The sequence below is a fragment of the Roseburia sp. AM59-24XD genome, assembly GCF_003478445.1.
GTDB lineage: Bacteria > Bacillota > Clostridia > Lachnospirales > Lachnospiraceae > Jutongia.
Genome location: NZ_QUET01000005.1, coordinates 1 through 115,343, shown reverse-complemented (window position 1 = coordinate 115,343; position 115,343 = coordinate 1). Strand labels below are relative to the sequence as shown.

Genomic DNA, 115,343 nt, shown 5'->3' with positions numbered 1-115,343 from the left:
CGACCGGCAAGGAGGATTTCAGATATGGCAGTCACTACCTTTGCAGCGATCGACGTGGGTTCCCACGAGACATCCCTGCGTATCTATGAAGTATCCAAAAAGTTCGGGATCCGCGAACTGGACTATGTCCATCATACCGCCCGTCTTGGATATGAAACCTACTCAACGAAACATATCAGCTATCATTCCATTGATAAGCTTTGTACCATATTAAACGGCTTTAAGGAGAAGATGAAAGAATACGGCATCTCCGATTACATGATCGCCAGCACCAGTGCCCTTCGCGAGGCAGACAACAATCTGATCGTGCTGGATCAGGTGCGTCAGCGCACGGGCTTTAGGATCAAGATCCTAAGCAACTCCGAGCAGCGTTATCTTTGCTACAAATCCATCGCCTTTAAGGAGAATTCCTTTCATCGTCTGATCCAGAAGGGTACTCTTTTGGTCGATGTCGGTGGCGGCAGTATGCAGCTTTCCCTCTTCGACAAGAATAATCTGATCTGCACACAGAATATACTGCTTGGCTCTCTTCGTATTCAGGAGTTTTTACAGGATATGCAGAAGCACACCGACAACTATCAGAATCTGGTGTACGAATATATTTCCAATGATCTTCATACATTTTCCGAGCTGTATCTGAAGGATCACAAGATCAAGAATATCATTGCGGTCGGCAATCAGCTCAGAACCTTTGTGAAATATCTCACTGTCCATAATTTCGGACACCTGCAGCCGACAGACAGCAAGGGCAAGAAGAAGGATTCTGTCAGCCGTCAGGAATATGATGAATTTTACGAGGCGATCTCGTCCCAGCACCCGGAGGATCTGGCAAAGGAATTAAATACCTCTGTCGATCAGGCATCTCTCCTGCTTCCGACAGCGATGATCTATCATAATATTTTTGAGGAGACCGGTGCGGAGCAGATGTGGCTGTCCGGTATCACTCTCTGTGAAGGCATGGCTGCCGACTTTGCGGAGCGTAAGGAACGTATCTCTCCGGCACATAGCTTTCTGGAGGATATCATTCATACGGCACGAAGCACGGCAGCACGCTATGATTACAGCCGGAATCACTGCGAATATGTGGAAAATGCGGCACTGAAGATTTTCGATGCGGTCAAGCGCCAGCAGAACATGACAAAGCATGACCGCCTGCTTCTGCAGATTGCTGTCATCCTGCACAACTGCGGCAGCTTTATCAATCTGAACGAGGTCGGCGAAAACTCCTACAAGATCATTATGTCGACCGAGCTGATCGGCATTTCCCACAAGGAGCGTATGATCGTTGCTACGGCTGTCCGGTATCTGCGGGATTATTTTCCGGAATACAGCGAACTGCAGGATGGCTTTGATAAGGAGGATTATGTGCGTATTGCGAAGCTCAATGCGATCCTGCGTCTTGCAGATGCCATGGATCGAAGCCACAAGCAGAAGTTTACAGCGATCACGACGTCCCTTCGCCGCCAGACACTAACGATCACCGGCTCGACCTTATATGACATCACACTGGAACAGGGAATTTTCCGGAATCACTCCGACTTTTTCGAGGAGGTATTCGGTATCCAGCCGATCCTCAAGCAGAAAAAGACAATGACACCGAAGCATACAGATTCCACCAAAGCAAAGAACGGAGGCAACCATGAATAAATCGATTTATTTAAAACCACAATATTTCTACAATAGAGAATTAAGCTGGCTCTCCTTTGATTATCGTATTCTGGGAGAGGCGCAGGATAAGACGATTCCTCTTCTGGACCGATTGAAATTCCTGAGTATTACCGCATCCAATCTGGATGAATTTTATATGGTGCGTGTGGCATCCCTAAAGGATATGGTGCACGCTGAGTACGACAAAAAGGACATTGCCGGTATGACTCCTTCCAAACAGTTAGAGGAGATCAGCAAGGTTACCCATGAATTTATGAGGGATCAGTACCGTACCTACAATAACAGCCTGATCCCAGCTCTCAAAAAAGAGGGCATTGCCATCCTCTCCCATCATGAGGATCTGAGCCATAAGCAGGCAAAATTCGTGGATAATTATTTTAAATCCGAGGTTTATCCGGTGCTGACGCCGATGGCAGTGGATTCTTCAAGACCTTTCCCTCTGATCCGCAACCGTTCCTTAAATATCGGTGCGATCCTCAAGATGAAAACAACAGATAGCGATCACTCCGGAAACGGTCATTTCCGGGAGCTTTACATCACCCACAACAACTCCAAAAAGGACGGCACTGCCGATACGGATTTTGCGACGGTTCAGGTTCCTTCCGGTCTGCCACGCGTGGTTGAGATTCCATCCGAGGAGGGCTTTGACCGCACTTATATCATGCTGGAACAGATCATTGAGCGCAATATCCACCGCCTTTTTATGAATTACGAGGTATTATGCGCATTTCCATACCGTGTCATGAGAAATGCCGATCTGACGATCGAGGAGGATGAGGCCGCCGATCTCTTAATGGAGATTGAGAAACAGATCAAGCGCCGCCAGTGGGGCGAGGCGATCCGTCTGCAGGTTGAGGAAGGCATGGACAAAAAGCTGTTAAAGGTTCTCAAAAAGGAGCTCCATATTAAGGAAGACGATATCTTCCATATCAACGGGCCACTCGACCTTACCTTCCTTATGAAGCTTTCCGGCATGGAGGGCTACGATGAGCTTAAAGTACCGAAATACACACCACAGCAGCCAAAATGGCTGAACAGTGAGGAGAACCTTTTCACTCAGATCCGCAATCACGATGTGCTTTTGCATCACCCATATGAGAGCTTTGATCCGGTAGTCAATTTCGTCCGGGAAGCTGCGAAGGATCCGGATGTACTGGCGATCAAACAGACACTGTACCGTGTCAGCAGCCACTCTCCGATCATCGCTTCGCTTGCTGCAGCTGCCGAGAACGGCAAGCAGGTTACGGTTCTTGTCGAGTTGAAGGCACGTTTCGATGAGGAAAATAATATTATCTGGGCGAGAAAGCTGGAGCAGGCAGGCTGCCATGTTATCTATGGTCTTGTCGGCTTAAAGACACACAGCAAGATCACACTGGTTGTACGACGCGAGGAGGACGGTATCCGCCGTTATGTTCATCTCGGAACCGGAAACTATAACGATAGTACCGCAAAACTTTATACCGATATGGGACTTCTCACCTGCAACAAGGCGATCGGCGAGGATGCAACGGCTGTCTTTAACATGCTCTCCGGTTATTCTGAGCCTGCCGTCTGGAACAAGCTTGCCGTTGCACCGCTGTGGCTGCGCGACCGCTTCACTGAGATGATCGAACGTGAGACAGAGTTTGCCAAAGCCGGTAAGAAAGCATTTATCAAAGCGAAAATGAACTCCCTGTGTGATGCAAAGATCATCGCTTCTCTCTATGAGCTTCCGCCGCCGGTGTTCAGATTGATCTGGTTGTCCGTGGTATCTGCTGTTTAAAGACCGGAATCCCGGGTGTCAGCGAGAATATCCATGTCCGCTCGATCGTCGGTGATTTTCTGGAGCACAGCCGTATCTTCTATTTCCATAATAACGGACATGAGGAGGTCTATATGGGAAGTGCCGACTGGATGCCTCGAAATCTGGATAAGCGTGTGGAGATCTTGTTCCCTGTGGAGGACGAGACACTGAAGTCTGAGGTGATCCATATCCTTACTATCCAGCTTCAGGATACGTTGAAGGCACATATCATGCAACCGGACGGCACCTACCGCAAGCAGGATCTGCGCGGCAAGAAAAAGCTCTGTGCGCAGGATTATTTCCGTCAGGAAGCCATGAAAAATGCAAGCCAGAGGAAGAAGGAACAGAATGCCCGCCGCACATTTGAACCGATGACGGCGGAAAGCGAAGAATAACAATTTATTCGTCACTATGTACGGGGGACTTCCAACAAACCACAGACCGCCGCAAAATCAGCGGCTTTCGTCCGCACAACCCGCGGACTTCCGTCTGAGGTTGTTGGAAGCCCCAGCCTATACGGCTGATATCTAAACAAAGAGGGATGGTTACACAAGCAAACGCTTGCGTCCATCCCTCTTTGTTCATCTATCCCGTACATAGTCACTTTACTACATGAAGTCGAGGAGTGACATCTGATTGGTGTGTGGCATATCGCCAAGCAGACCAAGCTCTGCCATGGTGTCGACTGTGGTTGCACTGACTTTACAGCGGTTTTTGAAGTCCTCCCTGGAGAGGAATTTTCCTTTCTGCGCTTCTGCTTCGATCATCTCCGCCGCCACGGTGCCAAGTCCGTCGATGGATGAGAAAGACGGCATAAGCTTATTATCGATGATCTGAAAACGGGTTGCCTTTGACTGATAGAGATCGATCTTGACAAACTGAAAACCTCTTGCATACATCTCCTGCACGATCTTCATATCTTCCAAAGTGGACTTCTCTTTATCGGTCAGGCTGTCGGACCGTTTGTTGTAATCAGCCATGTAGTATTCCAGCCTCTCCTTGCCAAGGCACATTAACTCATAGTTAAAGGCGGTCGCGCGGATACTGAAATATGCCGCATAATAGGCAAGCGGGCGGTGTACCTTAAACCACGCCACGCGCATCGCCATCATAATATACGCAGCCGCATGTGCCTTCGGGAACATGTACTTAATACGCTGACAGGATTCAATATACCAGTCCGGCACATCGCACGCCTTCATATCGGCAATCATACTGTCGTCGAGACCCTTTCCCTTACGCACGCTCTCCATGATCTTGAAGGAACGCTCATTCTCGACACCCATACGGATCAGATATGTCATAATATCATCACGGGTACAGATTGCCGTAGACAGTGTACAATAGCCCTGCGAAATGAAATATTCCGCATTGTCCTGCCATACATTCGTTCCATGCGACAGACCGGAAATACGCACCAGATCAGAGAAGCTCTTCGGCTTCGTCTGCTCAAGCATGTTCATTACGAAATGGGTGCCAAGCTCCGGAAGTCCGAGACTTCCCAGCTTACAGCCTCCAATGTCCTCCGGCGTAATGCCGAGAGCCCGCGGTGACTCAAACAGTGACAGCACATCCTGATCATCCATACGGATCGCTGCCGCATCCACATCGGTCAGATCCTCCAGCATTCGGATCATTGTCGGATCCTGATGTCCCAGAATATCAAGTTTCAAAAGGTTCGAATCAATCTTATGGTAATCGAAATGGGTCGTGATGGTTCTTGTCTTCATATCATTGGCAGGATGCTGCACCGGCGTGAAGGTGTAAATTTCCTCGCCTACCGGCAGAACAACGATTCCACCCGGATGCTGTCCGGTCGAACGTCTGACACCGACACAGCCGCTGGCGATACGCTCGATCTCCGCTGTTCTCTTTGACTCTCCGTGCTCCTCGTAATACTTCTTGACATAGCCAAATGCAGTCTTCTCCGCCATCGTTCCGACGGTTCCGGCACGGAAGGTCTGACCGGCACCGAAAATAACCTCGGTATAATCATGTGCGTTACTCTGATACTCACTGGAGAAGTTCAGATCGATATCCGGCTCCTTATTACCTTTAAATCCAAGGAAGGTCTCAAACGGGATGTCGTGTCCATCCTTGATCAGCATCTCCCCGCAGACCGGACATTTCTTATCCGGCATATCACAGGCGGAAGAACCGGCATATGCCCGCACCTCCTCGGAATCAAAATCATAATAATGACATTTGCCGCAGTAATAATGTGCCGGCAGCGGGTTGATCTCACTGATTCCCGCCATGGTCGCAACAAAGGAGGATCCAACGGAGCCTCGGGAACCTACCAGATATCCGTCCTCCACCGACTTCCACACAAGCTTCTGCGCAATAATATACATAACGGCGTATCCATTGCTGATAATGGAATTAAGCTCTCTTTCTAGACGCTCTGTTACGATCTCCGGCAGATCCTCTCCATACATGGAATGTGCCTTATTGTAACAGATATCACGCAGATCCTGATCGGAATTTTCGATCTCCGGCGGACATTTTCTCGGACTGCACGGATGAATATAATCGATCATGTCTGCGATCAGATTTGTGTTAGTGATCACAACCTCCTCTGCCTTTGCTGCGCCAAGATACTGAAATTCAGACAACATCTCCTCCGTTGTGCGGTAAAAGAGCGGTGCCTGCTGATCCGCATCAGAAAAGCCCTTTCCTGCCATAATGATGCGGCGGTATACCTCATCCTCCGGATTCAGAAAATGGACATCACAGGTTGCAACAACCGGCTTATGATACTCCTCTCCCAGAGCAACAATACGGCGGTTGATCTCCATCAGATCATTCTCATCCTGGATCTGTGGATATTTGTCGTTATCGCGCAGCATAAACTCATCATTGCCAAGCGGCTGGATCTCCAGATAATCATAGAAGCGCACCAGACGGTCGATCTCTTCGTCGGTCTTTCCCTCGAGAATACCACGGTACAGCTCTCCCGCCTCACAGGCAGAGCCCATGATAAGTCCTTCCTTATACTTCAAATACAGGCTCTTCGGAAGCTTTGGACGCCGGTTGAAATACTTCAGATGTGACTCTGACACAAGACGGTACAGGTTCACTCTGCCGATCTCATTTTTGGCAAGAATGATCGCATGATACGATGGCAGCTTACGGATGACCTCCTCGGTCGGTCTGCCAAACTCATTTAACTGAGTCAGCGTCGTGATCTGCTTCTCCTCCAGACGCTTGCAGAGGCGCAGGAATATCTCTGCCGTTGCCTCCGCGTCCTCGACTGCCCTGTGATGGTTTTCCAGTGACACACCAAGCTCCTTTGCGACATGATCAAGAGTGTGCTTGCCAAGGTGCGGCAGCAGTGCTCTTGACATGGAAACGGTATCGACAACCGTAAAGTCCGTCTGAAGCCCCTGATCCTTCGCCTTCTGATGAATAAATCCCATATCAAAGGAGGCATTGTGTGCCACCATGACACAGCCCTCACAAAATGCAAGAAACTCCGGCAAAATCTCTGTGATCAGTTTTGCTCCCTTGACCATGCTGTCATTGATGCCGGTCAGCTGCTCGATCTTATAAGGAATCGGTCGCTGCGGATCAACAAAAACGCTGTAGCGGTCCACGATCGTCTGATCGACAACCTTCACGGCACCGATCTCGATAATCTCATTATTCTTGGCTCCGATACCGGTTGTCTCCAGATCGAATACAACGAAAGGATCACTGAGGCTTTGCCTCTGTCATTGGATACTGTCTCGATCAGGTCATCGACCAGATATGCCTCCACACCATAGATCACCTTCAGATCATCATCCGGCTTTAAGGCATGATCTGCATCCGGGAAGGACTGAACCACACCGTGATCGGTGATCGCGATCGCCTTATGTCCCCATTTGAGTGCCGTCTTGACATATGCCTTAATGTCCATAACAGAATCCATCTCACTCATCTGCGTATGCGCATGAAGCTCTACACGCTTCCTGCCCTCATAATTATCCATACGGTATACTCTCGTATCATGACCCGGCTTGATACCGCGCACGGAGCCGATGCTGATCTCATGGCTGAACTTATCGCGAAGCGGCATTCCCTTCACAATAACAAATTCGTTCTTTTTAATCTTGCCGCTGTCCTCAATCTCCGCATACTGCTCCGGCTGCATAAAGATCTTGACCGAGATCGTATCGGTAAAGTCAGTGATATTAAACATCAAAAGAATCTTGCCGCTGCGAAGCTCCTTCTCCTCCACACCGGTGATCATACCCTCGATCACGACCTCATCCATCTCATCCTGGATATCCGTGATCTGTACATGATCTCCTTCACAGTTACGGCCATAGAAGCATTCTTCATCAATATTGCCTCTGGAAAAGCCTTTCTTTTTCCAGCCGCCGGATCTGCCGCCATAGCCACCGTTTCCGTAACCGCCTGCATTACTGCTCTTTCCACCGCTCTTGGCACCACTGTCTGCCTGTGCCTTTGGTGCGCTGTTCATGCCGGACTGCATAGCCGCACTTGCTGCCGCAGCAGCCGCAGCGGCCTCTTCATCCGCATGATTTGCTCCGGCTTCAGAAGCTTTCTTTCCCTCCGGAGCATCCCATGGAACCTCTGCATTATGCTCCGGTGCATTCCCTGAAGCCTGCGCTTTCGCCGATGCCGGACGGTTCTCCAGACGCACATATTCGTACTCTTTGGATGGTGCCTCTAAAGATGGCGGCTCCGTATACTCTACGACCACATCAATATCAAAGCCTGCTTTACGGGCAAAAATATCCTGCAGCTTGTGGATCAGCTTGTCCTGTCTTGCCCGGTACATAGAGTCATCCTCACAGCTTACCGACAATACAGATCCCTCCATCCGGATCTGACCACGATACAGGATATTGAAATCAAGAATATTATCCTCCTTCAGAATATCCAGCACACTGTCCTGATATTCCTTCCAGAAGTCCTCCGGACGATACTGCTCTGACAGATTATAATGATCGTCCACCTTTACATCAAAGCCCACCGGTCCCATCACCGCTTCAAGATTGTGACGGATCAGGCGGATCTCCCGATAAGGAATGATGTGGCTGCTTTTCAGCTCCACACACATCATCTTCTTGCCACGGAACAGCCGGACACGGTCCACTACCACATCCGCAAAAAGGTTCTTCTGACGATCCGTCATCTTGAGCCCTTCAAATGTATCCAATAATGTCTGTTCCATTCCTTATCACCTCATACGTCTTTACTTCTGCATTTTCATTAACTCATCATGAAGTGCATTCAGAAGCTGATCCTCCGGCAGTTTTTTGATGACCTCCCCCTTCTTGATCAGAAGACCTTCACCCTTACCTCCGGCAATACCGATATCTGCTTCTCTTGCCTCTCCCGGTCCGTTGACAACACATCCCATCACGGCAACCTTAACATCCAGATCCATGTCACGCACCATATCCTCTACCTTTCCGGCAAGTCCGATCAGATCGATCTGTGTTCTGCCGCAGGTCGGGCAGGATACCACGGTCACGCCGCCCTTTCTGAGTCCAAGCGTGCGAAGGATCAGTCTTGCAGACCGGATCTCCTCACTCGGATCTCCGGTCAGGGAAACGCGGATCGTATCACCGATTCCCTGATACAGGATATTGCCCAGTCCGATCGCCGACTTGATATTGCCGGACATGACCGTTCCGGACTCTGTAATCCCCACATGCAGCGGATAATTCGTCTTCTGCGCGATCAGTTCATGTGCCTTGATGCACATCAGCACATCCGATGACTTAATGCTGATCACCAGATTATCATACCCCATATCCTCGATCAGCTTCACCTTTCCAAGAGCACTTCGTACAATGCCCTCCACGGTCACACCACCGTATTCCTCAATATACTCCTTCTCCAGCGAACCGCTGTTGACACCGACACGAATTGGAATGTTACGCTCCTTTGCCACATCCACAACCGCGCGCACCCGGTCATTGTCACCGATATTGCCCGGATTGATGCGGATCTTATCAGCACCGTGCTCCATGGCTGCGATCGCCAGACGGTAATCAAAATGAATATCTGCAACCAGCGGAATATGGATCTGCTTTTTGATCTGCTCCAGCGCTTCAGCCGCCTGCATCGTCGGCACGGCGCACCGGATGATATCACAGCCCAGATCCTCCAAGGTATGAATCTGGGCTACGGTTGCTGCGACATCCTCTGTCTTAGTATTGGTCATGGACTGGATCGCCACCGGATTTCCTCCTCCGATGGCACAGTCTCCAATATGAACTACTTTTGTATGATCTCTGTACATTTCACACACCCTCCCTGATTAGTGAATTATCTTCCATATATCGTTAAACATGATCAGAACCATCAGTATCATCAGCAGGAAGAAACCGATCACATGTACGAAGCCTTCCTTCTCACGGTCTATCGGCTTGCCGCGCACTGCCTCGATCAGAATAAATACAAGTCTTCCACCATCTAATGCCGGCAATGGCAACAGGTTCATGACACCAAGGTTGGCACTTAAAAGTACTGACATGTAAAGCATATTAATGATAACTGCCTTCACACCGTACTCCACACTCTGGTCGATCACGCCGCCCACGGCATCGACAATACCTACGACACCGGATACGTCGTTGCGGGATACCTTACCTCGTACCAGCTGACCAAGGCTGGCAACCGTTGTCTCGATCCAGTATTTCACCTCGATCACACTGTATTTAAGAACCGCTCCCGGTCCCTTCATCTCGTCTTTTCCGGCAACAAAGCCAAGCGTCTTGCCCTCATATGGCGTTGGTGTCACCTTGAAGGTCATTTCCTTCCCCTTTCGGTCAACCTCAAAGGTAACCTCTTTGCCGGTCTTGGCAGTTTCCATTGCCTTGGTCAGTTCTTCACAGTTGGAAACCCTGGTACCGTTGACAGACAGGATCACATCATTTGCCTTGATCCCTGCCTTCTGGAAGGCACCCTTATCGGTCACATCGGAAACCGTCGGTTTAACCTTTTCATCGGAAGAATAGCCGAAGCCAAAAAGATAAGTCTTATAATCCGGATCAATATTGATCGTCTGCTCCTTACCGTCACGCTCCACCTTTACCGCAACGGTATCACCGCTTAACGGATGAAGCTGCAGATATGTGGTGATCTCACGCCCGATGGAGATCTTGTGTCCATCGATGCTCTTGACCATATCGCCCTCCTTGATACCGGCTGCAGCTCCCGGCTGTCCTGCTGAAACCTGCACAACCTCCGGCATATCGATTCCGGCATTGCCAAGGATAATGATCGAGAATACAAACGCCAGCACAAAGTTAAAGAACGGTCCCGCAAAGATAACGGAAAATCTCGCCCAGACACCCTTGCTGTTAAAGGAGTTCTCGGAATCATCCTCCATGTCCTCACCAACCATGGCACAGGAGCCACCGATTGGAAACAGCTTCCAGGAATACTTCGTAATATGCTGCCAGTCCTCTCTCTCCTCAAACAGCTTCTGACTGCAAAAGAGCTTGCACACCATGCCGTTATTCGTCTTGCACAACGTAATGAGTCTCGGTCCCATTCCCACGGAAAACTCGGTAACCTCAATTCCGTTTTTCTTTGCCAGCAGAAAATGCCCAAACTCATGGATCACTACGATAACGGTAAATATCAATAATGCCGCAACTATATTCATTCCAACAACCAGCCTTTCTTATCTCTTCTCTATTTTTGCATATACTTCGGCTTCGACCGCAAGGATCTCCTCCAGCGATGGATCTGCGATCTTACGATGATCCATCATCGCCTCCTCGATGATCCGCGGAATGTCCGGATATCCGATCTCACGGTTCAAAAACATTGCCACAGCCTTCTCATTGGCTGCGTTAAAGACAGTCGGCATGCTGCCTCCCTCGCGTCCCGCCTGATAAGCAAGCGAAAGACCACGAAATGTATCCGGATCCGGTTTTTCAAAGGTGATATCGGTCAGCTTCGAAAAATCAAGACGCTCTCCCGGCAGATTTCTTCTCTGCGGATATGTCAACGCATACTGGATCGGCAGCTTCATATCCGGCGTGCCAAGCTGTGCCATAACAGCTCCATCCACGAACTCTACCATCGAATGGATCACACTCTGTGGCTGGATCACTACCTGTATATGGTCATAATCCACATCAAACAGCCAGCGTGCCTCCATAACCTCAAGTCCTTTATTGACCATTGTAGAGGAATCAATCGTAATCTTTCTCCCCATAGTCCAGTTCGGATGTCTCAGTGCATCCTCGACCGTCACACTGGCAAGTTCCTCCTTCTTCCTGCCACGGAACGGTCCACCGGAGGCGGTCAGCAGGATCTTTGCGATCTCACCATGATGTTCCCCGTTCAGGCACTGGAATATCGCTGCATGCTCACTGTCCACCGGTGTCAGAAGCACCTGATACTTCCGTATCATCGGCATAATGATATGACCCGCCGTCACTAACGTCTCCTTATTGGCAAACGCAATATCCTTGCCGCAGCGGATCGCCTCGATGACCGGACGGATTCCGATCATGCCGACAACAGCCGCAACAACCACGTCCGCCGAAGCTGCAGTAGCACACGCGATCAGTCCGTCCATTCCATAAAGCACAGAGACAGTTTCATCTGTTACTCTGCGCGCAAGCTCTCTTGCCTTATCCTCCTGATAGATGCATACAACCTCCGGATGATACTTGCGGATCTGCTGCTCTACCAGATCAATATTACTTCCGGCAGCTAAAGAGACTACCTTCATATCTTCATTATTATCTACAACCTCAAGCGTCTGTGTCCCGATCGAACCGGTAGACCCAAGAATCGCCAAATGTCTCATAACTATTTACATTCCTTTCCCCGCCCGCAGGATTTTCGCCACAGGCACACTGTTACTATAAAAGAATTGCCAGCAGATATACCAGCGGTGCCGTAAAGATAATGCTGTCAAAACGATCCAGAATACCACCGTGACCCGGAATCAGCTTACCATAATCCTTGATATTATAATTTCTCTTGATCGCAGATGCGGTGAGATCTCCGATCTGTGAGATCACGGATCCCACTCCACCGATCAATGCAAACTGCCACCAGTATTCGGTCTCCTGACGATAAAACGCTAGCGCAAACAAAAATCCGATCAACGCTGCACCGATAATGCCTCCAAGACATCCCTCGATCGTCTTGTTCGGACTGAGCTTTGACGGAAGCTTATGCTTTCCGAATAACTTGCCTGCACAGTACGCACAGGTATCAGATCCCCACGATGCCACAAAGATCAGCCATACCGTAAGGATACCTCCCTCCAAATAACGCACCTTGAAAATAAACGACATCATGATCGTCACATAAACCAGACCGAAAAACAACAATGTCATCTGATCCGTATGATACTTTGGATATGCGATCACATAACATGCCATCATAACCATCAGCGTCAGGATCAGCCATAATATTAAATATTCATAATAACCGTCTAATATGAGAATATCAAGAACCACGCTTGATATATAACCGATCACTGCCGGTGGTGTCTTGTGAAGATCTGCCACACGGTACAGTTCAAACAGTCCGATCAGCGAAATCGCTGTCACTACCCAGAATAATGGCCATCCGCCATTCACCATCAATGCAATCGTCACTGCTACAAGAACAATTCCACTTGCTAATCTTGTCCAAAACATAGTAATCTCCAATTCTTTGATCAGACGCCGCCAAAACGTCTGTCTCTTGTCTGATAAAATTCCACTGCCTTCTCCAGCTCTTTCTTATTGAAGTCCGGCCAGAGTGTGTCTGTAAAGTAAAACTCCGCGTAAGCTAACTGCCACAAAAGATAATTGGACAGTCTCTGCTCCCCACTGGTGCGGATCATCAGATCCGGATCCGGAATATCCTTTGTATCAAGATAATCCGCAATCTTATCCTCTGTCACTTCAGAAGCTTTCAAATTGCCATCCTCAGCATCCTGTACCATTTTTTGGACAGCTCTGCGGATCTCATCTCTGCCGCCGTAATTAAGAGCCACCTGAAAATGAAGTCCCGTATTCTGTGCGGAAATCTCCTCCAGCTCTCGGATCTTATCCTGCAGCTCCGGCTCCAGGCGGCTGATATCGCCGATCACGCGTACCTGCATGTTGTTCTTTTTGCTGGTCTTAATACAGTCCTTTAAGTAGCTGTGAAGAAGCTTCATCAACGCATCGACTTCTTCCTGTGGTCTGGACCAGTTCTCCGTTGAAAAGGCATACATCGTAACATACTCAATTCCCATGTTCCATGCTGCCTCACAGATCTTCTCTACGTTCTTGCTGCCGGCTGCATGTCCGGCATTGCGCGGAAGCATACGCTTCTTCGCCCATCTTCCATTGCCATCCAGAATAATTGCGACATGCCGCGGCACTGCTTTTGTATTCTCACCCATAATTTGTTCCTTTCATAATCTGTCCATATAAGGAAACACAGGGACAGACATATGCCTATCCCTGCCGGTATCTTATACTGTCATGATCTCTTTTGATTTATCCTCTACCATGCCGTCAACCTTCTTGATATAGGTATCTGTCATCTTCTGGATATCATCCTGCAATGTCTTCTCCTCATCTTCAGAGATCTCATTGGCTTTCTGTTCCTTCTTGATCGCGTCGTTAGCATCACGGCGGATGTTGCGGATTGCAACCTTGGCATTCTCACCCTTCTTACGGACATCCTTTACCAGATCCTTACGGCGTTCCTCGGTAAGCTCCGGGAATGTCAGACGGATCGCCTTACCATCGTTGTTCGGTGTCAGACCAAGATCAGAGGTAAGGATCGCTTTCTCGATCTCCTTGATCAGGCTTGCCTCCCATGGCTGAATAACCAGGGTGCGTGCCTCCGATACGGAAATGTTAGCGACTGCCTGCAGATTGGACTGTGTTCCGTAATAATCAACGGTAATCTTGTCCAACACATGCGGATTGGCACGTCCTGCACGGATCGTTGTATACTCTCCTGAAAGGCTGTCGAGTGTCTTGTTCATCTTCTCTTCATACTGTTTTAATTCCACGCTCATTGTAATCCTCCATTATAATTATGCTGTCACAAGGGTTCCATGAGTGGTTCCCCGGACGGTATTTACGATACTATTTTCTTCATTGAGTCCGAAGATCATCATCGGCATATGATTCTCCATACACAATACGGCTGCTGCCAGGTCGATCACGCCAAGGCGTTGATTGATGACCTCATTGATATCGATCTCGTCAAACTTCTTCGCATCCGGATTGACTGCCGGATCAGAGTCATACACACCATCGATCGACTTGCCGGACAGAATGATGTCTGCCTCCATCTCCACTGCTCTGAGAACAAGAGCCGTATCTGTGGAGAAGTACGGATGTCCTGTGCCTCCCGCGAAGAAGGTTACAACCCCCTGCTCCATATAACGAACGGCAAGATCCTTTGAGAAAAGCTCTGTAAAGGAGCTGCACGCAAATGGTGTCAGAACCGCTGTCTTAATACCGACAGAGCGGAAGATCTCTGATACATAAATACAGTTCATGACTGTAGCGAGTGTACCGATCTGATCTGCCTTTGTACGGTCAATATTCTTGCTGGTACGGCCTCTCCAGAAGTTACCTCCTCCGGTTACAACACCGATCTGGATCCCCTGATCGACCAACTGCTTCACCTGTCTCGCAATGCCAAGGCAGGTTTCCTCATCAAAGCCTGTCTTATTCGGACCGGCAAGTGCCTCACCGCTTAATTTTAATAATACTCTCTTATACTTTGCCATAATCTTTGTCCATCCCCATATCTTATTTATCTTCAAAAAACTCTTCCAGATTTACACCTGCATAGTTTAATGAACAGTATCCATCGACAACAGCTCCTGTGTTGACCTGAATTGATTTCGCCTTGATGCTTCCCTGTACAACTGCTGTGGAATCCACAATAACAGGACCATTCACATCAATGTTACCCTTAACAGCTCCGGCTACGGTTGCTGAGGTTGCCTCGATATCACCCAGAATGATCGTTCCCTCTGCCACCTCGACATTGCCGTCACTCTTGATATTACCCTCCAGACGTTTTGTCTGAACCAGCACATCGGATGCCGATACATTACCGGAGATCGTGCCATATACGGCAACTCTGCCAAGACAGTCAACATCTCCTGTGATCGTACCCATCACCTCTAAAGAGCCCTCGGAAGAAATGCCACCGTTGATTGTGGTTCCCTTAGTGATCACCGTCACATCATCGTCATCAACATCAATCTGTGCAGTCTTAACCGGTGCCTTTGTCTCCTCAACCGGCTTCTGCGCTCTGGCAGTCTCCAGAACCTCCTCAACTGAAAGCTCTTCCTCAACCGGCTCCGGTTCTTCCTCCTCGGTTGCATCCTTTAAGATATCCTCTGCTGATACTTCCTCTTCTGTCTCAGAAACAGCTTCTGCCGTCTCCTCGTCTTCATTATCTCCGGCAGAGCTGTCAGCGAAAAGACTGTCATCCTTCTTCTCATCGTCCTTGTCATCGGCAATATCGTCACCGAAGATCTGGCTGAGTATATCCTTATCTACATTTGCATCTTCAAATTCACTCATGTTATGTCCTCCTTATTGATTGATCCCGGCTGTCAGCTCACGGAGTCTTTTGACACATGCTGTACCAAAGGTGTCTTATCCGTGATCGGCAATATATCATAACCGGCATTTTTCAGCCTCTTGATCAGCGTCGGCAATGCCTCGGCTGTTGCAGTCTTTGTCTGCTCATCATGCATTAAAAGCACCACATTGTCCCCCGCCATTTTGACATTCTTCATGGCATGCTCCACCAGCTGCGATGCAGTGTAGGACTTACCGGTTGCATCATCATTCTGTGCGTTCCAGTCAAAATACGTCAGACCACTCTGGTTCAGATACCGGATACATTCCTTCATCGGCACCTTGCTGACCGTATTACTGCTTCCTCCCGGGAAACGGTAATATTTCGGTCGGACGCCTGTCATCTGAAAAATATAATCACTGATCTGCGTCACATCCTGCTCAAAGGATTCCAGACTGGCATAAACGGTTCCATACTCATGAGTGTAGGAATGCATACCGATCGTATGACCTTCATTTACGATCCTCTGATACCGCTTCTCATTCGCCTCCCCCTTCTGCGCAATACAGAAAAAGGTGGCACGGATGTTGTTCGCCGCCAGTGTATCTAATATCGTATCGGTATTGGAGCTTGGTCCATCATCAAAGGTCATATAGACATTTGGCTTGTTCGGATCATCATAAAGGGCTGCCTCCTTCTTATCGAGCTCCTGCTGCTTCTGCTCCAGCTCCTTCTGCAGCTCATCCAACTGCTTCTTCAGATCATTGCTGTCCGACTTGCTTTTCTTAAGCTGCTGTTCCAGCCGGTCGATCTCACTCTGCAGCGACAGTACCCGCTTATGATTGTGGTGTCCGTAAATACACAGGATCAGGATGATAAACAGACATACTCCAAAAACAACGCGGCGCACCATTCTCGCCTGTCTGCGTCTCTGACGCCGTCTTGCACGGATGCGTTCCTCCTGTCGTGTCATTTTGTCCCCCTCTCTCCTTATGGAAACAAGACCCATATATTGCAAAAGTATAACATATCTTTCCTGTTTCGTCCAGTAGACGACCGGACATCTATTGATTTAATTCGTCTAAAAGTTCCCGTCTTCTGGTTCCGATCAAAAGCTCCTGATTATACTGAAGATAACGTTCACACGGATGCTGTGCCAGAAACTGCACTGCCTCGGACATCAGCGTCAATTCCGTGACGAACAGTATCATCTCCTGTCCGTTTCCAAAGGCATTTTCCATAAAATCAAATGCTGCTTCCATTGCCTGCTCTCCTGCCTGCTCCTGTGCGGCAAGAATGCTCCTGCAGTTATCAAAGCCCTGCTTTGCCTGTGCAAAGGCTTCCCTGGGTTCTACCGCAGACGGTGCATTTTCTGCCATCTGCTGCCTGAGTATCTCTCTCCTGCTAAGCTCCTTCCTGTCGGCAAGCCTGTCTTTTCAAGCTGCGCATTCTCCTCCGCAATCGTCTCCAGCATCTGCCGGTAATCCTCTGCAGGCGTTTTATCCGTTCCCTCTTTCAGCGTATGCTGATACTGTCTCAGATAGTCATACCATTGATCGGTTTTGTTCTTTTGTAGGATGACCTTCTCAAGGATACCACGCAGTCCGTCTGCAAGCAGACCGACCACACTGAGCCGCTCATCGAAGCCAGCCTGAAACAGTCTCGCATAAACCTCTGTCCGCACATTTCCCGCAAGGATCTCCGGAATCCCGTAATCATCCTGATATTTGTGGTAAAGTGCCAGATACGCCTCCACATCCTCCGCAACATCCCTGTGATGTAAGAACTCATAAATGACCTCCTCCGTCACCGGAATCGAAAGCTCTTCGTACGCATAAATAAGCTGGCTTAAATCCTCCCAGCCTCTCGCCGTCACATACTGCAAGCCGTCAACATCCGCCTCCACGCGATAGAAATTGTTGGGACGAAGTTCAAGATAACTTAACAGAGCCCCATGCAGCTTACGCTCTCTGGCGTATTCCTTCCAGACACCGTAATCAGCCTCCACATCAATTCTGCGGACACGATCCAGGGTTACCATATCAAACTCTCTGACCGATTTGTTGTACTCAGGCGGGTTTCCGGCTGCCACAATGATCCAGCCTTCCGGGATCTTCTGATTACCAAACATTTTCCCTTGCAGAAACTGCAGCATGGTCGGCGCCAGTGTCTCAGACACACAGTTGATCTCATCGACAAAAAGGATTCCCTCGTCAAGCCCGGTCTCCTCCATCCGGCGGTATATACTGGCAATGATCTCACTCATCGTGTATTCGGTGACGGAATATGTCTCTCCTCCATACGAGGTTTCCCGGATAAACGGCAGTCCAACCGCACTCTGTCTGGTATGATGAGTAATATTATAGGAAACCAGAGCGATCTTACACTCTCTGGCAATCTGCTCCATGATCTGCGTTTTACCGATTCCGGGCGGTCCGATCAGAAGGATCGGTCTCTGGCGAAGCGGCGGAATACGATAATCCCCCAGATTATCCTTATTCAAATATGCCTGTACGGTATGTTTAATTTCATTTTTTGCTTCTTTAATGTTCATCGTTATTCTCCATTCTGTCTGCATGTCTCTGCCACTGCCCTTCATCCACCTTCAGGCGCATCGCCCACACCGGCACCTTTTCTTCCTCGTAATCATTCAGAAACAAAAATGCCGTTTTATAAGGTGGCTTCCCAGTCGGATAAATGCCTTTGCCGTCCGTAAAATATAACAAACCGCACAGCCGTTCAAACGCCCCCTGTTCAATCAGTTCCTGTACCCGTTCAAACGCCGGTCGAAAGTCCGTACCGCCACCACCGTAGATCTCAAAATCCGTAAACAACCGGTCAAGCTCCTCCTTTGAACAGATCACATCCTCCTTCTGCACGGTCTCATCGCACTGCAGCACCCAGATCCTGGCCTCCGAAAAAAGCTGTCCTTCCCGGTCAGGATCTGAAAGGTTTCCTGCAAAAATCCCTGCACAAGCACTCCGCTCGTAGAATAGCTGGTGTCAACCACCACCACAAAATCAAGGATCTTACATACCTCACTGCTCTCGACCGGTTCCACCAGAGGCAGATTGCCGTAAAGACGCAGTCCATAGGTATAGAAATTCAGATCAAATTCATCCGGATCCAGCGTAAGCTCCTCCTGATAGACCGCAAACTTCTTCAGAAAGTCCCGGTAAGACCGCCTGCTCCGTCCCTCCTTCATCTGCTGCGTGAGCAGACGCTGTCCCTTCTGCGGATCGTCTCCCTGTCTCTTCTGTTCCAGCGAGATCTTCCTTGCCGCCTGCTGCCATTTATTCTGCACCGGAGACGGCACTGCACGCCTCTGCTCCTGCTTTGGCCAGTAACGGTGATCATCCGTGAAAAATTCCTGCCTGAGACCTGCGATCTGCTCCATATCCTTCTCTTCAAGCCATCGGTAAACAATCGCAGCCGATATCCCGTCTCCGTATTCCGACAGCTCCCGGTACGTCTTCTCCCGGAGCCATCCGATGATCCGGTGCACCGATGGCTGCTTAAGCTGATCGATCACATATTCCACCGCAATATCACAGGCAATATGCCAGCGCATTCTATCTCTTGTTCCGCCGATCCACAGATGCTGGAACAGGCAATGTAACAGTGCATGCAGATACAGTCTGTTCAGATACTTCTCATTGCTCCTAAAGACCCGTATCAACTGCTCTGCAGAGTAATGAAGCTTTGCTCCGTCCACCGCCAGCGTCGTGATCTGTCCGTCCGGAACCGCCTGCAGGATCTGAATCGCACTTCCCATATAACGAAAATCCACCAGAAGTGCATCGGTCGTGTAAGCAAGCACCTTGCGTGCCATCATCTCTTCCCACTCGGTCTGTGTCATAATATGTGAGGGTGTGACATTCTCACCATTCTTCGAGGCATATTGATCCTCCCCGTTCTTTTGCTCTGCCTGTTCCTTTTCCAATGTAAGGAGTTCTGCCGCTCCCTGCACCCATTCTGTCTCCGCCGCCAGGCGGGCAGCGGTCATCATTCCGTCTCCGGTAAGGATCTCTCCACGTACAAACTCCCTGATCCCTGTGATATCATGCTGCTTAACAAGAAGCTCTGCCAGTGTACTCTGCTGTCCGGCAAGAAATCTGCGGTATCGCTCCCCCGCCTGTCCGGAAAGTACTACCGGATACGCCAGACGATCTGCCGCCAGACGACACAGCGTCTCTTCACTTTCCTCAGCACACGCCTGCTCAAAGATCTCGTCATACGCAGCCAGCGAAAGTCTTCCGTTCTGAAAGCATTGTCTTGCCCGAAATCCCTCGCCATGAATACTCATCGCAAAGATATGTGCCGGACCAATCTCATCGTGATCCTCCTCATACTCCGGATAAAACAGCTTTCCTACAATACTGTTCCCCTCAACAAAGGTTACCTCCACATCGGTCATTCTCTGGGCAAGCAGCTGCTTCAGCCCCGTCTCCTGCTGCATCCCCGCCGATATCCGAAACGCCTGAAGACTGCGGCAGTTCATAAAGGCATCGCTGCCCACCTCTGTCAGTGCCGCTCCAAATCCGAGTGTATGCAGATGCTTGCAGTTATAACACGCCAGACTTCCAAGCTTTCTGACCGTATCCGGCAGAAAGATCTCTTGCAGATAATCTCCGTAAAGCTCCCTGTAAGTTCCTTCGGAAGCTTCATCACAGCGTTGCGCTCTCGCCGAGTCCGCAAAGCAGTAATCTCCGATCTGCGTCAGCGCAGCACCATCCACCATATCCGGCAGTGTGACAACCGGGCTGTCCCCATAGCACCGGAGAAGCGTGACACCCTCTTCGTTCTTTTCAATATATAACAACAGTTCTCCCTGTCTGACGAGCTGTCTTTTGTCATTTTCCCGTATCACTCGCGTTTTGTCTCCTTTGCATCCGGATAGGACAGAACAATCTTCAGAAGCCGGATCAGCTCCTCCGTATCCTTCTGTCCCAGGATCCGGAACATCCCTTCATATTCCCGGCTGATCATCTGCCGCATCTGGACCGCCTGCTTCTTTCCTTCCTCCGTGATGCATACATTTACATGACGTCTGTCCTCTTCCCCGCGGATCCGCGTGATCAATCCCTTTGCTTCCAGACTGTTTAAAATGTCGGTCATTCTTCCCGGCACAACACGAAGATGCTCGGTCAGCTTACCGGCATGCACATGATCCTCAATATAACAAAGATAGCGCAAAACCCCGTATTCTCCACGAATACTGTCCATAACCGTCCGGTTCATCTTGCTGTTTAGCAGTTCCGCCAGAAGATTATATAACTCCTCCCCTAAATTCTGTTCCTTTAATTCCATCTCTACCGTACTCCTTTTGTATCTGTTATCACCGGATATATCTTCGGATCTCCAGCCCTTCCTTTTTCGCCATGGCAACAAGACTCTGCTCATCTGCCATCTCTGCGGTGTATATTTTGTTGCGCACATTCGGTGACTTCTGATTCGAAATGCTGCGAAGCTGTCTGATCAGATCTCTGCGCAGCCTTTTGGCATCTACACTTCCAACCATCAGATCCATTGGAAACGCCCCCTTCTTAGTGTTGTTTCTCTCTGTTACTGTAAATTCTTATCAGCCCCCATGCGATCAATACGCCAATCGCAGCACCACAGGAATCGATAAGCACATCCCGCACCTGACCGCTTCGTCCCGGCACAAACAGCTGATGAAACTCATCGGTCGATGCGTAAAGAGCCGTCAGGGCAATGGCAATGACTGCCCGTTTCCTTGTGATCTCTTCTCCGGCAAGCACACCAAGCCACAACATGGCAAGCACTCCATATTCCGTCATATGAGCACCCTTTCGCACCGGAAACTCAATACGCTCAGCCCAGGCAGTTTGCTGCTCCTGCGTCATCTGCGCATAATCCGGCACGATCACCGCACAGACAGCCCTGCCAACCCGCAGGCTCGTCTGCGTCGACTCATCTGCCGGCTGTGCGGAAAAGGAAAATATCACAAGCATCCACAAAAGAGCCAATACGCCAAACAGCCCTCTTCGCCTGCCCTGCCTGTCGCAAAACCGAAGAATGCCCCGAAGCAGCCCCCGTCCTGCCAGCCACAGAAGATATCCCGCCAATGCCCCCAGCGTATTCATCACAATATCGTCAAGCTGACAAAAACCCCTTCCGGTGCGAAGCTGCACAAACTCAATACAGATGCTGCCAAAAAGTCCCGCCGGAACCGTGATCGGATGCCATCGTTTTGGAAGCAATAAAGGAAGCAGCAGTCCAAGCGGAATAAACAACAGGACATTTTCAAGCACCCATGCATGATCCTGCATCGTCGTTCCCCAGGTACCAAACAACCGCATATCCGTCCCCCACCGGCTTCCCGGCTCCCGGCAAAAAAACACAGTCTGCAGAAGTACCACAACATAGATCACAAACAATACACTGCCGGTCCACTGCCGTCCTCTGACATGGCAAAGCCGCAGCACGATCCCCACAAGGATCCCAATCAGCACGGCTTTTGGCAAAAACGCCGCCACATCACTGATATCTGCCAACATACACTGATAAACACTCATCGATCCACCCTCATTATCACATTTCCCTTGCTTTTATTTTACTTATGTATCTTACCATATATTTTCAAAAAAACAACCGCCGCACAAACAGACTTTTCATATAACAGACCTCCTGTTTCATCCCGAAAACAGGGTTCCTGTCACTTTTCGCCCATTCGATGCGACGGTCTTTATTTTATCTATTTTTCAGAAATAGACTTTTATTTTGTCTTAACCGATATGATATCCGACCATTTTCCTGCTTTTTTGCTCTTTTTGTCAACAGCACATACCCGGATATAATACTTTTTCGCTGCCTTCAGATTCGAAAGCTTCTTGCCGGCAGTTTTTACCGTAATGACTTTAACACCTTTTGCTCCCTTACTGTTTCCTTTTTTAAGTGCAGCAAGTTTTTTGCGGCTTGTGCCGTATGCAACACGGTAAGCAACACCTGTCTGTGCCTTCCAGCTAAGCTTTGCCCCTTTGCCAAGTGCCTTTGCCTTCACCTTCGTCACTTTACCCGGTGTCTTTGCGGCTGCCGCGGTTCCATTTCCGTTGTCGGACGCCGGCTGCAGATCCGGCACCGGTGAAGGTGTCACAGATGCACTTCCATTTCCCGGATCCGGTGTCACTGTCGGTACCGGTGTCGGCTCCGCCGGAGTCACATCCTTGATCTCGGCTTGCTTTGTGGCTTCAAAATGATACGTCTGCTCTCTGTAATCGACTGCCTTTTCCATACAATCGGTCTCTTTTGCCACCGGAATCAGAGAAAAACTGTAATCATACATTTTCTTCTCAAGTTGATACTTCTTTAAAGTCTCATATCCACAGGAAGCATTTCCGGTTCCTCTCACTGCCGCATCCACGGTCACATAGGTTTCCTTGGAAGGCGTCAGTTCACTGACATGCTTTGCCGCCTGCAGCATGGACGGCGTAAAGTGAAGTGCCGATGCATTAACCTCCTGATTGCCACTGATCAGCATGCCGACAGCGTCCTTGTCCTCTCCTGTCACACTGATCCAGTGTACGCCGGTAAGATTACCGCAATCCTGCGGCATCGCAAACGGATAATACATATTATTGACAGTTGACCGGTAAACGCCTTTTCTGGTATAACTTTGACGGTCATTATAGCTTTCTCCGTCACCGTTTCCGTACCAGCTTACCTGTTCCATGCCATCTGCCAGTGTCAGGATTGTTCCCGCCTTGGTGATACGTTTCATACCGGTATGCGTCAGATCCATCTGAACATTTACGGTAACGGTTCCATCACTCTCGACCAGATAATGCATCACGATTGCAGAAGGCTCCACTGCCTTTGAATCAAGCTGGAAATCAGAAAGCCATTTCACAGTGATCACATAACAGCCATCTGCGTTCCATGCCACCTCCGGTGAAGCAGCCAGTGTCAGATTCTTCATGATATCAGCATAGCTTGTGTTATCATTATCCAGTTTTGCACGTCCGATGTTCGGCTGCGGTCCCTGCTTCATCAGCAGCTTCTCCTGATAGTAATAATCCTCCAGAAGACCGGTCTGAAGATTCACATTAAACTTAAAATCCTTTCCGGATACATTATAATAATTACCGTTCTTTACAATGCTTACGTTTTCGCTGCTAAACTTATGTGCCTTTGCAGCCTTCTTTGCATCCACTGCAAACTGTGCATAGGAAATTTCCTGTCCCTTTTCCAAAAGACCGTCTGCTGCCTTTGTTCTGACCGAAATATTCAGATAATAATCTGCACCCTCCTTCAACGACTCCGGCAATGTATATGGGATCACGATATCCTTTTCCTGCTGCGCTTCCAGTTCTTCTGTAATCTGCCCCTGTCCGATCACGGTATCGTTTTCCTTCAGTTCCCATATCACATCATATTCGGACAGATCCTTGGAAACGCTCTCGTTTTTGACATGAATGGTCTGCCCGGTCAGCTTATCTTTCTCCGAGGTAAACCAGAAATCCTGATACTGATATCGAACTTCCTTAAGCTCCGGCTGTGGATCTCTGTCTGCAGAAATAAGACCGTTCTGACAGAAATTCTTGTCTCCGGTTTTATCTCCCCAATCACCTCCATATCCGAGAAAATATCCACTCAGATCATAAAGTCCGCTTGTATGCGCATCCTTTGTTCCGTAATAATTCCAGGCACCATCCTTAATCGCAATCTTTCTCGACTGATCCACCCAGTCCCAGATAAAGCCGCCAAGCATGTTATCATACTCCCTGATAATATCCCAGTATTCCTTCAGATTTCCTACCGCATTTCCCATGGCATGATCATACTCGCAGAGAATAAACGGCATGCGGCTTTCATCCTTTGCATAGGATAAAATACTGTCCGGATCATAGTACATATGACTGACCATATCAATTGCCGTAGAACCCTTTCTTCCACCGCTCATGCCCTCATAATGCACCATTCTGCTGCTGTCACGATCCTTGAAAAACTGTACAAGATGTGCAAACATGCCATTGGCATAATTGCCGTCACGCTCAGACCAGCCCTGAGAGGATTCATTGCCGATCGACCAGAACAGATTGCTTGTCGTATTCTTGAAACGCTCGTAGGATGCCGACTGCCTTGTCATTGCTGCCGTCTCAAGCTTACTTAATTTCTCCTCATCGGAATAGATCGCATGCGATTCGTTATTACTCTCACACATCACATAAAGACCGTATTTATCGCAGAGATAATACAGATAGTCATCATTTGGATAATGAGAGGTCCTGATTGCGTTGATATTGTTCTGCTTCATCAGACGCACATCCTCCTCATAAACACGGTGAGAGACATACTTTCCGGTATCCACATCCGTATCGTGGCGGTTGACACCCTTGATCAAAAGACGCTTACCATTAAGCTTTACCGTGTCATAACGCTTGGTTGCATTATTATATTTTCCATCGGTCGTGACCTTCGTCGATGTAAATGTCAGCTTCCGAAATCCCACATTCTGGCTGACACTCTCATAGTGAAGCCCTGTTTTCTGGTCATACAATGAAACAACCATCGTATACAGATTCGGATGATCCGCATCCCACAGCTTTGGATCGGTTACTGTCATGGAAATTTCCTTTTCACCGGTCTTTCCGGCTGCGATCGTACCAAGAACAGCATTTGTCTTTGCAACCTCATTTCCCTGTGCATCATACAGTGCCACCTTTGCCGCCATATCTGCCGCATCCGTAACCGCATCGTTGACCGTATTCAGGGACAGTTTCATATCTGCCGCCGTGTAATCTTCGTTCAGATCATAGTTCAGATCATAATCCTGCACATGCACCGCCGGCGTACTTGTCAGATAAACATCCCTGAAAATACCGCCATCGTAGATCATGTCCTGATCCTCAAGCCAGGTTCCGTCGCAGAATTTAAACACCTTAACCGCAAGTGTATTCTTCTCTCCCTTTGCGTGAAGCAGATCGGTAATATCGAAGGTATGCGGATCATAGCTGTCCTCACTGTAACCGACCTCTACCCCATTCACATACAGATAATAGGCAGACTCCACGCCGCCCAGCGTGATATAAACCTTACCGTTATCCTGAAGCATCGAATCCTTCACGGTAAACTGCTTTCGGTAAAGTCCTACCGGATTCTTTTCCGTCGGTGCCATCGGAAATTCTGCGTCACTCTCAAACGGCATAACCGTATTCGTATAGATCGAATGATCAAAGCCGTAGCTGGTCCAGCTTGCCGGCAGTGTCACTGTCTTCCAGCCGTCTCCCTTCTGTTCCTGATAATCCTCTTGTTCAAACGAACCAAGTCCCTCTGCCTTTTCCGGGTTATTAAGAACCGTCAGATCCCAGCTTTCATCCTTTCCGGTCAGAAGCTGATAATAGTCTGATTCCTCTCTGTCGTAATCTCTTGCTCCAAGAAATGCCGTCTCTACTGTACCGTACGGAATCAGATTGGAGCTGTCCTCCATCGTATTTACCGAAGTAATATCCAAATTGTTCCCTGTACCGGTCCACTCCTTGCCGCTGCACTTCTCTCTTGTCACTGCAGATACCGTCTGCACCGGAAGCGTTCCGTAGGTTAATTCCGTGTCGATAAATGCTTCCTCGTTTTTGCCGGCATCCATTTCTGCCGTCACAGTCACATCCGGTGCCGCCGAAATAATCATCGCCATCGCTAACACCCCTGTCATGGCACATCGTTTCATTTTGCCTGATCTCATTTTCCTTCCTCCATTCTATTTGCTGCATTTTCTTGTAAACCGTATCGCGATATCATTATCTTAGCATTGCCGTTTCTAAAATACAACGGTTCACAGAAATTGTATGTTCATTTTGTTATAATTCGTTCATATTGTGGAAAGCACTGTTATCTTCCGTGTTTCCAGCCATATTTTTTTCTCTGTCAGATATAACAGAAAATCATTTTTTATCATTTCAAAAGGGTTATCATGAACACAACAGAATGAGTTTATGATATACTTTAAGATCAACAACATTGATACATTCAGAAAAGAGGGATTTTATGTGGCTTTTATATGCCGTCGGCTCTTCCTTTTTTGCCGGCATCACTTCCATACTTGCCAAATGTGGCATCCGCAAAACAGATTCTGACGTAGCAACGGCGATCCGCACCTGCGTTGTCCTCTCATTTTCCTGGCTTCTGGTGTCTCTGACCGGAGCATACCGTGGCATTGGACAGATTTCCAGATCGACACTTTTGTTTCTGATCCTGTCCGGGCTTGCCACCGGCGGCTCCTGGCTCTGCTATTTTCACGCCCTGCAGAAAGGCGACATCAATAAAGTCGTTCCGATTGACAAATCAAGTACGATCTTAACAATTCTTCTCGCCCTGATCTTCTTCCATGAGGGAATGAGTCTGAAAAAGGGTGCAGCCGTTATCCTGATCGCCCTCGGCACATTTCTGATGATCACAAAGAAGGAATCAGACGCAGCCAATGCCGACTCCGGACAGAAAAGCTGGCTGATCTATGCGGTATTGTCTGCGGTTTTCGCCAGTCTGACCGCCATCCTTGGTAAGATCGGAATCAGCGGTATCGACTCCAATCTCGGAACAGCGATCCGTACTACCGTCGTTCTTTTCATGGCGTGGATCATGGTATTTGCCAAGTCAAAAGCATCGGAGCTTCGCGGTATTTCCCGTCAGGAGATGTTTTTCATCTGTCTGTCCGGACTTGCCACCGGTGCTTCCTGGCTCTGCTACTACCATGCCCTCCGGGAAGGACCTGCCAGCGTCGTCGTTCCGATCGACAAGCTGAGTATTCTCGTCACGATCGCATTCTCACGAATTGTCTTCCGCGAAAAACTCACTAAAAAATCAGCAGCCGGTTTGGGGCTGCTGACCTTAGGTACACTTATGATGATATAATGAGTCCTAAAGGACTCATATTAGGAGTTTCTTCGAAACTCCGTCATGCGCAGAAAACGTGCGCGGATATATGATATAATGAGCATCATAAATTACGAAAACTTTCCATACTTCAAATTTGTGTATATCCATAATATTTTTTTATTCTGAGAAATTGCATTATGATTTTTGCTTCTGACGTTTAACTACTCTGGGAGATTGTGTTTGGAAATTGACGCAGATCGTTAGGTTTTCTGAAAAATCTTTGCTTTGCAATGTTTCGATGAATACGCATCTGGACGACTTGAGCCTCTCGGGTGGGCTCAGTTATTTCAGCGGGCACGCTTCCGCTACACTGCGCTACGCAGCACTACATAGCGCCTTAAAAAACAAGGCTCAAGTAGTGGCGAGCGCAAGTGCCCTTTGAAACACCTGAATCCCACCCTGAGGCGAGTACGGGAAGATGCGTTCATCAAACATCGAAACAACAAAGCATTTAGATTTTTTGAAAACCGTAGAGCGACAAGACAATTTCCAAACACAATCTCCCAGAGCTTTAAAAAATTTACAAAGCAAAAATCATATTCGAAAATATATGTCATAAAAAATATTATGGACACACTCACATCTGTTGTTGGTATGGAAAGTTTTCGTAAATTATTCTTTGTTTCATTTTATAATATCAATTGGGGGCAAAATCATTTTGCCCCCAATATCATTGAATATTCTTAATTGTGGTCATTCAAATGCCTTGCGGATACTGTCATAATGAAGGAAGATTCCTTCCTTTCCGTACTTTTCAATCTCCGCAGGATCTGCGATTTCAAAGCCCTTTACTTCTTCCTGCTGAACTTTGACATCGGACTCCTCAAAGTCCATGGTAAACCGGTAAACATCCACGAAGTAATTATCGCCTTCCTTGATGTTCTCTCGGCGATAGGAAAACAAAAGACCGCCCTCTGCCTTTGACACATCAAGTCCGGTTTCTTCTAACACTTCTCTGGCAACAGCATCGGCAGAATCCTCTCCGGCCTGTACACCGCCTCCCGGAACTTCCCACCAGCCCGGTGCCCATTCCTTATCCATGGCACGCTTTGTGATCAGGAACTTTCCGTCCGGGCGCCTGATCACTCCGAGTACAGACAAATGGTACTCTCCCTCCTTCAGACACCAGTCGTTGCGTTTCATCGTGCGTCCGGTACGCTGTTTATTCTCATCGTATATATCCCAAAATTCCATTATCTTGATTCCTCTGTATTTAATAATCGGTTTAGTTTTTTGTCAAATGCTGAGCTTACACGCATTATTTTATGCTTCTTCATTCATCTTCGCCAACTTCGCCGCCTGATCCACCGCAATGATATTATCAAGAAGCTCGGTCAGATCTCCATCAAGGATCTCATTCAGACGATGACTTGTAAACTTAATACGGTGATCGGTCACACGTCCCTGCGGGAAATTGTAGGTACGGATCTTCTCGGAACGATCACCGGTACCAACCTGGCTGCGGCGCTCTGCTGACTGCTCGCTCTCCGCCTTCTCCCGCTCCAGATCATAAATTCTGGAACGCAGTACCTTCATCGCCTTGTCCTTATTCTTGAGCTGCGATTTCTCATCCTGACAGGAAACGACAATTCCGGTCGGAATATGTGTGATTCGTACCGCAGAGTCTGTCGTATTGACACACTGACCACCGTTTCCGGATGCACGAAATACATCGATCTTACAATCTTTCGGATCAACCTGTACGTCAACCTCTTCTACCTCCGGCATGATCGCTACGGTTGCCGTAGAGGTATGGATTCTTCCGCCGGACTCGGTGGATGGAATACGCTGTACACGATGTACACCACTCTCATATTTCAGCTTGGAATACGCTCCCAGACCATTTACCATAAATACTATTTCTTTAAATCCACCGATTCCGTTTTCGTTGGCACTCATCACTTCTACCTTCCAGTGATTCGTCTCGGCAAACTTCGAATACATACGGAACAGATCTGCCGCAAAGAGTGCTGCTTCATCTCCTCCGGCACCGCCACGGATCTCCACGATAACATTCTTATCATCATTCGGATCCTTTGGCAGCATCAGGATCTTAAGCTCCTGCTCGCACTTTTCTACCGTTGCACGGCACTCTGACAGCTCTTCCTTGGCAAGCTCACGCATTTCCTCGTCATTCTCTTCCTCAAGAAGCTGCAGACTTTCCTCAATGCCGTCCTTTGCCGCACGGTATTCCTGATACTTCTCCACGATCGGGGTCAGCTCGCTCTGCTCCTTCATGAGCTGACGATACTTATTCTGGTCATTAATGACATCCGGATCCGTAAGCTGCATATTAATTTCTTCCAGACTCCGCGCCAAATCCTCTAAACGATCAAACATTGTTTTCCTCCTTATCAGTCCAATTTATTGATATCTTCCCATTACTACTCTGTCATTGCCGCACAGATCACGGTCACAATACACATCCGTAAATCCCTGCTCCCGGAATAACTCCATCACAGCCTCCCGCTGGTCATATCCGATCTCCACGGCGAGAAGTCCGCCGGACAATAACCGTTCCGGTGCCTGTGCAAGCAGCCTGCGGTAAAGATCAAGTCCATCTGCACCGCCGTCCAATGCCATGCGTGGCTCATGCTCCTGCACCTCCGGCATCAGTTCATCTACCACATCAGATGCAATATACGGCGGATTTGATACGATCACATCATACCTGCCGTTGATCTCATCCAGCATATCACTCCGGTAAAACGAAACGTCCGCTCCAAGCCTCTTTGCATTCTTTCCGGCCTGGATAAGTGCCTTCTCAGAAAGATCCACTGCGTCCATCTGCTCCGGCTTTCCAAGCACGGCTAACGATATCGCAATACAACCGGAACCGGTACACACATCGAGTACCCGTTTCCCCTGTATATGCGGCAACAGCTTCTCCACCAGAAGCTCTGTATCCTGTCTCGGAATCAGCACATCCGGTGACACCTGAAACTCAAGTCCCATAAACTCCTGTGTCCCCGTCAAATGCTGCAGTGGAATATGCTCTGCTCTTTTTCGGAGCATTCCCCGATAATCCGCTTCCAATTCATCCGGCACCGTATCCTGCTGATGCAGAAAAAACTGCGCCCGGTTCATTCCACTGACATGCTCAAGCAAAAGCCATGCATCACATTCCGCATCGACAATTTCTGCCTGAGCCAGAATGTGCTTTCCTTCTTCCAGAAGCTCTCTATAGACCACGCAAACACTCATTCCTTTCCAAACCCCGTCAGACGCCGGCTGCTATTTATCATCGAAGAAACGATCCAGACTCTTCAGCTCGTCCTTATCCTGATCAAGCTGCAGCTTTGGCAGCTCCTGCGTTGCTGCAATTCGTTCTGCCGTCCGCTTTCTCGCCTCCTGATATGCCCGCTCATGAGCAGCCTCTCTTTCCTCCTGCTCCTTGATCTGGCGCATACGCTCTGCCGCACGGTTGCGGTATCTTGCTTCGCGCTCCTCCAGTTCACGGCGCTTCTTGGAACGTGGAAGCTTATCAAAAATATTTTTCTTTTTCGCCGGTCTGCGGTCAGATTTTCTGCTTTCTTTCCGGACAGCCTTTTCTTCCCTGACTGCTGCCTCGGTTTCTTTCTCAGACACTACAAAGACCTTCTCTTCTTTTGCCACGGTCTTCTTCTCTGTCGCTGAAGTCCTCTCGTCCTTCGTTTCCTCTTCTGCCTTCGGCTTCTTTGCTGTGGAAGATTTCTCCGCCTTTTCTGTCCTTGATTTCTTCTGTGTTGCTGAAGTCTTCTCTTCCTTTGCTTCCTCTTCTGCCTCGACTTCTTTGCTGTGGAAGCTTTCTCTGCCTTCTTGCTTTCCTGCGGTCTGTCAAAGGCTTTCTCATCCTCTGCACTCAGCTCCATGGAAGTCTCCGGATCCGGTGCGGCGAAGGACTGCTCGTAATCGGCATCCTGAACAATATCTTCCGGAATGACCTTCTTTTCTTCCCGCTCACGATGCTTCTTATGACGCTTGCGTCTGCTTAATTCCTTCCGGATCCCTGCCTGATAGGCTCTCCAGTCAAATACTGCCTCTACCGATGCGATTGCAACCTCGATCATTCCGTCATCCGGCTCCCTGGTCGTCAGCTTCTGCAGCCACATTCCCGGCTTTCCAAGAAACAGAACCACCGGATTATCCGAATTACCGACAAACTGGATGAATTCAAAGGAAACACCCGCTACAACCGGGATCAGCAGAATACGATACAGCATCCTAAGCCACAGATTGTCAATCCTTATAAACATAAAAAAGATAATACTGACGATCATTACCACAAGCAGAAAACTTGTCCCGCATCGTCTGTGATATCTCGACTGTGTCCGTACATTCTCAACCGTCAGATCAAGTCCGTTCTCCACGCAGTTGATCGTCTTATGTTCTGCGCCATGATACATAAAGGTACGCTTAATATCACTTAGAAATGATATTGCAACCACATACCCGAGAAACAGAAGCATCTTCAATGCAGCCTCGATCACTGTGAGCATTGTCTGCGAATGCACCTTGCCACGAAACAGCTCCGACACGGCAAACGGCAGGATCATAAAAAATCCGATTGCCAGCAAAATAGACAATGTCACGATCAGAACATTCTCCAGAACCTCTCTCCGGTCTGACACCTGCGTCTCTCCCTGCTGCAGGGAACGTTCCTCTTCCTCCTCCAGAAAGCCGGAGGAATACGTCAGCGTCTTAATTCCAAGCACCAACGACTCTATAAATGCGACAACACCTCTGATGATCGGAAGCCGCAGCAAAATATTGCGTTCCCGGATACTTCGTGTGTCCCAGTTTTTAACAGAAATTTCTCCATCGGGCTTTCTGACTGCCACGGCGTATTTGTCGTGGTTGCGCATCATAACGCCCTCGAGCACTGCCTGCCCGCCAATTCCTGATGATTTCATAGTAATTATCCTTCCTCAATAATGCATTCCAACGAAAACTGTTTTTAACACAAATGGTCACAATACCACAAAGGTACTGTGACCATTTGAAAGACCGGAAAACCGGCCAGATATCCCGCTAGTTTGCGTTAATGCCATAACGACGATTGAACTTATCAATCGCACCACGAGCTTTAACAGCCTTCTGCTGTCCGGTGTAGAATGAATGGCACTTAGAGCAGATTTCTACATGGATCTCTTCCTTTGTAGAACCTGTTACAAACTCATTTCCACAGTTGCAGACAACCTTTGCCTGATAATAATTAGGATGAATTCCTTCTCTCATGATGTTAGTAACCTCCTTTCGTTATCCTGACAGGGATAACCTATTACTTACACACAACTTACTCAGTATATCATAGCATAATTTCAAATGCAAGCATTTTTCTCAGACAATTTTCACTTTTTTGACAAGCTGGATCAGTTCCTTATTATCTTTTGTCTTGCGGAACATGGAAATAATATTTTCCACCGCCTCCTCAGACTTGGAACCGCCAAACGCCTTACGGATCAGGAAATTCGCCTCAAGCTCCTCCTGATCTAACAAAAGATCGTCTCTTCGCGTGCTGGATCTCGGCAGATCGATCGCCGGGAAGAGGCGCTTTTCAGAAAGACTTCGATCCAGAACCATTTCCATGTTACCGGTTCCCTTAAACTCCTCAAACACAACATCATCCATCTTACTGCCGGTATCCACCAGTGCTGTTGCAAGCACGGTCAGACTTCCGCCCTCGCGCATATTACGCGCCGCACCAAAGAAACGCTTCGGCATGTAAAGTGCTGCCGGATCAAGACCACCGGATAATGTACGACCGCTTGGCTGAACAGTCAGGTTATACGCTCTCGCCAGACGTGTAATGGAATCCAGAAGAATCATCACATCACCGCCGTGCTCCACCAGACGTTTTGCACGCTCGATCACCATTTCCGATACACGCTTATGATTCTCCGGAAGCTCATCAAAGGTCGAATAGATCACTTCTACATTCTCTCCCTGAATCGATTCCTTGATATCGGTCACCTCCTCCGGACGCTCATCGATCAGAAGAACGATCAGATGCATATTCGGATGATTATGTGTGACTGATTTTGCTACCTGCTTTAACAGTGTCGTCTTACCGGTCTTCGGCTGGGATACGATCATTCCTCTCTGTCCTTTTCCAATCGGCGAGATCAGATCCATCATTCTCATGGAAATATTACTGTTACCGGCTCCCGGCACCTCCAGGCGGATCCGCTCATTCGGAAAGATCGGGGTAAGATTTTCAAACTTCGCTCTTGCCGCCGTCTCCTCCAGACTAAAGCCATTGACCGTATTCACATAAAGCAGTGCGCTGAACTTCTCATTCTGATTCTTAATTCTTGTATTACCCACAAGAATATCACCGGTGCGCAGGCCAAAACGGCGTATCATTGCAGGAGATACATAAACATCCGCCTCGCCCGGCAGATAATTGTCGCAGCGCACAAAACCATATCCCTCCGGCATTACTTCAAGAATACCTGTCTTTGTCTCGCCACTGTCAAGCTGTGCCAGCTCAGAAAACGGCATCGTTGCTGCATCGCCTCTCATATTTACATGACCGGTATGCTGTGAATCGTCATGAGCCGCATTCCTGTCATGTGTACTGTAGTTTTCCTGATTATTTCCATTCTCATCACGGCTGTAGCGGTCCTCACGTCCGTTATTCCTCTCATCACGGCTGTAGCGCTCCTCACGTCCGTTATTCCTCTCGTCACGGCTGTAACGGTCCTCACGTCCGTTATTCCTCTCATCACGGCTATAGCGGTCCTCACGTCCGTTACTTCTCTCGTCGCGGTTATAACGGTTATCTCTGCCGGATCCATATCTGCGGTCCTCACGGACGGTATGCATTTCCTGCAGATTCGAGGTATATCCGCCACGGACAACCGGTCTTGGTGCTCTGCTTCCTGCCGCACCTCTGTCCTCATAATCATTCTTTCTTGCCGGACGTCTCTCTGTTCTTCTTCCTGCCGGCTTTGCCGTTGTCTTTGCTGTTCTTTTCCCCTCGGTCGTATCTGATTTCTTCTCTCTTGAACCTTTTGCAGAACTTTTCGCAGTTTTCTCTGCTTCCGGTGCCTCCCCGGATGCCAGAATTTTTTGAATCTCTCCGATCAATTCCTTTTTCTTAAATGTCGTTGCGTTCTTCATGCCAAGCTTTCTGCCATACAAACGTAACTCCACCAATGACATTTTTTCTAACTCTTCCATGCATTACCTCCATTTGGAATAACTATTTAATTATATATCCTCTGAAATTTAATGAATCTTCAACGAAATAAACTCTGAAATAATCAACAATAGAACAAATGAATTCCGTCTGACAGATCAATTTTCTTAAGTATATACAAAAATTCCCAATCTGTAAATACCCAACCGGATTTTCTTGTTTTCATATATAAAATATGATATGATTGATTTATATGGCTTACGCCAAGAACACGTTTATAGAAAGGTTTGGATTGAATTATGGATCTCAAAGAAAAAGCATTATCGCTTCACAAAGAATGGAACGGAAAAATCACAACAACACCGAAATGTCAGGTGAAATCCAGAGAGGATCTGGCACTTGCATATACTCCGGGCGTTGCTGAACCATGCAAAGTCATTGCCGAGGATAAGGAAGCGGCATATACATACACCATCAAGTCGAACACTGTCGCCGTCGTTTCTGACGGAAGTGCTGTTTTAGGACTGGGTAATATCGGTCCGGAGGCTGCAATGCCTGTTATGGAAGGAAAGGCTGTCCTTTTTAAAGAGTTTGGCGGTGTCAATGCATTTCCGATCTGCCTCGATACCCAGGATACGGATGAGATTGTCCAGACCGTGATCAATATTGCTCCTGCTTTCGGCGGCATCAATCTGGAGGATATCTCCGCACCACGCTGCTTCGAAATTGAGGAGCGTCTCAAGAAAGCATTAAATATTCCTGTCTTTCACGATGACCAGCACGGTACAGCAATCGTTGTTCTCGCCGGTATCATGAACGGACTGAAGGTTGTCAATAAAAAGAAAGAGGACTGCCACGTTGTTGTCAACGGTGCCGGATCTGCCGGAGTTGCGATTACCAAGCTGCTGCTTCGTTTCGGTTTCCCGGATGTGGTTATGTGTGATAAGTCCGGTATCCTTTCCAGAGAATCTGCCGATCTTAACTGGATGCAGAAGGACATGATGGAGGTTACCAACCTGACCGGCAAGACAGGTACTCTTGCCGATGCTCTGAAGGGTGCTGATATTTTCGTTGGTGTATCCGCTCCAAATATCGTCACACCGGAGATGGTTGCTTCCATGAACAGGGACGCGATCCTGTTTGCCATGGCGAACCCTGTACCGGAGATCATGCCGGATGTTGCAAAGAAAGCCGGTGCGCGTGTCGTTGGTACCGGTCGCTCCGATTTTCCAAATCAGGTCAACAATGTTGTTGCATTTCCGGGCATCTTCAAGGGTGCTCTCGAGGGACGTGCCAGCCAGATCACTGAGGAAATGAGCTTGCCGCTTCCTATGCCATTGCAGGACTTGTTGCCGATGAAGATCTAAACGAAGATAATATTCTTCCGGAAGCGTTTGATCCACGCGTTGCCGAGGTTGTATCCCGGGCGATCAAGGATCACATTCACTAAGATGGGCAGACACCGACGAAGTCATTCCCCTGAGGAAGCTGCTTACGAAATGCATTGCAGACAATGGAACGGAAAGCCCTACTACTCTCTGGACTGTTATTTAAAACAGCAGTTTGGAGAAAAGCTGTACAAGATCGCGATTGATGGCGGTATGACCTGTCCCAACCGGGACGGCACGAAAGGAAGGCTCGGCTGCAGCTTCTGCAGTGAAGGAGGTTCCGGTGATTTTGCGGTTCCACGCAATATGACCGGAGATTGCTTATCTCCTGTTCCGATTCATGGTGCGCCCGTTTACTCTGCTCTCACATATCATGCAGGCATTGTGACTCGCCAGATTGATGAGGGGATCCGCCGGCTAAAAGACAGCCGGAAATATTGTGGAAACCGTTATATTGCTTATTTTCAATCCTACAGCAATACCTACGCTCCCATTTCCTATCTGCGTCCTCTCTACGAGGAAGCATTGTCCCATCCTCTTGTTGCCGGCGTATCCATTGCCACACGTCCGGACTGCTTTACACCAGAGACTCATGAACTGCTTGCAACGTGTCATCAGCAAAAGCCGGTCTGGATCGAACTGGGGCTGCAGACAATGCATGAACGCACGGCAAAGCTGATCCGCAGAGGCTATCCGCTCTCCTGCTTTGAGGAGACGGTTCAAAGCCTTAAAGAATGCGGCATTCCGGTGATCGTCCATGTCATTCTCGGACTTCCCGGAGAAACACCTGAGGACATGCTGGAAACGATCCGCTACCTGAACACACTTGGGATTAACGGTATCAAATTACAACTGCTTCACATCCTGCAAGGAACAACACTTGCCGATGACTGGCAAAAAGGTCTCATTGCCCCATTGACAAAAGACGAATATATTGCTATCCTACTTGATTGTATTGCCCATCTCTCACCGGATATCGTGGTACACCGCATTACAGGGGACGGGCCAAAGGATCTTTTACTGGCTCCGACATGGAGTCTGCACAAGCGCGATATTTTAAATACCATCGCACATCAGATGAAACAAACCCATCTCTATCAGGGATGCCTTATATAAAACGCAAAGGAGGTACCATTATGACACCAGAGTCGCTGCAGCTATATAAGCTGATCATCCTATATTTTCTGAATCAGGCAGACCAGCCTATGCCAAATGCTATTCTCTCTGATTTCATTTTGGAAACGGGATATACCGATTATCTGTCTATTCAGCAGACCTTATCGGAGCTTACGGAGGATGCCATGATCCTCGTGGATCAGACACACGAAAAATCCTACTACACCATTGCGGAGATCGGCAAGGAGACGCTTCGTTTCTTTGGTAATCAGCTTCCTACGGATACCTGCCGCCAGATTGATGAATATCTTGAGAAGAACCGTCTTGCGATCGTGGAGACAACCTCCATCAAGACCGATTACACGATGATCCGTCCGAACGAGTACCTTGCTACCGGCTGCATTTACGAACGTGGCAGCAAGCTTCTTGAAGTTTCACTGAATGTAACCAGCGAAGAGGAGGCAGTTGATGTCTGCCGCCGTTTCAAAGAGAAAAACGAAGATGTGTATGCACAGATCCTTTCTCTTTTATGTATGGATTAATTTTTTTTAAAACAAAACCGGTTTCCCAATCATCCGCTGATTGATAAGCTTCCAGACCTCTGGATACCTGCCAATCATCACGAACTTTGGGGAACCGGTATATTTTTGTCCAATTCATGGACATTATTGATTAAAAACTTCTAAATTCTTTATTGACACTTTTAAGTGCAATTTCAAATGATTATTTTACCACAATACGCATAAATTTCTTCTTACCACGCTTGAGAACAATTCCGTCCTCACCGATGCTGTCCTTTGCGATCTGTGCTTTCACGTCAGTAATCTTCTCACCATCCACGGAGACACCGCCCTGCTCAACATTTCTGCGTGCTTCTCCGTTGGAGGACGCCAGACCAGCCTTCACAAGGAGTCTGAGAATACCGATCTCACCATTTTCAAAATCCTCATCGCTAAGCTGAACCTCAGGCATATTGGCAGTATTTCCGCCACCGGCAAACAGTGCTCTCGCGCCTTCCTGTGCCCTCTGTGCCTCTTCCTCACCGTGAACCAGCTTGGTCAGCTCAAATGCTAGGATCTCTTTTGCCTCATTGAGACGGCTTCCCTCCCAGTGATCCATCTCTTCAATCTGCTCTAATGGCAGGAATGTCAGCATACGCAGGCACTTGAGTACATCTGCATCTGCCACATTTCTCCAGTACTGGTAGAAATCAAACGGAGACGTCTTGTTCGGATCCAGCCATACCGCACCGGACTGTGTCTTACCCATCTTCTTACCCTCAGAGTTCAAAAGAAGATTGATCGTCATTGCATACGCATCCTTACCAAGCTTACGACGGATCAACTCCGTACCACCTAACATGTTACTCCACTGATCATCACCGCCGAACTGCATATTACAGCCATATTTCCGGAACAGTGCGTAAAAGTCATAGCTCTGCATGATCATGTAGTTAAACTCCAAAAAGCTCAAACCACGCTCCATACGCTGCTTGTAACACTCTGCGGTAAGCATACGGTTTACAGAGAAATGTGGTCCTACATCACGAAGAAGCTCCACATAATTCAGATCCAAAAGCCAGTCTGCATTGTTGACCATAAGTGCTTTTCCATCAGAGAAATCAATGAAACGGCTCATCTGCTTCTTAAAGCAGTCAACATTGTGTGCGATCGTCTCCTTTGTCATCATCTGACGCATATCGGTACGACCACTCGGATCACCGATCATTGCAGTACCACCACCGATCAATGCGATCGGCTTATTACCAGCCATCTGTAGACGCTTCATCAGACAGAGTGCCATAAAGTGACCTACATGAAGACTGTCTGCTGTCGGGTCAAAACCAATATAAAAGACAGCCTTTCCGTCATTAACTAATTCCTTGATCTCCTCCTCATCCGTTACCTGAGCGATCAAACCCCTTGCTACTAATTCGTCGTAAGTTGTCATTGTTCTTTTCCTTTCTTTTTGATTCTATGCATTTTTGCACAAAAAAAGTCCTTTACCGGCAAATGCCGATAAAGGACGATGTAATCGTGTTACCACCTTTATTCCTCCTCACCTCACGATGAGAAGCTCTGCAGGATACCTCTATATCCCTGCACAATAACGGAGTGCAATACCGTCCGGACCTACTGTAACCTTCAGCCGGCTGCTCTAGGATGTATTCATATCAGGATGCCCCTGCGCCTCTCATCAACCGGCTGCTTTCTGTAGGTTTCCTCTGGTACTACTTCTTCCCTTCCTCGCATTTATATGTGTTGAAGTGTCTCGCGGTTATCAACTCTTGAACTACTCAATTCCAAATATATCATGGTCATCAAATCATGAAATATTCAATTCTAAATCTCTCATGGTTATCAACTCACGAAACTTACAAATCCAAGTATATCATGGAATATATCTGTTGTCAAATTAACTGCGATATCCGTTTGGATTCTTGCTCTGCCATCTCCAGGCATCCTCACACATCTTATCGATGCCATACTGTGCCTCCCAGCCAAGCTCTTCCTTCGCCTTCGTGCAGTCTGCATAACAGATATCAATATCTCCGGGTCTGCGCGGATCGATCACATATGGAAGCTCCTTACCGCATGCCTTCTCAAAGTTATGAATGATATCCAGTACACTGTATCCAACACCGGTACCAAGATTGTATGTAACAAGACCCGGATTCTGCTCCAGCTTCTCCAACGCCTTAATATGCCCCTTAGCAAGATCAACAACGTGGATATAATCACGCACACCGGTACCGTCCGGCGTATTATAATCGTTACCAAATACATGAACACACTCTAACTGTCCTGCTGCAACCTTTGCCACATATGGAAGCAGATTGTTCGGAATGCCATTCGGATCCTCTCCGATCTCACCGCTCTCATGTGCTCCAATTGGATTGAAATAACGAAGCAGTGCAATATTCCAGCTGTCATCCGCCTTATAAATATCACGAAGCATATCCTCGATCATCAGCTTCGTACGTCCATATGGATTGGATACTGACAATGGGAAATCCTCTGTGATCGGCACGGTCTTCGGCAAACCATATACGGTCGCGGAAGAACTGAATACCAGATTCTTAACGCCATATTTTCTCATTGCCTTCAGGAGATTCAATGTTCCTGTAATATTATTATCAAAATATTCCAACGGCTTCTGGCAGGACTCACCCACTGCCTTCAGACCAGCGAAATGGATCACCGCATCAAAGTTCTCTTTCTCAAAAATGTCATAAACCGCCTGTTCATGCATCAGATCTTCCTCATAAAAAGGCACGTTCTTCCCTGTAAGCTTCTCCACACGACGAATGGACTCCTTGCTTGCATTCACCAGATTATCAATGACCACCACATCAAATCCAGCCTCTAAAAGCTCCACGTTCGTATGACTGGCAATAAAACCAGCTCCTCCTGTCACTAAAACCTTCATATCGATGTCCTCCTACTCTTTTCATTGGAATCTAACAGATATAATCACTATACTCTTTTTTCATATTCTTAGCAAGTCAAATCTCCAAAGAAAATAAATTTCAAAATGAATTCTACCCTATTCATTCCTATTCCATCAACACATCTTATTTCCCCTTATATTCCTCATATAGGCGTTTGGCTTCCTCCTGTGAAATCTCTGTTTCCTCCACGATAAATCGTATAATGTCCTGTGATGTAAGCCCCATTTTCTCTCCCATATGGATGTATCCTATCACTTCACCTTCTTCACGTCCCTCTTCACGCACAATCTGATTGTAACGTTCCTGATTAAATTCTGTTAAACACACATCCATCACTTCCTTTCGATTTTTTTCTAAAAAATCCTTTAGGATATCATTCTGAATACAATACTCTGTTGCCGCATCAATCGCCTGCCTTAAAATATCCTGATTGTTTGATTTTGCTTTCTCCAATCTGCCGCATTCCTCCCTGATCTTGGCAATAAACTGAGCATACTCAGAAAGAACCTTACAGTTCTCCATAATATCTGCATTAGCTCCATAATTAATATCTATCACCGTTGCTGTCCATTCAAACCCCTCACTAACACCAAAGGGACGAAACGCATCAGACAAATGCAACACTTTTCGCCCCCCCTCAAGCCGGTCTGTTCCATTATAAAATACAATATACTTTGGTGCCGGAATCTCCTGCAATTTGCTACCATAAATGCGTTCACTCGCAGGTATAATCTGACGATACATATCTGCAAAATACAACAACCCACGCAATGGCATATTCGGGTTCAATGTACTTTGATGTTCATAAAGATTCAGATAATTTCCAAATATAAATGATACATCATTCTTCATTTTCATATAGACAACATCATCCAACGTGGTAAATTCCAAATCCTCCGCATTGGTATAATGTGTTCCATTGACTGCGTTGTACAAACTCAGTGCATTCTCCCTGTTCTCACCAAATAGCTTCCGAAACAATGTGTCTTTGTAATTTCGATTGTAATTTACACCATCATTTGCTTTCATACACAATTCTCACTTTCTCTGAAAATGTAAGCCAAAACAGAGAAAATATCCCTGGTACAGTCCTGTTTTGACAATCTGTTATCACAGTTACCATGCCGGACCGATCCAATTCTATCTACTATATTATTACTCCACTTGATAGAAACACCCCATAAATTATGTACATTTTAATCATACCATTATGCCTTCCGTAAATCAACACCGGCTATCCTTATGCTTATATATACTTTGTACGGATTGTAGCACGGTTGCCGAACACTGTCGAGATAAAAATACCTTTTCTCCATATTGACGAAAATAGCACTGTTTTTTAGACAAGTTGCTGGATTTGATAAATTTTCGATAAACTGATGCCGTTTGCCACACGGCACGCTTCGTCATAATAGCCAAAACCTTGCAGTATTTTTCTACATTATAATAAACGTCAATGACGAACGACCTGACGACCACACAAAAGGGCAAAACCAGCGTTTTGCCCTCCAAGAATTGCTTCGCAATTCTCGTTGAAATAACGCTACGTTACGGGCATTTTCCTATATATTAAAAAGGCTCTGCGCATTGCTGCACAGAGCCCTCTCTACAGTGGTTCATAAACCACGCTTATATCATCTGATTAATCCAGATCAAATACATATGTTGTATCTACATTTCCTTCATAGTAGAGATGCAGATAACTGATTGCTGACTTTCTGCGGTTCGAAATATCGAAACGTACCCATCTTGTATTATCATTGTCATACGTTGTTGTCGTATTAATATAGTTGTCATCACTAAAGAAGAAATACTGCGTTCTATCTTTCAGGAAATTACCTTCTTTCAACGTAAACGTATGATCTTTATTGGCTGTGAACTTCCATACATACTTACCGGTCGCAGTCGTTACCTTCTGATAAATCTCATCCACATAGCTAACTGTCTTTTCCTTAGAAGTTCCAAGGTTTGATGCACTTGCTGTCACCATAGAAATCTTAAACGAATTAACGTTAACACAATCCGTTGCGTTTGTATATGGTGTAAACGATACACGATGTGTAGCCGTGTCAGGAATATATTTCGGCGCCGGAGTTGCCAGCAAGTCATACGAATCGTGAGTTCCATAAATATCTTTCTGGGACTCTTTATCAATAATAGACTCACCTGTTCCAGAAGTATCTTCATCTACAGAGGACCCACCATTTTTATAGTCCTTATACTGCTCTTCATCCTCAAAAATACCAATCAAATTGATACTAATACACCATCCGTCTCTAGCTTCGATATTAAAATATCCAATATCATCGTTTTTATCTAAGCCATATTTCTCTTTCAATTGACCAAGAGTGATCTTGTATACTTGTGTTTTATTCGGTAACGTCAACACTGTCGTTCCATTTTTGTCCTTTATGTAACCAACTCCGTCATTATACCAAGAGTTACCAGCAGCATTAGATATATAATCAATCACTAATATACTACTATTATCCCATCCCTTAAACTGCGAGCCATTCTCGGAACGATAAGACTTAATATTATCCCAACTATTCACTTTTTGTGTTAATATTTCCGGCTCTCTCTTCGGTTTAGGTGTCGGTGTAGCAGGTGCAGGCGTAATAGTAGTGTCATCATCAATCTTACCACCACTGCCCTGACTCTGACTGTCTCCCTTTACAATCTTAGAGTTTGACTTATAATCACGGTAATCACTGCCATTCGGCTGAATTACTCCCTTGAATACAGTCATCTCAGAACCATCTTCCGACTTCTTGATGGCATCAGAGTCCTGCTTCGGGAAGTAATCATCTGTTACTTCAGAAACATCAAAATCTCTATAGTTGGCATCCACTGTCTTAGCAGAATCTACTCTTACTGCTGGAGATACATCACTTCCTCGCAATGTATTAATAAATAACTTCATCTCCAGATCACTTGTTGTATTTGCGAGATCTATCATATCATATGTGATATTCTCAACAGAATACAAATAATAGTTATTCGATGCATCTCTCGGCGAAATACCATACTCTGTATCATCGCCATCACCATCCGGTCCCAACGAATACCAGACAACCAATCCTTCATTATTCATGTTCAACTGGTACACCTGAGCTGCTGATGACGCAATATCAACAGAACTACTAATAGTATATGGGTATGTTGTAAGGCTTCCTATATTGTTTCTACTAATCGTCTTCGCCTTAGCAACCTTATTGTAATCGACATCTTTCCAAAGCTTGTTATTATATACTTTGTATTTTCCGGATCCCTCCTTCATAACCTTTGCATAGGTATATTCTAATTTATTTTTATTATCATATTCCTTGTCTGTCTCTTTTGGTTTCTTCGCAGTGTCCTTGATATCGCCATACAACTTCAAATCATCTGTAAAACGGCTCATGTTAAGGATATCTTTTACTTCTGATGATTTATTACTGTCATCAATTGTTTCACCGGTTACTACAACAGAAGCACCCGCTTTTGCCCTTGAGGATACATAATCTGCTGCATCCTTATATGCATTATCGCCGAATAGTTTAGTAGAACAGCTGACTATATAACAATTATAATCCTCTCCGTTAGCACCACCGATTGTCCCTGCCTGAAGCTGTGAATTGAAATCTGTCAGACTTACTGTCTTAACTGTTACGTTATAGTTCTCATCCAAACCAATGGTATCATTCAACTTATCAACCCAATCCTTGAACAATCCGCTTCCTGCAAGCTGATTCTCCAAATTTGCCTGACTGTTCATCTGATCATCTTCGAGAATCTGTAATGCTTTGATTGATGTTGTCTTTCCATCAGAGCGCTTATAAAATGATGTTCCCGTTACTGACTGATAATTTTCTTTAGTCTTTGTATTATATAATACAAATTTCCAAGAAACAGCACCCGATGTTTTGGTCTTGTTCAGATATAGTCTCTTATTGCTGCTAAAGTCATAAATATAGTTCTGCGCTACTGGAACCTGAATTGCATTGCCACTCTTGTCTTTGAATACATTTCCATCGGCATCCTTTGCATCCTCTCCAACAAATTTATATGGAGAACCTGAATTATTTGCAAATGTATCCTGAACCAACTCGTCATCAGAAATATTACCATCGCCATTCAGATCAATATACATACGTACTGCATAGTCTGATGACTGATCACCAATGATAAAGCTGAAGTTCAATTGTGGATCGGTCAACGCCAACTGTTTTGCCTTTGCCGGATTAACTTCATTGCTATCTGCCATTCCATCGTCCGAAACATATCGATCCGGAGTAGATGTTATCTTACTGTAAAGACCAACATAATCTTTATAACGAGTGGTTAATTCCTTATACTTCTTAGTGGTTAATCCTGTTTTAGTTTTCACAGGAAGCGAAAATCCATTTTTCATATAATTCAGACAATTCTCGCTCAGGAACTTAACACTCAGCTTCGAAAGCGCACAGATGTTATTCTTTCTAAATTTATTTACATTGTTAGCACTCTTTAATTTTTCCAGAAGTGCATGCATTTGTGAAGTCGAATCAACAATCGACAAATAATTATTCTTGTATGAATCCGAAATCTTTGTTGTATCGTTTGTGTCCCACTTAAACGTTGCCAAACTGTCAGCAAGCACCAACGCATTTCCACCTTCTGCATACTTTTGAAGCTGTTCATTCTTCAGTTTGGAAATATCATTACCGGAAGAACGTACATCTCCTGATTTATCACCAACATGCAGATATACATACTTATCCAAATTACTGTCATTATATGCGGTATTGGTATAGTTAACGCCATTATTCTGCGTAGTTGTCGTATTAAATTTACCAATATTATCCCCGATATAAATCAAGTCATAATATCCATTGATATCACGCTTTGATCCATTAAACTCAGCGGTAGTCATATGGTCTACTTCAATCTTACCTTTGAAACGTGATGCCGGAAGATATGTTCCAACAAGATACTTTTCTGTAATAAAGTAATCTGCACATGGCTCAATTTCAAGCACATGCATAGTGTCCTTATCCCGTGTTCCTACATCATCATCGTCATTACCATGTCTCTTATACTGCAGAAGATAATGAACCATCTGTGCCGGAGTCAGCTTATCCGGTCTCTCACCATACTCTTTCTCAAACCAGTCAAATGCCTCCTTGGTTGAATCTGTTTCATCAATTCTGGCATTATTAAATCCCTGTGACAAGGATGTATCTGAGTTATAAATGAACGTAGCACCGGCAAGACCCGGTGTAGGGAATTGCAGATATGATCCCTGTGAATAATATATTGAATACCGCTCTCTCTGCGCATCAGTAAGATTTGTATAATCATTGCCCTCCGCAACAGGAAGAAATGCATCAGGATTCCAATATTCCTGTGCATCAGCACTTTTTTGTGGACTACAGTAGGATATATCACCATTTTCTGTAATGACCTTTCCTCCAGCATCTCTTTCTGTCTGGAAGAAGTAATTGTAAAAATTCTCCTGTTTCATTAAAAAATTCATGATTAAGAATTTATACATACCACAATTAGTACCTGTACCTGTATATTTACCAGTATTTTCACCTGGAGTCCAAGGAGTTTTAGGAATTCCGACCTCCATGGTAGTATAATCCAAATGCTGATTCGTTACTGTCTTTAAATCATCAGCATTATATCTGCTGTTCCCGGAAAGTCCCTTCAAATCATTCATCATATCATTTGAAGTCAATAATGGAGCAAATCCATACTTTCCGCTCCCATCATATGTCTCCAACTGATTGATCTTGAAGAATAATTTCTTCGCTACTGTCCAACCCCAATCGTTATCAGAGATAAAATTAGAATTCAATAACGCTTCTCTTATTGATTTATCTGTACTCTTGGATTTCACCGTTCCATCCGCTTCAATGATAAACGGATCCTTATCCTTATAATATGACTCTCCAAGTACATCTTTATTTCGATGATACTTATCCAAATTTGCATTACACCATAAATCCGGGAAGGTACCAACTGATGTTTTCTGATGCATATATAACAAATCCGCGTAGTCAATCCATTCCGGATGTTTCTTTAATTCCTGAGGTTCAATTGTCTTAACTGCAATTTTTAAATTTCTGCACGCAGTCTCTGATTCATCATCCAAATCCAAAGATGTACGTACAAAATCATTAGTGTTAACCACATGACCTTTTAACACCTGCATTCCTTCAATGTTAACCCACAAGTTACTGATATTACCCTCTGAAGCAACTTTTTCTCCCTTATCATTTGTATAAGAAATACTATAGAAATCGCTGTCTTCTCTTGTCGTATACTCTCTTTCTCCCGGGTTATAATCAATCCCTTCATCTGCCGATGCCACATACTTATTTTCACTCAGAGCATATGTATCAAACTGCGACCGTGACATAACAAATGTATCTGCTGACGCATAATAAAGTGTTGTCCAGTTAAACTGACCTGTCTCACCATCTTTTGCCTTTCTAAAAACCGGACGATACGCCGGAATATCCTTACCCTCTGCATCTTTTGTATAGAAGGTTCCTGTTGTATCCTGTTCATAATGATCAATGACAAAGTCACCGGAAGCACCATTTGCAACTTTTTCATAATATCCATGTGTCTTGATTGTTTTTCCGGAGGTCAATACCCAATCATCATCCACGGTCCAACGAGTATCTTCCTTATACAAACCATCGTCATAATCCTTACGATCTCTATCATACTCATCCTTAAAAACGGCTGTTGCTACAGAACGTGTACTTTCCTTGGCAGCTGCATAAACAGACTTTCCAACATTCGTGAGATCAATTGGCTCACAGCCATCGATTAGATAGCCAACCTCCGCATCACCATAATACGGCACAATTTCCAAAATTAAAAAAGCATTTTTTGAATTTGCATCCGCAATATTTTGTGTTTTATCTACTTCACCGTTCTCACTTCCGGTGCAAAGTTTGCGATAATCTTCCAGCGTATTTACAACTGCTCTATTTGGCATACTATCCGCTTTTACAATAAATTTGTGATACCCAAAATATCCGCCAAACACCAGCAGACACAAGGCCAATACGCCAATCGCCAGTTTTCCTTTCGTCAAGTTTTTAAACCATTTTTTCATAGATACAGCCTCCATTCCACAGTTTCGCACTGCAAACCGTTCTCTCCTTACTCCACTATAACGTTCAAGGGCAGCCTACCCATTACGGATAGACTACCATACCATTCCTTACCTTTGTTGTCTCGTCAATTTTGTAAGTCTTTTTACCGGATTTCATATCAAACGAAACCGTGACCTTGTTTCCATCGATGCCTACTTTAAAATCACTGATATAATCAGAAAGCAGATCATCTTCTGTACAGCTTACCGATCCACCGCTTGCCGGTAAAGCTACATCTGCATTGTGCTCGTTCAGATAGAGCTTTCCATCCTTGAACTGAATCACTTTCAGATCCTTTACTGTCTTTGTCTGCTGACAAACCGGAGTTGCTCCCGGTGTACCTGATACAGCCGGAAGAGCTGTTGACTTAAGCTCAACCTGATACAATGCCAGTGTATTGTTGTCTTTGTCATACTTGACACAATTTGATTCCATAATCATGGTGCTCATCTGCGCCATCAATGTCTGGGATTCCATCTGCAGATCAAGCTCCGCTTTCGTATTCGAATAGCTTCTGCTTCCCGACTGCATCATAAGAGTGATTGCACCTCCTACAATTGCCAGAATCGCCATTGAAATAATTAATTCCACGAGAGTAAAACCTCTCTTATCTTTCCAGTTCAGAACAATCACCTCCCCTTAACCTTTCTTTACAAAATGCTTACCACTTATTTTTACCAGCTTGATTGAGAATTTCTCTTTGCCTGACATCTCAATCATACTGTAAAATGGTACATCCGTAAATTCACCATTCGTATCCAGTGAACCATCATTACTATAATTAAATGCTCCGGTTGACTTTGAATAACCCAACTTGAGGAAATTACTTTCACTCAGCGTTACGGAGTTAGAACCACCGGTTCCCTGCTTTCCGGTAATGGTCACAGTACTGTCGCAAAGCTTATCTCCGGAAATCTTTCCACTTGATAAACACTGATCTAATTCCGATCTCTGTGTAAATCCCTTAGGATAATCCGGATTGCCATCACTGTTTGTATCAATCGTGCTACTTACCGCAGTACTGTATACCCCATCAGAAGTCCGATAAATGTAGAGGAACGTCTGACCCTTCTTGGTCATTGTCGCCGTCTGAATGCTGGAGATCTTATTATTCAATCTTGCAGCGGCCTTCTTGGTCTTACCGGCATTGATATATGACATTCCACCGATGATCGCTCCGGCAAAGACTGCCATGATCGCCATCGTAATAATCAGCTCGATTAGAGAAAAACCGCGCTTATCTTTTCTGATATCCATTGCCTTCACCTCCTGCATTAATCATTCTTCTTCCAGTTCTCAAATGAAACGTTGTTTACCTTATCCTGATCTTCCTTCGTTCCAATGGAAGAGCTTACAGACTTTCTGAAATACTCTTTCATTGCATTAAAGAATGCCGGACTACCGGAATTCTTATCCTGCTCAAATACTTTTTCAATGGACTCTGAATCAGAAGATACTGTTGTGTTTGTTGCAAATTCCACATCATCTCCTGCAATGATCAGACCATTAAACTTGTTGCTGTTGATCGTTACAGATCCCTTTGCAAGAATAAAACAAGGATCGTCCTGATTATATCCCTTAGCCGTGTAATCCTCCGGCCACTTTACATCACCGTTTGAAACAATGTATCCGCATACGCCGTTAGAACCATCATCCTTGGTAATCGAATAACGTCCAATCTGCGTAGTTTTGATCTGGCTTGCATCTACAAGCTTTGCAAACAGATTTGTTCCATCGGCACTACCACTCTTTAACAAGGTATCATCACCCCGGTTGGAATCGCTGTCATCATACAGTCTCCATTTCGGGCTATTGGTTGCATCATCGTAATCGTCCACCAATGCAAGCTGTTTAGACATATACAGCTTACTGTTCTGCTCCGCAAATGTTTTAAAGGAGCTTGATGGTATCTGACCGCCATTATCAATCTTCAGCTTGATCTTTGCCTTTCCATTGGCATCCTTATCATTCTCATCGCTGTACATGATATTACCGGAAGATAACAGATATCCCGCCTTTGATCCAAAGGAAGGAAGCTGAATTCCCACGGTATCTACATATGTCTTATTCACAACATCATAAATCGTCTGCTGTGAACTATTCTCATAAAACAGATTAAAGAAATTACTTGCAGCCTTGGAATCGTCAAAGTTCAGATAGAAATACTTGATCGTATTAGCACTGACGTTCGGATCATAACGGCTGTACAGCTTTAACGGTGTCGTCTTGCTGATAGCACCGCTTGTAATCAATGCCTTTATATCAAACTGCTTTGCACCATTCTTCTTCGGGATACCGATACGGTTCTCATATGCTTCATAGTCGAACAGATACTCCTCATTGTTCGCATTAAATACAAAGCATGGAATGGCATCTTTCGCATCCAAAGAGTATTTACCAAAGCCTGGAACCGCCTGACCATCATCCAACGTAACACTATTGTTTGCCGGAAGATCCTGTACTCTCTTGACAAATCCATCGGTAGATCCGTCCTTTACTGCTGCTACAAAGTATGACAACTGGCTGCTCTTTACCGCCAGAGATTCACCCAGCTCAATATCCGGATTGGCAAGTGCTGTCTCGCCAACATTCGTCTTCTTGGAGATAAATGTACGTCCTGCAAGCACCAGCTCATTCAGATCCTTCATCAGCAACTGGTTATCATAACCATTGACTGAAATGGAACTACTGTATGCAGCCGTTGTAGATAACTTATTTCCTGTTATTCCGGCTGTGTAGTCATTCGTGTAATTGTAACCGTAGTATTTTCCTTTCAGAGTAACCCGGTCACCCTCACCATTGATCTCCAAATCGTCCGCGATATAGGAGGAAGCATCAATCGTCACTTCATTACTGCTGTTCTTACCACTTGTGATCACATTCTCTGCCCAAAGCTGTGCAGCCTTATCACTGGATGGACTCTTGCCAACTTCAAAGCGGCTGCCATTGGATACATCCACATCACCTCGTGTGATGATCTGCTCCGCATTAATCTTGAGTGATGCTCCACCGGAAATAACGATACCGGCTAACGGTGTATTATTCTTAACGCTTGCCGGCTGTGGTGATGTTGCATTTGCCACACGATTCACCGTACCGGAATATACATTTCCATCGACCTGAGCCGAAATCGTACCGTTATCTGCGATCACCTGATCATCTGCAAGAATTGCATAATCAAGATACTCCGAGTGTGCATCAGTACTGATTTTTGGCACTTCAATACGAATGTCAGTTGTCAATGTCGTCTCATAATCCTTCTGTTTGTCATGTGCTTTGATCACCTTTACATCCTTAAGCACTAAAGCATCTCCATCCAAAACCATGTCACCTTTCGTCACACCGGTACCATCGTCTGCATGCTTGATATACGATTTTGCCTGATCCTTGGTCAGATAACCAAGCAAAACACTATCCAGATATTTATAATTTGTCTTTGTTGCATCATAGGTGTCTCCGCCTGTCAGAGACTGAATCATCAGATTCAAAAAGTCCTTTGCATATTTATCGCTCATTGCACTGCCTGCAGCGGTCAATGAGGCATTATACTCTCCCAATGCTTTCTCATATGCCTTTGCGGAAGCCTCAGAGGACTCATTCTGAATGCCCGCTGCCACAGCGTCGAGTATAGAATCTGTCTCATAGAAATTCTCCTGTGTCACCTTCTGGGAAGCCTTGAGATAAATATTGGTAACAGTTGTTGTAATGACTGCTCCTGCAAGCAAGATCAGAAATGACATGCAGATCATTACCAAAACCAACGACGATCCGCTTTTATCTTTTAAAAATCGTTTGAACATGATCTCACTCCTCTCTAATCCTGCGTCTTAGAACCAGTTACTTCTACAATCTTCTGTGTAGATCCATCCTTGCTGTCAACCGTCACGGTAATGTCTGCCACACGATTGATCTTTTCAGAATGTACCAAAGTGTAATTGCCATCTGGACCGGTCTGTACTTTTCCGCCAATCGTCGACGTTTCATCCAGCTCTGTCATAGCAGCCGTCCGGGATAAATTGGTATAAACGCATTTAATCTTGTTTTCAAATCCGGAACCCGCACCATTGATCGGAAGCTTATAGCTTCCCGGCCGCTTCGAATATCCTGTCGGAAGATCACTGTCACTGGTGGAAGCCGGCACACTGTTCTGTGCAATAATGAACATATTCAGATCACCTGCATTATTCTGCAGCTGATAATCATCATCTGTCGTCATCGTGATCTTATCATTCACATTTAACGGATTATAGAACAAATAAATATTCTCCAGCTTATCAACCTTAATGGATGAAGAAGCCACGACATCCTCATAAACTGTGTTAGCGTCAATTCCTTCCGGATATGCTTCTCCGCCTTTATTATAAGTATATCGATACTTCACCGAAATCACGTCATATCCCGGTTTAGATGTATCTTTCTTAGCTGATACAATAATCTCACAATTCAGTCGATTTTTAAAATAATTGGCATCAATCTTCGCCGGTGTAACTCCTGTCACAGGATCCGGAGTTCCTGCCGGCTCAGGTGTCACACCATTTGCTGCGCAGGCTGCCGTATACTTGTTATTAAATGCAAAGCTTGCCGCAACCAATGTCTGACCATGATCGGATGACATCAAATCCTTGCTTGTGTCCATCGTACCAATCACAAATTTCTCATAATCCTTTGATACAGACGCGGGCGCAGCTGATGAAGCCGGTGCCGCTGATACAGCCGCATCATTCACCTTATCAACCGGCGTGATCTTCGCTGTCACCTTAAAAGAATTTTTGTCAACTGTCTTATTCTGTGTTAATGCATAGCTGCCGTCACTGCTCTGTGGAGCAGCTACTGTCCAGTTCGGATCCGCAGAACATACAACATTCGGGTCATCCAGATTGTAGGCAGAATGTTTGAAATTCTCAAGCACCTCCTGTGCCAGAACGGTTGCATTCTGCTTCTGTCTGCTCCTTGCGTTATGCTTTGCAGCATCTGTAAAATAGCTCAAAATCGGTATCGTGACGATAGCCAGAATTGCGATCGTCAGGATCAGCTCAACCAAAGTAAAACCGCGTGCATCCCTGAGGCACTGTGCGGTTTTGCACCTTCTCTCTTTCATGGGCTCACCTCAAATCTTTATACAACAATTGCAACTGCCGAAAATTCCGGCAGTTGCAACTTATGTCCTATTTTCTAAATATGTTGTCCACTCCGGTATTACCATTGCTTACATCCGGAGCTTCATATACCTCACCGGTTCCGGAAATCGCATACATATCAATTGCCATGTTACAGGTCAAAAGATTGTCTTCCTCTCCTGCCGTTGCTGAAATCTCCGAAATCGTCATACGATTCTTAGATTCATTGATAAAGTTCACAACCTTCTTCAATGAGTCGTAAGTCGTTGTAAATGTCACATTGACGGTTGAACGATAGCCGGTATAATCAGCCGCTGCCGTGATCACATCGTTAACCGGTGTATCTGAAGTGATTGCCGCTACCGATGCAGGATTTGACTTTGCTGTCTTATCTCCTGTTGTAGTCGCATCTGTCGATGCACTACCATCACTGACTGCACCCTGCTGATAGAAGATCTGATTCATGTTAAAGCTTTCTGACTGAATCTTTACATCAGATATACTCTCGTACATATCATTCAGATCGTAGATCGCATTCTCTGTACGAACCTCTGCCGGGAACTTTCCAAGAACCTCCGCAACATCAAGCTGCGTCTTTCTTGTCTCCTCCAGAACGCTGTCTTTCTGAGCCTCCATGGTCTCCAGCTTCTGCACTTCCTGTGAAAGTGTCTCGTTTTCTGTCTTTAATGTATCTTTTCTCTCATTCATCTTCGCAAATACTAAGAAGTATGCTGCTGCAACGATGAGGATTGCTCCAAAGATAAAAAGCATCATTTTGTCACGATTTGACATTTTCTTTTTCGTATCCATATCTCATTCCCTCCTGTCTGGTATTATTGATTTGCTGATTCCTGCGCCGCCTGAGCCTGCGCCACCTGATAGTACTGTGCAGATACTGTGAAGTTATAAACTGTGCTTCCATCATCTGCATCAGCCGCTGTCACGGAAGGAATTGATATATTAGTAAGTACCGGTATCTTCTGACCGTCCTTATCCTGCATTTCTAATGTTTCAAGGTTCATCAGCATTCTTGCGATAGAGATATCTGTCTCAGAACTGATCGTCATGTTGATGCCATCCTCAGAGGACTGTAAATAGCTTACCGTCATTGTTCTCGGAAGATTTGCCTCCAGCTGCTTCACCAGACTGTTCAGATTCTCATTCTGTGTCTCTGTTGAGTTATAAAGACTGTTGACCTGATCGTATACGGATTTAATACCCTCATTCTCCTTAAAGACTGTATTGATATATGCCAGTGATTCCTTTCTGGCTTTCAGGTCGTCATTCTTATTCTTCTCTGTGTTATACTGCAGGAATGAGAACACAGACATTGCCACCGCACAGATCACAGCAAGACCAAAGACAAGCTGCGCATTTCGAAGTGCATCCGCTCCCGCTCCCGATGTTGCTGCATTCTTAGACTTAAAGCCAACCGGTGCGATTGCTGCACCGACAACTGCAATGTACTCTGTCTGGTTGTAAAGACCCTCGCTGAAATGACGTGGGAAAGATACATTTACCAGATGCTCCATTCTCTGTGTCGGAATATTCAACTCATTAGAGAACAGCTCTTCAATACCGGAAACCTTACATCCCATACCGGTAATATAGATACTTGTCAGTTCCACTCCCTGATACTTTGATTTGAAGAAGTCAATTACTCGGAGTACACTCAGAAGGATCTCACCGATCGCATCGGTAACAACCTTGCGGGAAGATTTACTTGCCTCCTGCTGTCTCCACTGCTCCTCGGTCATTCGGGCACTTACGATGCTGTCATCATCATCAAGTCCCTTATAATCAAGGCTTCGGCATACCAGCTTATCACGGCAAAGTGCCTCACAAGCGGCATCCATATCATCAATCATACATTCTTCACTTAATACCATCGCCTCAGCCACATTGAAGATACCCTGTGGAATAGTACGCTGCATCAGCTGCTGACCTTCGTTCATGAAGTTGATCATCGTCGTGTTGCCGCTGATCTGGATACATGCACAATAGTCAAGAACAATCTCCTTCTTTAATACCTGCATGGAACCATTACCAAAGTAATCCAATGCTTCGATATTAAAATCCATCTCCTGAGCAAAGTTATAATAGTTATCTACCAGATCATCCGGAGCTGCCAGAAGAAGTACTTTATAAGACTTTTCCTTGCCTTCCTTGATCGTCTCTAACAATGAATATGCCAATGTATAATCATTCAGATCAATCGGAAAATACTCCTGTGCTGTCGCCCGGACAAGATCACCAATCTTATTCTCCTTTACATTAGGAAGTGTAACCTCACGAGTTGCAATCTTACTGGAAGCAATCGAGAATACTACGCTCTTCTCTTTCATACCTGCTTCGGCAAGTTCGTTACGGAATGCAACTGCAAGCACATCTTTGTCACGAATGACACCATCTTCGATAACACCCTCCGGTGTTGCGAAGCTTACCGCACGATAAACATGCGGATTTTTCTTTTTATAATCAATCTCAACAATCTTGGTCACCTGCGTGCCAATCTCAATACTAAGTACATGTTTCGCCATATCGTACTTTTCCTCCCTGTCTCAATATTTTTGCATCACACAAAATTCAACGTATGCGGTCTTCTACCGCAAAAGGAGCCTAACGCTGTGCTCGTGATAAGCCCGCTGTTAAACTCTCTGTGACAGCAAAATTACTGCCATCTTCTGAATAAAACGTCAATCAACCTGTTACATTAAGATACTCTTATTCTCTGTAAATCCACTTTCTAATGAATAATCATACCTATATACCAATCAATTACCGGCGTCCCCCACAAAGCCGTGAGCCAAATTCCCACAGACAAATAAGGACCCATTGCCAGACGATGCTCTGCATGACTTACCGCCATACGGATCAGATGAACTACCGAACCGATAATGCACCCCAGGAAAAACGCCAAAACCGCACCTTTCCATCCGAGCAAAAGTCCTGCTCCAAACATCAGCTTGATATCTCCTCCGCCGATTCCCCTTCCGACGGTGACAAGATAAATAACCAAAAGAAACACGCTGACAGAAAACATTCCGATCACGTGATCCTTCCAGGCATGCAGATCAAGCAATGTTGCCGCAATCCCCAGCAATAAAATAAATAGATTGATACCGTCCGCAATCTCCATAGTACGAAAATCAAGGACACTTAAAACAATAAGGGCGGATGTCAGGAGACAATATACGACACTCACATAATTTAAACCGTTCGCCAAGAAAACGATTACATATAATGCTCCATTCATGCCTTCCACTAAGGGATACTGAAGCGATAACTTTGTGTGACACTTCCTGCATCTGCCCCTTAGAAATAAAAAGCTAAATAGTGGAACCAAATCATACCAGCGCAGCTGATAACCGCAAGTCATACAATGGGAGTGTGGAAACACTATGCTTTCCTTTTTGGGAATACGATAGATACAGACGTTCAAGAAACTTCCGATCACGATTCCAAACAGAAAGATGATTATGTATAAGACTACGGTCAATGCTGCTACTGACATGATTTAGGCTCCTATAAATAACGATTCAAATTACTGCTCATTCTCTACAATATTCTTTGAACCAGATGCCGGTTTAGAGGTTCCTGTCCAAACTGCAATTTTACCAGTAGCAGTGTTAACCTCAACAGTAATACCCTCGCCTTTCATCAGCTTAGATTTAAGAGCTGTTGAAGACTCATCATTAATATCTGTTAATGATTTATTACTTCTAAGTGCTGTAAGCTCATCAACTGTTTTAGCGTTTGTAATACTAGCCAAGTTAGTAAGACTATCTGATCCACCATTACAAGCCTCACCACTCTGTGCAATTGCAGAAGTGATATCTGTACACAGTGAGCTCAAAATCTGCTGATCCTTAGACTGACGAGACTTCTCCATGTATGGAAGTACCTGAGAAGCAACCACACCAACAAGGATAGCCATGATAGCCATAACGATGATCAACTCAACAAGAGAGAAACCTTTCTTGTCATTTTCCTGTAACTTCGCGAGATAATTTTTGATAACTTTCTTCATAATAAAATCTCCTTTTCATTTTAATTTTATTTATCATAAGGCTGCTTGGCACAGTCTCAAGATCATTATTAATATCGGCACAACAATAAAATATGTAAACCTTCACAAATACGAACTATGCATTTTCTGCCGCCGTGTACATAGACATCATCGGCGCCATGATTGCAAACATGATCGGTACAACCACGCCAGCCATCAATACGATAATCACCGGTTCCATAATCGCCGTCACTGCTTTCGTTGCGTTCTCCACTTCCTCCTCATAGAAGTCAGCAGCATGTTCCAGCATTTCCTCCATATTACCGGTTTCCTCACCGATTGCTGCCATATTATAAAGAAGCGGTGGGAACACTCCCGAGTCACGAAGTGGCACCGAAAGAGGAGTACCTCTCTCCACTTCGTCTCTTGCTTCCTCCATCACTTTCTGAACAATACGATTGCTCATCAACTTCGTCACTATCGCGATCGCATCCACCATCGGAATACCGGAAGCCATCAGTGTGCTTAACGTACGTGCCAACCTTGCGGCTGCTGACTTAATCTGAAGATCCCCAACAAGTGGAATTCGAAGAAGTACACGACCAAGAACAATCGCCCCAGTCTCTGTCTTCGACCAAACTCGAAATGTCACAACCAGCGCTGCTATAATAATACCAACCAGCCACCACCACTTGATTAAGCCATCACTCATCGCCATAACCATTTTCGTAATAGCAGGAAGATCCATACCAGCTCCCTCCAGCGTTTCCTTAAACTGCGGTATGATATAGGTAAGCATCAACACTACTACACCTGCTACAACAACAAGAAGTACAATCGGATAAATCATCGCCTGCTTGATCATACTGGATGTCTTGCTATCTTTTTCAAACTGTTCTGCCATTCGTCTGAAAGACACTTCCAAACTACCCGAAGCCTCACCGGCTTCCACCATATTCAGAAGCATATCCGGGAAGATCCCTTCCTGAGCCCGCATTGCATCCGCCAGAGACTCACCTTTCTCTACCAGAATACGAGTCTGATCCAACGCCTTCTTTAGGTACTTATTCGTCACCTGATCTGTGATCATCTGAAGTGCCTGAATGACTGTAACACCGGCATGCAGAATACTTTCAAACTGCTTACAGAATACAGAAAGATCTCTCGACTTCACTTTCTTGCCAATGTTAATCTCAATATCCTTATTCAAAGCATTGGGAATCTCCACACTGATTGGGATCAATCCTTCTGCCTTCAGCGAATTCCTTGCAGCTGCCTCATTGGCGGCTTCCAGAGTTCCCTTCTTCTGTTTACCATTGGCGTCAACCGCCACATAATTAAATGCTGCCAATTTATCACCCTTTTCTACCCCTCTGCGTGAGATGTCATACTCACAACGGGTTATTTATTTGTGCTGTACATAACATCCCCGACAGTTATATACGGTATCACTTTATTGATTGTACTACATTCGTCTTATTTTTTCAACGACATTTATTAAATTTCTATAAAAATAGTTCACATAATTTTGACTTCATTTTTATACACATTGACCAAATGATGTCTCTATTATATGAACTATCTTTGTGAAACATTTCTGTATCTGTCGACAAATTAGAACAATTTCCGCTTCAGAACCTCCGGCTCCTGCGCAAATTCCAGCGCCGTATCCGCAGAGATCTTAAGATCATGGTACAGATCAAAGATTGCATCATCCATGGTCTGCATACCCATCTTCTTACTTGTCTGAATTGTTGACGGAATCTGATGTGTCTTCGCATCACGGATATTACTTGCAATTGCAGGCACTGTATGCATAACCTCATAAGCAGCCACTCGTCCCTTACCGTCTGAAGTCGGCATCAGCTGCTGTGAGATAACCGCCAGAAGTACCATTGCAAGCTGAACACGGATCTGCTGCTGCTGATGTGGTGGGAATACGTCGATAACACGGTCGATCGTTGCTGCCGCACCAATTGTATGCAGGGTTGAAAATACCAGGTGGCCAGTCTCGGCTGCGGTAATCGCTGCACCGATCGTCTCCTGATCACGCATCTCACCGACGAGGATAACATCCGGATCCTCACGAAGTGCGGCACGGATACCGTTGGCGAAAGAAAGGGTATCAAATCCGATCTCTCTCTGGTTAACAATGGAGTTCTTATGCTGATGGAGGTACTCGATCGGGTCCTCCAGAGTAATGATATGCTCCTTACGATTCTCATTGATCATATTGATCAGTGAAGCAAGCGTCGTTGATTTACCGGATCCGGTAGGTCCTGTAACCAGTACAAGACCACGCTTTCTCTTGGCGAGATCCATAACAGACCACGGAAGTCCCAGCTTCTCCGGTGCCGGGATCACGGTATTGATCAGACGAAGAACCGCCGCAAAGGAGTTCTTCTGACGGAATACATTACAACGGAAACGTCCCAGTGCTTCTGTACTATAGGAGAAATCCGCCTCACCATCTCTCTTCAACGTAGCAACCTGTCTCTCATTCATAATAGAAAGAACAAGCGTCTGCGTATCATGCGACGTCAGCACATGTGGGATAATATCCTCAATCGTACCGTTGACACGCATCTTCGGCGGAAGCCCTACCGTAATATGTACATCGGATGCTCCTACATCTCTGGCAATTTCCAGCAAACTGTCCATTGTGATTTCCATTTTGTAAACCCTCCATATTCTTAAGTTTAATTATCATAAGCGACACGGTGTACTTCCTGCAGTGTCGTAATACCTTTCAATACCTGCTTATTGGCAGACATAACAAGTGTGTTCATCCCCTCTTTGATTGCTTCCTTCTCTAGCTCCTCTGCGGTCCCCCCTGTTGCAATGATACGCTTCAGTGCCGGAGACATCTGCATGATCTCATAGATACCGATACGTCCCTTATATCCGGCACCACCACACTCCAGACATTCTTCATTCGGTTCAATATGAGGGATCAGAACTTCCTCGCCCCACTTCTCTTCCGGAATACCAAGCTCCTTCTTCTCCAGATCATCTGCCGGCACCATACGCTTACAGCGCGGACATACCCGGCGAAGCAGTCGCTGTGCAATAACACCGATCACCGCATCAGAGATCAGATAATTCTCAATACCCATATCCGCCAGACGGCTGATCGTGCTCGCCGCACTGTTGGTATGAAGTGTACTTACAACCAAGTGACCCGTGATAGCCGATTCGACGGCGATACCTGCTGTCTCACCGTCTCGGATCTCACCGATCATGATAATGTCCGGATCCTGACGCAGAATAGATCTGAGTGCCGCCGCAAAGGTAAGACCCGCTTTGGCATTAACCTGAACCTGATTGATACCGTTAATATTCGCCTCGACAGGATCCTCTACCGTGATGATATTAACCTCCTCGGTATTAAGCTCACTGAGTGCTGTATAAAGCGTCGTAGACTTACCGGATCCGGTAGGTCCCGTAACGAGCATGATTCCATTCGGATGCTTTAATATATCCTCGAACCGGTGAAGCTCCTCCGGTTCAAATCCAAGATCCTTCTTATCCCGGCTGAGCGCTGTCTTCTGTGCAAGACGCATAACGATTTTCTCGCCATATACTGTCGGTAAGATAGACACACGGATATCATACTCCTGTCTGTCGACGATCTGTGTCATACGACCGTCCTGAGGCTTACGCTTCTCAGAAATATCCATACCGCCGACAATCTTAATACGTGCTACCATCGCCGAAAGCAGCGAAATATCATGTCTCATCGCTTCCTGAAGCACACCATCGACACGGAACCGGATCCTAAGCTGATTCTCCAGCGGTTCAAAATGAATATCGGATGTTCTCTTATGTACTGCCTGCTCAATGATCTGATTAACAAGACGTACGATCGGTGCCTGCTTAACCTCCTCAGACTCTTCCTTACCATCCTTATTATTGCCATACTTCTCACGGCGCTCTGCAGCAAACTGGTCTGCCACCTTCATCGCCTCAGAATTACCATAGAAGCGGTCCAGTGCCTGCGACACATCCTTAACTGTGGTAACACGAATCTCAATCTGCATACCGGTAATGATCGACAAGTCATCCATCGCGATCATATCCAGCGGATCTGAAAACGCAACGCGGAGTACGTTCGGATTATCCGGAGCAAACTCATACGGCAACAGCATGTACTTCCGAAGAACCTTCTCGTCAACCAGTGCGAGAACCTCGTCCTCAATCGTAATACCCGCCAGATGCACTCGCTCTAATCCCATCTGGTGGCAGAGTGCCTCCGCAATGATCTCATCATTCATGATACCCATATCTACCAGGGTCATACCAAGCTTCTGACCATTGCCCGCTTCCTTCTGCTTCTTTAATGCTTCCTCCAACTGCTCCTGTGTAATAACTCCCGCGCCAAGCAGCAAGTCTCCCAGTCGTTTCTTTCTACGTAGTCTGCTTGCAATCGAATTGTCCATGACAGATCCCCCTATTCATTCATTTTCATAGGACGGCAAGTCCGTTCACCGTCTCTTCTCCTTTGTCCTATAAGGGCATAAATATATTTATATTATTATATACGTTTATGAGTTATTTAGCAAGTGAAATACTATTTTTTTGCGGCGTAGGAACTCCTGTAAAGCTTCCTCCCACATCTGACCTGCCGAACGATCCGGTGAAAAGGACGGATAGGACGCGGCAGGGACGATTGTCAGGTGCTCGTTTTCATAGCGGATCTGCATACGAAGGGACGGCAGTTCACTGTCCTGCACTGCAAATGCCCCTCCAAGGATCTGCTCTCTCTGTCTGCTCGAAGCTTCCAGATCCACATATAGAAGCTGCGGCGATTTCTTTCCTTTGATGAAATGAAACATAATTTCTTTCATTTCATTCCAGGTCATATGCATGCAGTCATGTTCTCCCCGTTCCGAACACATCTGACTCCACTGATCACTGTCGTACCACTCCCGCCGTCTTCCCCCTTTCATTAGAAGCTCTGAGGCGGTAACCGCTCTTGCTTCAAAAAGCAGAAAATGGTCAAAGGTATCCTTAAGAAGCAGATGTGCCATAAAATTTTTAATATCGATTATTTCTATCACTATCATAAAAACCTGCTTTCTGTACATAATAAGTACCACGACAAAGTCTGCTGCCGAAAAACTCCGGAGACGGCAGGTCATTCTTTGTCTTAACTATAAATTGTGCTGGAGGAAAATATCATGAAAAAAGATGCAAAAACCATGAAAGAAGTGGCAGAAAGATGCACAAAGTATTGTCGTTGCGATAACTGTAACTGTTCGAACTCAAGCAAGGACGATGCCATCTCCTGCCAGAACTGCACACATTACACACCTGGCAAGGTATGTGATATCGACCTGTATGAGGAAATCGTGGAAAATCACGATCTGTAACTTCAACTACAGTTCGACCCAAAATAGCCGGAGTCATATCCGGCTATTACATAGTTTAATCTTATCTGCCCACAAATACAACAATGGAACGCGGTGGAACAATTGTCTTCTTCTGGCTTTCCAGCGATGGTTTTCTTCGTCTCTTCTTCCTGCGGACAGGTACCGGCACCTCACTGAATGTATTGCCGTATGTCTCTATGGCCGGATACCACTCCTTCTCCCCCGGCAGATTCGGCAGATCGAAGGATTTCGACTCCCAGTACATATTAAATATGATATAAAGGGAATCGTCCACACCGCCATCCTCTTTCTTCTGATAATCGCCATACAAAAGCACAGCAAGCATCCTGCTGTAATAAGAAAAGTCCGCTTTCCACGCCTGTGTTCCATGAATGGATACATCCGGCATTCCACAGGATAATGAATCAAACATATACAGTTCTCTTCCCTGATGAAGCACCGGGTGCTTTCTGCGGAATGCGATCAGCTTTTTGACATATTCTAAAATCTCTGTCTTGGCACTTGTCATACGCCAGTCCAGCCAGGTAATCTCATTATCCTGACAATACGGGTTATTGTTGCCTTCCTGTGTATTGCCAAACTCATCACCGGCAAGAAGCATCGGTGTTCCCTGCGCCAGAAGCATCATTGCAAATGCATTGCGGATCTGGCACATACGGCGTGCCTGAATAAACTTCTTGCGGCTCTTGCCCTCCACACCACAGTTCCAGCTGTAATTGTACTCGGTTCCGTCCTGATTGCCCTCTCCATTCTGCTCATTGTGCTTGACATCATAAGACACCAGATCTGTCATCGTAAACCCATTAACATGGGTCATGAAGTTTATCGATGCCAGGTTATCACTGCCCCTTCGAAACAGTCCGGCAAATCCTTCCACCTGTCCCTCATCACTTTTCAGATAACGTCTGGCACAGTTCATAAATCCCTCATTATACTCTGCAAAAGTACCGCTCTCACCATAAGCTCCGGCGATCAGTTCACGATTCCAGTAATCTGTAAGAAGCTTTACCCCCGATAAAACCGGATCCGATACCAGCATCTGCGCCGGCATTACCTCCTGATTCACGCGAAATCCATCAATATGATACTCCAATACCCAGTTACGCAGACAATCCTCCATCAGACACACATTGGTTCCCGGCATAAAGTATATATCAAGCAGGACTTCAATCCCTGCCTGATGCAGACTGCGAACCAAAGCCTTAAACTCCAAACCAGCCCGGTGCGGATCAGCCGCATAAGCCGCCTTCGGCGCACAATAGTAGGTCTCGCTCTGACCATATCCCCAGTAATTTAACTTAACCTGATCATTCTTAGATACGGTACTCTTCTGTTTCGCCTCATCCTCTGCCGTGCGAACCGCCGATACTTCTCCCGCCGGAATCCCATGCGGCTTCTGTACCGCCTGTATCTCATCAAACTCATAACACGGAAGAAGCAGCACTGCATTGATGCCAAGATCTTTCAGATAAGGAATCTTCTCCATCAAGCCAGCAAAGCTGCCACGATGCTCCACCTTCGAGGAAGCATGCTTCGTAAAGCCTCGCACATGCAACTGGTACAGAATCATGTCTGAAAACGGAGTACCTAAAGGACTGTCATCCTTCCAGTCAAATTCCTCGAGACTGATTCCTCCGCGGCACATGCCTTGCCAACACGTTTACCCCAACGCTCTCTTCCGTGGATCACCGCCGCATAGGGATCAACAAACTCCTTACCGTCTACCTCATACATATACTCATATCCCTGAGATAGTATATCAGCTACACTTTTATCATTCTGTATTTCCGGACAACCTGTAATCTTTACAAAGTATACACATCCGCGCCGAAATTCTCTCGTCAGATGAATCCGGCACGCCGGACGCTTCTGTCCTGTCCGGTATAAGTTCAGGTAACATTCCCTGCCATGCGGAATTGAAACGGCAAACTGAACTCCATCAGCCACCTTCGTTACGCCAAAAGGCAGGTTATCTCCCGGTTTATATTGAAACAATTTCTCTGTCTTGTCCATGTATCTCCAGCCTTCCCAGTTGTTTTGCTGTATGTCACAGCGTTCGTATATTTTATTGTACTACATTTTCTGGGAGAGTGTCAAAAAAATTATTACATTTAATAACAATCATTGACGTTTCTATGATTCGTAAAACTTGAATCTGTCTTTCCAAAATGATACAATTAAGTCCAAAACTTTCCATGTTTTTAATAAAATGGATAAGGATTTGATAATAACTTTCAAAGAAATCAAAAGTTATTACTATTTTACGTATGGTATTTTTTTAATTATGGAGGAAACATATAATGAACACTAAAACCCAAAAACCATTAAATCTGTCACATTTTTTCATATTTTCATCTGACTATTTTATCGTCTCTATAATACCAACCATTCTTTTTTTACTTCTTCAGGGAATATATTTTTTCACAAGCCAAAAATGCATTCCCGGTTTACTTTCTTTGCGTTCCTTACCATTCATCATTCTTGCAAGTGGCACTTTTTTTTATTTTATTCAACACTCTCGTACAATTTCATTATCTCAAAAAACATTCGCATATCTTTTTTCGTTCGCATATAGTTTCTGCTCTTACGCACTTCTGCAAGAAACTTCCGTTGAATCTCTTCTTCTGTATGCTGTATTTCCTATTATTTTTTACTGCTTTGAACTTATGATGGTTGAAAATAAAATAATTCCATTTGTGATTGCCTGTACTGTAATGATGTATATTGAACCCCAAACTGGTATTACCGCAGCTCTTTTATTACTAATTCTTGCATTACTGTGGCAAATTGAACTTCATAATTGTCATTTTGGAGATTTTATAAAGCTCTTATTTATATTTATATTCTCTTTTGGTCTCGCCGCTGCTCGTATTGTATTTTATCTTGCTCCATATTTTGCAGATCATCAGGATTATACTTACACTGGTTTTTCCCTTTCATATGCACCAATCGTTTTTCTCAGTCGTTTTCTTCTCGGAGCTTCTGCATCACGAACTATTAGCGGTGCATCAACACGGGTAGATCTCTATTTTGGTATCCTTCCTTTAATTATATTTTTATTATTCTTTTTTCAAAAGGAAATTACATTTCGTCAAAAATCTATTTCTTGTATTAACACGCTGATAATAGTCGCAATACTTGAATTTTCGCCCGTACAGTATGTGTTTAATTTCTTTCACACATCATATCGCTCCACATATGCAATATCATTTTTCCTGATTTTCTGGATACTGTATGTTGGCATGCGAGCACTGCAACACATCGAGAAAATAACTAATCGCGAAATACTGCTTAGTGGTTTTTCTTTTTTATCCCTTTCAATCATCATATTTCTTTGGAGTGCTCACGATTTTCCTTCTGAAGCATTTATTTTTCAGTTACTCTTTTTTATTAGTTATATTATTTTCCTTTGTAAATACAACCATAAAACGTCTTATCGTTTTTGTTTACTAGTGTTTACAACGATAGAATTATTTATTGCAGGGTATATCACTACAAACATATCATACTGTCCTTCTAATTCGTCCACAAATGCCCTTTTTGCATTTCATGAACACTCTTCCAAAAACACCCCTGTGAAATCTACTTCCACAGATTCATCCGTATCCAAATATAATAAGTTTGTCAAAAATTATAGCGATGATAGCGTCACAGAAAATTTATCTACTTTATTATCCCTTGCTACTTTAAGCGATAATGAGAAAGAGAAATACTGCAACACTCCTTTTCCTGATATATTCCAAGAAATCAATGGCATATGTAAAAAGCTGGGCATTAGCGGTACATTATTCAAGAAACAAACCGTTTCTCTGAAATTTTCCCCTTCAAATAAATATACTATTGTCAAAGAAAGTAATGACCTATACAATATTTCTTCGGCCAACGGTTCTTCCCTTTCCAATGGTCTTGTTCCATTTAAGGTCAATTCAACTTCTTTTAAGAAAAATACAATCTTATACCAATTTGACAACGTTTCTGGAAATCTTTTACGATTAAATTCAGATTTTTTTTCTGGAACAACTACCGATTATTTGTTGATTGATACTCCAAAATCTAAAACAGTCAATTTCACTATATTGTTTTATGAACAGGATAATTCTGTCTACAAAAATGTCACCAACTATTTGAAATCTCACACTACTGACAAATCTACTCCGTCCTATTTAATGTATGATTATGTAGGTATTGGTATCAGTATCTTCTCACTAATGATTTTAATGATTTTATGCTGTTATGATAACAAAGAAAACATATGGCATGTTCTAAATATATACCATAACAAGGCTAATAATTGTCCTCTTGCAATACATCTTGGCAACTATATTTGCTACAAACGAATCTACATATTTTCTTTTCTAATACCATTTATAATATATATTATTGCAATGGTTATCAACGATGCTGGCTTCTTTGGATCAAATACTCTTTTTGGACAAGATGGCATTTGGAGCAGCATCCCAACAATATTGGATAATTATTATAAATACGATTCTAATAATACATTTTTATCAATGAACATCGGCTATGGTTCTGATTTATCTTTATCATATACTATACATTTATTATCAAAAATCTACCATTTTATCCCATTATCTATGATCGTTCCTACCATAGAACTTCTAATTGCCTTGGGGATAGGATTCTGTGGATTAAATATGACTATTTATATGACCCATCGTTTAAAATGTAATGCCGCATCATCACAAGACTTCCGACTGTTGCTTCCAGCTGTTATATATGCTCTATGTGCATATTCACTGGCTGTTCATGAATATCCAACCTGGTATTTAGTACTTATGTTATTCCCCCTTGTCATGCTTGCAATGGATCGTTTAATGCTTACAGGACATTGGATTCTCTATACAGTATTACTTGGTGCAATCATCTTTTTGGAGTTGCAGCTTGCTATGTTTGTTTGCATCTATTTAGTCATTAACTTCTTTACTTATAAATTTACTCATATTAAAGATTTCTTCAAAAAGGGCATTCGTTTCACTTATGCCTCTCTTTTAGCTGGAGGATGTGGCTTTTTGACTGTCTATCGAACCTTAGCTTCTTATCACTCTAGTGGTTATACAGACTCAGATAGTTCGTTTCCGGTTTTCGGATTCTTCGGAAGCTTTTGGAAACAATGGGGTAAGCTTTTACTTTATACACCAGCAAAAGCCGCCAGTGCAGATTCTTCCAATATTTGTCTCTATTGCGGCATTATTACCCTTATTCTTGTCGGTATTTATTTTGTTTACAAACAGGAAAGCATATCTGACAAACTACGCTATCTTTTACCAATTGTTCTCTTATTGGTTAGTTTTAACGAACAAATCCTTTCTTATCTTTGGAACGGAATGCATTATCAATCCAATTGTCCAAACCGATATGTCTTTCTCCTTACCTTCCTATTAGCTCAACTCGCTTATGAAGGTCTATTGTTGCTGCCTGATTTTTCTAGTTTACAATTACAGCGAATTATTTTATCCACTGTTGTATTTATCATCCTCTGTTATACTTTTACTACCGAGCGCATTACTCTGGCATTAATCAGTACGTTGATTTTTGTATTAATTTATTGTTTTATCCTCTTTATTTATCGCAAACAGCGCACTGGAAATACTCGCAAATTTTACTATTACATCCTCTTTATCGCCTTAATTGAGATAAGTTCTAATGCTCTCTATACATCAACAAATTGGGGCTCTGGCACCATTCATTTACTCGGTAACTACACCAAAATTAGTAAAACAATCAATCAAACACTGGATCCAAAAAATACCTATTATCGTATTACTGTCACCGGAAATCGTTTGTACAATTTTGGTCAATATTATAACACCGGATGCCTTGCCGGATTTGGGACATGTATAAGTCAAACACAATTGTATTTACATTACTTTAACGGCTTTAGCACTACTGTTAACAGCATGATTACCGAATATCCATCCACCCCTTTAAATATAGCTCTTGCTAATTGCCAGTATTTATTTCTCCCGATTACAACGAATCACCCCGTTTTGGACTTATACCAGTACAAATATCTGGGAAGTTGGCAAAACTATTATATTTTTAAAACAAAAAACACTGTGAGTCTTGGATATTATCTGCCATCTGAAGGCCATTCTTCTGATATGGCTTATTTTGCCAACCCTATATATTATAATCAGATTGCTTCACAATTATTACCAAATGGAAAAACGGTATATGAGAACGATAGTATCTCCTACACAGAAAATCCATCAACACCAAATTCATATTATTATACAGATGCTGCAAATAATGTACTTTCACGCCAGGAGGCTATTGATTTATTTAATAGTCTTCCTCTGTCACTCCCTGCATCTACTCAAATCAAAGTACACATCAATTATACAGCACCTTCTGATGGTTCATACTATTTATATCCATCCTACCAAGTGGCTCTGGGTAAATTGGAAAAAGGAAATAACCAAATTACTATTGGTCTTCCCGGAGATAATCTATTTACCTCAAATAAACTTGATATTCTTCTCTACCACGATGACATTGCTCAAGAATTATTAACTACGATTCGAAAAAATGAACTCACCAATGTCAAAATAGAAAATGATACTATTACAGGATTCACTAATTATCAGAAAGCTGGATATACCACACTCAGTCTTGGCTATAGTAAAAACTGGCATGCATATGTTGACGGAAAAGAAGTCAAAACACTCAATCCATACAACTCTAATCTTGTCATTCCTACTCCTGCCGGCAAACACAAGATCACATTGAAGTTTATCCCACAATATCTGAAGGAGTGCCAGATTATTACTTTGTGTTTTTGGCTGCTATGTTGTATATTGTATGTAGTTCCTAGTATTTATAGAAAAAAACGCAGAAAATAACTCAACATTTATAGTAACACTTTTCACATTTTCCATAGGAGGATCATTCGACATGAACGTAAAAACATTATCACATAAAGAAAGAAATTTTACTCAATTAAAATTTCTCATTCCGTATATCATTTCCGGTGCTATTCCCGCTGTTCTGTTCACCCTAATCCGACTTTTATTACTCGCATCAGTATGATAATATGAAGAACTTCTTTCCATTTTTTATCATATAATAGCAAAATTCCTAACAATGCTGGTGTAACCTTCAATGCCGTTGCAATCGCCAGACAGATTAAAGCCAACTCGCGTTTCCATTTATCCGGACTATCATAGTACAGTAAGAAAATGAATACACATATCATTGAATGAAGCACAAAATTTCCTCGCTCGACTGTATAGATCATTGGTGAGGAAAACAAAACTACCATTGCCATAAAAGCTCTTACTTTTCCTGAACCCGTTTTAGCTTGCTGTACCACCTGATAAAATGCCACTAAAGTGAATATAACAAATAACAGATAGATTATCATAAAACGTGGATTCCAATATATGTTCAGAAAGAACTCATTTTCCAGATATGGCTTCATATCTATTGTGCGTGAAAAGAAATACACGATCAAATAATTTAATGCAGGATACGGTTTGTCACCCACCGGCGTATACATAGCGTTATTATAGACATCTCTTTGTGATGTCCATCCCACTACATTCGTCATATCAGCAAATAAATCATTTGTCGATTCAAAAAAGACTTTAAACTGTTCACTTGTAGTCCCCTCTTTTAACAGTAATATCAGCCATGTAATAAAACAACAGATAGTTGCACCAATAAAAAAACGCTCAAAAATTCGATTATCACGTAATGTATTTTTCGCTTTTATAAATAAATCTTTCATTTTCTCCCACCATTTTACTTATCTTAAATTATGTAGTAATTCAAGGCATTTATTAAAAGTGAAATGCCTTTCCTTTTCGTGTCTTTTATAGTCCCTACATTTTATTTTATTCGTATCGTAATATACTGTCAATATATTTTCCGAAAAACTCGCATTAAATCCAATTCAAAGCCTAACTCTCTTTCCATATATGAATAAAAAGCGTCTGCTGTATAACAGACGCAAAATTTCATATAATGGACAGCGGATCGGAATACACCGAACAATTTTCTATGGCTATTATTTGCCCCCAATCAGGAAGTAGGCTGTCCCATCTACCTTTACTTCGCTTTCGCAGGCATCTCTCCAAAATATCTTTCTCAAAATTAGCATATACATGCTTTCTAATAAAATCAAGTGTTGTCTTTATGCTACCAAAACAGCCCTGCCAAAATAATTTGAGTGAGCTATGGATCCCGAGCGTCAATCATCCCTCCGGCTTTCCCTGTCCGATCAAAACCTTCTTCCCTTCAAAGACAAATCCATAGTGACGGATCCGCTCTCCCGATTGGAACGTATCTCATAGATGCCGGCACGCTCTGCAATAAGTCCAAGCACAAAGCCATGATAAAAACGCTCCGGTTCCGGATCACTTCCATTTCCGCTTCCCACATCAAAATAACTGAATGTGACAAGAGCAACTTCGTTCATATAATATATGATATCTGATTGCCAATCCTCTACCTCTCTTTTCTTTGGATATATGGCCTCTGATATCTTGTCAACAGTAAATTTCAGGATTTATTCACGTATCACATCTTAATAATAGCATCGCTGTATCGTGAATGCAATATCCTGTTCCATCGGATATCGGCAATATTTTCCGCCGGATATGCCATATATTTATTGGATTTCCCCCTTGCAAATTCGCCAGTTTTCTGTAAAATAGAAAGGTGTATGCCTTATTATAAGGAATACATATATAATATGTACTTAATGATTTTGAGCATGAATGGAGGATTTCGATGATACAAGCAAGCAATGTCACATTACGTCTTGGCAAAAAAGCCCTTTTTGAGGATGTAAATATTAAGTTTACCGAGGGGAACTGTTATGGACTGATCGGTGCGAACGGTGCCGGAAAGTCTACCTTCTTAAAGATCTTAAACGGCGAGATCGAACCGACGAAGGGTGATGTCATTATCACACCGGGGCAGCGTCTTTCTTTCCTGAAGCAGGATCACTTCCAGTATGATGCGTATTCTGTTCTGGATGCGGTTATTATGGGAAATGAGCGTCTGTATCAGATCATGAAGGAGAAGGATGCCATCTACGCAAAGCCGGATTTCTCTGATGAAGACGGTATCCGCGCCGCAGAGCTTGAGGAAGAGTTTGCAAATATGAACGGCTGGGAGGCTGAGTCTGATGCTGCTACGCTTCTGAATGGTCTTGGCGTTCCGACCGAGACACATTCTATGATGATGAGCGAGCTTCCTGCCAATGAGAAGGTAAAGATCCTGCTTGCGCAGGCATTGTTTGGTAATCCGGACATTCTGCTTCTCGATGAGCCGACGAACCATTTGGATCTGGAAGCGATCCGCTGGCTGGAGGATTTCCTGATTGAATTTGACAACACAGTCATCGTTGTTTCCCATGACCGTTATTTCCTGAATAAGGTCTGCACACACATTGCCGATATTGATTATGCGAAGATTCAGCTTTATGCCGGCAACTATGATTTCTGGTACGAGTCAAGCCAGTTGATGATCAAGCAGATGAAGGAAGCCAACAAGAAGAAGGAAGAAAAGATCAAGGAGCTGCAGGAATTTATCCAGCGATTCAGTGCCAATGCTTCCAAGTCCAAGCAGGCAACCTCCAGAAAGCGTGCTTTGGAGAAGATCGAGCTTGATGACATGAAGCCATCCAGCCGTAAGTATCCATATATTGATTTCCGTCCGGAGCGTGAGATTGGAAACGAAGTGCTTACCGTAGAGCATTTGTCCAAGACAATTGACGGCGTTAAGGTTCTTGATGATATTTCTTTCATTATCGGACGCGAGGATAAGGTTGCTTTTGTCGGAAGCAATACGATTGCCGCAACAACACTGTTCCAGATTCTTTCCGGCGAGATGGAGCCGGACGAGGGTTCTTATAAATGGGGCGTAACGACAAGCTTTTCTTACTTTCCGAAGGATAACACAGAGCTTTTCGCCAGTGATGATACGATCGTTGACTGGCTGATGCCATTCTCTCCGGAGAAGGATCCGACTTATGTCCGCGGTTTCCTGGGACGTATGCTTTTCCCAGGTGAAGATGGTGTCAAGAAGGTGAATGTTCTTTCCGGTGGTGAGCGTGTCCGCGTTATGCTTTCCAAGATGATGATCCTTGCATCAAATATTTTGATCATGGATGAGCCTACAAACCATCTGGACATGGAATCCATTACCGCTCTGAACAACGGACTGATCAAGTTCCCCGGTGTTGTACTTTTCACTTCACAGGATCACCAGTTCATCCAGACGATCGCCAACCGTATCATGGAGATTACTCCGGGCGGTCTGATCGACAAGATCTCTACCTATGACGAGTATCTTGACAGCGATGAAATGGCTCGTAAGAGACAGCTTTTATCCGTACAGAATGAGGATGAGGATTAATTTGGATAGACATTTTTCTATACATTAAAACAGAATATTTATTATAGTCTAAAAGAGAGAAACATGAAATTTCACATGTTTCTCTCTTTTTCATTTTCCCTTTCTTGATTGAAAATGTTTCGATCTTTCACTCATCGAATTTTATACTTATCTGATTATATTCAAAGAAGTTCTACTGTACGCTTTTTACTTTCTGTCTGTCTTTCACAAACCGGTAGATCAAGATCGCTGCAGATGCCACAACCAGCCCCCCGGAAAGAACCTGAGACACGGCGACTCCCGTCCCAAAAAAGATCAGCTGATCCGTCCGCAATCCCTCAATCCACGCTCTGCCAAGACCATAGCCTAACAGATAGATCAAAAAAATCTGACCATTATATTTGCGATGCTTGGTAAAAAGCAGCAATATGATCAACACACCGATGTTCCAAAGCGACTCGTAAAGAAATGTCGGATGCACCTGAATATATCTGGTTCCATCAATCTCAACAGCATGCTTTAAAACACTGTGCGTCAGATTGGAGGCTGCCACATCGCTCTGCTTGAGCTGCATTGCAAATAAGCCATTGGTATAACCGCCAAACGCTTCTCTGTTACAGAAATTGCCCCAGCGGCCAATGATCTGCCCTGTGATCAGACCAATGCAGGCGGTATCCAGAAGCTGAAAGAAGTTCTGTTTCCGCACTTTACCAAAAATGATCGTTGTGATCACACCGGCGATCACTCCTCCGTAAATAGCAAGACCGCCGCCACGGGTGTTAAATATCTGCAATAAATTATCCTTGTAGTAATCCCAAGTGAATATAACATAATAAATTCTTGCGCCAATCACGGCAAATACGATATCCCACAGTGCAAGATCCAGATACAGATCCGGTTCCTGCCCGGTACGCTTCGCCTGAAATGCCGTCATCAAATATCCCATGACCATACCAAATGCAATGATCATACCATAAAACGCAATCGTAAATCCGCCAATGGTGATTCCCTTCCCCAATGACGCAATCTCTATCCCTAAATGGGGAAATCGAATGTCCGGAGCCATACTGAGTTTTCCTTTCTTTTATTTGCAAGTACACTTGCGGCTTTCCTTATTCTACACTTATTCCGAGCCACAGACCCGCTTGCATTCGTTTTAGACGTTGAATCTGAACAGTACGACATCTCCATCCTGTACAACGTAATCCTTACCTTCGGAGCGGACGAGTCCTTTTTCTTTGGCTGCATTGTAGCTTCCCTGCTCTACAAGATTATCATAGCTTACGACCTCTGCACGGATAAATCCTCTCTCAAAGTCCGTATGAATCTTACCTGCTGCCTGAGGTGCCTTGGTTCCTCTCTCAATGGTCCATGCACGGCTCTCATCCGGTCCTGTCGTCAGGTAGCTGATCAGACCTAACAGGCTGTAGCTTGCGGAAATAAGCTTATCCAGTCCTGACTCAGAAAGACCGAGATCCTCCAGGAATTCCTTTTTCTCGTCATCTTCAAGTTCGGCAATCTCCTGCTCAATCTGTGCGCAGATCACAAATACCTCGGAGCCCTCTTTCTGTGCAAACTCACGAACCTGTGCAACATACGCATTGGAAGCTGCATCGTCAGCCAGATCATCCTCGGCAACATTTGCAGCATAAATCGTCGGCTTATAAGTCAACAGATTAAAGCTTTCCAGCAATGCCTTTTCATCATCGTCTTCCGGCTCGTAAGTCTTTGCAAGATTGCCATCTTCCATATGCTTCTTCAGCTTCTCAACCAGCTCTGTCTCCTTTACAAGAGTCTTATCGTTCTTGACGCTTTTTACTAACTTTGCATAACGTCTTTCCAGAATCTCCATATCAGAGAACAACAGCTCCAGGTTGATCGTCTCAATATCACGAACCGGATCAACACTGCCGTCCACATGCACAATGTTGGCATCATCAAAGCAGCGCACTACATGAACGATCGCATCTACCTCACGGATATTCGCAAGAAACTGGTTACCAAGTCCCTCCCCCTTGGAGGCACCCTTTACCAGTCCTGCAATGTCAACAAACTCAATCGTCGCATGCACTTCCTTAGCAGAATGATGCATCTCGGTCAGAACATCCAGCCGCTTGTCCGGAACCGGTACGATACCGACATTTGGTTCGATCGTACAGAATGGATAATTTGCAGCCTCTGCTGCACCTGCCTTTGTTAAAGAGTTGAATAATGTGCTTTTTCCTACGTTGGGAAGTCCAACAATTCCTAGTTTCATTTTATCTTATACCTATCCGAAAACATCCCATTTTAAGGGGTTTTCGCCTTTCTATATTTTTTTACTACACAATTTACTACACAATTTTTAGGGCTTTTTCTATCTTTTCTACCTCTTTTACCTTTTCCTCCTCAGTCACATGAACATAAAGATTCATAGTAATTCCCACATTGGAATGTCCGAGAATCACCTGCAAGGTTTTAGGTCGCATATTTGCTTCAATACACCTTGTAGCCATAGTATGTCGAAGTACATGCATCGAAAATCTGTCTATACCAGCCTTATCACACAATTTGAACAATGTTGAGTCGTACGCTGAGTTCTTTGTAGGCTCGCCCTTACGATTCAAAAACACAAACTCTGAAAATTCCATATTAATAACTTTCAGTTTTTTCATCTTTTCCTTCTGTGCTTTCAATAATCGAATCGCTTCTTCTGTCAAAGGAACATCCCTATATCCCGATTTACTTTTAGGTTTTCCTATTCTCCATTCACCAACAGAATGCCGATATTCCATTGATCGTTGAATATGTGCGACCTTCTTTTCAAAATCAATATCAGACCATTTAAGACCAATCATTTCGCCTGTTCTTAATCCAGTCTGTAATACAAACGCAAACTGATTGTAATTGCTGCTGTCTTTCGCCACTTCCAGAAATTTTTTCTGTTCATGCACTGTCAATGCCCTTATCTTCTTGGAATCTTTACCAATATTGTATTTAACTGCTTTTGTAACCGGATTTTTTGAGATCACATCATTCTCAACCGCATCCGCAAACATACAATACAAAGTAATCCTTGCCTGATATATTGTCGATGTCCTATATCTGGTTTTCATCTGATTTAGAACATTCTGGCAATGCATCGGTTTTACATCAGATAACATCATATTCCCTATGCAATCTTTGATATTGTGTTCAAACCTTTCCCTATAATTTCTTATCGTATTTGGTCTGATAGTATCGCCTTTTATATTATTAAGCCAATATTCAAACCAGGCTGTGACTGTCATATCACCACCAGCATTAATTTCACCATGTTCATCTTGAAACCTTGCATCAGCATACCAATTACGACATTCCTGCAACTTGGGAAAATATCTTTGAACAGACCTTCCTGTGCGCTTGCTAATAAATCTAGCTGTATACAGCCCGTCTTTTCGCTGACATATTCCTACGCCAAGCTCTCTTCCTCTTAAATCTTTGCCCGTAAAATCAACTCCTTCCAAAAGAAAAGAGCCTTGATACATTTTAATATATTATCATATCAAGCTTAAAAGTCCATATTTTCAAATTTCAACAGATTTCGCTATGTATTGTTCAAACTCTTTTCTTTTAATAAGCTTCTTTCTCCCTATATACAATACAAACGAACAGTTTGGAGACTTTGCCATCTCGTCTATTTTGTTAATTCCTATGTTGCTATATGCAGCAGCTTCCTCTACCGTCAGATTCATCTTTTCCCATACGGGCACATCTATTTTTCCTTTTCCCATTCCATTCACCTCTCTTTCTTGTGCAATTCCACTGCCCTTCGATCAATTTCATCAATCAAATCCAAACATATCTTACGTGCAAACGGCTCGAAAAGTTCGTTGTGATCATACCGCTTTCGCAAGTTTCTGCAATCACTGATCAGACTTTCCCAAAACTTTTCTGCTTCTTTGCTTTCATTATCCTTTGCCGGCGGATTCCAGTATTTTTTCAAAATTTTCCACCAGGCTTGAAAAAATTCCAGTTCTTCCTTCATTGCCTGTCCTCCATTCTACGTAAACGGCGTCTCTTCACCCTCTGCCAAGTTGATAAATCCATCAAACTCCTGCTGTACCGGTTCAATCTTCCAGCCGACCTCATAATTGAAATCCCCCTTTGCTTTGTCAATGATCCGTCTGGATTTTTGGTTATACCACAGATCTATCCCATTCTTCTTAGTCAGATTTCCAAACCAACGATTTTTACTCAATGACAGATAATTATGATCCGGCGTTTCTTCGTCTCGTTTAAACGTCATGACAATATCTGCAGCATTCGTTATATCTGCGGATCCGCTGACCGCATCATTTTCATCTTTTGTGAAGCTGTTCTTTCTGGGATGTGCTACCAATATCACGACAACATCCAACCTCTTTGCCAAGCGACTCAGCTTTTTCACAAATTTACTCTGACAACGATATTCATCCGCAGCCATATCCACATCCAGAGCCGTCATAAGGTTGTCCACAATGACCAGATCAATGCCATACTGCATCACAGAATGTTCTATTGTCGTTACAAGATCCACAAGCTCATCATCTTCAACAGCATTATTGTCATATAAGTAAAATTTACCCCGGTACCAATTTTCAATCTGATCCTGATTGCTATTCGTGATAAAACGCTTTACAGAACCATCCGGTAGTGTATTTTCCACAATATTCTGCGGACCGGCAATTTGAAAATCAATCCAGCTTTTATACTGCCAATCCGGCAACTCCCCGGAATAGGCAAAAATGCTCTTGCCCTGCTGCAGTGCAGACACGCAAAACTCGTTTGCCACCGTGGATTTACCCTGACCGCGCTTTCCGGTCAATATGATCAACTGGCCTCCATAAAAATAACCGCCGAGAAATGTATCAAGTTGCCGAAAACCAGTTTTAAACTTAGGGATATCCTTCAGATCGCGCCGCTTCACATCCGCAAGCTCCACAACCTGTTTTACCGGCTGCTCAATGGCATTTTCAACAGCTTCCCTTACCGCCTCTTTCCCATGCTTTTGCAGAATCTCATTTGCATCTTTGCATTCCCTGTAAGCTTCCTTTTGAACATATAAGATTTTATTCGGGAATCGTTTTCGAATGTCTTCCAGCAATGTCATATGATCATGCTCATAATCTCCAAAAACTACAATCTCCTCAAATTCGCAAACCCAATTCCAGCAATAGGGAATCCAACGAAAGTTATTCATTCCGCCCGGTACGCTGACAGCGCAGTTGATCCCCGCCTCTGCCACTGAAAGACTGTCCATCTGTCCCTCGCAAATCACCAGTCGTTTACGATCTTTTCCACATTGTTTCATTCCAAACAGAATCGGCTTGCAGTCCTTTTCCATCCATTCCTTCGGCGAGCCCTGTTGCTTCCCGTCTTTGTCCGTATAAGTTTTTCCTTTAAAAAAGGTCGTATCTCGGTATTTGACATACTGCATTTTCCCATTTTCATCAAAAAACGGAAATACAAGAACATCATCCTTCTTTGCATGCACTGTGACCTCGTACTTTCGAGCTACAGCCTCCGAAATGCCCCTGCCCTTCAAATACTCGATTGCTTTCGGAAGTGGCTCTATGGGCTTGCTGGGCGTCTTTAAACGTCTATACTGTTTTCTCGGCTGATAATACTCATCAACCTCTATTCCCAATGAAAAATCAAAGTCCCTTGCCAGGGTAATCATATTTCCAGAGATACTGCAGCTTGATCTTAGACATTTAAATTGTCCGGTTCGCAAATTGATGGAAAATGTTCCCTTGTCTTTCCCTCCGTTACCTCCCCGGCAATATGGACAATGCAAAAACTGCAACTCCTGCCCCCGCGGTTTTGCCTGTATATGTACATGATGTGCAAAAGAATACGCATCGTCTTCTTTAAACTCATATAACTTCCCCATCCGTTTCGTCCTCTCCATTCCACAGATCCATCGCCGGCTCCTCTACTGCTTCCGGTTGCTCTTCTGTCTTTTCTTTCTCTGGTTCAACCTCATAATCTGTGTAAATACTCTTTTTCAACCATGTGTCTGGACAATTCAAATATCGCGGATCCTGATCTGATTTTTCATTTGCATACGCTTTTGCCGATGCAACCAGCATATCTTCAGAAATGCCCTGCAGGATCAGCATTGCATATTCCTGCTCTGCCATTGCTTTATGCTCTTTTCTCGGATATGCTTTCCAAAAATCTTCAAAACGCTTCACTGTCGGAGTATCCTGCTGCATTGATACCGCAGTAATGCCCTGAGCCGGCGCATCTCCCTTTTCATCCAAAACATAAACATTATCCAGTAATCGCAGTTTGCTCCATTCTGATTGGTACACTGTCGGTTTATACCGATCTTTTCGAATGCTATTACATATTTTCCAATGTGCCACAACCACCAGACCATTTGCCATCTGTAATAAATATCCTCGATCAAATAAAATCTGATAATCTTCTTTTGAAGCTTCAACAACCTTCCGGATCCTGTTTGCATTATTCACAAAGCCATCATCATCCGCCTCCATGCAAATATGCATATAAAGCCCCTGTGCGGATAACGGAAGTTCCAAGAACTGGTCACTTTCCACCAGTTCACGGGAAAACATTCTTTTTTCTGCCATAGCTATCCCTCACTTTCCTGCCGTAGCCATTCCAATGTGCATTGATAACAGTTTTATTCATTTCTCCGTTGCATCCGCAACTCTTAGTAAATGCCACATCGTACTCTGCTGGACACATAATAAATATTGCTAAATCTTTGTCCGACATCTGTTTGATTCTTTCAGCATTAGTCATTCTTCGCACCCGCCTTTACTATCTCGATTGCATCATTTGTGGCTTCTATTTTGTAGCCGTATTGCAGACAATCTCTGTCTTGTAATTTTTGTAATCTTTGATACAGAGATAGTCTTTCTTTCAACTGTTTCACAACCCAATCCACATCATATGCTACTGGTACATTTTTAATATTGTTAGCCTCTTTATACCCTTGATTGTACCCCTCTATATTTCCAATCTTTCTATGCTCGTTTTTTAATTCTCTAAGCATTTTCAGCTCTTCTAGCCACTCAGCCAGTTGCTTATTATAGTCGCTTGCATACGCTCCTTTTAGGTCGTGTATTGCCAAATCCAGCGTCATTCTTTCCACCGTCCTTTATTATCTCAATTGCTCTCTCCAGTCCTCTGTGGAATAGATCATCATATTCTGCATCCAAGCAGGGACTGACATCGTTTACATATGCTTCAAAATCTGCGTAAGCATATTCTTTTTCCTCTTCCAATTCGTTGATCACTTGATCCACGGTGCAGGTTGTCGGAATCCATCTGATGCCCTCCAGCTCATCAATAAGCTTCTGCTGTGTCGGAATCGGCATGGTGCTGTTCTTGATTTCCTGTATTACTTCTTTTAATTCTTGATCTGTCAATGTCCATCCTCCTTACTGTTACGCAAATGCTAACTGTCCATCTACATCTGTTTCTATCCTGTCCCTTGTAAGATTTGGCATCCTTTCCGCTACACACAGCCCTGGAAGATTGGAGCGTACCACCTCCGCCGGCAAAGTTGTCCACGATCAATTCTCCGTTTATCATCTCTCGCCCTCCATATAGTCAAACATACTGATCTGCTGCGCCGGTACATCTTCCCAGCCTACCCCGATCCAGTCCAGTACTCTTCCCCAGCCGTATTTTTCTTCCGTCTCCGGATCTGTACAGCATTCATACATCCAAAAGTGCCATTCCTGCTCGTTTCTTTCCCGGAGTCTGTCAAAACGATGCGGTCTCTCCTCCAGATGTATCCCAAAACCGCACATACTGCATCCGGTCCGCTGGGCTTTTGTTGTATAAAGAGTCCCATCCGGTTTTCTCTTTATTTCTCCATAAATTTCCGGCACCGGCACTTCCAGATCTAACGCCAGTTGTAAAATGTCCTGTCTCAAAAATGGTGCAAACGGTGCGGACCTCATAGTTGTTTTACCGTAGTAATTACACCCATGCTCCACAAGAGCCTCTTCCCTCTGACCTCCCTCGCTTGCCATCATCCCAAGAAACGGCCAGCTGTTATGTTCTTTCGCCCAATCATCACACGGCTTTTCCTTCAGGTAATAACAACATTTATTACTCACCTGAAACGGAGCTGTCTGATAATGTGTGCCATATTCTTCATTTGCCATCCCAGCGAATAGCCTTAGCCACTTTTGTGGCAACTGCATACGACTGTTTGTTGCAAAATGTCCCTGCGCTCCACACTCGCCTGTTATGATCGCATGGCGCACAGTTTTATTGTTTTCTGTCGGATGCTGGAGCAGATCAATTTTACCGGCTATTCTTTTTGAGATAACTGGGAAGCCGATAGTATTTAACACTTCCACTTTCGACTTGTAGGATTTAAGCCGTGTCACACCTAACTGCTTATGAATAGTTTGGATGCTCTTATCTTCTACGCCTGATACCGATATCGCTGGTATGTCATATCCCAGCTTTCGGATAAAAAGAAGCAATGTGATGCTATCCAGACCGCCCACACTCACATGAGCGTTGCAATATCTTTTATCCATCTCCGTAATAAACTCACGCACTCGTAACGCAGCCCTTTTCACTTTCACCTCGTAGGGAGATTCTGCTGTGCTGTGAACCTCTGCTTTGCTTCTTTCTTTCGTTTTCTGTATTCTTCTAAATTTCTATCTTCCATTGTTCAAAAGGAACCGATGCATCTTCACTCTGGCCAGAGTTCCGACTCCTTTCCGCTTTTATAAACTCAATCCTGTCTTTTCCCGTGTTTGTTCTACATACCACTCCGGTGTATATTTTCCCGGATCTAACTGCAGTTTTACATACTCATTCGTGCAATACTCCATGATCGTATCTAATCTGCCGGTATTCTTCATATTAGACGCCATACCATAATCATCATTTAATACCGCCAGCATCAATGCAATAGATGATACATAAAGATCATCCCGCGTATTAAGATAGATCTGCTCCTCTATGCTTTTAGGTTTCTGCAGAACATCCGCATTGTTAATCTTTGCAATCAATTTATCTGCATAAGATTTTAAGACAAACTGCAGTCCCTCCTGATCAAATCGCGTTGCCTCTTTATTACATTTCTTCAAGAAGATCTCAATCCGTTTCCTGCGGAATCCATGCAGATCATATAAAAGATTAGCGATCACACAGAAAGCTATTATTCTACCATCAAGCTTTCCCTGTTCTGCTACCCTTATTATTTCCGCATCTGGTGCTTTTCTTTTTCCCGCTTTCAATCGTTCTTTTCTCTCCCGGCGCACCGCCGCACGTCTGTCACTCATTTTCTCCTCCCATCAACAACATAACAGTTTCTCTACCCGTCTTTTCACTCTGGAAATATTCGACTGGGTAACTCCCATTATTTCTGCAATTTCCTGTTGTTTTAGACCTCTTTCGAAAAATTGCAACACCTTACTATCTGTTTTTCCTAACCGTTCTACAACTTCCAGATACATAATTCTGCTTAACGCTTCATTTTCCACAGATTCAAAAGACTTAAGCTGCTCAAGAAGAGTGATTTCTTCCCCATCTTCATTTTGGACAAGAGCCGGTGCATCATAACTGATCAAATATTCATTCATCCAACGCTTGGGCATCATTCTTGCCCTATGGTCCAATAGAATTTCGTTTCTGATGCATCTGCAGGCATAATTTGCGAAAGATCCGTTATCTGGTTGATAATTTATAGCCGCCTTGCAAAGTGCGATCGCGGCCAGATCATAATACTCTTCTACTGATTCATTCATTTTGTGGATCATAAAATAAATCAGATTATGGTTATTTTCAACCAGCAACTTTTGCTCTTCTGTCATCATCACAACCACCCTCCAACAATCCAACCACCTTTGCACCTGCTTGGACCGGGTGACAAAAAAGGAAGCGTACTCCATATTCTTTCTCCATCGTAACCATCGCTTTTGCAAGCGTTTCACCTTTTGTTGGTGGTCGTTTAGGCAATGCTATGTGCTGCCATTTTCCAAGATTGTGCATATACCTAATCTTGTTATAGCGATGCAGCCTCGGATTCTGCCACTGATATAAATCATCGATACAGGTTACCCCATCCTCATTCTCCACCAGAATGTACAACCGCACACCGTTGTTTTGAGCCAGAATACATTCATCCCGAAAACGATCATGCGATTTTCCGCAAATATTATTAATGATCTCACCAATACTCTCTTTTGTGTCCACGCTGACATTATATGTACCAAGAAAATCCATCTTTTTCGGATGCATCCCACGCCGCCCTTTCCTTTCCAGTACATCCATTACCTTTTCATCTGCAATAATATAATCTCCCACCGGCAGCGGAGCCCGGATCACTTCAATGCCATTTTCATAAAACCATCTATTTTTAATGAGATGTTTTTCTTCCTTTTGCCCCATGTCTTCCAATATGACCATTTCTGCTCCTTTCATCATATCGGAGCAGGCTTTTGCCTGCCCCTTCTTCTGTGAACATCATATGCCTATGAAATAATCGTAAATCCTTCAACACCTTCAAGCTGTTCTTCAAGATACTCCTGAATAGATTCCATAGCATGTAACTTCCATGCTCCTCCGTCAGCCTCAAATAAAGCACACTGTACTCCCTCGTATTTATCTTCTTTCATACGGAATACAAAATTACTTTCCGGCTGATCCACTTCGGTAAATGTGCGATATGGTTTCAAACGGACCGGACTCGGAACAACAGCATCTGCCTTTGACGCAACCCCTGTTCTTACTGTTGCTTTCTGTGATACACCGTCATCTCCGTAATCTGCAATCGTTCCACTCTCTACTGTGCCGGCAAACTTTAACAGCAACTCTCGATCATTATTTGCAATAAATTTTGACTGCATATTTATAATAAAGTTTTCATGATTTATGAAACGATTGAACGAAAATTCAGGAAGTTCTGCATTGACCTCTACCATGTATTCACGAACTCTGTCGAAATCCAAATTAGAATACAATTTTACCTGTGTCGGACTTACCACATGGACAATCATCTTTTCTTCCATTTCATCCGCTCCAGATTTAATATAATCTACAAGACTGCGAAGTGTAGTCATAGTGATGCATCCTGCTTTTGGATTATGTACAATTCTTTTCAATGGCTTATCTGAATACATTTCGCCACCTATTTTCTCAATATGCGGTTCTGCCAACCCTACAGCATACTCTAATGCTTCTTTTTCCATCTTAATATCCTCCTTATGCCTGTTTTACAGTTCTAAAATCTACGACACTGCTCTCTTTAATTTCTCCTGTTTTCGTGTCCACAATGTTCCCATTAACCTCTGTAGTGTTCTGAACCACATCGTCAAAAGACATCTGACCTTTAATTCCGGGACCATATTCCTGTGCAAAGATTTCTCCTGTTGAAAGATCCTTTTGCGTACAAAATTTAGTGCTTACCGGCTTAACCGCTGCAAGTTTTGTATCCACCGAAATATCACAGGCACAATCCGTACGATCTTCATTCTGTACAAATGTAATTCCAACGGTGATTTTTCTTTTGTTTTTCCACGGTGTATTCGGATCCTGCATATTCTGCATAACCTTTTCAAAAGCCTGATTTACTTTCTCCTGTAAAGCACCACCAGCTAATTCCTGTAAACTGATTTCCATATTTTTTCCTTTCTTTTGCTATATTGACAGTAACTATATTCAAAGCGCTTTGATTCATTATCTTAGTTTTCTGACATTCCGGTCGCCTGCTAATTAAACGGCAGCTCCTCTTCAATTCCATTCGGGATATTCATAAATCCATCATTGGAATTATCCGCTGCTCCAGACTGCACCGGCGGAGCACTCTGTCCACCATTACCATTCTGTGCTGCTGCCTTACTCTCGGCAAATTCCTGCTCCTCTACGACAACATCTGTTGTATAGATACGCTGACCATCTTTATTCGTGTAACTCCCTGTCTGAATGCGACCTGTGACAACAAGCTTTATTCCCTGATGCAGGTACTTCTCTGCAAACTCTCCACCTCTGCCCATTGCAACACAACGAATAAAATCTGCGGTCTGCTCATCTCCCTGACGCTTAAATCTGCGGTCAACTGCCAATGTATAGTTAGCAATGCAGGTGTTATTCTCATTGTTGGCATATCTGATCTCAGGGTCTCTTGTCAGTCTGCCCATTAAAATTACTTTGTTCATATACTTTTTCCTTTCCTAAAACGGCTCCTTATTCAGTTCAATCTCCATTTCCTTATCAGCGACATAAACATCTGCCATTCCTACAACTTCCTTTGCTCTGGCGGCAAACAACTCTGCATCGGAATTATCATCGCTCAGATGCAACAGTACTACATTCCGAAGATCTGGACCTTTGTTGGCTTTTAGAAATTCCAATGTTGTCCCCAACTCCATATGTCCCCGACATACATGCTCATAATTTGGATTTTCCTGTTGTATAATTTCTTTTGAGTAATTTGCTTCCACTAAAATCTGATTGACATTTTTGAATCGCCACTTGACCAGCTCCGTGTCTGTGATATACAACAGCCGTCCCATCTCCGGATATGAAATCAAAAATCCATAGCAGGGACACTCCGATCCATCTGCGTTCGTATGCATGAATTTTCCGGTCTTATCAGTTAATTCAAAACCTTGTATGGTCCAGCCCGTATCTTCAATACTCATAGGTTGGGGACTCTCATATGGCTTAAATACTGAAATTCCCATTTGCTCAAGGTCCTTAACAGACTTCGCATGATCCGCATGATGATGAGTGCATACAGCACCCACCACACACGAAATATTCCAGTTCAAGGCTTTCTTAATTTCCTTGATCTGCAGCCCCGGATCTATGATCAACGTTTCTCCGTTGCCGGCAATAAGCAAATAACAGTTTCCACTGCTACCGCTGCCCAAACACTTCAATTTCATACAAATAGCCTAGCCTTTCATAAATTCCGGGACCTCTTCCTCCACAATATCAGTTGCAGAAGTCGCTTTTTCCTGTTCTGGTACTTCTTCCACGAAATCCTCTGTATTGGCATTTGCTTTGATTTCATCCTCCACGCTCTGCCGCATTTCTTCCATTGGATATTCCTTGAAATCTCCATCAATAACTTCTTCCTGCGTATAGAAGCCAAGCGTAAGTTCCGGGCAATTCATACGAGCGAAGAAAGAAGCTGCTCTGTATCGAAGCATAATCTGCGGCATTGTCTTCCATTTGCTCATGCTCTTTGTAGTCCATCCTTCTGCCTTTGCCATTTCCATATCAATTACGGGACCAGTTACTTTTCTTCCATCTTTCATTGTCCAGCACTGACAAGAATACTGCTTTCCGGCTTTATCATTCTTTTCGTCATACTGTAATTCCATGTCATACTTGCCGCTTCCATTCACTGATGCGATAAGGAACTGCGCTGACCAGCTCGGTCTGCCCTGAATCACATATAAATTCTGCATGACCATCAAGGGACTGGTCTGCAATCTATTGGCAATATCAATGGCAACAAGTGCGTTTGCTTCGTTTCCCTGATAGTCCTTGGGTACGATCGTACTGCAAGAAAGTGCTTTTGCCATCTGACCAGCCATCAACCAGTTATCAGAACTGCCCCAAATTCCTTTGCTGAGTTCTGTGTCATGCTTTACTGCTACCTTTGTTTCTTTCTTTTCCACAATCTCTGCCGCCATCACTCATCAATCCCCTCTCCTAAAATTTTATTCAGCAAATCATCAAGCTCCCGTTCTACAGATTTATCATCGTCCCTCCTTTTCTCCGTGTTTTTCCCTCCGCAAGCAGCCTGTTCCATTTCTAATGCAAAACACATATTAAGTATAGACTGCCTGATTGAATTACCATGCGCAAACGCTTTAATTGCATTCTGCACCAAAAGCACCAGAGATTTAACAAATCTGCCAGTTGCAATTCCCTGCTCTGACGGATCACTTACCAGCGCAATTTTGCAGCCATTTTCATCCAAAACTACAGCATTAACCATGTCGCCTGTAATGACCTGTTTCTCTTCTCCATTTACCTCAACTTTCACTTTAACCATCTTACATTTCCTCTCTCTCTACTTTTAATTCCTTGTCATCCGTCACCTGCAGCAATATAAGCTGTCCTTTCATTGCCGGAATGTTGTATTCATTCACAGCTTCTGCATTGTCAATAAAAACAGGTGCAGTCACATCATGCATAGCAGATAATGCTTTTATAATATCCAATCCGGCTACAATACGATGTCCAGTATTCAACGAAGAGTATGGAACCCCATTTACCATACACTCGCAACACTCTACCACGGCACCATTGACCTGCTTATCAAACAACTTCCAATGCACAATGCCAAATTTTTCATTGACCATTTTTGAAAGGATCATCATTTTAGCTTTCATAAACTGTTCCAACAGGTAAAGCGACTTCTCCTCATTCGCCACATTTTGAGCAATTTCGCGCATTTCTGCTTCCAGTTGTCCTATGCGTTCTTCTTTATCGCTATTGTCAGCTGCGATAATCTGTTTTTCCACAATGGCAAGCTCATCTTTCAATCCATTCTTTTTAATCTTCAGCTGCTGTCTCATTGCGGTACCACTATTCATCTGCTGCAATACTTTTTCTTTTTCCGCAATCTCTGAAACCAACTGCTGATATTCCTCATTATCAGAAAGATCCACATGATCCGGAAGTCGTGCAATGTCCTTTTGAACATTTTCCAATTCTTCTTTTCTGCTCCGCAGATTCTTCTCCTCTTCCGAAATCTCCCATACATTGCTCTCCTGCTTTTCTTTCATGCTCGTAATCAGAGACTGATAATGCTTCCCCTCTTTCACAGTTTTCTCTAATCGGCAATCATGATCTTCCTGCCATTTATTCTTTCTTTCCGTCTTGGCAATCTCAAACATCTGATGCTTATTAGCAATCTGATCATCTGGCAATTTCTGATGGCACACCGGACAAAAATCATCATTTTCATCATATTCCAAATCATCTGCATAATTTTCAGCATTGATTTTCTTCCATTCATCCAATGTTTCCATTCTCTTTTTCTCATAAGCAGATATGGTCCCGGCAATTACCTTCTTATTTCCATACAAAATTTTCAAATGAGCATTACTTTTTTCTATTTCGGATTCCAATTTCATCTGCAAGCCGTTGAGTCGATTCTTCTCTTTTACATTTTCCTCATTGGCATTTCGCTCAATATCTGTCAACTTAAATTTCAGATCCATAACATGGTCCGTCTGCTTCTGGAACACCTCGTACTGTTCTGCCATATCATCTTCTGCCTTTTCTGCAGCAATTATTTTTTCTCTAAGATCATTTTTCTGCAGTTCCAATTCGGCTATATCAATATCCGTCATTGACTTTCTAACCTCGTCAATTCTTGCCGGAATCTCCGTCTGCTTTTTCTTGTACTCAGATAACGCCTTTTTAACCTTAGCTTGCAGATCTTCCGGAGTATGTATGGATAAAGCCAGATTCAGCTCCGACAACACATCGGGGTTGGATGCGATCACTGTATCGTTATCTACACCCGGTATCATTTTCATCAGATCTTCACGCTGTTCTTTCCACTTCTTATTTACAAAAGCCTGTGGATTCGTCAGCAGTTGAAAAAGATCTTCATCAATGATCTCTGCCACAAATGCCTTATAGTCCTTTTCTTTCTTGGGTACACCATCAATCTCATAAAGGTTGTCATTCCCCTGCAGTGTTGCCTCCAAAGCTCCTCTCTTTTTCACCCAATTCTGTTTCTGCACCTTGGTTAATTCATACTCTCTGCCATCAACATCCAGTGTTGTGACAACTTTAATTTCTACATGATCAATAGGATTTCCGAAAGCATCCAAGGGGCGCACCTGGAACTTGGTATCACCTAAACTGTTTTTGTTAAACAGACACCACATAAATGCATCTTCCACTGTGGTTTTTCCAACCGCATTCTGCCCACTGATCTTTGTTATATGACCAAACTCTATCGTCTGGTCCTTTACTTTCTTGAAGTTTTCCATGTGTAACTTCTTCAATGTTATTTTCACTTTGCAATCTCTCCTTTTCCGTGCTACAATGCACTTGTATGTGATGGACTTTTATGTCCTTTGTTTTTGGCTCATGGGTACTGCAATACCTATGGGCCTATTTTTTAGGCGGAAGCTGAATCTGCAGAATGGCCGCAATCTTGTCCACCTTGCCATACTCATTGTTTCCATCTGCCACAACCTTTGCGATTGCTTCAATCAGATACTCTTTACACAGCAAATGAGTATAATACTCTGCATCCACCTCCACTGTCGCTTTCTTTACTGCCTGTACCTCTTTCTCTTCCTTACTAAATAACTTCATCACGCTATGTCTCCTTTCTGCTTTGTAATCATCTTAAAAATTTGTTGATAAAATACTGCTGCCCCTTACCAGTCACCTTTGTAGTGCGGTTGATGCGAACAGATCCATCCGGGTTGTTGACGGTACTCTCCTTAATATCGAAAAGTCCCATTTCCATTGACTTCTGCGTCGGCATGTTCCAGTCAGAGCCTTTTCGCTTGATCAGATAACCATTTTCACGCAACCACTCGAATAATCGCTTCTGACCAATATCAACGCCATTCTGTTTCAACAACTTTGCCATGTCTCCGACAAGAATAGATGTGTGACTGGCTGATACCGCATCAGCAAAAATTTCTTTTGGCTTCATGCGTTCAATCTGCTTATCCCGCTCAGCAATTTTATTCTGTGCCACCATAAGAGCCTTCGCCATCAGTTCATCGTCTGACATATTCTCCTGCCCTGCTATGTAGCCACCGTTCTTGCGGATTGATGGAAGCACTTCTGATGTCACCCAATCAGTAAATTTTTCTGCGCTCTCTTTTCTACTCTGAAAAATTGTCTTGTAAAGATTGCCCTCATTGACAAAAGTCGCTCTTTGGGTTCTTCCAATGCTGTCAATGACCTCGGCAGTACCGACCCCATCTTTTTTCAGTCTTTTCTTTACATCTGTGACATGCGTAATTTCTAGTGCTTTGCAGACATCAGCCAGACAAAACATAGGCTCATCATTAACCGTTATCGTTCGGATTGCTCCAAACTCTGAATTTTCAAAAATCTTTACTTCATTCACTGAATCAAATCACTTCTTTCTGTGTTATAATCTCCATATCAAAAATGATAGGGGGTGCTATTGTGAGTATTTATCCAGATATTGGCTGTCCAACTGCTGGACAAACTGTTGAACCTGGCAAATATGCTTGTATGAATTGTCCGCACAAAGATAATGAAGATGATAAGGCAATCATCACTTTAGACAAACGAGGAAAACTTCCTGTATGTCCTGTATGCGGAAATCCATATTGGGCTAAATTTTAGTAGTTTTCTTTAACCATTGCTTTTCCATTTCGAGTGTCTGCTCCGTAACCTGCAAGTTTTCATCAAGCAGATGCTCGATTTGGTAATTCCTTTTGTCAATAATTCCGTCTTTACTTGTTCTCTCAATGTGTAAAACCATTTTCCCATCATGGGTTAAAGGAATGATCAATATACTCTGAACCCAATGGACTTCATGTTTCACAAAGTGCTTATGAAAAAAGGGTTTTACTCTATTTGCTAATTTGATCATTTGTCACCTGCTTTCTCATATACCGGAATCATGCGAACCCTATAACCCGTTATCGCATTCCTTGCATTTGGCGTAATGGTCGCAATCGTTGTTGGATTTTATTTGTTTTTAACTTCCTCTTTTATTTCAATAATCTCTTTAAAGCATATATCAGGATTTTCAGATAAAAATAGTCCGATTGCATCATATTTCCAAGATGCAAATCCAGATGCTACAACTTCTTTTCCGTCATGTATTGCCTTAACCGTGAATTGTTTCCATGTATCAGAAACCCTACTGTTTGATCTTTTCAATCAATTTCACCTCTCAAAGTAATCCAATACCTGATCCGCGATATCCTGCAATTCCTTGTACTCTTCAACAAGATCCATAGGATATACCATCGTTCTTCCGTTTTCTCTGCGATATTCGTCTACTGCACCATCCACATTGTAATATCTACCGCATTCCTCCAGAATGATATGATACAGTTCTTTCAGCTCCATATCCCTGCTGCGTGTGATGCACCATATTCTTGATTTGTTGCGATCGTACCAGGTTTTCTTTTTGGGAACTAAGCGTTGTAAGCGTCCAATCTTTGGCTTTTCCTCTTCCTGCCTTTCAATTTTCTGCAATCTTTTATGCAGATCATTCAGCTTCCAATCAACAATTTCTTCCGGCGTCCACTGTGGCAGTTCTCTTTTCTCCTGCTTCTGCTCTACCACTTTCTGCCGGCTGATTGCCTGCTCCATTTCGTGGAAACGCTCAATATACTTTACGGTAAATTCCGTCCCCTTAATTCCTGTCATTTTATGGGCAATGAACTCGCAACCTTTCTTGGTAATGTTGTAACTTTTGTTCTCCTTACCACTTGCATCTACATATGTCGAGGGTTGAAAATATGAACTCAACTCAAAATTGAGTTCAGTAAAATGCTTTTCGTAAGATGCGATACTTCTCAGCAAGTTATAGTGAGTTTTTCCAGTCATTTCCGCAACTTCCAAAGACGTTATAGTCGCAGTTTCTAAATCATTCATTAGTGCTCTCCTTTCTTTTTAATTTTCAAAAGAAAACTATTGACCTTTAATACTTTTCTTTCTATGATTGTTATGTAACTTTTAATTTCTTTTACGAAGGGAGTTTTATCATGAGAGTATCTGGATATTGCCCTACACAGGGGAAAAATTATTCCATTGATGTATCTTACATAGATGCATCAACATTTGATGGGAAACAATTTATCAAAGGACAAGCCTATTGCAATTACACAGCACAATGTAACCCTTGCAATAGAAGTAATGATTGTCCAATTTATAAAAATGCCCCAGAAACTCACGAATAACTCAACTCAAAAAGTTACATCAGTAACTGCCCTGCCTATTTGGTGGGGCTTTCTGCTTTTTCAAACAGATCGTTAGGTTCAATTCCAAGGGCATTAGCAATTCTCGGAATATGCTCTATACGGAGCAATTTTCTTCCGTTCAGCATATTGCTAAACTCTGATTCACTAAATCCAGCTCTTTCAGCAACAACACACTGCTTCATTCCCTTGTCGTGTATGACTTTTTTTACAGCTTCAATAACCTTTTCGTACTCCATACTGTATTTTCCTCCTTTCATTTACAAGTTTCTTGTAACAATTAAGATAATATTGTATTTTTCTTGTAATGTCAAGACTTTTTTACAAGTTTTTTGTAATTTTTCTTTTAATTCCACAAATTTTATTGTATAATGCGCATAGGAGGTGATTTACATGAGTATTGGAAGTAGAATAAGAGAAGCCCGCCAAATGAAGAATATATCCCGAAATAAGCTAGCTGAGCTTATCGGCGTTACATCCTCTGCAATAGCCAACTATGAAAATGGTGTAAGTTCCCCAAAATTGGACTTAATGTATAAATTATTTGATGCTTTGGATTGCGATGCCAATTATCTTTTTCAAGATGAAATGAATGATTTAAAAGATGTTGCACTCAGTGCATCCGAAAGAATTATGATACACAACTACCGTGAATTGGACGCTCACGGCAGAGAAATGGTTGATTTTACACTGCAAAAAGAGTGGGAACGCTCGGTTGAATGCTCAAAAAATAATGTTATCAACATTGTGGATAATGATAAATCCAAGCCATATATTACAACAAAGGCAGCAAACTCCATAGACAACGCTACTCCAGAACAAAACAAACACGATGATGACATAATGGATAATGATGATGAATGGAAATAGGTGATAATATTTGGAATATGAAGCACTATTGAAAGAATACGATGCAACCGAACTGATTATCAAAGAAAAAGACCTCCAGGGCAGCAATGGACGTATAAGAGGAAATCGAATTGCTATAAAAAAAGATATATCCCTGCGACAAAAAGCCTGTGTTCTTGCCGAGGAACTTGGACACTATCATACAACGGTCGGGGATATTCTGGATCAGACAGATGTTTCCAACCGAAAGCAGGAGCGAACCGCCAGACTTTGGGCATACAACAAGCAGATTGGTCTCTCCGGCTTAGTTCACTGTTTTGAGGCACGATGTCAAAACACTCACGAAATGGCTGACCACCTCGGCGTGACCGAAGCATTTTTACAGGACGCCTTGGAATGTTACCGACAGAAATATGGAATCTGCACATCTTACCAGCAATACACCATATATTTTGAGCCCAAACTGGCAATATGCAAGAAACTCTAATCTGGCATAATTGACAGCATTGGTTACCAACTGGTTACCGCTTGGTTGCATAAGTAGATTAGGTTAGTATAGTAGAGGATATAGATTAGTATAGTAGAGGATATAGATTAGTATAGTAGAGGATATAGATTAGTATAGTATAAAATAATTAGAATAGTTTAGGAAAATCGAGATCAAACCAATATTCAAATTTTGTTATTTGCATATTGCATCTGATTTTGGCATATGCTATAATGCCATTAGGCAAAAGAAATGATGTTTCTATCACGGAAGCACCAACGAAAGCCCCGCAGATGGCAGTCTGCGGGGCTTTCTTGTTTCATTACGGCGAAACCACACCGAGGCTAGTTGTCATTATTTATCGCTATCTAACCATTTGATGATGTAGTGGCAAACTACACCAGCCATAACAGCAATAAAAAAAGAAATGATGTTTTCTAACACTTTCACACCCCCTTTCCGTTGCCGGATTGGGAATGACAACAAGGCTATTCTATCACATTCGCTGTGGTTATGCCACAAACTTCTTATTCACATATCCCACTTTGTTTTTGTATCTCACTTTCGTGTACCATGCTTTCGAATACAGAACTTCAACGGCAGCTCCCTTTGGGATCCTGCAGTGCGATCCTGTCTTTTTCGAAGAAGCTTTCCATAAAAGAGCTCCTTTCTCACGTTTCACCGTCTTTTTCCATGTTCTCTTGAACTTATCCGGAGTACCGTAAAGAGCTTTCAGACGGGTTGTCGTGCTTCCCCACTCTGACAGATAAAAATGAGGCGTATCTACGATTGATTTCCAATCACCGCCCCAGCCAAGACCGATGCCCTTGGCAATCACTGCCACTTTGCGAATCGTGGCTGCATCATACAGGAGCTTGCTGTCATTGATTGCAATATCAAATGCAATGCCCCACATATGCTGGCTGGACCATGTACTTCCCTTTGCATTTGTCACAATCTTACCCGGTTTCGTTCTGCCCTGAGCATAGAGCGAATCCTGATACTCTTTGCTCCGGAATCCTTCCGTAATAATGAGATAAATTCCCTGCTTTTCGCACTTTTTCAGCAAAACAGTCAGCTTCTGATCAAGCCACGGGTGCAGCTTCGTTCTGTCAATTCTAACGTCATGTTCTTTCTTCATAGTCTGTTTCCTCCATTTCTGTATCTTCCTTCAATATATTCCCTTCATGTTCCACTGTTCCCTTCAGGACAGCAATCACTTTTGTCAGAAATGCAGGCACCTTCACTCCCATTCTCCCGGCATTCTCCGTGATCGATAAGCATTCATTCAGAATGAACCACGCCGTCACAAGCGTGGAGAAGAACATCGTCATCGGCAGCGTAACCGATAATACCCCTGACAACTTATAGATCAGGAAATCCACGATCATCGATGCCACGATCACCAATATGTAACCGAACTTTTTGAAAATACCGATCATTCCCTTTCTGCTGCTCCAGCCGTACTTATCATCGTCCGGATGCTCCACTGCTTCCTTGGCACTGGCAGCCATACCGGCGAGAAAATCAATGATCATTGCTGCAGCTACCGCCACCAGCATCCATCCAAGCAATCCACACTTTGATGCAATTGCCGCCGTAATTGTTGACAGCCCAAGTTGAGCTGCATAGATTTGTAATTTGTCCATAATGTACCTTCCTTTCCGCCTTTTAGGCATTAAAATAAGGAGCTGACGCTCCTTGGGTTATCAATTTATTCTTATTTTAGTATCAAAGATCCCAACGATTTTGCCGGAATTACAAGTGGCGTATCTAATACGGTACGGTCAATCATGATGAATCTTGCCGCTGCTTCTGTCATGTTTGTACTATCCGAGACGTTGTCTGGTCCTTTAGTTCTATCCGTTATATAAAGATAGCCAACACATGCGCACATTTCCTTAATTATAACTTCTTCGTCCTTGCTGTTGTACACTCTTAACTCCTGAACACGGACACCATCTTTTTTGACTGTATGCTCAGTTGATCCGTTACACCAAACTCCTTTTAACCATCCTTTTAACCAGTAATCATCTTCGTTTTCTGGATCATCAGATGCTCCGAAAAATACTAATTGCGCAGTGGCATCTGAATTAGAATATCCGTATATAAACGGATTACAAATAATGCTATTATCTCTGTAATCCGTGACGCTCAATGTAAGCATAGATTTTCGATATGGAAACATATAACGATATATTAAATCTCCGTTGGCATCGGACTGTAATGGAGACATAGTCGTTTGTCTCTCACAAATTTTGAAACGAAGTGGATTGCCTTTTTCATTGTTATATGCCGTGCTGCTTCCATAGTTGCCGCGGTTCACGACAACTCCGTTTATCGTGACAGTATCCGTATCGAACCACTCGTCAACGAGCTTTCCTTGCGTTATAAAATCCCACGCTTTTTTCCCCATTTTAGTTATCATTGTATTACCTCCTTTTTAATCTGTTAAATATACTTCTGCTTGATAAGTCGGATATGTTCTTACTATCCTTTGTGCTTCAACCACAATCACCGGATACACATAGATAGATAAAGGTGGATGTGGATAGCTGTCCCCACCACTTCCAGAAATATTTTCAATCTCACCCGGCATTTCCGCCAACATCATTTTGTCTGTTTTTCCGGTTTTGCTACGAATCGCATCCGCAACAGATTGCAGATCATCCAATATGCTCACTCAAATTCCTCCTTTCTAAAACTGTGTTGTCGTAATTGCCCCTATCGTTTCTGCCAATTCCTGAATATCTGCTTCAAGCTCCTCATGTGCAACATTCAGATTGGTGCACAGTTTTCCGATTGTCTCGTCCATCTTTTTCAGGTTCTCCGCCGATATGTCCGGTGGTCCATCGTTCTTCCAGCCGATCGGTTCATACTCTACCGATTCAAATACCGCTTCCTGTCCCGGTAAAGTACCTCCATCAGAAACATATAATCGAATCAGAGTTTTTACCAGTGTTGGTATGTCATCTGTTCTTACCTCGCTGTATACAGGTATCGCACTAGAAGGATCCCCACCTGTAGATCCATAAGCACCAAACGTAGCATAATATGTGATGCCCATATACTCTACCTCTGCAAACTTTGAAGATAATGGATCTGTTCCGTAATATTTGTCAGAATATGAAAATGCATATTCTCTCACATTTGAAACGATCAGAGGATGCCAATAGCTTCCATTATTAGCCATCATTCCAATAGCCCACCACTCTTCTGTGCTATCATTCGGCTTAAATGCATATTGAGCAGCATTTTGCTGTATCAGTTTTGTACCTTTTCCGTATCCGAAACTTGTTTTTATCCCAAGACTGATTGTCGGTTCCGGTATTAAATAACTCGCCATAGTTGCCTCTCTTTCTAGACATTCGCCCAATATCCGTAATTTATCCTGTAACTTTGCCCTTTTTCTATTTTTGAATGTGATATAACTAATTGCGGAGTTCCGGATGTTCCTTTTAACGATAAGGAAACCACATTTATCGTAAATGGACATGCATCCCAATCAGCATTTACAGCCGCAAAAGGCATCATACCGTTAATATTTTCAACATCTATTACTGTATATACCGTTATTGCATCAGCTGTGAAAACTTTAGTCCCTGCCATGTATTGCATTCCGTTAATTCTCATGCCTGTGCATGATACAATACTAGATGTTCTTAAAATATTTTCATCACTTCCATCAATTGTCACTTCTTGTACTTTAAATGGTGCGCTCGATTTTATTACCGGCTGTTTTTTTAATTCGCCATCGTACTCTTCGTCCAGTGTTATATTTGCCGCGATCGTCTCCTCTTCTGCAGTTCCCATCCTTGTTGTATGTGATGTTTTTTCAAGATGAATACCGTAAGGATTGTGTATCGTTTTGCTGCTATCCTTAAACTGTTGTTTTACATAACCGCCTTTGCCATCTTCAACATCAAGAGTTACGGTCGTATAACATTCTGATGACACTCCTTCCTCCGTATTCATTGCTGTTGAATTATAATCACATGTAGGTCTTTGATCCAGATTTTCCTCATAGTCATACTCCATCCAATGAGCTCCATTGCCATAATAAAAGCGATATACCGTATCTGTATCCAAGTCATAATACAGATCCCCGATTGCCGGTCCCTTTATCTCTACGGTACCGTCCGGTATGGTAAGCTCATCCTTTGGTTTTCCATTTCCTATGTATTTTACTTCCAGTTCTTCCCCATTCGCTATTACCTTGGGCTTATAGTTTGACAGTTTCAATAAACTGTCAGGACTGTTCACTGTCTCCAAATGAATCCGTCCCCCAGAAATATCAATTGATTCAGCTTGAACGGTACCATTTTCTGTAACATTGAATTTATCACTGACTATCGTGATCTTTTTTCCGGAAAGATTCAGCGCATTGCCGGAAATGATATTGAATACATCCTCCGCTTCAAGATCAATGTTATCCGCCCCTGCTTTAAAGTAAGTCTTTGCCGTATCCGGATCAACACCCAGAGCAACCTCTACCAGTCTGCCGTCAGAGTCCACCTTCAGGACAACGCTGTCTGCCTGCAGCTCGATAGAGGACTGCAGCTCTTTCTCCGCACCTGTGGCACGTTTTGCTTCCAGACGGATTGCTTCATCCGTCTGTTCAAATCTGGTAGATGTCTGCTTTTCCACATTTGCCATCTCAATTGCAACTTCATCAATGCTCTTTCGGATCTTCAGCGTCCTGCCTTTGAGCTGCATCAGTTCACTTTCCTGCGTAACTTCATTCTGTCGTTTCTGGGTTCCCTTCGCCTCGTATGTATCAATCTGTGCTTGTATGCCGGAGATCGTACGGGAGAATATATACGAATAAACCTTCTCCGCTTCTTTCTCCGCCACGATCATGTCGCCGGTCTCCAGATATGGCAGAGCATTCAGCTTCAGCTCGGACACCGGGCGGTAATAGATACCTTTCAACTTGGAGAGGATATTACCACCGATCACCTTAAGTTCGTCCACCGATTTCCCGTACAGCAGGAAGTTTCCGGTGATAAGATATGGATTGCTCAGATCCGTCCCGACCGTCACGCCAACGTCCTCCTCATCCGTCTGGATATTAAGACAGGTGATCTTGTCCGTGGTGTATTCCTCGCATCGGATACTCCTGTATTCTGCTTCGGTATCAGATGCGCCGGACAACTTTGTCATATCCTGTGCGCCGCCGGAACTTGTCGGATATAGACCCACATGCGGATATAAGCCAATGTGTGGATACAAACCAATAGAATGCATATCCGGCAGATATATCACCTCGAAACTTCCACTCCGATCCATTCGTCCAAAGCCGGCATTCACCGTGCAGATTGCCTTGAGTGCCGTGGTTCCTGTCAGACTTCCCGCCGTCGGAGCAATAGTTTTCTCCACGTCCATGTCATCATTGATCAGACTCTGCGGTCGAAAAGGGATCCCTAAATGCTGCAACAGCGATTCTCTCATCGCCTTAAGCTTCACCGTCCCGTATTCCACAACCTTCACGGTGACTTCTTTGCCGTCCTGCAGCTTTGTGACACTCTTCTCCTCTGCCGGAAAAAGAGCGTTATACCACTCAGAGACATCCACGGATGCTCCATATAAAGCGTCATACGCCACGACCTTCTTGTAATCCTTGTCATCCACCAGTTCCGCAGAATCAACCTGATAATATCCCATCGGCAGCTGTATCGCTGTATCGCCATCTTCATCCACTGTCTCCTGAATGGCGATAAATCCCTGCCCGTTCAGCTCGTTCTGCAAGATCTCCGACACCTCAAACTCGCATGAGGATGCTATGCAGCCTCCAAGTACAAGCTCCTCTTCATCGCAGATGCTTTCCTTGATCGTAACCGCTTCAGAATGAATTGTATCGTTGCCGATCGTCAGACCCAGATCTGGGAAGTGCATTTGATAGCCATGAAAATATGTACCGCTGCAAAAGATTTTCTTTTGCGCTTCTGTTAGATCTAACATATGCAGCCTCCTTCCCTAATACTCGATCAACGCCAAACGGATCGGCAAATACATCGGGGCTCCATGATATAAGCCACCATATTGGAACTGCACATCGGGCATATAAAATTTTCCTGTTGAGTAATCATCCTCCCAATCATTGTAGTACCTCGCATGAATTGTTCTGGATTCATATGATCCCTCTCCCTGTTTATAACCGGTTCGTATTGCTTTTATCAGTTTGCATTTATCCTCATATGTTAAATACGGTGTGTTCCATTCAATCTTCGTTCTATGGTGTTTCAACACTTTACGTTTCAGATAACCATTACCATTCACATAAGAGTCTATATCCTGCATCTGGCTCGGTGTCATTGTCAGATTACCGTTTGGCTGTATATACTTATAAGACAGTTTCTGATAGGTATATTCACTCTGTGTAGCATTGTAATCCGTTGGCAGGGCGATCAGCCCTTTCGTATGTGAATATGCCATAAATCATCACCATCCTTTCAAAATATCCATACAAAAAGACACCCGCCTTACGGCGAGTGCCTTAATTTCTCTGATAACAATATAACATGTTAAAAATGTGATATGTGTGAATTATTTATCTTTTTTTATAACCAAATCCATTATAATAGCAGTCCCTTTATAACTAATACATTCTTCCGGAAAGAAAACAAAACAAATTTCATCTATTGATTCCCAGTCATCAATACGATTTTTGTATTCTCCAAGATTCAAACAAAATTTCTTTTCATCAGTAGATAAATTCAAACATTTTTTATATACTTTTTTATTTAACTGTTTGTTAGTTAACTCAATCCACATACTACCCACATTATCTGTACCTATGTAGCTAAATTCTAAACAATAATCATCTTTTACAAAACTTCGCCAATCATACATTGGTAAAGATTTTATTGCAAAGCCTATCCATCTATTAATCTCCGGATGTGATTCGATATCAGAAAAATCTGATATAAATCGAAAATTATTCGACTCTCCAATCAATAGTAGATTACATGTCTTTCCATCAACTCCTTCTTTATATTTATCATATTCCTGTGGAATAATATTGTACGTTGACTTTTCCAATATAGGAGGTTCCTTTTCTACTTGTTCCGTGAAATGATAGGTAGTAATTGTTGACTGATCTCCTGCGCTATAAGAAGTTCCTCCGCCATCAACATAGATGTTCTTTTCACCATTTTGAATAGTTGAATTATCCCCTGTCTCCACATTTGACATTTTATATACTTTTGATGCGGTAAAACATGACACAAATAATCCCACTATAGAACATATCCCTGCTAATAAATTAAATACGTCCATTTTTCATCCCTCATTTCATCAAATATCCTCTAACCTTAAATTTTATACATTTTTTTCTTCTCTCTATAGGTATAATTTTCCTTAGAACTACATATATTCCTTTTCCATAATTTCATTCTTAATATTTAAAATATATATTTGAATTTGTTGTATAACAACAAAGGGGCTTTCGCCCCTTTACTTCATTGACAATTATTTAGCATTGCAGCAGCGTGAATTGTATCAAAGAATCTATGCTTTCTTCTTAGTCTTCACAGCACATACCAAATGGAATATAGCCAAAATCACGCACAATCCTCCCCAAACACTTAAATCACCATATGTGTCTGCACCTGGCATAGCTACAAAAAAACCAAAAAGATATAATATCACGCAAGCAACTGATCCCCCAATCCCCTTTGCATTTCGACTGGCAATACTAACAATTCCTCCAACCAAATACATAATTGCACATACCAATCCTGACGATCCACTTGTCGCACCATTTTCCTGAAGAGCATTACTCACTCCGGCTGCGCACGACTGCAATGCAATCAGCAGAAATAATACTATGGATATAATTCCCAGTGTCAATCTGCCGGTAGACCATACCCCCTTTGGTTTCTCAACAACAACTGTTACATTCTTTTGATTCGGATTCGGATTTCCACAGTTTGGACATTTATCCGCATTCTCTGAAAATTCTTTTCCACATTCATTACAAGTTATAAGTGCCATAATACTTTCCTCCCATAAATTTAATTTGCCATATTATACCATATTTCGACAATGACTTACAATATAATTTTGCTAAAATATCATATATTCCATATGTCATCAGATATAATATGGCAAATCAATCACACATATAATGGGGTTCCAAAGCGTTTCTTATGATCGCTATTTGCCTTTGTAGTTACACGAACGATATCTCCCTCTGAAACACCTTCCACATACAATGGCTGTCCATTTTGCCGACCCTCTCCCATCGCAATAATTGCATTGCATAAATACGTGAGAACCGGATTCAATGCATTATATACACCATCAGAAACCGACTGCACAATCTGTGTATTATTGGCAACTGCTGTTTTTCCTCCAATTGTTCCAACCAACTCCGGTCCTTTCTCCCGTGCCAGGAAATACTGCCCCTGCTGTGGAAAACCACCTTCGGCAAAATGCGGCGTTGGAATTTCTTTGATATTAATTCCTATAGGTTTGCCTGCCACCTTAAATTGCAATTTATTTAAGCTGCCAATAATATACTTGTTGATCCACTCTACCACCGTCTTAATTGCCCCCTTTACCAGATCAGTGACAATATCCAACTTAATAGTCTTCGAAGTGAAGCTGTCCCATGTACTTTTTATGCGGTTCAACACATTTTCTCCATTTTGCTTTAAAGTTTTAATTGCGGTTCCATCTTTAATCGAATTCCATGTTTTCTTAATAGTTTCAATCGCACTTTTACCAGTTTGCTTCAATGTTTTAACTGCCGTGCTGTTCTTGATAGAATTCCAGCTTTGCTTAATTTTGCTGATTGCCTCTGCTCCCCCTTCTTTTGCTTTGGCGATCAACGTAGCGGTCTTATCCTGTATGCTATTCCATTTCTCTTGCAAGCTGGCAATCGCACCATCTTTTGCTTCCTTCACCGTTGTTCTGAGTGTTAAAGTCTTATCTCCCCACCACGCTTCAACATCTACCCACCAGTCGGCAAATGCCTGCCAGAAATCGGACCAATCATCATCGGTAAAATGAATAAAATCAGAATACTTCCAATCAACCTGATACTGTTTCATATCTTCGGAAACCAGAGCATCACCAATCGCTTTTCCAATCTGAGCACCGATTCCAACGGCTGCCACTGCTGCTACAAGCGTTGTTGCTATCGTAGCCGCTGTTGCCGCAGCTCCTGCAGATGCCAGTCCGGACAAACTGCCTGTCATAAGTCCCGGCACCTGTGAAAATGCTGTTGTGATACCAGTTCCAATCGCATTAGCAATTCCACCCACAGTAGCTGTTTCAGCTCCAACAGCGGTTGCTATTTTGGTCATGATCTTTCCAGCCAAAGGCTTCATATAATTCGCCCCAAAATCCTTGATCTTCCCTATACTCAGTTCAATTGCTCCTTTGATTTTACCGCCAAGATCTATAATTGCCTCTCCTGCAGATGTCATTCCAGATCCTATCTTGCTAAGGATATTCTTTGCGATTGGTATAAATTTTTCCGTGGTAAATTCGCCAATTTTCTCAACCGCTGTTCCAATTGCTCCTTTGATTTTACCACCAAGGACTGTAAGTGCTGTTTCATCTTTTTCCAAGGATGTCCCCATTACTTCAAGGATTTTGGTTGCCGCATTTTCAAAGGTCTTCGTGGTAAGCGTAGACAATTTGATGAATCCTAATGCCGTAATGATTGCAGTTTCAACCGGCGACTGTGCAAATGCCCCTTGAATCGCTTCTGCGATCGCTCCCAGTATTTTTAATGCAAGATCACCAAAATCCCAAGCGATCCCGGCAAAATCAATAGATCCAATAGCAGTTGCTATTGCCTGCCCAACCTGATCCCATTTAACAGTGATCAACGCTGTACTGATTGACGTTGTAATACCTTTAATTCCATCCGATATCGTCTTACCTAATTCCTGCCAGCCATTCAAACCGGTATCTTTATTGACCTGTCCCATCTTATCAAAGAAATCATTGATCCCCTGTCCGACTGCATCTCCCAGCCCCTGAAAATCGAATGTAGTCACAAAGCCAAAAGCCGTTTCAATGCCCGCCTTAAGTTCCGAAGCCATTGTCTTGAAATACTGCTGGATCACGCCGGTTTTAATGGCATTATTCAATGAGGTGGCAAGCCCTTTTCCAAGGTTCACCCAGTTGACCGTGTCAAAGAAATGCTCCTCTGCTTCCAAACAAGCCTTAATGGAATTGCCAATAGCCTGCCCTAAGCCAGCCCAGTTATATTCACCAATAAATCCATTTAATGCGGTTCCAAGTATTCCGGCAATCTTGTTTAAACCATCCGAGAATTTCCCTACGTTTTTATTTACCCAGTCAATTCCCTTGTTAAGCCAGCCGGCAATCGCCTCGCCAATCTCGGTACCGTCTCCTGAGTTCCATGCATCCTTGAACAATTTCGTCAGTTTACCGGCAAATTTTTCTGCATCGGATGTCATGTCGTTATACGCTTTATTCCATACCTTTTCATAATCTCCCAAAGCGTCAGAAAGCTGACTGGTCAGATCAATCGGTTGGCTGTTCTTATCATCATCTTTCTTGTCCTTATTGGAGTTGGTCGTGATCACATTTAACTCATCAAATCCCATGAGCTGCTTGGACAGCTTCTTCACAGAATCTGAAGTATCATCAACAGAATCTTTTGCATCATCTGCCGAATCTTCCAAGCCATCAAATACATTGGAATATCCGCCACCTGAATTACCAATAACATCTTTCAGATCTATCCCAAGCATAGATGCCGTCCACTCAAACAATTTTCGGATTGCAATCACAAGACCATTCACATACGGCAATACTTTCGCAACTGAAGATAGGAACATATTTCCAATCGTTCTGGACAGAGATTTAAAGCTATTCTGCAGTAAACGGAGCTGGTTTGATGGTGAATTGATTGTTTTGGCCAGATTTCCCCAAGCAACTTTAGACTGATCAAGAATTGCCAGCATTCGAAGTTGCATCTTCTCATTTTGGGACATGCTAGATACCGATTTTTTAATTCCATTACTGTACGCATATTGCTGTAATGTTGCATTTGTTATGTCAATTCCGTATTTATACAATGCTTCGGACTGTCCCATCAGACCTGATGAAAAGTTTTTCATTACTGTATCCATGTCTACATTCTTAAAAGATGACATATCTCCTGCAAGCATGGATAATGCCTTTGAGGCAGCCGTAGACGCCTCTCCACTCATTCCCACAGAGTTGGTAACTTGTGCAACACTGGCAGCGTAGTTCATCATTTGTGACGAATCCAATCCAAGATTTTTACTATTAGTATCCGACAAGGTTCCATCTTTCTCCATATGAAATCCCGTCATTTTTCCCATTGTGTCAGTCAATCGTTTCTTAAATGATTCGCCGTATTCTTTGGCATTGTTATAACCATATTTTTTATAATCTTTCCCCCATTCGGACGCAATTTTTCCCATTGTAGTATCAAAATAATCATAGTCCTCAACATAGTCCATGGAAGATGTCACAGCATCTTTCACATAATCCGCCACACCACGCAAAGAACGGACCACCACATATAGCTTCGCAATTTTACCGATCAAGCCTGCTGCCGATAAAGACGATGCATTAAAGCCCGGCACCAGCCCCTTTAAATTTTTTCCAAAGTTGGCGATTGCACCACCGGTCCCCTTAACTTTGCCCCAAATCACTTGAAAACCTTCTCCAATCAGTCCAAGCACTCCCCGGGAGTTCCCCGTCTTGGTCAAATTGGCTTTATATCTTTCCAGCTCATCAGATGCCTTTTGCAACTGGACATAGGTTTGGTCAAATCCTGCATCCCCAAAACCGATGCCATCATCTTTCATTTCCTTTAATTTTGCCTGCAGTTTATCAATCTTTTCGCTTAGAGTGTCTGATTCTTTGATATCTTCTGCCAGTCCATAAGAACTTTTATTTAATGCCGCCTTATACTCTTCTGCCTCTCGCTCCACCTTCTGCAGGGCAACATACGCCTCATCCCACTTATCGGTTCCCATATAACCGCCAGATTTTTCTACATTGGACAGATTTTCTCTCGCTTCTGCAATTTTCTTGTCAAATCCATGTAAGCTATTCTCCGCTTCATGTGCCTTTACAATCGCCTCATTAAGGGATTTTTGAGATTCCTCCACAGAATACCGGGCTGCCTCCGGAATCGCCTGATATATCTTCTGTACGTTGGCCTGCACATCGGCAATACTGCTATTGGTTACTTCTGCCGTATTTACAGGAATAACCGGTGTTTCTGTTAGATTACCGGCAAAGTTCTTTCCTTGTCCGACCGCCTCATATTCTTTCGACAATGAATGGATAGACTTCTGCATGTCCTGGATTCCGGACGAATCAAATTTTAAGCCGCCGCCCAAAGCTTTCTTGGAGGTTGATACTGCTTTTTGCAGGGCATCTGCTGTCTTCTCTGCACTCTGTGCCGCCTTTTCCATCTTCTGCACATTTGCAAACTGATCCAGCCCCTTTGCCATTCGAGTAAAATCAGAGGTTTTCACTCCACTCATTGCCTTTGCTGCATCGCTGAAATTATGCAGACTTTTTGCAAATGCATTCAATTCATTGGTTTGGATGCCTCCTAACGTACGGCGCAATTCCATCATTTTCTGAACCAGCTTGTCAAGCTGCTGATTTGCTCCTCTTGCGGATGCCTCAACCTTTATATTCAAACTATCTACCGCTGCCATCCAAACACCTCCTGAATGCAAAAATAAAAGAGAGTGACCTTATTCAGAATCACTCTCCTGTGCCGACTGCTTCCGCAATCGTTGTCTCTCTTCTCTTGCCTTTGCCCGCTGATTCCGTCCCTCCATAATCTGGAGATTCATCACCAACGCCTCTCTCGCATTATCAATTTCTTCCTGTGTGTAGCCGTCGTGTTCCGCCCGCTCCCGGCTTTCCTCCGCAGTTCCAAAACTCAGCGGCTTCTCCGGATACTCTCCACCAAAGCAGGCATTTAAGGCACGCATAACATAAAGACCATTACGCCATCTGCCATGCTCCTCCACCTCCAGTTTTTTCTGGTACGCTTCTCGGAACGGCTTAAGCTTCGTTGGATTCAAATGCCAGAATAATTCATATGGCACCCCATATAAAAGGGCATTGGGCAGAAACTCTGTCCTTATTCGGTCCCGGAAAGATTCTCCTTCACCGGTTCCTTCCTTGCTTCCTGCGCCGCTCTCTGAGCCTTGGTTGGCTTCTTGCGCTTGTGATCCGCCGGCTTCTTGGTTCCCTTGGTGGTTGCTGCATTCTTCAGATTGTCCAGAATGTCCTCCATTCCGGTTCGTTTGAAAAAACCGTCCTCCTCCATCTGAGAAGCGATTGCAGTACAAAGTGCATAATAAGACATCGCCCTCTCATCTTCCGGATGTTCCTTGCAAAACTGCTTGTACAAATGTCTGGCATCTGCCCGGCTCTGAATCATCCCGTCACCATCTGGTCCATGATTCTCCAGCAATCCGGCATAAAACATATCCATTGCCATCCTTGGCAGGTCTGAAAGACTCATCAGAAAATCTCTCACCTGCATCTCCTCGGAATGAGTACTGTCAATCTTCGCAGTCATTGTCCCGCCAAAAATATCCATTGCCGCATCAATACACTCATGACGCTCTGCCGCCTCAAATGTATATTCCAAAGTAATCACTTTTCCACCTACTGTAATCTCCATAGTCAATCTCTCCTTTGCAAAAAAAGGGCGGTTCCCCGCCCCCATATTATGTGTTTTTACGCTGCCACCGGCTCAATAGCTTCTCCAAATCCCATATATTCATTGATAATATTGGAAATCTGAAGATCCAGCTTATTGCCCGGCTCCAGATCCGGCATCGGAATCTCGCCCGGCTCAAATTTTACAAAATAAGAACCAAACCCCGGAATGTAGATATCAGCCCACGTCGCCTTCTTCTCTTCTTTTCCTGCTTCGGCTGCTGCCAAAAGAGCGTTCCATGCCGTAACAAAATCTGATGATCCATTGAAGTTAAGATTCCAGTCTCCACCGGTGTCACCGACACCTGCAATGTACTGTTTGATCTTATCCTCAAAACAGGTCACATCGATCTTATCTTTGGTGACATTGATACCGGCAATCTTGCTGCAACGCTTCACCCAGGTAAATGACTTTGGCTTGGTTCCGGCAGTCTCCTCAACAGCCCAGCCGAACTTCACACCAATCGTAGATAAATCCATCTGCTTATCCTCCTTTTTTTGCAAAACAAAAAGAACCTCGAAAATCGAAGTTCTTTCATTAACTGTTTCTATCATAAAAATGCCAAAGCATTCTTATTGCATATTCTTTTTACAACTCATCGCCATCACCGACAATCCTCCGGAATCTCGCAATGATCCTGAAATACTCCCGGTTATCCGGGTACGGTCCGGCAATCAGCTCATATCCCATACCAAGCATCACATCCCCGGCTGCATCCATGATCTTTCTCGCTTCTGTCTGTGAGCCATTCGGGGATGCCGCCGAATACGCATGTAACTCGATCGTGGAGGTAATGTAGCACTGCGTATTCTGAAAATCTCTGCCAGTCGTAGGTTCTCCAAGCGACTTAATATATAGGCATGGGAGTTGTGTCGGTGCACCAGATAAATCCGTAGAAGTCAAATACAACTTCGGATACGGTGCATCCGGATCCGTTTTCAGCTTCTGCATCATCCGCTTATTCACCTTATTCCATACACTAAGCACCGGCAAACACCTCCATCGCTATTGTCTCTATTCTTTCTCGCAGATCCATACCGGTCTGGTACAAAAAAGGACGGCTTGGCATTCCCTTTGTCCAATGCCATTCGCCATCCTTAAAATAATACCACCCCATATCGCCATGCTGATTCACATCATATTTCCACCCCACAATGGAAGTATCCGGATGCGGGGATTCCTGTCCTACGATGCCGGTACCAAACTCCACATATGCCGCCCACGGACAATCCGTGATCACAAGCCAGCTTGCACCATCAGGAACAGAGCCACTATACTCTGCCCGAATGCTTGATAACAGCTCACCGCTGTAAATTGCATCAAAGTCCGCAATGTTCACTCTGGCAATCTCCACGCCAATCTCTGCTACACGCTGAGCAAAGATACGACATTTATATGTAAGCTGTTCCTGGTATGCCTGCATTTGTTTTATGGCAGCGTCAATGGAGGATAGGCTGTCGTAGGTGAAATTTATTTGTGTTGGCATTCTTTCTCATTCCTTCTCTCAATCTCATCGCAAATCACAGAATAATAGTATGCATGTCCTTCTGAATCAACTCTTGCAACGAAAGTACAACTATAAATCATTAACCCCACCATCCACATTGTCCCAACCACAATTCCCTTCCCTATAATATCCAATTTTGTTTCTCCAATAAAAACAATGGCTAGATTTGCTGAAATCATTGAAAACCATGATATCATTAATGCTCCAAGTTGTCCCATTGCATCATTATGTGTTTTTTCCAATTCCAATATTGCTTTTGCGTGTTTTAACTGCTCCATTCCGAATTGCTTACAGATTTTTTGACACTTATAATAAAATTGATAATCAATTTTTTGTTCATTAAGTTCCTTATCTAAAACCTCCAATACAAAGCAGGTTTCTGTCGTTTTTTTCATGAAATCACTCCTTTCATCGCCATTATACGACAAAAGGAGCTACATTGGAACATTATTCTACAACAACCCAATCCTCTGCAAGCACATCCCCGATTGATGGAACCCACATCGAGTGTGAACCGTCTACCTGTTTAATCTGCAAATATGGATTGCATTTGAATAAATCTCCCTCATCCATTTTCCATGCTTCTGCTGTCTGCTTATTACATGGAATACCATCAGGATACCCCTTCTGATACACAACAAACATTCCTTTGCCGTTCCATCCCTCACGAGCAACCTTACACCCTTTCTTCAAAAGCTCCAAAGCGATACCAAATGTCATGCCCATACAACAATCTCTATATGCTTCCTCAAACTGCTTTTTCGGTGACCAACTCTCATATCCATCAGAATACTTTACTAAATATCCCTCATCTGCCGGATTCTCACCCTCTGGAATATTCCAGCCACGGTATTTATTGTAATCTCCTCTGTTCATGGGTTTTGCTTTGATCATCTTTGTACCAATATACTGTTTCACCATAAATCTCTCCTTTACCAATCTTCTAGATCACTACCCGGATCCTGCCCTGGTTCTTCTGTAGTGTTTTCTGTCTCTTGTTCCATATCTTCCACAACACTCTGTGCAATCAGCTTCACAGCAATACGCAGACTTTGCATTCCATCCAACGGATGTGCCGCCACCTTATAATTTGCACTGGACGGATCCACAGAACCATTATCAAGATATGACGGCTCCTTTCCAATCCATAAAAGCGTTGTTTCCGTAATTGGCAGCCTCATATCTGTGCTACAGATAATGCGATCATAGTCCACCGATGTTCCAAATGGATTCTCCTGTGCATTGCTCTGTCCCGTACTAAGGCTTGCCCGGAATGCCACCGGCTTCTTGTATCCGGCTTTACACTCCAGCACGTCATCGCCTACCGGCATCTGCTTATCATACAGCGCATAATACATTTTACGCTTATTTCTCTTTAACTGCTTTCGCATAAACATCTCTCCCCATAATTGGTATCGCTCCCAGCCTCCACATAGATACCGCCCTGCTTGACATAAGGAGAGATTCTAAGGAATCGCCAAGCGTACCACTTGATTCTCTAATAGACCTGTGCAATCGGCACAATACCCGCAAAAATACCGTCTCTACTTTCCATGCTGACGGAAATTCCATTATCCGAATTGGACTTCTGGAACTCGCCACCAATCATGCCATAATCATACATGGCTAGATTCTTAATATTGGAAAAGTAGTTCTGCAGGTCATTGACCACGTATTCCTCCGTGTAACGTCCTGCATAATTGCGTTTCTGCTTTACCTCCCGCACAGCTCCCTTGATCTTTGACTGCAAGAGAAGAATATCCTGCTCAGATTCTACTTCCAATTCAATTTTCAATTCCGACAGAATCTCATTGATCAGCGTTTCTTCTGTCAGAACATCCTTCTCCTCATCAGCCATACCCTACTCCTTTTCCTCTGTGGCAGCCTTTGGCTTTCTGCCTGATTTCTTATCCTCTGCCACATTCTCAACAACCACATTTTCCTCTTTCAGCTGTTTCCATCCGCTGTTGAGAAATGCCTCTAACTGCACCTTACTTTCAACCTCATTGGTCATTCCATCTTTTTCTACTTTATACATATTTTCGGCCTCCTACTCTGCACTCTTGTGAACACCAATCGCACATGCCTTCTCTTTTAATACAAAAGCATCATATCTGACACGACCTTCTACAAGCCAACCGGAGATACCAGGTGCATCTGTATGGATCTTGTACTCCTGCAATTTAACTGGTGATGGCATAACGATCGCATTCGTGATGATAAAATCAACATTTTTAGGGAATCTATTCGTAGGAGCCTTAATAACAGGTACCCCATCAATATCACCTACAATGCCGGTAATTGCAATTTGTGTAGCCATATCACCTTTTTTGGTGAACGACTCATCCAGCTTGATCTTATTGTAGTATGCAGGTGTGCACAATACCACTCGTCCAAACTGTGGAGCTTCATTATCATCCAAAATGCCCTGCACTGCCAAAAACTCTTCATAAGCGTTTTCCTTAGTAGTCGCAAGCGTTTTTACATTTGCTACCGGTGCACCAGCAACCAATGTTGAAATACGATATGTATCTACTTCCGGAATGACAACCTCATCAATCTGACGGCGTAAAGCCTTTCCAGCTTCCATCACCATCATTGTGTCATCATAATTCTTGCGATCGATCGTAAAAGTAAAAGAACGATCCTGTTTAAGAGTCATTTCCTGAGTCTCGTTACCAAGTTCCTCCGGCGTACCATAACGATTGGTACCAGACACTGAATAATCATTCATTGCTGATGTTGGAATGGAATACACATTAACCGTGGACACTCCGATCCAGTCAAACTCACCGTTTACAATTCCATTAGTCAAGGAGCCTGTAGAAAATCTCTCATCTACATTCTGTGAATATTTGCTTGCATAATTTACTGCCATAATCATACCTCACTTTTCAAATCTTTGTTTACATGTTGAAACCTTTCAAAAAAGCATCTTCATCATCATCTGAGTTTCCAGCTGGTGGATTCGGCATAGACTTCATCCAATCAGCTTTCATTGTTTTTTCCTTTTCCTCAATAAAAGTCTGCTGAATGCTGAAAAGCTCATCAGTGTCGTTATCACACTGTGCTGCCGCAGCCTTTGCAGCCAGATCCGCAGGATATCCAAGTGCAAGGAAATTCTTCTCAAACTTTGTAATAGTATTTTCACGAAGCAGCTTCTGAAACTGTTCCTCCCTCTCGGCTTCTTTCTCTGCCTTTTCCTGCAAAGCAATCTCCTCGGCAGTCTGCTTCTCACGCAACTGCTTTTTGTAGCTTGCCGCTTCACTGGTTGCCTTGTCATTTGCCTTTTTCAGTTTTGCATTCTGCACCTTAAGCTGTGCCACCTGTTCTGCAAGGCTGACATCGTCATCGCCATCCAGATCTGCTTTGTTAGATCCTTCGCCAGACTTTCCACCTGTCGCAGATGTGTCTCCAGCATCACCGTCACCGCCTGCAGGAGGCTCTGCAAATAACTGTAAATTCATCGGGATAAACTCTTTCTTTCTCATATCACTACCTCATTTCTGCGTTTTCAGATCTTCTCTGATCATCATTGCGTTTTAAAATCTTCTCTGATTTCCGATTGTCCGCGAAATTTGTATTGCGCTTTCTCTAGCGCATAATAAAAAGACGCTTACCTCAGCTGTGAGATAAACGCCTTTCATTGATCATATTAAATTTTCGGATTTCTCCTTGTATCAAATATAACATATGGGAAATGTGAATTGTGTGAAAGTCTGTTTTTTCCATACATAGATTTGACATCTGCTCCATATAATGATAGTATATCTAAAAGATATCTTTGAGGAGTGGATACCTTGCCCCCATATTTGGGCGAGGCCATCTACTCCTCTTTTTTACTCCTTTTATAAATATTGAGAATATTTCCATCTTTAGATAAAATTATCTTATCTATAAATTTTGTATGACTTGAACGATACACATCTGTAATCTGTCCACGTATTTCTTCCACTGTCAATGGACATTTTGTAATATCAATAACAAAATTATTAGCCTGTCTTTTCTTCTTTGAAACCATATTATATATAACTGCTTTTCCCTGTCCTATAGGCTCCTTTATATCATACGGCTCATTATTTATAAAAATATCTGGCGTTGATACTTTTTGCGGATACAACACTCTTGGAATCATTTTTACATCTGCACCAAGTAAATCCGCCAAACTCTGTGCAATTCTCCTTTCACTTTCTGAATAATCTAAAACAACATTTTTCCCATCTACCGAATATGTATTGCCTTCTTTTTCATATTCCTCCTCATCGCTCACTGTTCCCACCAGTTTTTTACCAAGCTCCAAATATTCCTCTGTAACATCCACAAAAAGTGTCTGTTCACCTTTGCCTGGATCTTTATCATTTTTTACGTCATCTTTTAATATCCGCTTGTCATCCTGCAAATACTCCACCGAGCACCGGCAGTTCACAATCTCTTCCAAACCCGCTCCCAAAGAATCGTCCTCGGATACATCATCATATATTTTCCAACACGAAACGGGCGACTGATATCGACAACCTGTCCATCTACATCCGCATGATCTGCCCTGACTCTCTCATCCCGGTAGGACTTCCACCTCTTCTTAGTACAGCCATTTTTCACAGCAGTAATGTATTCATCCCCATTCAAAATTGCATTAGCTTCATTCTCCGCTACATTGGTGGCTCGATCCACAGAAACCACATAGGGATCCTGTGGTTTATTCGCTTTGCTGGTAGTCAATGATCCACCTTTTAAGGTTGTGTCTACAATACTGTCACACACCTTCCGGATATATCGCTGCATTTTCTGATCCGGCTCTGCCACCTTTTTCACCGATGATAAGTATCTCTTTTGAAATGCTTCTGAGAGATACTGTTTATCCTGGTTTCGTTTTGACAAGGCAAATAAAAAAAGCACATCCGCCAGCAGCAAATTTGCTAAACGGACACGCTTTTCTTTCTCTTCTTCACTGATCTGCATATTTTCGAAATAATCATGAATCGGTATTTTTTTCCGGATGGCTTTCCGCCGGTCATCCTTAGTTGTTTCGGTCGTTGAAAGTGTATTTAACTCATCAAAATTTGTTAATCCCATCGCTCATCCCTCCACTCTACGCATTGGCAAATGGAGTTGCCTGCGGCTGATCTGACATATCCGGCATATTCTTTCCATCCATAATCGTCTGTTTGTCATTTTCACCTTCCGATGCTGTATCCACAGTCTCTGATCCTTTCAATTTACTTTCCAAAAGCTTATTGACCATTTCCTCGCTGTCCAGCACAAACTGCTGTGCATCGGTCGTAAAGCCTGCCAGCTCTGTTGCCTTGAGCAGATCAGCGCCGTTCTGAATCAAAGTTGCCCAGGAATTGACTTTCGTTGCCAGATCGTAGGTCCTGTTTCTATCAAACTTCGGTTCAATATCCGCCAGTCTCAGATTTCGCACCTCTTCCGGTACATCCGGATCATTACTGAAAATCTCCAGCATAATGCGAATGCATTCTTTCTCTGACTTCTTGGTCAACTGAGATTTCTTTAATGCCGAAAGCTCCGCAGCCTGCCATCCATTCGACAAGCTCATTGCGGATCCGGTAGAACCGCCGCCCTGTTCCTGGCGTCCCGGCACATTTGTCTTTTCGTGAATACGATCAATGAAATTCTGTGTCAGAGTTTGAATTCCATCCTGTGACATCTCCTTGGACAGATACGCCATTTTCGGATCATGACCGTTGCCGGTAGATTTTGTTTCGATCAATGCTCCATTTCTTACGGTGGAATTGCCATTCTCATCCTTTGGCAGTTCTGCATTATGTACCCACAACAATGACTGCACACACTGTACAATATCATTCACTCTGTCCGATGTTACGATATTCAGGGCATCAATTTCCGAAATCACACGCTCAAAGCATCCCATCCGGTCATAATCATTGATATACTCCACAATAGGGATCGCCGCCGGTATATTCTTTCTCCCGTTCCCATTTGACACAACCCACTTCTGTCGTTTACTCTCACCTTTAATTTTTGAAATGTTCTTTACCTCAAAATATGTATCCTCTGTATAACAGCCATAGGTGGAGTTTCCATTCTGGTCTGTAATATATGACACGCCCATAATCGGCCTGCGGTACACATCATTGGTGTACACAATAAAGGTATTCATCGGATTCAGTGTAAGAATATCCACAACAGAACTTCCAAAACGATACTGATCCGGCTTTGCCTTGATCAGCCGGTACCCAACTCCACAGATTTCAATAAACCTTGCCAGCTCCTGATCTGCAGATGGTTTGTTTTCCTCTTCCATCATCTCATTGAGCATTGCAATACCAACATTATCCGCATCTTTATTATTCTCCCGGATTCCTTTATTGGCTCGCTGCACATACCGGATTGGTGAGCCCCATTCATATCCCAGTTTAAACTCCGTGATCTCCGCCGCCATATTATCCTTGACCTTGATATTGATTTCCGGCCGGATCTCTTTGATTCGATTATCAATCGGCTGGAGACCACGCTCATAATCCAACAGAAATTTTATATCCGATCTATTCTGTTCGTGGATCACCAGTGCATCCCGAAGCACCTTCACCACGTTATCCTTCGTAATCTGCATCACATCTGTATAAATCTGTTTTCTTCCAAACTGCACGACAATCCACCTCTTTCTGCATAGAAAAAGAGCCACGGCGGTTCGTAGACCGTCTGGCTCTCTGATACTGTTTCATACTATTAAATTAGCATTATTTGAGTGTGAATTGTGTGAAAAGTTATTTGTCTATATTAGATACCTCAAAACAAGAAATGTCATCGTAATAAATTATAACTCTTTCTTTATCATCCTTTGTATGATCCTCTATTCTCTTCAACTTTCCATTCTTCATTACTATAAATTTTCGATATTTCCAAAGGCACAAAAACCTTCTA

The 115,343-nt window shown here is 43.8% G+C and carries 105 protein-coding genes, 5 pseudogenes and 1 other annotated feature; of the genes and pseudogenes, 13 read left to right on the top strand and 97 right to left on the bottom strand.

Going from position 1 to position 115,343, the window contains the following annotated elements:
• The first annotated feature begins 24 nt into the window (after window positions 1–24).
• Both DXA20_RS03535 and DXA20_RS03530 read left to right on the top strand, forming a co-directional pair.
• Window positions 25–1,647: a Ppx/GppA phosphatase family protein gene (locus DXA20_RS03535; RefSeq protein ID WP_158577116.1), complete on the top strand. Its 1,623-nt coding sequence runs from the start codon at window positions 25–27 to the stop codon at window positions 1,645–1,647.
• Window positions 1,640–3,846: pseudogene (locus DXA20_RS03530) on the top strand (RNA degradosome polyphosphate kinase). The gene DXA20_RS03535 and the pseudogene DXA20_RS03530 overlap by 8 nt, the downstream one beginning before the upstream one ends.
• Window positions 3,847–4,059: 213 nt before the next feature.
• Here the strand turns inward: DXA20_RS03530 and DXA20_RS03525 are convergent.
• The 18 genes and pseudogenes from DXA20_RS03525 to DXA20_RS03445 all read right to left on the bottom strand — a co-directional run.
• Window positions 4,060–8,102: pseudogene (locus DXA20_RS03525) on the bottom strand (PolC-type DNA polymerase III); the annotation flags it as partial.
• 357 nt (window positions 8,103–8,459) lie between these two features.
• Window positions 8,460–8,636 (bottom strand): annotated as a pseudogene (locus DXA20_RS18580) (PolC-type DNA polymerase III N-terminal domain-containing protein); the annotation flags it as partial.
• A 21-nt stretch (window positions 8,637–8,657) separates the two neighbouring features.
• Window positions 8,658–9,713: a flavodoxin-dependent (E)-4-hydroxy-3-methylbut-2-enyl-diphosphate synthase gene (gene ispG, locus DXA20_RS03520; protein ID WP_118559325.1), complete on the bottom strand. Its 1,056-nt coding sequence runs from the start codon at window positions 9,711–9,713 to the stop codon at window positions 8,658–8,660.
• A gap of 18 nt (window positions 9,714–9,731) precedes the next feature.
• On the bottom strand, window positions 9,732–11,084 hold the full coding sequence (gene rseP / locus DXA20_RS03515; protein ID WP_118559324.1) for an RIP metalloprotease RseP: 1,353 nt from the start codon (window positions 11,082–11,084) through the stop codon (window positions 9,732–9,734).
• Between the two features lie 18 nt (window positions 11,085–11,102).
• Entirely contained in the window at window positions 11,103–12,242 is a 1,140-nt protein-coding gene (locus DXA20_RS03510) for a 1-deoxy-D-xylulose-5-phosphate reductoisomerase (RefSeq protein ID WP_118559323.1), read from the bottom strand.
• 55 nt (window positions 12,243–12,297) lie between these two features.
• Window positions 12,298–13,086 (bottom strand): phosphatidate cytidylyltransferase, encoded by a 789-nt coding sequence (locus DXA20_RS03505; RefSeq protein WP_022305948.1) that lies wholly within the window; start codon window positions 13,084–13,086, stop codon window positions 12,298–12,300.
• 20 nt (window positions 13,087–13,106) lie between these two features.
• Complete coding sequence (locus DXA20_RS03500; RefSeq protein ID WP_118559322.1) at window positions 13,107–13,820, bottom strand: isoprenyl transferase; 714 nt, start codon at window positions 13,818–13,820, stop codon at window positions 13,107–13,109.
• Between the two features lie 72 nt (window positions 13,821–13,892).
• On the bottom strand, window positions 13,893–14,447 hold the full coding sequence (gene frr, locus DXA20_RS03495) for a ribosome recycling factor (RefSeq protein ID WP_022305946.1): 555 nt from the start codon (window positions 14,445–14,447) through the stop codon (window positions 13,893–13,895).
• An 18-nt stretch (window positions 14,448–14,465) separates the two neighbouring features.
• Window positions 14,466–15,170 (bottom strand): UMP kinase, encoded by a 705-nt coding sequence (pyrH, locus tag DXA20_RS03490; RefSeq protein WP_118559360.1) that lies wholly within the window; start codon window positions 15,168–15,170, stop codon window positions 14,466–14,468.
• 22 nt (window positions 15,171–15,192) lie between these two features.
• Window positions 15,193–15,978 (bottom strand): polymer-forming cytoskeletal protein, encoded by a 786-nt coding sequence (locus tag DXA20_RS03485; protein ID WP_118559321.1) that lies wholly within the window; start codon window positions 15,976–15,978, stop codon window positions 15,193–15,195.
• Between the two features lie 32 nt (window positions 15,979–16,010).
• On the bottom strand, window positions 16,011–16,952 hold the full coding sequence (locus tag DXA20_RS03480; protein WP_158577115.1) for a polysaccharide deacetylase family protein: 942 nt from the start codon (window positions 16,950–16,952) through the stop codon (window positions 16,011–16,013).
• Between the two features lie 91 nt (window positions 16,953–17,043).
• A pseudogene (locus DXA20_RS03470) lies at window positions 17,044–18,533 on the bottom strand (AAA family ATPase).
• Complete coding sequence (locus tag DXA20_RS16645) at window positions 18,523–18,879, bottom strand: VWA-like domain-containing protein (protein ID WP_243100521.1); 357 nt, start codon at window positions 18,877–18,879, stop codon at window positions 18,523–18,525. The pseudogene DXA20_RS03470 and the gene DXA20_RS16645 overlap by 11 nt, the downstream one beginning before the upstream one ends.
• Window positions 18,840–20,849 carry a leucine-rich repeat protein gene (locus tag DXA20_RS16640; RefSeq protein WP_243100520.1) on the bottom strand — a complete coding sequence of 670 codons (2,010 nt, stop codon included), beginning with the start codon at window positions 20,847–20,849 and terminating at the stop codon, window positions 18,840–18,842. Before DXA20_RS16640 ends, DXA20_RS16645 begins: the two co-directional genes overlap by 40 nt.
• On the bottom strand, window positions 20,846–21,289 hold the full coding sequence (locus DXA20_RS03455; RefSeq protein WP_022305939.1) for a MarR family winged helix-turn-helix transcriptional regulator: 444 nt from the start codon (window positions 21,287–21,289) through the stop codon (window positions 20,846–20,848). Before DXA20_RS03455 ends, DXA20_RS16640 begins: the two co-directional genes overlap by 4 nt.
• 28 nt (window positions 21,290–21,317) lie before the next feature.
• Window positions 21,318–21,509: a hypothetical protein gene (locus DXA20_RS16085; RefSeq protein WP_022305938.1), complete on the bottom strand. Its 192-nt coding sequence runs from the start codon at window positions 21,507–21,509 to the stop codon at window positions 21,318–21,320.
• A gap of 16 nt (window positions 21,510–21,525) precedes the next feature.
• Entirely contained in the window at window positions 21,526–22,518 is a 993-nt protein-coding gene (locus DXA20_RS16635; RefSeq protein ID WP_243100519.1) for a VanZ family protein, read from the bottom strand.
• 200 nt (window positions 22,519–22,718) lie between these two features.
• A complete protein-coding gene (locus DXA20_RS03445; RefSeq protein WP_118559317.1) occupies window positions 22,719–26,681 on the bottom strand; it encodes a glycoside hydrolase family 2 TIM barrel-domain containing protein in 3,963 nt (1,320 codons plus the stop codon).
• A gap of 302 nt (window positions 26,682–26,983) precedes the next feature.
• Here DXA20_RS03445 and DXA20_RS03440 point away from each other — a divergent pair, with 302 nt between their 5' ends.
• Window positions 26,984–27,847: an EamA family transporter gene (locus DXA20_RS03440; protein WP_118559316.1), complete on the top strand. Its 864-nt coding sequence runs from the start codon at window positions 26,984–26,986 to the stop codon at window positions 27,845–27,847.
• 717 nt (window positions 27,848–28,564) lie between these two features.
• Here the strand turns inward: DXA20_RS03440 and DXA20_RS03435 are convergent.
• From DXA20_RS03435 to rho, 7 genes are all read right to left on the bottom strand, one after another.
• Window positions 28,565–29,065, bottom strand: coding sequence for an NUDIX hydrolase (locus DXA20_RS03435; RefSeq protein ID WP_118559315.1), 501 nt, complete (start codon window positions 29,063–29,065; stop codon window positions 28,565–28,567).
• Window positions 29,066–29,134: 69 nt separating this feature from the next.
• Window positions 29,135–30,211, bottom strand: a complete 1,077-nt coding sequence (gene prfA, locus DXA20_RS03430) for a peptide chain release factor 1 (RefSeq protein ID WP_022306130.1) — start codon at window positions 30,209–30,211, stop codon at window positions 29,135–29,137.
• A gap of 24 nt (window positions 30,212–30,235) precedes the next feature.
• The gene (gene prmC / locus DXA20_RS03425; RefSeq protein WP_022306131.1) at window positions 30,236–31,075 is read right to left on the bottom strand and encodes a peptide chain release factor N(5)-glutamine methyltransferase; all 840 of its coding nucleotides are present in this window, start codon (window positions 31,073–31,075) and stop codon (window positions 30,236–30,238) included.
• A gap of 30 nt (window positions 31,076–31,105) precedes the next feature.
• Window positions 31,106–31,459, bottom strand: a complete 354-nt coding sequence (locus tag DXA20_RS03420; protein WP_118559313.1) for a hypothetical protein — start codon at window positions 31,457–31,459, stop codon at window positions 31,106–31,108.
• On the bottom strand, window positions 31,459–32,763 hold the full coding sequence (locus DXA20_RS03415) for a DUF1385 domain-containing protein (RefSeq protein WP_118559312.1): 1,305 nt from the start codon (window positions 32,761–32,763) through the stop codon (window positions 31,459–31,461). Before DXA20_RS03415 ends, DXA20_RS03420 begins: the two co-directional genes overlap by 1 nt.
• Window positions 32,764–32,881: 118 nt before the next feature.
• The gene (gene rpmE / locus DXA20_RS03410) at window positions 32,882–33,088 is read right to left on the bottom strand and encodes a 50S ribosomal protein L31 (RefSeq protein ID WP_022306133.1); all 207 of its coding nucleotides are present in this window, start codon (window positions 33,086–33,088) and stop codon (window positions 32,882–32,884) included.
• A gap of 102 nt (window positions 33,089–33,190) precedes the next feature.
• Window positions 33,191–35,035: a transcription termination factor Rho gene (gene rho, locus DXA20_RS03405; protein ID WP_118559311.1), complete on the bottom strand. Its 1,845-nt coding sequence runs from the start codon at window positions 35,033–35,035 to the stop codon at window positions 33,191–33,193.
• Window positions 35,036–35,293: 258 nt separating this feature from the next.
• On the opposite strand from rho, the pseudogene DXA20_RS03400 reads away from it, so the two are divergent.
• The 3 genes and pseudogenes from DXA20_RS03400 to DXA20_RS03390 all read left to right on the top strand — a co-directional run bounded on the left by DXA20_RS03400 (window position 35,294) and on the right by DXA20_RS03390 (window position 38,040).
• A pseudogene (locus tag DXA20_RS03400) lies at window positions 35,294–36,444 on the top strand (NAD(P)-dependent malic enzyme).
• 49 nt (window positions 36,445–36,493) lie between these two features.
• Window positions 36,494–37,498 (top strand): TIGR01212 family radical SAM protein, encoded by a 1,005-nt coding sequence (locus DXA20_RS03395; RefSeq protein WP_118559310.1) that lies wholly within the window; start codon window positions 36,494–36,496, stop codon window positions 37,496–37,498.
• Window positions 37,499–37,518: 20 nt separating this feature from the next.
• Window positions 37,519–38,040: a DUF4364 family protein gene (locus DXA20_RS03390; RefSeq protein WP_022306137.1), complete on the top strand. Its 522-nt coding sequence runs from the start codon at window positions 37,519–37,521 to the stop codon at window positions 38,038–38,040.
• Between the two features lie 181 nt (window positions 38,041–38,221).
• On the opposite strand, the gene tyrS is transcribed toward DXA20_RS03390, so the two are convergent.
• The 16 genes from tyrS to DXA20_RS03310 form a co-directional block, all read right to left on the bottom strand.
• Entirely contained in the window at window positions 38,222–39,448 is a 1,227-nt protein-coding gene (tyrS, locus tag DXA20_RS03385; RefSeq protein WP_118559308.1) for a tyrosine--tRNA ligase, read from the bottom strand.
• A gap of 68 nt (window positions 39,449–39,516) precedes the next feature.
• Window positions 39,517–39,754: a binding site (T-box leader), on the bottom strand.
• A gap of 159 nt (window positions 39,755–39,913) precedes the next feature.
• Window positions 39,914–40,927, bottom strand: coding sequence for a UDP-glucose 4-epimerase GalE (gene galE, locus DXA20_RS03380; protein WP_022306139.1), 1,014 nt, complete (start codon window positions 40,925–40,927; stop codon window positions 39,914–39,916).
• 145 nt (window positions 40,928–41,072) lie between these two features.
• A complete protein-coding gene (locus DXA20_RS03375; protein ID WP_118559307.1) occupies window positions 41,073–41,978 on the bottom strand; it encodes a hypothetical protein in 906 nt (301 codons plus the stop codon).
• A gap of 613 nt (window positions 41,979–42,591) precedes the next feature.
• Window positions 42,592–48,048, bottom strand: a complete 5,457-nt coding sequence (locus tag DXA20_RS03370) for a DUF5057 domain-containing protein (protein WP_158577114.1) — start codon at window positions 48,046–48,048, stop codon at window positions 42,592–42,594.
• 82 nt (window positions 48,049–48,130) lie between these two features.
• Complete coding sequence (locus DXA20_RS03365; RefSeq protein WP_022306141.1) at window positions 48,131–48,721, bottom strand: PulJ/GspJ family protein; 591 nt, start codon at window positions 48,719–48,721, stop codon at window positions 48,131–48,133.
• A 6-nt stretch (window positions 48,722–48,727) separates the two neighbouring features.
• Complete coding sequence (locus DXA20_RS03360; protein WP_022306142.1) at window positions 48,728–49,345, bottom strand: type II secretion system protein; 618 nt, start codon at window positions 49,343–49,345, stop codon at window positions 48,728–48,730.
• Between the two features lie 17 nt (window positions 49,346–49,362).
• Window positions 49,363–51,888 (bottom strand): TadE/TadG family type IV pilus assembly protein, encoded by a 2,526-nt coding sequence (locus tag DXA20_RS03355; RefSeq protein ID WP_118559304.1) that lies wholly within the window; start codon window positions 51,886–51,888, stop codon window positions 49,363–49,365.
• Window positions 51,889–51,902: 14 nt separating this feature from the next.
• Window positions 51,903–53,186, bottom strand: coding sequence for a type IV pilus modification PilV family protein (locus tag DXA20_RS03350; protein ID WP_118559303.1), 1,284 nt, complete (start codon window positions 53,184–53,186; stop codon window positions 51,903–51,905).
• A gap of 67 nt (window positions 53,187–53,253) precedes the next feature.
• Complete coding sequence (locus tag DXA20_RS03345) at window positions 53,254–54,015, bottom strand: hypothetical protein (RefSeq protein ID WP_022306145.1); 762 nt, start codon at window positions 54,013–54,015, stop codon at window positions 53,254–53,256.
• Between the two features lie 23 nt (window positions 54,016–54,038).
• The gene (pilM, locus tag DXA20_RS03340) at window positions 54,039–55,745 is read right to left on the bottom strand and encodes a pilus assembly protein PilM (RefSeq protein WP_118559302.1); all 1,707 of its coding nucleotides are present in this window, start codon (window positions 55,743–55,745) and stop codon (window positions 54,039–54,041) included.
• A gap of 206 nt (window positions 55,746–55,951) precedes the next feature.
• A complete protein-coding gene (locus DXA20_RS03335) occupies window positions 55,952–56,719 on the bottom strand; it encodes a prepilin peptidase (protein WP_118559301.1) in 768 nt (255 codons plus the stop codon).
• A gap of 30 nt (window positions 56,720–56,749) precedes the next feature.
• A complete protein-coding gene (locus DXA20_RS03330) occupies window positions 56,750–57,235 on the bottom strand; it encodes a type II secretion system protein (RefSeq protein WP_118559300.1) in 486 nt (161 codons plus the stop codon).
• Between the two features lie 115 nt (window positions 57,236–57,350).
• Entirely contained in the window at window positions 57,351–58,565 is a 1,215-nt protein-coding gene (locus tag DXA20_RS03325; protein WP_118559299.1) for a type II secretion system F family protein, read from the bottom strand.
• 263 nt (window positions 58,566–58,828) lie between these two features.
• Window positions 58,829–59,887, bottom strand: a complete 1,059-nt coding sequence (locus DXA20_RS03320; protein ID WP_022306150.1) for a type IV pilus twitching motility protein PilT — start codon at window positions 59,885–59,887, stop codon at window positions 58,829–58,831.
• Between the two features lie 26 nt (window positions 59,888–59,913).
• Entirely contained in the window at window positions 59,914–61,653 is a 1,740-nt protein-coding gene (locus DXA20_RS03315) for a GspE/PulE family protein (protein WP_199877044.1), read from the bottom strand.
• Window positions 61,654–61,758: 105 nt separating this feature from the next.
• Window positions 61,759–62,280, bottom strand: coding sequence for a DUF5721 family protein (locus DXA20_RS03310; protein ID WP_147403685.1), 522 nt, complete (start codon window positions 62,278–62,280; stop codon window positions 61,759–61,761).
• Window positions 62,281–62,394: 114 nt separating this feature from the next.
• Here DXA20_RS03310 and DXA20_RS03305 point away from each other — a divergent pair, with 114 nt between their 5' ends.
• Complete coding sequence (locus DXA20_RS03305; protein WP_022306153.1) at window positions 62,395–62,586, top strand: hypothetical protein; 192 nt, start codon at window positions 62,395–62,397, stop codon at window positions 62,584–62,586.
• A gap of 61 nt (window positions 62,587–62,647) precedes the next feature.
• On the opposite strand, the gene DXA20_RS03300 is transcribed toward DXA20_RS03305, so the two are convergent.
• Together DXA20_RS03300 and DXA20_RS03295 are read right to left on the bottom strand one after the other, a co-directional pair.
• Window positions 62,648–64,252 (bottom strand): alpha-amylase family glycosyl hydrolase, encoded by a 1,605-nt coding sequence (locus DXA20_RS03300; protein ID WP_118559297.1) that lies wholly within the window; start codon window positions 64,250–64,252, stop codon window positions 62,648–62,650.
• Window positions 64,195–64,620: a hypothetical protein gene (locus DXA20_RS03295; RefSeq protein ID WP_118559296.1), complete on the bottom strand. Its 426-nt coding sequence runs from the start codon at window positions 64,618–64,620 to the stop codon at window positions 64,195–64,197. Before DXA20_RS03295 ends, DXA20_RS03300 begins: the two co-directional genes overlap by 58 nt.
• Window positions 64,621–64,907: 287 nt before the next feature.
• On the opposite strand from DXA20_RS03295, the gene DXA20_RS03290 reads away from it, so the two are divergent.
• Window positions 64,908–69,470, top strand: a complete 4,563-nt coding sequence (locus tag DXA20_RS03290; RefSeq protein WP_118559295.1) for a YfhO family protein — start codon at window positions 64,908–64,910, stop codon at window positions 69,468–69,470.
• 149 nt (window positions 69,471–69,619) lie between these two features.
• Here the strand turns inward: DXA20_RS03290 and DXA20_RS03285 are convergent, their stop codons facing one another.
• Window positions 69,620–70,357, bottom strand: a complete 738-nt coding sequence (locus tag DXA20_RS03285; RefSeq protein WP_118559294.1) for a glycosyltransferase family 87 protein — start codon at window positions 70,355–70,357, stop codon at window positions 69,620–69,622.
• Between the two features lie 492 nt (window positions 70,358–70,849).
• Complete coding sequence (locus DXA20_RS03280; RefSeq protein ID WP_199877043.1) at window positions 70,850–71,047, bottom strand: hypothetical protein; 198 nt, start codon at window positions 71,045–71,047, stop codon at window positions 70,850–70,852.
• A 314-nt stretch (window positions 71,048–71,361) separates the two neighbouring features.
• On the opposite strand from DXA20_RS03280, the gene DXA20_RS03275 reads away from it, so the two are divergent.
• Window positions 71,362–72,993, top strand: a complete 1,632-nt coding sequence (locus DXA20_RS03275) for an ABC-F family ATP-binding cassette domain-containing protein (protein ID WP_118559293.1) — start codon at window positions 71,362–71,364, stop codon at window positions 72,991–72,993.
• Window positions 72,994–73,165: 172 nt separating this feature from the next.
• Here the strand turns inward: DXA20_RS03275 and lgt are convergent, their stop codons facing one another.
• From lgt to DXA20_RS03160, 23 genes are all read right to left on the bottom strand, one after another.
• Window positions 73,166–74,038, bottom strand: coding sequence for a prolipoprotein diacylglyceryl transferase (gene lgt / locus DXA20_RS03270; RefSeq protein WP_022306157.1), 873 nt, complete (start codon window positions 74,036–74,038; stop codon window positions 73,166–73,168).
• 90 nt (window positions 74,039–74,128) lie between these two features.
• Window positions 74,129–75,229 (bottom strand): redox-regulated ATPase YchF, encoded by a 1,101-nt coding sequence (gene ychF / locus DXA20_RS03265; RefSeq protein ID WP_022306158.1) that lies wholly within the window; start codon window positions 75,227–75,229, stop codon window positions 74,129–74,131.
• A 76-nt stretch (window positions 75,230–75,305) separates the two neighbouring features.
• Complete coding sequence (locus DXA20_RS03260; RefSeq protein ID WP_243100518.1) at window positions 75,306–76,457, bottom strand: tyrosine-type recombinase/integrase; 1,152 nt, start codon at window positions 76,455–76,457, stop codon at window positions 75,306–75,308.
• 60 nt (window positions 76,458–76,517) lie between these two features.
• Window positions 76,518–76,724: an excisionase gene (locus tag DXA20_RS03255; RefSeq protein WP_118559292.1), complete on the bottom strand. Its 207-nt coding sequence runs from the start codon at window positions 76,722–76,724 to the stop codon at window positions 76,518–76,520.
• A 5-nt stretch (window positions 76,725–76,729) separates the two neighbouring features.
• Window positions 76,730–76,978, bottom strand: a complete 249-nt coding sequence (locus tag DXA20_RS03250) for a hypothetical protein (protein ID WP_118559291.1) — start codon at window positions 76,976–76,978, stop codon at window positions 76,730–76,732.
• 15 nt (window positions 76,979–76,993) lie between these two features.
• Window positions 76,994–78,865: a DnaB-like helicase C-terminal domain-containing protein gene (locus DXA20_RS03245; RefSeq protein ID WP_158577112.1), complete on the bottom strand. Its 1,872-nt coding sequence runs from the start codon at window positions 78,863–78,865 to the stop codon at window positions 76,994–76,996.
• On the bottom strand, window positions 78,849–79,571 hold the full coding sequence (locus tag DXA20_RS03240; RefSeq protein WP_118559289.1) for a hypothetical protein: 723 nt from the start codon (window positions 79,569–79,571) through the stop codon (window positions 78,849–78,851). Before DXA20_RS03240 ends, DXA20_RS03245 begins: the two co-directional genes overlap by 17 nt.
• Window positions 79,543–79,746, bottom strand: coding sequence for a hypothetical protein (locus DXA20_RS03235; protein WP_118559288.1), 204 nt, complete (start codon window positions 79,744–79,746; stop codon window positions 79,543–79,545). The genes DXA20_RS03240 and DXA20_RS03235 overlap by 29 nt, the downstream gene beginning before the upstream one ends.
• Window positions 79,739–80,089, bottom strand: a complete 351-nt coding sequence (locus DXA20_RS03230; protein WP_147403684.1) for a hypothetical protein — start codon at window positions 80,087–80,089, stop codon at window positions 79,739–79,741. Before DXA20_RS03230 ends, DXA20_RS03235 begins: the two co-directional genes overlap by 8 nt.
• Window positions 80,034–80,375 carry a hypothetical protein gene (locus DXA20_RS03225; RefSeq protein ID WP_118559286.1) on the bottom strand — a complete coding sequence of 114 codons (342 nt, stop codon included), beginning with the start codon at window positions 80,373–80,375 and terminating at the stop codon, window positions 80,034–80,036. Before DXA20_RS03225 ends, DXA20_RS03230 begins: the two co-directional genes overlap by 56 nt.
• A 162-nt stretch (window positions 80,376–80,537) precedes the next feature.
• A complete protein-coding gene (locus tag DXA20_RS03220) occupies window positions 80,538–81,527 on the bottom strand; it encodes a hypothetical protein (protein ID WP_243100517.1) in 990 nt (329 codons plus the stop codon).
• A gap of 171 nt (window positions 81,528–81,698) precedes the next feature.
• Window positions 81,699–82,259, bottom strand: a complete 561-nt coding sequence (locus DXA20_RS03215; RefSeq protein ID WP_118559285.1) for a hypothetical protein — start codon at window positions 82,257–82,259, stop codon at window positions 81,699–81,701.
• 12 nt (window positions 82,260–82,271) lie between these two features.
• Entirely contained in the window at window positions 82,272–82,793 is a 522-nt protein-coding gene (locus DXA20_RS03210) for a sigma-70 family RNA polymerase sigma factor (RefSeq protein WP_158577111.1), read from the bottom strand.
• Entirely contained in the window at window positions 82,762–83,385 is a 624-nt protein-coding gene (locus DXA20_RS03205) for an ERCC4 domain-containing protein (RefSeq protein ID WP_118559356.1), read from the bottom strand. The genes DXA20_RS03210 and DXA20_RS03205 overlap by 32 nt, the downstream gene beginning before the upstream one ends.
• 65 nt (window positions 83,386–83,450) lie before the next feature.
• Complete coding sequence (locus DXA20_RS03200; RefSeq protein WP_243100516.1) at window positions 83,451–84,167, bottom strand: hypothetical protein; 717 nt, start codon at window positions 84,165–84,167, stop codon at window positions 83,451–83,453.
• A gap of 13 nt (window positions 84,168–84,180) precedes the next feature.
• The gene (locus DXA20_RS03195; RefSeq protein WP_118559282.1) at window positions 84,181–84,597 is read right to left on the bottom strand and encodes a hypothetical protein; all 417 of its coding nucleotides are present in this window, start codon (window positions 84,595–84,597) and stop codon (window positions 84,181–84,183) included.
• A gap of 89 nt (window positions 84,598–84,686) precedes the next feature.
• Entirely contained in the window at window positions 84,687–85,133 is a 447-nt protein-coding gene (locus tag DXA20_RS03190) for a single-stranded DNA-binding protein (protein ID WP_118559281.1), read from the bottom strand.
• Window positions 85,134–85,148: 15 nt separating this feature from the next.
• Window positions 85,149–85,865, bottom strand: a complete 717-nt coding sequence (locus DXA20_RS03185) for an MBL fold metallo-hydrolase (RefSeq protein WP_118559280.1) — start codon at window positions 85,863–85,865, stop codon at window positions 85,149–85,151.
• A gap of 9 nt (window positions 85,866–85,874) precedes the next feature.
• On the bottom strand, window positions 85,875–86,621 hold the full coding sequence (locus DXA20_RS03180) for a hypothetical protein (RefSeq protein WP_118559279.1): 747 nt from the start codon (window positions 86,619–86,621) through the stop codon (window positions 85,875–85,877).
• Window positions 86,621–86,986: a hypothetical protein gene (locus tag DXA20_RS03175; RefSeq protein WP_118559278.1), complete on the bottom strand. Its 366-nt coding sequence runs from the start codon at window positions 86,984–86,986 to the stop codon at window positions 86,621–86,623. Before DXA20_RS03175 ends, DXA20_RS03180 begins: the two co-directional genes overlap by 1 nt.
• Before the next feature lies 1 nt (window position 86,987).
• The gene (locus DXA20_RS03170; protein ID WP_118559277.1) at window positions 86,988–88,970 is read right to left on the bottom strand and encodes an AAA family ATPase; all 1,983 of its coding nucleotides are present in this window, start codon (window positions 88,968–88,970) and stop codon (window positions 86,988–86,990) included.
• Between the two features lie 97 nt (window positions 88,971–89,067).
• Window positions 89,068–89,274: a hypothetical protein gene (locus DXA20_RS03165; RefSeq protein ID WP_118559276.1), complete on the bottom strand. Its 207-nt coding sequence runs from the start codon at window positions 89,272–89,274 to the stop codon at window positions 89,068–89,070.
• 28 nt (window positions 89,275–89,302) lie between these two features.
• Complete coding sequence (locus DXA20_RS03160; RefSeq protein ID WP_199877042.1) at window positions 89,303–90,046, bottom strand: phage antirepressor; 744 nt, start codon at window positions 90,044–90,046, stop codon at window positions 89,303–89,305.
• A 62-nt stretch (window positions 90,047–90,108) separates the two neighbouring features.
• Between DXA20_RS03160 and DXA20_RS15995 the strand changes: the two genes are divergently transcribed.
• Complete coding sequence (locus DXA20_RS15995; protein ID WP_147403682.1) at window positions 90,109–90,291, top strand: hypothetical protein; 183 nt, start codon at window positions 90,109–90,111, stop codon at window positions 90,289–90,291.
• Here DXA20_RS15995 and DXA20_RS03155 read toward each other — a convergent pair.
• The 3 genes from DXA20_RS03155 to DXA20_RS03145 form a co-directional block, all read right to left on the bottom strand.
• Window positions 90,281–90,541, bottom strand: coding sequence for a hypothetical protein (locus tag DXA20_RS03155; RefSeq protein ID WP_118559275.1), 261 nt, complete (start codon window positions 90,539–90,541; stop codon window positions 90,281–90,283). The genes DXA20_RS15995 and DXA20_RS03155 overlap by 11 nt on opposite strands.
• Window positions 90,542–90,639: 98 nt before the next feature.
• The gene (locus DXA20_RS03150; RefSeq protein WP_118559274.1) at window positions 90,640–90,834 is read right to left on the bottom strand and encodes a hypothetical protein; all 195 of its coding nucleotides are present in this window, start codon (window positions 90,832–90,834) and stop codon (window positions 90,640–90,642) included.
• A 6-nt stretch (window positions 90,835–90,840) separates the two neighbouring features.
• Window positions 90,841–91,557, bottom strand: a complete 717-nt coding sequence (locus tag DXA20_RS03145) for a Rha family transcriptional regulator (protein ID WP_118559273.1) — start codon at window positions 91,555–91,557, stop codon at window positions 90,841–90,843.
• Window positions 91,558–91,667: 110 nt separating this feature from the next.
• Between DXA20_RS03145 and DXA20_RS15990 the strand changes: the two genes are divergently transcribed.
• Entirely contained in the window at window positions 91,668–91,862 is a 195-nt protein-coding gene (locus DXA20_RS15990) for a hypothetical protein (RefSeq protein ID WP_147403681.1), read from the top strand.
• 35 nt (window positions 91,863–91,897) lie between these two features.
• On the opposite strand, the gene DXA20_RS03140 is transcribed toward DXA20_RS15990, so the two are convergent.
• The gene (locus tag DXA20_RS03140; RefSeq protein ID WP_158577109.1) at window positions 91,898–92,119 is read right to left on the bottom strand and encodes a helix-turn-helix domain-containing protein; all 222 of its coding nucleotides are present in this window, start codon (window positions 92,117–92,119) and stop codon (window positions 91,898–91,900) included.
• Window positions 92,120–92,273: 154 nt separating this feature from the next.
• On the opposite strand from DXA20_RS03140, the gene DXA20_RS03135 reads away from it, so the two are divergent.
• Entirely contained in the window at window positions 92,274–92,750 is a 477-nt protein-coding gene (locus DXA20_RS03135; protein ID WP_118559271.1) for a helix-turn-helix domain-containing protein, read from the top strand.
• A 10-nt stretch (window positions 92,751–92,760) separates the two neighbouring features.
• Window positions 92,761–93,216 (top strand): ImmA/IrrE family metallo-endopeptidase, encoded by a 456-nt coding sequence (locus DXA20_RS03130; protein ID WP_118559270.1) that lies wholly within the window; start codon window positions 92,761–92,763, stop codon window positions 93,214–93,216.
• 511 nt (window positions 93,217–93,727) lie between these two features.
• On the opposite strand, the gene DXA20_RS03125 is transcribed toward DXA20_RS03130, so the two are convergent.
• The 25 genes from DXA20_RS03125 to DXA20_RS03010 all read right to left on the bottom strand — a co-directional run bounded on the left by DXA20_RS03125 (window position 93,728) and on the right by DXA20_RS03010 (window position 115,068).
• A complete protein-coding gene (locus tag DXA20_RS03125; RefSeq protein ID WP_118559269.1) occupies window positions 93,728–94,357 on the bottom strand; it encodes a M15 family metallopeptidase in 630 nt (209 codons plus the stop codon).
• Window positions 94,341–94,865, bottom strand: a complete 525-nt coding sequence (locus DXA20_RS03120) for a phage holin family protein (RefSeq protein ID WP_118559268.1) — start codon at window positions 94,863–94,865, stop codon at window positions 94,341–94,343. Before DXA20_RS03120 ends, DXA20_RS03125 begins: the two co-directional genes overlap by 17 nt.
• Before the next feature lie 71 nt (window positions 94,866–94,936).
• A complete protein-coding gene (locus DXA20_RS03115) occupies window positions 94,937–95,644 on the bottom strand; it encodes a hypothetical protein (protein ID WP_118559267.1) in 708 nt (235 codons plus the stop codon).
• Between the two features lie 15 nt (window positions 95,645–95,659).
• The gene (locus DXA20_RS03110; protein WP_118559266.1) at window positions 95,660–95,899 is read right to left on the bottom strand and encodes a hypothetical protein; all 240 of its coding nucleotides are present in this window, start codon (window positions 95,897–95,899) and stop codon (window positions 95,660–95,662) included.
• Between the two features lie 15 nt (window positions 95,900–95,914).
• Window positions 95,915–96,562, bottom strand: coding sequence for a hypothetical protein (locus DXA20_RS03105; RefSeq protein ID WP_118559265.1), 648 nt, complete (start codon window positions 96,560–96,562; stop codon window positions 95,915–95,917).
• Window positions 96,563–96,576: 14 nt separating this feature from the next.
• Window positions 96,577–99,177: a hypothetical protein gene (locus DXA20_RS03100; RefSeq protein WP_118559264.1), complete on the bottom strand. Its 2,601-nt coding sequence runs from the start codon at window positions 99,175–99,177 to the stop codon at window positions 96,577–96,579.
• Window positions 99,178–99,192: 15 nt separating this feature from the next.
• Entirely contained in the window at window positions 99,193–99,651 is a 459-nt protein-coding gene (locus DXA20_RS03095) for a DUF6711 family protein (protein ID WP_118559263.1), read from the bottom strand.
• A gap of 111 nt (window positions 99,652–99,762) precedes the next feature.
• Window positions 99,763–100,494 carry a hypothetical protein gene (locus tag DXA20_RS03090; protein WP_118559262.1) on the bottom strand — a complete coding sequence of 244 codons (732 nt, stop codon included), beginning with the start codon at window positions 100,492–100,494 and terminating at the stop codon, window positions 99,763–99,765.
• Window positions 100,495–100,725: 231 nt separating this feature from the next.
• The gene (locus tag DXA20_RS03085) at window positions 100,726–101,211 is read right to left on the bottom strand and encodes a hypothetical protein (RefSeq protein ID WP_022306196.1); all 486 of its coding nucleotides are present in this window, start codon (window positions 101,209–101,211) and stop codon (window positions 100,726–100,728) included.
• A 122-nt stretch (window positions 101,212–101,333) separates the two neighbouring features.
• The gene (locus tag DXA20_RS03080) at window positions 101,334–105,908 is read right to left on the bottom strand and encodes a hypothetical protein (RefSeq protein ID WP_118559261.1); all 4,575 of its coding nucleotides are present in this window, start codon (window positions 105,906–105,908) and stop codon (window positions 101,334–101,336) included.
• 39 nt (window positions 105,909–105,947) lie between these two features.
• Complete coding sequence (locus DXA20_RS03075; protein ID WP_207664218.1) at window positions 105,948–106,283, bottom strand: hypothetical protein; 336 nt, start codon at window positions 106,281–106,283, stop codon at window positions 105,948–105,950.
• Window positions 106,284–106,342: 59 nt separating this feature from the next.
• Window positions 106,343–106,891 carry a hypothetical protein gene (locus DXA20_RS03070; RefSeq protein ID WP_118559259.1) on the bottom strand — a complete coding sequence of 183 codons (549 nt, stop codon included), beginning with the start codon at window positions 106,889–106,891 and terminating at the stop codon, window positions 106,343–106,345.
• A 56-nt stretch (window positions 106,892–106,947) separates the two neighbouring features.
• Window positions 106,948–107,409 (bottom strand): hypothetical protein, encoded by a 462-nt coding sequence (locus tag DXA20_RS03065; protein WP_147403680.1) that lies wholly within the window; start codon window positions 107,407–107,409, stop codon window positions 106,948–106,950.
• Window positions 107,410–107,518: 109 nt separating this feature from the next.
• Complete coding sequence (locus DXA20_RS03060) at window positions 107,519–107,917, bottom strand: hypothetical protein (RefSeq protein WP_118559257.1); 399 nt, start codon at window positions 107,915–107,917, stop codon at window positions 107,519–107,521.
• Entirely contained in the window at window positions 107,910–108,416 is a 507-nt protein-coding gene (locus tag DXA20_RS03055; protein ID WP_118559256.1) for a hypothetical protein, read from the bottom strand. The genes DXA20_RS03060 and DXA20_RS03055 overlap by 8 nt, the downstream gene beginning before the upstream one ends.
• Window positions 108,401–108,832 (bottom strand): hypothetical protein, encoded by a 432-nt coding sequence (locus DXA20_RS03050; RefSeq protein ID WP_118559255.1) that lies wholly within the window; start codon window positions 108,830–108,832, stop codon window positions 108,401–108,403. The genes DXA20_RS03055 and DXA20_RS03050 overlap by 16 nt, the downstream gene beginning before the upstream one ends.
• A gap of 52 nt (window positions 108,833–108,884) precedes the next feature.
• On the bottom strand, window positions 108,885–109,358 hold the full coding sequence (locus DXA20_RS16630; RefSeq protein WP_330420600.1) for a DUF2829 domain-containing protein: 474 nt from the start codon (window positions 109,356–109,358) through the stop codon (window positions 108,885–108,887).
• Between the two features lie 11 nt (window positions 109,359–109,369).
• Window positions 109,370–109,828, bottom strand: coding sequence for a hypothetical protein (locus DXA20_RS03040; RefSeq protein ID WP_147403679.1), 459 nt, complete (start codon window positions 109,826–109,828; stop codon window positions 109,370–109,372).
• A gap of 107 nt (window positions 109,829–109,935) precedes the next feature.
• On the bottom strand, window positions 109,936–110,295 hold the full coding sequence (locus tag DXA20_RS03035; protein ID WP_118559253.1) for a phage head-tail connector protein: 360 nt from the start codon (window positions 110,293–110,295) through the stop codon (window positions 109,936–109,938).
• Window positions 110,296–110,298: 3 nt separating this feature from the next.
• Window positions 110,299–110,475 (bottom strand): hypothetical protein, encoded by a 177-nt coding sequence (locus tag DXA20_RS16080; protein WP_158577108.1) that lies wholly within the window; start codon window positions 110,473–110,475, stop codon window positions 110,299–110,301.
• A 12-nt stretch (window positions 110,476–110,487) separates the two neighbouring features.
• A complete protein-coding gene (locus tag DXA20_RS03030) occupies window positions 110,488–111,315 on the bottom strand; it encodes a N4-gp56 family major capsid protein (RefSeq protein ID WP_118559252.1) in 828 nt (275 codons plus the stop codon).
• Window positions 111,316–111,343: 28 nt separating this feature from the next.
• Complete coding sequence (locus DXA20_RS03025; RefSeq protein WP_118559251.1) at window positions 111,344–111,928, bottom strand: hypothetical protein; 585 nt, start codon at window positions 111,926–111,928, stop codon at window positions 111,344–111,346.
• 335 nt (window positions 111,929–112,263) lie between these two features.
• A complete protein-coding gene (locus tag DXA20_RS03020; RefSeq protein WP_147403678.1) occupies window positions 112,264–112,836 on the bottom strand; it encodes a hypothetical protein in 573 nt (190 codons plus the stop codon).
• A 23-nt stretch (window positions 112,837–112,859) separates the two neighbouring features.
• Window positions 112,860–113,510, bottom strand: a complete 651-nt coding sequence (locus DXA20_RS03015; RefSeq protein ID WP_118559249.1) for a phage minor head protein — start codon at window positions 113,508–113,510, stop codon at window positions 112,860–112,862.
• A gap of 16 nt (window positions 113,511–113,526) precedes the next feature.
• Window positions 113,527–115,068, bottom strand: a complete 1,542-nt coding sequence (locus DXA20_RS03010) for a phage portal protein (RefSeq protein ID WP_118559248.1) — start codon at window positions 115,066–115,068, stop codon at window positions 113,527–113,529.
• Window positions 115,069–115,343: the final 275 nt, after the last annotated feature.

What these genes read in the sequence shown, in the direction of transcription:
- DXA20_RS03185 (WP_118559280.1), bottom strand. Translation starts at nt 85,865, where the DNA reads ATGAAATTGAAGTGTTTGGGCAGCGGTAGCAGTGGAAACTGTTATTTG.
- DXA20_RS03335 (WP_118559301.1), bottom strand. Translation starts at nt 56,719, where the DNA reads ATGTCAGTAGCAGCATTGACCGTAGTCTTATACATAATCATCTTTCTG.
- prfA (WP_022306130.1), bottom strand. Translation starts at nt 30,211, where the DNA reads ATGTTTGATCGTTTAGAGGATTTGGCGCGGAGTCTGGAAGAAATTAAT.
- DXA20_RS16630 (WP_330420600.1), bottom strand. Translation starts at nt 109,358, where the DNA reads ATGGTGAAACAGTATATTGGTACAAAGATGATCAAAGCAAAACCCATG.
- DXA20_RS03125 (WP_118559269.1), bottom strand. Translation starts at nt 94,357, where the DNA reads ATGAAGAAAGAACATGACGTTAGAATTGACAGAACGAAGCTGCACCCG.
- rpmE (WP_022306133.1), bottom strand. Translation starts at nt 33,088, where the DNA reads ATGAGAGAAGGAATTCATCCTAATTATTATCAGGCAAAGGTTGTCTGC.
- galE (WP_022306139.1), bottom strand. Translation starts at nt 40,927, where the DNA reads ATGAAGGTTTTAGTGACAGGAGGAGCTGGTTTTATTGCCAGTCATACG.
- DXA20_RS03180 (WP_118559279.1), bottom strand. Translation starts at nt 86,621, where the DNA reads ATGGCGGCAGAGATTGTGGAAAAGAAAGAAACAAAGGTAGCAGTAAAG.
- DXA20_RS03070 (WP_118559259.1), bottom strand. Translation starts at nt 106,891, where the DNA reads ATGGAGATTACAGTAGGTGGAAAAGTGATTACTTTGGAATATACATTT.
- pilM (WP_118559302.1), bottom strand. Translation starts at nt 55,745, where the DNA reads ATGGCGAAACATGTACTTAGTATTGAGATTGGCACGCAGGTGACCAAG.
- DXA20_RS03165 (WP_118559276.1), bottom strand. Translation starts at nt 89,274, where the DNA reads ATGAAGTTATTTAGTAAGGAAGAGAAAGAGGTACAGGCAGTAAAGAAA.
- DXA20_RS03305 (WP_022306153.1), top strand. Translation starts at nt 62,395, where the DNA reads ATGAAAAAAGATGCAAAAACCATGAAAGAAGTGGCAGAAAGATGCACA.
- DXA20_RS03440 (WP_118559316.1), top strand. Translation starts at nt 26,984, where the DNA reads ATGTGGCTTTTATATGCCGTCGGCTCTTCCTTTTTTGCCGGCATCACT.
- DXA20_RS03255 (WP_118559292.1), bottom strand. Translation starts at nt 76,724, where the DNA reads ATGGGAAAAGGAAAAATAGATGTGCCCGTATGGGAAAAGATGAATCTG.
- DXA20_RS03505 (WP_022305948.1), bottom strand. Translation starts at nt 13,086, where the DNA reads ATGTTTTGGACAAGATTAGCAAGTGGAATTGTTCTTGTAGCAGTGACG.
- DXA20_RS03025 (WP_118559251.1), bottom strand. Translation starts at nt 111,928, where the DNA reads ATGAGAAAGAAAGAGTTTATCCCGATGAATTTACAGTTATTTGCAGAG.
- DXA20_RS03355 (WP_118559304.1), bottom strand. Translation starts at nt 51,888, where the DNA reads ATGTTCAAACGATTTTTAAAAGATAAAAGCGGATCGTCGTTGGTTTTG.
- DXA20_RS03535 (WP_158577116.1), top strand. Translation starts at nt 25, where the DNA reads ATGGCAGTCACTACCTTTGCAGCGATCGACGTGGGTTCCCACGAGACA.
- rho (WP_118559311.1), bottom strand. Translation starts at nt 35,035, where the DNA reads ATGGAAGAGTTAGAAAAAATGTCATTGGTGGAGTTACGTTTGTATGGC.
- DXA20_RS03290 (WP_118559295.1), top strand. Translation starts at nt 64,908, where the DNA reads ATGAACACTAAAACCCAAAAACCATTAAATCTGTCACATTTTTTCATA.
- DXA20_RS03200 (WP_243100516.1), bottom strand. Translation starts at nt 84,167, where the DNA reads ATGGAAAAAGAAGCATTAGAGTATGCTGTAGGGTTGGCAGAACCGCAT.
- DXA20_RS03140 (WP_158577109.1), bottom strand. Translation starts at nt 92,119, where the DNA reads ATGGAGTACGAAAAGGTTATTGAAGCTGTAAAAAAAGTCATACACGAC.
- DXA20_RS03120 (WP_118559268.1), bottom strand. Translation starts at nt 94,865, where the DNA reads ATGGACAAATTACAAATCTATGCAGCTCAACTTGGGCTGTCAACAATT.
- DXA20_RS03105 (WP_118559265.1), bottom strand. Translation starts at nt 96,562, where the DNA reads ATGGCGAGTTATTTAATACCGGAACCGACAATCAGTCTTGGGATAAAA.
- DXA20_RS03100 (WP_118559264.1), bottom strand. Translation starts at nt 99,177, where the DNA reads ATGTTAGATCTAACAGAAGCGCAAAAGAAAATCTTTTGCAGCGGTACA.
- DXA20_RS03350 (WP_118559303.1), bottom strand. Translation starts at nt 53,186, where the DNA reads ATGAAAGAGAGAAGGTGCAAAACCGCACAGTGCCTCAGGGATGCACGC.
- DXA20_RS03300 (WP_118559297.1), bottom strand. Translation starts at nt 64,252, where the DNA reads ATGTGCCGCGGAGGAATCAGTCTCGAGGAATTTGACTGGAAGGATGAC.
- DXA20_RS03370 (WP_158577114.1), bottom strand. Translation starts at nt 48,048, where the DNA reads ATGAAAAAATGGTTTAAAAACTTGACGAAAGGAAAACTGGCGATTGGC.
- DXA20_RS03145 (WP_118559273.1), bottom strand. Translation starts at nt 91,557, where the DNA reads ATGAATGATTTAGAAACTGCGACTATAACGTCTTTGGAAGTTGCGGAA.
- DXA20_RS03500 (WP_118559322.1), bottom strand. Translation starts at nt 13,820, where the DNA reads ATGGGTGAGAATACAAAAGCAGTGCCGCGGCATGTCGCAATTATTCTG.
- DXA20_RS03235 (WP_118559288.1), bottom strand. Translation starts at nt 79,746, where the DNA reads ATGACTAATGCTGAAAGAATCAAACAGATGTCGGACAAAGATTTAGCA.
- DXA20_RS03310 (WP_147403685.1), bottom strand. Translation starts at nt 62,280, where the DNA reads ATGATAGTGATAGAAATAATCGATATTAAAAATTTTATGGCACATCTG.
- DXA20_RS03065 (WP_147403680.1), bottom strand. Translation starts at nt 107,409, where the DNA reads ATGGATTTATCTACGATTGGTGTGAAGTTCGGCTGGGCTGTTGAGGAG.
- DXA20_RS03345 (WP_022306145.1), bottom strand. Translation starts at nt 54,015, where the DNA reads ATGGATACGAAAAAGAAAATGTCAAATCGTGACAAAATGATGCTTTTT.
- DXA20_RS03090 (WP_118559262.1), bottom strand. Translation starts at nt 100,494, where the DNA reads ATGGACGTATTTAATTTATTAGCAGGGATATGTTCTATAGTGGGATTA.
- DXA20_RS03240 (WP_118559289.1), bottom strand. Translation starts at nt 79,571, where the DNA reads ATGGCAGAAAAAAGAATGTTTTCCCGTGAACTGGTGGAAAGTGACCAG.
- DXA20_RS16635 (WP_243100519.1), bottom strand. Translation starts at nt 22,518, where the DNA reads ATGAGTGTTTATCAGTGTATGTTGGCAGATATCAGTGATGTGGCGGCG.
- DXA20_RS03295 (WP_118559296.1), bottom strand. Translation starts at nt 64,620, where the DNA reads ATGGACAAGACAGAGAAATTGTTTCAATATAAACCGGGAGATAACCTG.
- DXA20_RS03230 (WP_147403684.1), bottom strand. Translation starts at nt 80,089, where the DNA reads ATGACGCTGGATTTGGCAATACACGACCTAAAAGGAGCGTATGCAAGC.
- DXA20_RS03095 (WP_118559263.1), bottom strand. Translation starts at nt 99,651, where the DNA reads ATGGCATATTCACATACGAAAGGGCTGATCGCCCTGCCAACGGATTAC.
- DXA20_RS03210 (WP_158577111.1), bottom strand. Translation starts at nt 82,793, where the DNA reads ATGATGACAGAAGAGCAAAAGTTGCTGGTTGAAAATAACCATAATCTG.
- DXA20_RS03205 (WP_118559356.1), bottom strand. Translation starts at nt 83,385, where the DNA reads ATGGTCATATTGGAAGACATGGGGCAAAAGGAAGAAAAACATCTCATT.
- DXA20_RS03510 (WP_118559323.1), bottom strand. Translation starts at nt 12,242, where the DNA reads ATGAGACATTTGGCGATTCTTGGGTCTACCGGTTCGATCGGGACACAG.
- DXA20_RS03445 (WP_118559317.1), bottom strand. Translation starts at nt 26,681, where the DNA reads ATGAGATCAGGCAAAATGAAACGATGTGCCATGACAGGGGTGTTAGCG.
- DXA20_RS03015 (WP_118559249.1), bottom strand. Translation starts at nt 113,510, where the DNA reads ATGGGATTAACAAATTTTGATGAGTTAAATACACTTTCAACGACCGAA.
- DXA20_RS03485 (WP_118559321.1), bottom strand. Translation starts at nt 15,978, where the DNA reads ATGAGTGAATTTGAAGATGCAAATGTAGATAAGGATATACTCAGCCAG.
- frr (WP_022305946.1), bottom strand. Translation starts at nt 14,447, where the DNA reads ATGAGCGTGGAATTAAAACAGTATGAAGAGAAGATGAACAAGACACTC.
- DXA20_RS03320 (WP_022306150.1), bottom strand. Translation starts at nt 59,887, where the DNA reads ATGGAAATCACAATGGACAGTTTGCTGGAAATTGCCAGAGATGTAGGA.
- DXA20_RS03155 (WP_118559275.1), bottom strand. Translation starts at nt 90,541, where the DNA reads ATGATCAAATTAGCAAATAGAGTAAAACCCTTTTTTCATAAGCACTTT.
- DXA20_RS03040 (WP_147403679.1), bottom strand. Translation starts at nt 109,828, where the DNA reads ATGCGAAAGCAGTTAAAGAGAAATAAGCGTAAAATGTATTATGCGCTG.
- DXA20_RS16080 (WP_158577108.1), bottom strand. Translation starts at nt 110,475, where the DNA reads ATGTATAAAGTAGAAAAAGATGGAATGACCAATGAGGTTGAAAGTAAG.
- DXA20_RS03395 (WP_118559310.1), top strand. Translation starts at nt 36,494, where the DNA reads ATGCATTGCAGACAATGGAACGGAAAGCCCTACTACTCTCTGGACTGT.
- ychF (WP_022306158.1), bottom strand. Translation starts at nt 75,229, where the DNA reads ATGAAACTAGGAATTGTTGGACTTCCCAACGTAGGAAAAAGCACATTA.
- DXA20_RS03250 (WP_118559291.1), bottom strand. Translation starts at nt 76,978, where the DNA reads ATGAAGGAAGAACTGGAATTTTTTCAAGCCTGGTGGAAAATTTTGAAA.
- DXA20_RS03315 (WP_199877044.1), bottom strand. Translation starts at nt 61,653, where the DNA reads ATGGACAATTCGATTGCAAGCAGACTACGTAGAAAGAAACGACTGGGA.
- DXA20_RS03280 (WP_199877043.1), bottom strand. Translation starts at nt 71,047, where the DNA reads ATGAACGAAGTTGCTCTTGTCACATTCAGTTATTTTGATGTGGGAAGC.
- lgt (WP_022306157.1), bottom strand. Translation starts at nt 74,038, where the DNA reads ATGGCTCCGGACATTCGATTTCCCCATTTAGGGATAGAGATTGCGTCA.
- DXA20_RS03390 (WP_022306137.1), top strand. Translation starts at nt 37,519, where the DNA reads ATGACACCAGAGTCGCTGCAGCTATATAAGCTGATCATCCTATATTTT.
- prmC (WP_022306131.1), bottom strand. Translation starts at nt 31,075, where the DNA reads ATGAGTGTTTGCGTGGTCTATAGAGAGCTTCTGGAAGAAGGAAAGCAC.
- pyrH (WP_118559360.1), bottom strand. Translation starts at nt 15,170, where the DNA reads ATGGCAAAGTATAAGAGAGTATTATTAAAATTAAGCGGTGAGGCACTT.
- DXA20_RS03285 (WP_118559294.1), bottom strand. Translation starts at nt 70,357, where the DNA reads ATGAAAGATTTATTTATAAAAGCGAAAAATACATTACGTGATAATCGA.
- DXA20_RS16085 (WP_022305938.1), bottom strand. Translation starts at nt 21,509, where the DNA reads ATGGATCTGATGGTTGGAAGTGTAGATGCCAAAAGGCTGCGCAGAGAT.
- DXA20_RS03135 (WP_118559271.1), top strand. Translation starts at nt 92,274, where the DNA reads ATGAGTATTGGAAGTAGAATAAGAGAAGCCCGCCAAATGAAGAATATA.
- DXA20_RS03415 (WP_118559312.1), bottom strand. Translation starts at nt 32,763, where the DNA reads ATGAAATCATCAGGAATTGGCGGGCAGGCAGTGCTCGAGGGCGTTATG.
- DXA20_RS03085 (WP_022306196.1), bottom strand. Translation starts at nt 101,211, where the DNA reads ATGGCACTTATAACTTGTAATGAATGTGGAAAAGAATTTTCAGAGAAT.
- DXA20_RS03055 (WP_118559256.1), bottom strand. Translation starts at nt 108,416, where the DNA reads ATGCCAACACAAATAAATTTCACCTACGACAGCCTATCCTCCATTGAC.
- DXA20_RS03175 (WP_118559278.1), bottom strand. Translation starts at nt 86,986, where the DNA reads ATGGTTAAAGTGAAAGTTGAGGTAAATGGAGAAGAGAAACAGGTCATT.
- DXA20_RS15990 (WP_147403681.1), top strand. Translation starts at nt 91,668, where the DNA reads ATGAGAGTATCTGGATATTGCCCTACACAGGGGAAAAATTATTCCATT.
- DXA20_RS03435 (WP_118559315.1), bottom strand. Translation starts at nt 29,065, where the DNA reads ATGGAATTTTGGGATATATACGATGAGAATAAACAGCGTACCGGACGC.
- ispG (WP_118559325.1), bottom strand. Translation starts at nt 9,713, where the DNA reads ATGTACAGAGATCATACAAAAGTAGTTCATATTGGAGACTGTGCCATC.
- DXA20_RS03195 (WP_118559282.1), bottom strand. Translation starts at nt 84,597, where the DNA reads ATGGAAATCAGTTTACAGGAATTAGCTGGTGGTGCTTTACAGGAGAAA.
- DXA20_RS03035 (WP_118559253.1), bottom strand. Translation starts at nt 110,295, where the DNA reads ATGGCTGATGAGGAGAAGGATGTTCTGACAGAAGAAACGCTGATCAAT.
- DXA20_RS03245 (WP_158577112.1), bottom strand. Translation starts at nt 78,865, where the DNA reads ATGGGGAAGTTATATGAGTTTAAAGAAGACGATGCGTATTCTTTTGCA.
- DXA20_RS03115 (WP_118559267.1), bottom strand. Translation starts at nt 95,644, where the DNA reads ATGATAACTAAAATGGGGAAAAAAGCGTGGGATTTTATAACGCAAGGA.
- DXA20_RS03455 (WP_022305939.1), bottom strand. Translation starts at nt 21,289, where the DNA reads ATGGAATTAAAGGAACAGAATTTAGGGGAGGAGTTATATAATCTTCTG.
- tyrS (WP_118559308.1), bottom strand. Translation starts at nt 39,448, where the DNA reads ATGACAACTTACGACGAATTAGTAGCAAGGGGTTTGATCGCTCAGGTA.
- DXA20_RS03030 (WP_118559252.1), bottom strand. Translation starts at nt 111,315, where the DNA reads ATGGCAGTAAATTATGCAAGCAAATATTCACAGAATGTAGATGAGAGA.
- DXA20_RS03080 (WP_118559261.1), bottom strand. Translation starts at nt 105,908, where the DNA reads ATGGCAGCGGTAGATAGTTTGAATATAAAGGTTGAGGCATCCGCAAGA.
- DXA20_RS03275 (WP_118559293.1), top strand. Translation starts at nt 71,362, where the DNA reads ATGATACAAGCAAGCAATGTCACATTACGTCTTGGCAAAAAAGCCCTT.
- DXA20_RS03330 (WP_118559300.1), bottom strand. Translation starts at nt 57,235, where the DNA reads ATGAAGAAAGTTATCAAAAATTATCTCGCGAAGTTACAGGAAAATGAC.
- rseP (WP_118559324.1), bottom strand. Translation starts at nt 11,084, where the DNA reads ATGAATATAGTTGCGGCATTATTGATATTTACCGTTATCGTAGTGATC.
- DXA20_RS03215 (WP_118559285.1), bottom strand. Translation starts at nt 82,259, where the DNA reads ATGAGTGACAGACGTGCGGCGGTGCGCCGGGAGAGAAAAGAACGATTG.
- DXA20_RS03050 (WP_118559255.1), bottom strand. Translation starts at nt 108,832, where the DNA reads ATGAAAAAAACGACAGAAACCTGCTTTGTATTGGAGGTTTTAGATAAG.
- DXA20_RS03480 (WP_158577115.1), bottom strand. Translation starts at nt 16,952, where the DNA reads ATGACACGACAGGAGGAACGCATCCGTGCAAGACGGCGTCAGAGACGC.
- DXA20_RS03190 (WP_118559281.1), bottom strand. Translation starts at nt 85,133, where the DNA reads ATGAACAAAGTAATTTTAATGGGCAGACTGACAAGAGACCCTGAGATC.
- DXA20_RS03375 (WP_118559307.1), bottom strand. Translation starts at nt 41,978, where the DNA reads ATGAAAGCAAATGATGGTGTAAATTACAATCGAAATTACAAAGACACA.
- DXA20_RS03360 (WP_022306142.1), bottom strand. Translation starts at nt 49,345, where the DNA reads ATGGATATCAGAAAAGATAAGCGCGGTTTTTCTCTAATCGAGCTGATT.